111 protein-coding genes and 2 pseudogenes (1 of these 113 cut by a window edge) are annotated in these 112,872 nt (G+C 71.5%); 38 read left to right on the forward strand and 75 right to left on the reverse strand.

The features are described 5' to 3' along the window. The first annotated feature begins 103 nt into the window (after positions 1-103). The 6 genes from ABZ810_RS04445 (at position 104) to ABZ810_RS04470 (ending at position 7,654) form a co-directional block, all read left to right on the forward strand. Positions 104-1,249 (forward strand): hypothetical protein, encoded by a 1,146-nt coding sequence (locus ABZ810_RS04445; protein ID WP_358399127.1) that lies wholly within the window; start codon positions 104-106, stop codon positions 1,247-1,249. A 317-nt stretch (positions 1,250-1,566) separates the two neighbouring features. After that, a complete protein-coding gene (locus tag ABZ810_RS04450) occupies positions 1,567-2,643 on the forward strand; it encodes a hypothetical protein (protein WP_358399129.1) in 1,077 nt (358 codons plus the stop codon). 29 nt (positions 2,644-2,672) lie between these two features. Continuing rightward, positions 2,673-2,864: a putative leader peptide gene (locus ABZ810_RS04455; protein ID WP_358399131.1), complete on the forward strand. Its 192-nt coding sequence runs from the start codon at positions 2,673-2,675 to the stop codon at positions 2,862-2,864. Between the two features lie 375 nt (positions 2,865-3,239). Next, entirely contained in the window at positions 3,240-5,081 is a 1,842-nt protein-coding gene (locus ABZ810_RS04460; protein ID WP_358399133.1) for a 2-oxoacid:acceptor oxidoreductase subunit alpha, read from the forward strand. Next, positions 5,074-6,192: a 2-oxoacid:ferredoxin oxidoreductase subunit beta gene (locus ABZ810_RS04465; RefSeq protein ID WP_358399135.1), complete on the forward strand. Its 1,119-nt coding sequence runs from the start codon at positions 5,074-5,076 to the stop codon at positions 6,190-6,192. The genes ABZ810_RS04460 and ABZ810_RS04465 overlap by 8 nt, the downstream gene beginning before the upstream one ends. A 232-nt stretch (positions 6,193-6,424) precedes the next feature. Further along, positions 6,425-7,654 (forward strand): hypothetical protein, encoded by a 1,230-nt coding sequence (locus tag ABZ810_RS04470; RefSeq protein ID WP_358399137.1) that lies wholly within the window; start codon positions 6,425-6,427, stop codon positions 7,652-7,654. 54 nt (positions 7,655-7,708) lie between these two features. On the opposite strand, the gene ABZ810_RS04475 is transcribed toward ABZ810_RS04470, so the two are convergent. The 3 genes from ABZ810_RS04475 to ABZ810_RS04485 all read right to left on the reverse strand — a co-directional run bounded on the left by ABZ810_RS04475 (position 7,709) and on the right by ABZ810_RS04485 (position 12,006). Further along, positions 7,709-8,248, reverse strand: a complete 540-nt coding sequence (locus ABZ810_RS04475) for a DUF937 domain-containing protein (RefSeq protein ID WP_358399139.1) — start codon at positions 8,246-8,248, stop codon at positions 7,709-7,711. Positions 8,249-8,378: 130 nt separating this feature from the next. Further along, on the reverse strand, positions 8,379-9,224 hold the full coding sequence (locus ABZ810_RS04480) for a YceI family protein (protein WP_358399141.1): 846 nt from the start codon (positions 9,222-9,224) through the stop codon (positions 8,379-8,381). Positions 9,225-9,318: 94 nt separating this feature from the next. Then, the gene (locus ABZ810_RS04485; protein ID WP_358399143.1) at positions 9,319-12,006 is read right to left on the reverse strand and encodes an MFS transporter; all 2,688 of its coding nucleotides are present in this window, start codon (positions 12,004-12,006) and stop codon (positions 9,319-9,321) included. Positions 12,007-12,114: 108 nt separating this feature from the next. Between ABZ810_RS04485 and ABZ810_RS04490 the strand changes: the two genes are divergently transcribed. From ABZ810_RS04490 to ABZ810_RS04500, 3 genes are all read left to right on the forward strand, one after another. Then, complete coding sequence (locus ABZ810_RS04490) at positions 12,115-12,735, forward strand: TetR family transcriptional regulator (RefSeq protein WP_358399145.1); 621 nt, start codon at positions 12,115-12,117, stop codon at positions 12,733-12,735. A gap of 255 nt (positions 12,736-12,990) precedes the next feature. Continuing rightward, positions 12,991-15,564, forward strand: coding sequence for an alpha/beta fold hydrolase (locus ABZ810_RS04495; protein ID WP_358399147.1), 2,574 nt, complete (start codon positions 12,991-12,993; stop codon positions 15,562-15,564). Then, the gene (locus ABZ810_RS04500) at positions 15,561-16,448 is read left to right on the forward strand and encodes an ABC transporter permease subunit (RefSeq protein ID WP_358399150.1); all 888 of its coding nucleotides are present in this window, start codon (positions 15,561-15,563) and stop codon (positions 16,446-16,448) included. The genes ABZ810_RS04495 and ABZ810_RS04500 overlap by 4 nt, the downstream gene beginning before the upstream one ends. Positions 16,449-16,471: 23 nt before the next feature. Here the strand turns inward: ABZ810_RS04500 and ABZ810_RS04505 are convergent, their stop codons facing one another. Next, entirely contained in the window at positions 16,472-17,011 is a 540-nt protein-coding gene (locus ABZ810_RS04505) for an isochorismatase family protein (RefSeq protein WP_358399153.1), read from the reverse strand. Positions 17,012-17,031: 20 nt separating this feature from the next. Here ABZ810_RS04505 and ABZ810_RS04510 point away from each other — a divergent pair, with 20 nt between their 5' ends. Next, positions 17,032-17,373 (forward strand): MmcQ/YjbR family DNA-binding protein, encoded by a 342-nt coding sequence (locus ABZ810_RS04510; RefSeq protein WP_358399157.1) that lies wholly within the window; start codon positions 17,032-17,034, stop codon positions 17,371-17,373. A gap of 522 nt (positions 17,374-17,895) precedes the next feature. Here ABZ810_RS04510 and ABZ810_RS04515 read toward each other — a convergent pair. After that, on the reverse strand, positions 17,896-18,240 hold the full coding sequence (locus tag ABZ810_RS04515; protein ID WP_358399159.1) for a VOC family protein: 345 nt from the start codon (positions 18,238-18,240) through the stop codon (positions 17,896-17,898). A 108-nt stretch (positions 18,241-18,348) separates the two neighbouring features. On the opposite strand from ABZ810_RS04515, the pseudogene ABZ810_RS04520 reads away from it, so the two are divergent. After that, positions 18,349-18,444: pseudogene (locus ABZ810_RS04520) on the forward strand (LysR family transcriptional regulator); the annotation flags it as partial. 69 nt (positions 18,445-18,513) lie between these two features. Here the strand turns inward: ABZ810_RS04520 and ABZ810_RS04525 are convergent. Next, entirely contained in the window at positions 18,514-19,755 is a 1,242-nt protein-coding gene (locus tag ABZ810_RS04525; protein ID WP_358399161.1) for an aromatic acid/H+ symport family MFS transporter, read from the reverse strand. A gap of 149 nt (positions 19,756-19,904) precedes the next feature. Here ABZ810_RS04525 and ABZ810_RS04530 point away from each other — a divergent pair, with 149 nt between their 5' ends. Beyond that, entirely contained in the window at positions 19,905-20,408 is a 504-nt protein-coding gene (locus ABZ810_RS04530; RefSeq protein WP_358399164.1) for a GNAT family N-acetyltransferase, read from the forward strand. Positions 20,409-20,457: 49 nt separating this feature from the next. Here ABZ810_RS04530 and ABZ810_RS04535 read toward each other — a convergent pair whose 3' ends face one another. The 3 genes from ABZ810_RS04535 to ABZ810_RS04545 are packed head-to-tail and all read right to left on the reverse strand — an operon-like array spanning position 20,458 to position 21,621. After that, positions 20,458-20,850, reverse strand: coding sequence for a nuclear transport factor 2 family protein (locus ABZ810_RS04535; RefSeq protein WP_358399165.1), 393 nt, complete (start codon positions 20,848-20,850; stop codon positions 20,458-20,460). After that, positions 20,843-21,229, reverse strand: coding sequence for a hotdog domain-containing protein (locus ABZ810_RS04540; RefSeq protein WP_358399166.1), 387 nt, complete (start codon positions 21,227-21,229; stop codon positions 20,843-20,845). The genes ABZ810_RS04535 and ABZ810_RS04540 overlap by 8 nt, the downstream gene beginning before the upstream one ends. Continuing rightward, positions 21,229-21,621 carry an NUDIX domain-containing protein gene (locus tag ABZ810_RS04545; RefSeq protein ID WP_358399169.1) on the reverse strand — a complete coding sequence of 131 codons (393 nt, stop codon included), beginning with the start codon at positions 21,619-21,621 and terminating at the stop codon, positions 21,229-21,231. Before ABZ810_RS04545 ends, ABZ810_RS04540 begins: the two co-directional genes overlap by 1 nt. A 160-nt stretch (positions 21,622-21,781) precedes the next feature. Here ABZ810_RS04545 and ABZ810_RS04550 point away from each other — a divergent pair, with 160 nt between their 5' ends. Then, positions 21,782-23,053: a lipase family protein gene (locus tag ABZ810_RS04550; protein WP_358399172.1), complete on the forward strand. Its 1,272-nt coding sequence runs from the start codon at positions 21,782-21,784 to the stop codon at positions 23,051-23,053. 112 nt (positions 23,054-23,165) lie between these two features. On the opposite strand, the gene ABZ810_RS04555 is transcribed toward ABZ810_RS04550, so the two are convergent. Then, the gene (locus ABZ810_RS04555) at positions 23,166-24,743 is read right to left on the reverse strand and encodes an MFS transporter (protein ID WP_358399174.1); all 1,578 of its coding nucleotides are present in this window, start codon (positions 24,741-24,743) and stop codon (positions 23,166-23,168) included. 1 nt (position 24,744) lies between these two features. Next, a complete protein-coding gene (locus ABZ810_RS04560; protein ID WP_358399176.1) occupies positions 24,745-25,281 on the reverse strand; it encodes an NAD(P)H-dependent oxidoreductase in 537 nt (178 codons plus the stop codon). Between the two features lie 162 nt (positions 25,282-25,443). On the opposite strand from ABZ810_RS04560, the gene ABZ810_RS04565 reads away from it, so the two are divergent. Beyond that, positions 25,444-28,407 (forward strand): BTAD domain-containing putative transcriptional regulator, encoded by a 2,964-nt coding sequence (locus tag ABZ810_RS04565; RefSeq protein WP_358399178.1) that lies wholly within the window; start codon positions 25,444-25,446, stop codon positions 28,405-28,407. A gap of 61 nt (positions 28,408-28,468) precedes the next feature. On the opposite strand, the gene ABZ810_RS04570 is transcribed toward ABZ810_RS04565, so the two are convergent. Then, positions 28,469-29,734: a lipase family protein gene (locus ABZ810_RS04570; protein ID WP_358399181.1), complete on the reverse strand. Its 1,266-nt coding sequence runs from the start codon at positions 29,732-29,734 to the stop codon at positions 28,469-28,471. Between the two features lie 297 nt (positions 29,735-30,031). Between ABZ810_RS04570 and ABZ810_RS04575 the strand changes: the two genes are divergently transcribed. Next, the gene (locus tag ABZ810_RS04575) at positions 30,032-31,213 is read left to right on the forward strand and encodes a helix-turn-helix domain-containing protein (protein ID WP_358399183.1); all 1,182 of its coding nucleotides are present in this window, start codon (positions 30,032-30,034) and stop codon (positions 31,211-31,213) included. A 1-nt stretch (position 31,214) separates the two neighbouring features. On the opposite strand, the gene ABZ810_RS04580 is transcribed toward ABZ810_RS04575, so the two are convergent. From ABZ810_RS04580 to ABZ810_RS04635, 12 genes and pseudogenes are all read right to left on the reverse strand, one after another. Continuing rightward, positions 31,215-31,577 (reverse strand): hypothetical protein, encoded by a 363-nt coding sequence (locus ABZ810_RS04580; RefSeq protein ID WP_358399185.1) that lies wholly within the window; start codon positions 31,575-31,577, stop codon positions 31,215-31,217. A 36-nt stretch (positions 31,578-31,613) separates the two neighbouring features. Then, positions 31,614-32,012 (reverse strand): DUF1801 domain-containing protein, encoded by a 399-nt coding sequence (locus ABZ810_RS04585; protein WP_358399187.1) that lies wholly within the window; start codon positions 32,010-32,012, stop codon positions 31,614-31,616. Positions 32,013-32,135: 123 nt separating this feature from the next. Further along, on the reverse strand, positions 32,136-32,588 hold the full coding sequence (locus ABZ810_RS04590) for a hypothetical protein (RefSeq protein WP_358399189.1): 453 nt from the start codon (positions 32,586-32,588) through the stop codon (positions 32,136-32,138). Between the two features lie 55 nt (positions 32,589-32,643). Next, on the reverse strand, positions 32,644-32,856 hold the full coding sequence (locus ABZ810_RS04595) for a hypothetical protein (protein ID WP_358399192.1): 213 nt from the start codon (positions 32,854-32,856) through the stop codon (positions 32,644-32,646). Positions 32,857-33,017: 161 nt separating this feature from the next. Continuing rightward, entirely contained in the window at positions 33,018-33,521 is a 504-nt protein-coding gene (locus ABZ810_RS04600; RefSeq protein ID WP_358399194.1) for a flavoprotein, read from the reverse strand. A gap of 183 nt (positions 33,522-33,704) precedes the next feature. Then, positions 33,705-34,121, reverse strand: a complete 417-nt coding sequence (locus ABZ810_RS04605; RefSeq protein WP_358399196.1) for a PIN domain-containing protein — start codon at positions 34,119-34,121, stop codon at positions 33,705-33,707. After that, positions 34,097-34,408, reverse strand: coding sequence for a hypothetical protein (locus tag ABZ810_RS04610; RefSeq protein ID WP_358399199.1), 312 nt, complete (start codon positions 34,406-34,408; stop codon positions 34,097-34,099). Before ABZ810_RS04610 ends, ABZ810_RS04605 begins: the two co-directional genes overlap by 25 nt. A gap of 94 nt (positions 34,409-34,502) precedes the next feature. Continuing rightward, a pseudogene (locus ABZ810_RS04615) lies at positions 34,503-34,607 on the reverse strand (peptide-methionine (S)-S-oxide reductase); the annotation flags it as partial. Between the two features lie 79 nt (positions 34,608-34,686). Beyond that, positions 34,687-35,040 (reverse strand): helix-turn-helix transcriptional regulator, encoded by a 354-nt coding sequence (locus ABZ810_RS04620; protein ID WP_358399202.1) that lies wholly within the window; start codon positions 35,038-35,040, stop codon positions 34,687-34,689. After that, positions 35,037-35,411 carry a type II toxin-antitoxin system RelE/ParE family toxin gene (locus ABZ810_RS04625; protein ID WP_358399204.1) on the reverse strand — a complete coding sequence of 125 codons (375 nt, stop codon included), beginning with the start codon at positions 35,409-35,411 and terminating at the stop codon, positions 35,037-35,039. The genes ABZ810_RS04620 and ABZ810_RS04625 overlap by 4 nt, the downstream gene beginning before the upstream one ends. Positions 35,412-35,574: 163 nt before the next feature. Further along, a complete protein-coding gene (gene msrA / locus ABZ810_RS04630) occupies positions 35,575-36,225 on the reverse strand; it encodes a peptide-methionine (S)-S-oxide reductase MsrA (protein ID WP_358399206.1) in 651 nt (216 codons plus the stop codon). 49 nt (positions 36,226-36,274) lie between these two features. Further along, positions 36,275-36,895 (reverse strand): class I SAM-dependent methyltransferase, encoded by a 621-nt coding sequence (locus tag ABZ810_RS04635; protein WP_358399208.1) that lies wholly within the window; start codon positions 36,893-36,895, stop codon positions 36,275-36,277. 86 nt (positions 36,896-36,981) lie between these two features. On the opposite strand from ABZ810_RS04635, the gene rarD reads away from it, so the two are divergent. The 9 genes from rarD to ABZ810_RS04680 all read left to right on the forward strand — a co-directional run bounded on the left by rarD (position 36,982) and on the right by ABZ810_RS04680 (position 47,275). After that, positions 36,982-37,884 (forward strand): EamA family transporter RarD, encoded by a 903-nt coding sequence (rarD, locus tag ABZ810_RS04640; protein WP_358399210.1) that lies wholly within the window; start codon positions 36,982-36,984, stop codon positions 37,882-37,884. 150 nt (positions 37,885-38,034) lie between these two features. Beyond that, positions 38,035-38,445, forward strand: coding sequence for a hypothetical protein (locus tag ABZ810_RS04645; protein ID WP_358399212.1), 411 nt, complete (start codon positions 38,035-38,037; stop codon positions 38,443-38,445). A gap of 432 nt (positions 38,446-38,877) precedes the next feature. Continuing rightward, the gene (locus tag ABZ810_RS04650; protein ID WP_358399215.1) at positions 38,878-40,251 is read left to right on the forward strand and encodes a cytochrome P450; all 1,374 of its coding nucleotides are present in this window, start codon (positions 38,878-38,880) and stop codon (positions 40,249-40,251) included. Further along, on the forward strand, positions 40,248-41,201 hold the full coding sequence (locus ABZ810_RS04655; protein ID WP_358399217.1) for a terpene synthase family protein: 954 nt from the start codon (positions 40,248-40,250) through the stop codon (positions 41,199-41,201). Before ABZ810_RS04650 ends, ABZ810_RS04655 begins: the two co-directional genes overlap by 4 nt. Further along, positions 41,198-43,165: a prenyltransferase/squalene oxidase repeat-containing protein gene (locus tag ABZ810_RS04660; protein WP_358399220.1), complete on the forward strand. Its 1,968-nt coding sequence runs from the start codon at positions 41,198-41,200 to the stop codon at positions 43,163-43,165. Before ABZ810_RS04655 ends, ABZ810_RS04660 begins: the two co-directional genes overlap by 4 nt. A gap of 259 nt (positions 43,166-43,424) precedes the next feature. Beyond that, positions 43,425-45,863, forward strand: a complete 2,439-nt coding sequence (locus ABZ810_RS04665) for a nitrate- and nitrite sensing domain-containing protein (protein ID WP_358399222.1) — start codon at positions 43,425-43,427, stop codon at positions 45,861-45,863. Beyond that, positions 45,860-46,279 (forward strand): roadblock/LC7 domain-containing protein, encoded by a 420-nt coding sequence (locus ABZ810_RS04670; protein ID WP_358399224.1) that lies wholly within the window; start codon positions 45,860-45,862, stop codon positions 46,277-46,279. The genes ABZ810_RS04665 and ABZ810_RS04670 overlap by 4 nt, the downstream gene beginning before the upstream one ends. Beyond that, a complete protein-coding gene (locus ABZ810_RS04675) occupies positions 46,276-46,695 on the forward strand; it encodes a DUF742 domain-containing protein (RefSeq protein WP_358399226.1) in 420 nt (139 codons plus the stop codon). Before ABZ810_RS04670 ends, ABZ810_RS04675 begins: the two co-directional genes overlap by 4 nt. Beyond that, a complete protein-coding gene (locus ABZ810_RS04680) occupies positions 46,676-47,275 on the forward strand; it encodes an ATP/GTP-binding protein (RefSeq protein WP_358399228.1) in 600 nt (199 codons plus the stop codon). Before ABZ810_RS04675 ends, ABZ810_RS04680 begins: the two co-directional genes overlap by 20 nt. 206 nt (positions 47,276-47,481) lie before the next feature. Here ABZ810_RS04680 and ABZ810_RS04685 read toward each other — a convergent pair whose 3' ends face one another. The 21 genes from ABZ810_RS04685 to ABZ810_RS04785 form a co-directional block, all read right to left on the reverse strand. Next, entirely contained in the window at positions 47,482-48,429 is a 948-nt protein-coding gene (locus ABZ810_RS04685; RefSeq protein ID WP_358400293.1) for a polyprenyl synthetase family protein, read from the reverse strand. 77 nt (positions 48,430-48,506) lie between these two features. After that, positions 48,507-50,069 (reverse strand): NADH-quinone oxidoreductase subunit NuoN, encoded by a 1,563-nt coding sequence (nuoN, locus tag ABZ810_RS04690; protein WP_358399230.1) that lies wholly within the window; start codon positions 50,067-50,069, stop codon positions 48,507-48,509. Then, the gene (locus ABZ810_RS04695) at positions 50,069-51,646 is read right to left on the reverse strand and encodes an NADH-quinone oxidoreductase subunit M (RefSeq protein WP_358399232.1); all 1,578 of its coding nucleotides are present in this window, start codon (positions 51,644-51,646) and stop codon (positions 50,069-50,071) included. The genes nuoN and ABZ810_RS04695 overlap by 1 nt, the downstream gene beginning before the upstream one ends. Further along, entirely contained in the window at positions 51,646-53,556 is a 1,911-nt protein-coding gene (gene nuoL / locus ABZ810_RS04700; RefSeq protein ID WP_358399234.1) for an NADH-quinone oxidoreductase subunit L, read from the reverse strand. Before nuoL ends, ABZ810_RS04695 begins: the two co-directional genes overlap by 1 nt. Before the next feature lie 13 nt (positions 53,557-53,569). Further along, complete coding sequence (gene nuoK / locus ABZ810_RS04705) at positions 53,570-53,869, reverse strand: NADH-quinone oxidoreductase subunit NuoK (protein WP_358399236.1); 300 nt, start codon at positions 53,867-53,869, stop codon at positions 53,570-53,572. Next, positions 53,866-54,816, reverse strand: coding sequence for an NADH-quinone oxidoreductase subunit J (locus tag ABZ810_RS04710; RefSeq protein ID WP_358399239.1), 951 nt, complete (start codon positions 54,814-54,816; stop codon positions 53,866-53,868). Before ABZ810_RS04710 ends, nuoK begins: the two co-directional genes overlap by 4 nt. Then, positions 54,813-55,298, reverse strand: a complete 486-nt coding sequence (gene nuoI / locus ABZ810_RS04715) for an NADH-quinone oxidoreductase subunit NuoI (RefSeq protein WP_358400295.1) — start codon at positions 55,296-55,298, stop codon at positions 54,813-54,815. Before nuoI ends, ABZ810_RS04710 begins: the two co-directional genes overlap by 4 nt. 43 nt (positions 55,299-55,341) lie before the next feature. Then, positions 55,342-56,706, reverse strand: coding sequence for an NADH-quinone oxidoreductase subunit NuoH (gene nuoH / locus ABZ810_RS04720; protein ID WP_358399241.1), 1,365 nt, complete (start codon positions 56,704-56,706; stop codon positions 55,342-55,344). Next, entirely contained in the window at positions 56,703-59,120 is a 2,418-nt protein-coding gene (locus ABZ810_RS04725) for an NADH-quinone oxidoreductase subunit G (protein WP_358399242.1), read from the reverse strand. Before ABZ810_RS04725 ends, nuoH begins: the two co-directional genes overlap by 4 nt. Continuing rightward, on the reverse strand, positions 59,120-60,418 hold the full coding sequence (gene nuoF / locus ABZ810_RS04730; protein WP_358399244.1) for an NADH-quinone oxidoreductase subunit NuoF: 1,299 nt from the start codon (positions 60,416-60,418) through the stop codon (positions 59,120-59,122). Before nuoF ends, ABZ810_RS04725 begins: the two co-directional genes overlap by 1 nt. Then, positions 60,415-61,197, reverse strand: coding sequence for an NADH-quinone oxidoreductase subunit NuoE (nuoE, locus tag ABZ810_RS04735; protein WP_358399246.1), 783 nt, complete (start codon positions 61,195-61,197; stop codon positions 60,415-60,417). Before nuoE ends, nuoF begins: the two co-directional genes overlap by 4 nt. Continuing rightward, positions 61,197-62,546 carry an NADH-quinone oxidoreductase subunit D gene (locus ABZ810_RS04740; RefSeq protein WP_358399248.1) on the reverse strand — a complete coding sequence of 450 codons (1,350 nt, stop codon included), beginning with the start codon at positions 62,544-62,546 and terminating at the stop codon, positions 61,197-61,199. Before ABZ810_RS04740 ends, nuoE begins: the two co-directional genes overlap by 1 nt. Then, the gene (locus tag ABZ810_RS04745) at positions 62,543-63,289 is read right to left on the reverse strand and encodes an NADH-quinone oxidoreductase subunit C (RefSeq protein WP_358399250.1); all 747 of its coding nucleotides are present in this window, start codon (positions 63,287-63,289) and stop codon (positions 62,543-62,545) included. Before ABZ810_RS04745 ends, ABZ810_RS04740 begins: the two co-directional genes overlap by 4 nt. Beyond that, entirely contained in the window at positions 63,289-63,837 is a 549-nt protein-coding gene (locus tag ABZ810_RS04750) for an NADH-quinone oxidoreductase subunit B family protein (RefSeq protein ID WP_358399251.1), read from the reverse strand. Before ABZ810_RS04750 ends, ABZ810_RS04745 begins: the two co-directional genes overlap by 1 nt. A gap of 1 nt (position 63,838) precedes the next feature. Then, complete coding sequence (locus ABZ810_RS04755; protein ID WP_358399252.1) at positions 63,839-64,198, reverse strand: NADH-quinone oxidoreductase subunit A; 360 nt, start codon at positions 64,196-64,198, stop codon at positions 63,839-63,841. A 176-nt stretch (positions 64,199-64,374) separates the two neighbouring features. Then, entirely contained in the window at positions 64,375-65,631 is a 1,257-nt protein-coding gene (locus ABZ810_RS04760; RefSeq protein WP_358399254.1) for a geranylgeranyl reductase family protein, read from the reverse strand. Positions 65,632-65,754: 123 nt separating this feature from the next. Beyond that, positions 65,755-66,456, reverse strand: a complete 702-nt coding sequence (locus ABZ810_RS04765; RefSeq protein WP_358399257.1) for a demethylmenaquinone methyltransferase — start codon at positions 66,454-66,456, stop codon at positions 65,755-65,757. 74 nt (positions 66,457-66,530) lie between these two features. After that, the gene (locus tag ABZ810_RS04770) at positions 66,531-67,787 is read right to left on the reverse strand and encodes a glycosyltransferase family 4 protein (protein ID WP_358399258.1); all 1,257 of its coding nucleotides are present in this window, start codon (positions 67,785-67,787) and stop codon (positions 66,531-66,533) included. Between the two features lie 83 nt (positions 67,788-67,870). Beyond that, a complete protein-coding gene (locus ABZ810_RS04775; RefSeq protein ID WP_358399260.1) occupies positions 67,871-67,996 on the reverse strand; it encodes a hypothetical protein in 126 nt (41 codons plus the stop codon). Positions 67,997-68,068: 72 nt separating this feature from the next. Continuing rightward, positions 68,069-68,308: a DUF4229 domain-containing protein gene (locus ABZ810_RS04780; protein ID WP_358399262.1), complete on the reverse strand. Its 240-nt coding sequence runs from the start codon at positions 68,306-68,308 to the stop codon at positions 68,069-68,071. Between the two features lie 83 nt (positions 68,309-68,391). Beyond that, a complete protein-coding gene (locus ABZ810_RS04785; RefSeq protein WP_358399264.1) occupies positions 68,392-69,351 on the reverse strand; it encodes a threonine/serine dehydratase in 960 nt (319 codons plus the stop codon). A 244-nt stretch (positions 69,352-69,595) separates the two neighbouring features. On the opposite strand from ABZ810_RS04785, the gene ABZ810_RS04790 reads away from it, so the two are divergent. Beyond that, a complete protein-coding gene (locus tag ABZ810_RS04790) occupies positions 69,596-69,796 on the forward strand; it encodes a BldC family transcriptional regulator (RefSeq protein WP_151559136.1) in 201 nt (66 codons plus the stop codon). 100 nt (positions 69,797-69,896) lie between these two features. Here the strand turns inward: ABZ810_RS04790 and ABZ810_RS04795 are convergent, their stop codons facing one another. Continuing rightward, positions 69,897-70,154: a hypothetical protein gene (locus ABZ810_RS04795; protein WP_358399267.1), complete on the reverse strand. Its 258-nt coding sequence runs from the start codon at positions 70,152-70,154 to the stop codon at positions 69,897-69,899. A gap of 69 nt (positions 70,155-70,223) precedes the next feature. Beyond that, positions 70,224-71,165, reverse strand: a complete 942-nt coding sequence (locus tag ABZ810_RS04800; protein ID WP_358399269.1) for a hypothetical protein — start codon at positions 71,163-71,165, stop codon at positions 70,224-70,226. Positions 71,166-71,280: 115 nt separating this feature from the next. Between ABZ810_RS04800 and ABZ810_RS04805 the strand changes: the two genes are divergently transcribed. Beyond that, entirely contained in the window at positions 71,281-71,574 is a 294-nt protein-coding gene (locus tag ABZ810_RS04805) for a PLDc N-terminal domain-containing protein (RefSeq protein WP_358399272.1), read from the forward strand. Positions 71,575-71,589: 15 nt separating this feature from the next. Here ABZ810_RS04805 and ccsB read toward each other — a convergent pair whose 3' ends face one another. The 7 genes from ccsB to ABZ810_RS04840 all read right to left on the reverse strand — a co-directional run bounded on the left by ccsB (position 71,590) and on the right by ABZ810_RS04840 (position 78,377). Further along, the gene (ccsB, locus tag ABZ810_RS04810) at positions 71,590-72,630 is read right to left on the reverse strand and encodes a c-type cytochrome biogenesis protein CcsB (RefSeq protein WP_358399274.1); all 1,041 of its coding nucleotides are present in this window, start codon (positions 72,628-72,630) and stop codon (positions 71,590-71,592) included. A 5-nt stretch (positions 72,631-72,635) separates the two neighbouring features. Then, complete coding sequence (locus ABZ810_RS04815; protein WP_358399276.1) at positions 72,636-74,345, reverse strand: cytochrome c biogenesis protein ResB; 1,710 nt, start codon at positions 74,343-74,345, stop codon at positions 72,636-72,638. A gap of 1 nt (position 74,346) precedes the next feature. Next, positions 74,347-75,099 (reverse strand): cytochrome c biogenesis protein CcdA, encoded by a 753-nt coding sequence (locus ABZ810_RS04820; protein ID WP_358399277.1) that lies wholly within the window; start codon positions 75,097-75,099, stop codon positions 74,347-74,349. A gap of 16 nt (positions 75,100-75,115) precedes the next feature. Continuing rightward, a complete protein-coding gene (locus ABZ810_RS04825; protein WP_358399278.1) occupies positions 75,116-75,691 on the reverse strand; it encodes a TlpA disulfide reductase family protein in 576 nt (191 codons plus the stop codon). 48 nt (positions 75,692-75,739) lie between these two features. Beyond that, positions 75,740-76,381: a histidine phosphatase family protein gene (locus ABZ810_RS04830; RefSeq protein ID WP_358399280.1), complete on the reverse strand. Its 642-nt coding sequence runs from the start codon at positions 76,379-76,381 to the stop codon at positions 75,740-75,742. A 68-nt stretch (positions 76,382-76,449) separates the two neighbouring features. Further along, a complete protein-coding gene (locus tag ABZ810_RS04835; RefSeq protein ID WP_358399282.1) occupies positions 76,450-77,724 on the reverse strand; it encodes a HAMP domain-containing sensor histidine kinase in 1,275 nt (424 codons plus the stop codon). Continuing rightward, on the reverse strand, positions 77,721-78,377 hold the full coding sequence (locus ABZ810_RS04840; protein ID WP_358399284.1) for a response regulator transcription factor: 657 nt from the start codon (positions 78,375-78,377) through the stop codon (positions 77,721-77,723). The genes ABZ810_RS04835 and ABZ810_RS04840 overlap by 4 nt, the downstream gene beginning before the upstream one ends. 158 nt (positions 78,378-78,535) lie before the next feature. Between ABZ810_RS04840 and ABZ810_RS04845 the strand changes: the two genes are divergently transcribed. The 4 genes from ABZ810_RS04845 to ABZ810_RS04860 are packed head-to-tail and all read left to right on the forward strand — an operon-like array spanning position 78,536 to position 82,183. Next, a complete protein-coding gene (locus ABZ810_RS04845; RefSeq protein ID WP_358399287.1) occupies positions 78,536-79,087 on the forward strand; it encodes a hypothetical protein in 552 nt (183 codons plus the stop codon). Continuing rightward, positions 79,084-80,262: a peptidoglycan-binding protein gene (locus ABZ810_RS04850; RefSeq protein ID WP_358399288.1), complete on the forward strand. Its 1,179-nt coding sequence runs from the start codon at positions 79,084-79,086 to the stop codon at positions 80,260-80,262. Before ABZ810_RS04845 ends, ABZ810_RS04850 begins: the two co-directional genes overlap by 4 nt. After that, positions 80,259-80,978, forward strand: coding sequence for an ABC transporter ATP-binding protein (locus ABZ810_RS04855; protein ID WP_358399291.1), 720 nt, complete (start codon positions 80,259-80,261; stop codon positions 80,976-80,978). The genes ABZ810_RS04850 and ABZ810_RS04855 overlap by 4 nt, the downstream gene beginning before the upstream one ends. Beyond that, complete coding sequence (locus ABZ810_RS04860; RefSeq protein ID WP_358399292.1) at positions 80,975-82,183, forward strand: ABC transporter permease; 1,209 nt, start codon at positions 80,975-80,977, stop codon at positions 82,181-82,183. Before ABZ810_RS04855 ends, ABZ810_RS04860 begins: the two co-directional genes overlap by 4 nt. A 64-nt stretch (positions 82,184-82,247) precedes the next feature. Here ABZ810_RS04860 and ABZ810_RS04865 read toward each other — a convergent pair whose 3' ends face one another. Genes ABZ810_RS04865 through ABZ810_RS04875 form a run of 3 tightly spaced genes read right to left on the reverse strand, consistent with a single transcriptional unit; the run spans position 82,248 to position 85,647 of the window. Beyond that, entirely contained in the window at positions 82,248-82,859 is a 612-nt protein-coding gene (locus ABZ810_RS04865; RefSeq protein WP_358399294.1) for a hypothetical protein, read from the reverse strand. Between the two features lie 47 nt (positions 82,860-82,906). Then, positions 82,907-84,661: a serine/threonine-protein kinase gene (locus ABZ810_RS04870; protein WP_358399297.1), complete on the reverse strand. Its 1,755-nt coding sequence runs from the start codon at positions 84,659-84,661 to the stop codon at positions 82,907-82,909. A gap of 59 nt (positions 84,662-84,720) precedes the next feature. Continuing rightward, on the reverse strand, positions 84,721-85,647 hold the full coding sequence (locus ABZ810_RS04875; RefSeq protein WP_358399299.1) for a LysR substrate-binding domain-containing protein: 927 nt from the start codon (positions 85,645-85,647) through the stop codon (positions 84,721-84,723). 72 nt (positions 85,648-85,719) lie between these two features. Here ABZ810_RS04875 and ABZ810_RS04880 point away from each other — a divergent pair, with 72 nt between their 5' ends. Continuing rightward, positions 85,720-86,643, forward strand: a complete 924-nt coding sequence (locus tag ABZ810_RS04880) for an EamA family transporter (protein WP_358399301.1) — start codon at positions 85,720-85,722, stop codon at positions 86,641-86,643. Positions 86,644-86,648: 5 nt separating this feature from the next. Next, positions 86,649-87,515 carry a dihydrodipicolinate synthase family protein gene (locus tag ABZ810_RS04885; protein WP_358399303.1) on the forward strand — a complete coding sequence of 289 codons (867 nt, stop codon included), beginning with the start codon at positions 86,649-86,651 and terminating at the stop codon, positions 87,513-87,515. On the opposite strand, the gene hemL is transcribed toward ABZ810_RS04885, so the two are convergent. Next, complete coding sequence (hemL, locus tag ABZ810_RS04890) at positions 87,512-88,807, reverse strand: glutamate-1-semialdehyde 2,1-aminomutase (RefSeq protein WP_358399305.1); 1,296 nt, start codon at positions 88,805-88,807, stop codon at positions 87,512-87,514. The genes ABZ810_RS04885 and hemL overlap by 4 nt on opposite strands. A 78-nt stretch (positions 88,808-88,885) precedes the next feature. Here hemL and ABZ810_RS04895 point away from each other — a divergent pair, with 78 nt between their 5' ends. Together ABZ810_RS04895 and ABZ810_RS04900 are read left to right on the forward strand one after the other, a co-directional pair. Then, entirely contained in the window at positions 88,886-90,163 is a 1,278-nt protein-coding gene (locus tag ABZ810_RS04895; RefSeq protein ID WP_358399306.1) for a transposase, read from the forward strand. 108 nt (positions 90,164-90,271) lie between these two features. Next, positions 90,272-91,957 (forward strand): serine/threonine-protein kinase, encoded by a 1,686-nt coding sequence (locus tag ABZ810_RS04900; protein ID WP_358399308.1) that lies wholly within the window; start codon positions 90,272-90,274, stop codon positions 91,955-91,957. On the opposite strand, the gene ABZ810_RS04905 is transcribed toward ABZ810_RS04900, so the two are convergent. The 8 genes from ABZ810_RS04905 to ABZ810_RS04940 all read right to left on the reverse strand — a co-directional run bounded on the left by ABZ810_RS04905 (position 91,954) and on the right by ABZ810_RS04940 (position 100,750). Then, positions 91,954-92,601 carry a bifunctional DNA primase/polymerase gene (locus ABZ810_RS04905; protein WP_358400297.1) on the reverse strand — a complete coding sequence of 216 codons (648 nt, stop codon included), beginning with the start codon at positions 92,599-92,601 and terminating at the stop codon, positions 91,954-91,956. The two genes, ABZ810_RS04900 and ABZ810_RS04905, sit on opposite strands and share 4 nt — an antisense overlap. Positions 92,602-92,861: 260 nt before the next feature. Beyond that, a complete protein-coding gene (hemB, locus tag ABZ810_RS04910; protein WP_358399310.1) occupies positions 92,862-93,851 on the reverse strand; it encodes a porphobilinogen synthase in 990 nt (329 codons plus the stop codon). A gap of 200 nt (positions 93,852-94,051) precedes the next feature. Then, the gene (locus ABZ810_RS04915) at positions 94,052-95,656 is read right to left on the reverse strand and encodes a uroporphyrinogen-III synthase (RefSeq protein WP_358399312.1); all 1,605 of its coding nucleotides are present in this window, start codon (positions 95,654-95,656) and stop codon (positions 94,052-94,054) included. Continuing rightward, positions 95,643-96,596 (reverse strand): hydroxymethylbilane synthase, encoded by a 954-nt coding sequence (hemC, locus tag ABZ810_RS04920; RefSeq protein ID WP_358399314.1) that lies wholly within the window; start codon positions 96,594-96,596, stop codon positions 95,643-95,645. The genes ABZ810_RS04915 and hemC overlap by 14 nt, the downstream gene beginning before the upstream one ends. Next, a complete protein-coding gene (locus ABZ810_RS04925; protein ID WP_358399316.1) occupies positions 96,593-98,020 on the reverse strand; it encodes a glutamyl-tRNA reductase in 1,428 nt (475 codons plus the stop codon). The genes hemC and ABZ810_RS04925 overlap by 4 nt, the downstream gene beginning before the upstream one ends. After that, positions 98,017-98,766 (reverse strand): redox-sensing transcriptional repressor Rex, encoded by a 750-nt coding sequence (locus ABZ810_RS04930; protein ID WP_358399317.1) that lies wholly within the window; start codon positions 98,764-98,766, stop codon positions 98,017-98,019. Before ABZ810_RS04930 ends, ABZ810_RS04925 begins: the two co-directional genes overlap by 4 nt. A 294-nt stretch (positions 98,767-99,060) precedes the next feature. Next, complete coding sequence (locus tag ABZ810_RS04935) at positions 99,061-99,306, reverse strand: glutaredoxin family protein (RefSeq protein ID WP_358399319.1); 246 nt, start codon at positions 99,304-99,306, stop codon at positions 99,061-99,063. A 7-nt stretch (positions 99,307-99,313) separates the two neighbouring features. Then, a complete protein-coding gene (locus ABZ810_RS04940) occupies positions 99,314-100,750 on the reverse strand; it encodes an antibiotic biosynthesis monooxygenase (protein ID WP_358399321.1) in 1,437 nt (478 codons plus the stop codon). Between the two features lie 195 nt (positions 100,751-100,945). Between ABZ810_RS04940 and ABZ810_RS04945 the strand changes: the two genes are divergently transcribed. Together ABZ810_RS04945 and ABZ810_RS04950 are read left to right on the forward strand one after the other, a co-directional pair. Beyond that, on the forward strand, positions 100,946-101,626 hold the full coding sequence (locus ABZ810_RS04945; RefSeq protein ID WP_358399323.1) for an ECF subfamily RNA polymerase sigma factor, BldN family: 681 nt from the start codon (positions 100,946-100,948) through the stop codon (positions 101,624-101,626). A gap of 365 nt (positions 101,627-101,991) precedes the next feature. Continuing rightward, positions 101,992-102,861: an HAD-IB family hydrolase gene (locus tag ABZ810_RS04950; protein WP_358399326.1), complete on the forward strand. Its 870-nt coding sequence runs from the start codon at positions 101,992-101,994 to the stop codon at positions 102,859-102,861. 25 nt (positions 102,862-102,886) lie between these two features. On the opposite strand, the gene ABZ810_RS04955 is transcribed toward ABZ810_RS04950, so the two are convergent. The 6 genes from ABZ810_RS04955 to ABZ810_RS04980 form a co-directional block, all read right to left on the reverse strand. Further along, a complete protein-coding gene (locus ABZ810_RS04955) occupies positions 102,887-103,834 on the reverse strand; it encodes a lysophospholipid acyltransferase family protein (protein ID WP_358399328.1) in 948 nt (315 codons plus the stop codon). A 24-nt stretch (positions 103,835-103,858) separates the two neighbouring features. Then, positions 103,859-104,875 carry an NAD-dependent epimerase/dehydratase family protein gene (locus ABZ810_RS04960; protein WP_358399331.1) on the reverse strand — a complete coding sequence of 339 codons (1,017 nt, stop codon included), beginning with the start codon at positions 104,873-104,875 and terminating at the stop codon, positions 103,859-103,861. A 47-nt stretch (positions 104,876-104,922) separates the two neighbouring features. Then, positions 104,923-105,021 (reverse strand): AURKAIP1/COX24 domain-containing protein, encoded by a 99-nt coding sequence (locus tag ABZ810_RS04965; protein WP_018654693.1) that lies wholly within the window; start codon positions 105,019-105,021, stop codon positions 104,923-104,925. Between the two features lie 404 nt (positions 105,022-105,425). After that, positions 105,426-105,629 (reverse strand): helix-turn-helix domain-containing protein, encoded by a 204-nt coding sequence (locus ABZ810_RS04970; RefSeq protein WP_026414196.1) that lies wholly within the window; start codon positions 105,627-105,629, stop codon positions 105,426-105,428. 350 nt (positions 105,630-105,979) lie between these two features. Then, positions 105,980-106,819: a phosphatase gene (locus ABZ810_RS04975; protein ID WP_358399336.1), complete on the reverse strand. Its 840-nt coding sequence runs from the start codon at positions 106,817-106,819 to the stop codon at positions 105,980-105,982. After that, positions 106,819-108,039 carry an acetoin utilization protein AcuC gene (locus ABZ810_RS04980; protein WP_358399338.1) on the reverse strand — a complete coding sequence of 407 codons (1,221 nt, stop codon included), beginning with the start codon at positions 108,037-108,039 and terminating at the stop codon, positions 106,819-106,821. Before ABZ810_RS04980 ends, ABZ810_RS04975 begins: the two co-directional genes overlap by 1 nt. A gap of 164 nt (positions 108,040-108,203) precedes the next feature. Between ABZ810_RS04980 and ABZ810_RS04985 the strand changes: the two genes are divergently transcribed. Further along, the gene (locus tag ABZ810_RS04985) at positions 108,204-109,301 is read left to right on the forward strand and encodes an alpha/beta hydrolase (RefSeq protein WP_358399341.1); all 1,098 of its coding nucleotides are present in this window, start codon (positions 108,204-108,206) and stop codon (positions 109,299-109,301) included. Between the two features lie 106 nt (positions 109,302-109,407). Here the strand turns inward: ABZ810_RS04985 and ABZ810_RS04990 are convergent, their stop codons facing one another. The 3 genes from ABZ810_RS04990 to ABZ810_RS05000 are packed head-to-tail and all read right to left on the reverse strand — an operon-like array spanning position 109,408 to position 112,561. Further along, a complete protein-coding gene (locus ABZ810_RS04990; protein WP_358399343.1) occupies positions 109,408-111,528 on the reverse strand; it encodes a HEAT repeat domain-containing protein in 2,121 nt (706 codons plus the stop codon). 41 nt (positions 111,529-111,569) lie between these two features. Beyond that, complete coding sequence (locus ABZ810_RS04995) at positions 111,570-111,878, reverse strand: AzlD domain-containing protein (protein ID WP_358399345.1); 309 nt, start codon at positions 111,876-111,878, stop codon at positions 111,570-111,572. Then, the gene (locus tag ABZ810_RS05000; RefSeq protein ID WP_358399348.1) at positions 111,878-112,561 is read right to left on the reverse strand and encodes an AzlC family ABC transporter permease; all 684 of its coding nucleotides are present in this window, start codon (positions 112,559-112,561) and stop codon (positions 111,878-111,880) included. The genes ABZ810_RS04995 and ABZ810_RS05000 overlap by 1 nt, the downstream gene beginning before the upstream one ends. A gap of 46 nt (positions 112,562-112,607) precedes the next feature. Here ABZ810_RS05000 and ABZ810_RS05005 point away from each other — a divergent pair, with 46 nt between their 5' ends. Beyond that, positions 112,608-112,872, forward strand: partial view of an XRE family transcriptional regulator gene (locus tag ABZ810_RS05005; RefSeq protein ID WP_358399349.1) — the 5' end (the start) only. It continues 317 nt past the right edge of the window; the window shows 265 of its 582 coding nt (coding positions 1-265); it begins with the start codon at positions 112,608-112,610; the stop codon falls past the right edge of the window.

Below are 112,872 nucleotides of genomic sequence, written 5' to 3' on the forward strand. Positions count from 1 at the left end.
GCCGCCACCGCCGCCCCCTGGGCAGGGCGGACCGCCCGGCGGTCCCGGTGGCCCGGGTGTTCCTCCGGGCGGATTCGGTTCACCGCCGCCCGCCGGGCCCGGCATGCCCCCGCCCGGCGGCTACGGCGCGCCCGGGCAGCAGCCGCCGTTCTTCCCGCCGCCCGGCGGGGCGCCTCCGCCGCGCAGTGGCGGCGGCAAGGGCCTGATGATCGTGCTTCTCGGCGGCGGCGCGGTGATCGTCGTACTGATCATCGCGATCGTCCTGGTGACGGTCGTCTTCAGGGAAGACAAGATGACGCCGTCCGAACGGCTCACCGCGGCGGCGGCGCAGGTGTCGACGGCCCGTGCGCTGGCGCTCAAGGGCACCTTCTCCGGCAGCGGCGACACCGTCCAGGGTGAGCTGAAGGTCACCAAGGGCGGCCGCGCGACCGGGCAGGTGACGTGGGACGGCGACAACGTGACGTTGCTCACGGCCGACGACAAGGTGTACGTCAAGGCGCCGAAGTCGTACTGGTCGAGCAAGGTCACCTCGTCGTCGGTGACGATCAAGGACGGCGACCAGTGGGGCAAGATCAGCTCCACCGACCTGAGCCTCAACGTCGACCGCGACCTCACGCCCACCGCGATCGCGAGCGCGATGCGGTCCGCCTCCAACCTGCGGACCACGCTGCGGGAGTCCAAGACCACGGTGCAGGGCCGCGACGCGCTGCGGATCGGCACCTCGACGCGGACCTTCTTCGTGACCGACTCCGAGACGCCCGAACTGCTGCGGTACGAGACCGTGTTCCCGCGGGTGCAGTTCGACGTCACCACGTACGGCAGCTCGGCGGCGTCCAGCACGATCAGTGAGCTGCGTTCCCGCATGGGCGAGCTGAAGGACTCGTTCGACAGCGAGGCCCGGGTGTCGCTGATCGACACCAAGAAGGGGCTGTGCACGACCAACAGCTCCAGCTGCCGGGTGCGCGGCCAGTTCCGCCCGACGCTCTCGGGCACCGGCTCGACCAAGATCGACATCAAGTTCAAGCTGACCGCGGGCTCGACGACGGGCCGCAGCCTGGGCGACTGCGAGACGTCGGCGACGGTGTCGTCGTCCACTCTCACCTGGGCGGAGTGCCGCGTCAGCAGCAGCGCCTGGTCCAGCTGGTCGCGGAGCGGTCAGACGCGCTACTACACGCAGGCCGAGTTCCGCGTGCAGGGTGCCACCGACTCCGACGTCCAGAGTCTCCAGAGCGGTCTCGACCGGGAGTGATCTGAAACACCCCGTGCCGGGCGATGTCCCGTCCTGCTGCGCAGGCGGACATCGTCCGGCACTCTTATGTCCGGTATCGGCTGACAGAGCGGAGTTGAGGTCACGTGAACGCGGATCAGGGTGACTCGTCACCGGTGGTTCCGGGCACGCCCCCGCCGCCGCCTGCGCGGCCGCCTGCGCCGCCGCCTGCGCGGCCGGGGGTTCAGCCGCCTGGTCCGCGGGGACTTCGACCGCCGGGTCAGCCGGGTCAGCCGGGAACGCGGCCGGCGGCGCCGCCCGGGGCGCAGGCCTCAGCGCGCGGCCTCCGGCGGCTTCCGATGCCGGTGGCGGTGGTCGTGGGCGTCGCGGCCCTGCTGGTGCTCCTCATCGTGGCCGGCGCCGCGTTCGTGGGCTTCTCGCGCGGGGTCGACGCGGACGGCTCGGCGCAGGGCAACGCCGGCGCAACCCCCGACTGGGGCGCGCTGGCCGCCCGGCAGCTGCAGACGGCGCCCGGCCTCCGGTACGAGGGAACGATGTCGGCCGACGGGCGGCCCGTTCGCGTCGTGCTCCAGGTGAGCCGGGCCGGCTCGGCGTCCGGGGCGATGACGGTCGGCGGGCTGCGCGCGCTGGTGGTCTCGGTCGGCGACCAGACGTTCGTCAAGGCGGGCCCGGCGTTCTGGCGCACGTACGGCGGCGAGAGCTCGCACCCGGAGAACTACGCGAACCGCTGGAGCAAGGCGCCCGCCACGCTGTTCAAGATGAACGTGGCCGACGTGCTGGGCGTCACCTCCATCGCGACCCTGCTGGGCAAGACCACCGCGCGGCCCGCCAAGGAGACCGTCGGCGGCACCCCCGTCTACCGGCTCCGCACCCAGCGCGCCGATTACTTCCTTGCGGCCGCGGCCCCGCACCAGCTGCTGCGCGTTCATCCGGCGGGGCCGGGCGATCCGCGCTTCCAGGCGACGCCGCTGGCCGACACCGCCGCCCTGTTCACCGAGATGCGGCCGCGGGTGGCCGCGCTGGGCGGCGCCGGCGATCCCGGGCTGCGCTTCCGGCCGGGCACGCTGACGTTCGTCAACTGCGACGACAACGTGCACGGCTGCACGATCCGGCTCCCGGCGACGATGACCTCGCCCGACGGGGCGGTGCCGGCGAACGCCCGCGCCCAGCTCCGTGCGACGATCACCGCCGAGGGGCGCGCGCTGGGCTCGTGCACCGGCTCGGGGCCGGTGCCCGCCAACCGCGAGATGGTGCTGCGCTGCACGGTCGGCGGCCGGGTCTGGAGCGCGTGGATGGGGCGGGCCCGCGACATTCCGGGGGCCCATCCGTACGGGGCGACCGCCCGTGTCGTCGGCGAGGCCGTCGACCGCGCCGGGGTCCGCGACCTGCTCGCCAAGATCGACCGGGAACGCTGAAACGGCCTCCATCCCTTGTCTCACCGGGGATGCGAAAACCCGCGCCCCCCAACAAAAGGGGCCGGTGGATCCGGGCGGATTTCGCGCTGTCTATAGTGCGGGGCGTGAACTCCGTGCCCCCGGGGAGCCTCGGCTCCTCGACCAACCCTCCGCCTCCGCGGCTCGTCCGGCGTCTGCACGTCGACCTGTGCCGCCTGGCCAGCTGTCTGTGTTTGCGATGAACCCACGGGCCGCCTAGGTCGTACCTCTGGTTAGGACCTGCCCGAATCCGGCGAGGACGCGTGAACCTCTGGCCAAAGTGATACGTCTTGTGTTACGGGGTCAGGCCTCCCTGGAAGAGGGATGTCACATGACGGGCGGAACACCGGCCACGGCCGATCGATCACCGAGGCCGGACGGCGATCACGTCGATGCCACCACGGCGCGCGCTGCGGCGTCCCCCGGCGCCGCGGGGCCGCCACGTCGTCCCCTGCAGCCTCCAGCCCCCCGGAACAAGCAGTACATACCGGACATACCATGAAGGTAAGCCTAAGTAGCATCACGGTTCTGGGAGCCTCCCCCGGAGCCGGTGCTGCGCGTCGAGGAGGTCTTCCTCTGTGACCAAACAGGTCCAGCAACTCGACCGCGTCATCATCCGCTTCGCCGGTGACTCCGGTGACGGCATGCAGCTGACCGGTGACCGCTTCACCCAGGAAACGGCGGCGTTCGGCAACGACCTGTCGACGCTTCCGAACTTCCCCGCCGAGATCCGCGCCCCGGCAGGGACCCTCCCCGGCGTGTCCAGCTTCCAGTTGCACTTCGCCGACCACGACATCCTGACCCCGGGGGACGCGCCCAACGTCCTCGTCGCCATGAACCCGGCCGCCCTCAAGGCCAACATCGGCGACCTGCCCCGCGGGGCCGACCTGATCGTCAACACCGACGAGTTCACCAAGCGCGCCCTGGCCAAGGTCGGCTACGCGGGCAACCCCGTCGAGGACGGCTCGCTGGGCGAATACCACGTCCACGCGCTGCCCCTGACGTCGATGACGGTCACCGCGCTCGCCGACTTCGACCTTTCCAAGAAGGACGCGGAACGAGCCAAGAACATGTTCGCCCTCGGGCTGCTGTCCTGGCTCTACCACCGGCCCACCGACGGGACGATCGCGTTCCTGGAGAAGAAGTTCGCCAAGAAGCCCGAGATCATGAAGGCCAACATCGCGGCCTTCCAGGCGGGCTGGAGCTTCGGCGAGACCACCGAGGCGTTCTCGGTCTCCTACGAGATCAAGCCGGCCGAGCAGAAGCCCGGGCTCTACCGCAACATCACCGGCAACGTCGCGCTGTCGTACGGGCTGGTCGCGGCGGGCGTGCAGAGCGGGCTGCCGATCTACCTCGGCTCGTACCCGATCACCCCGGCCTCCGACATCCTGCACGAGCTGTCCAAGCACAAGCGGTTCGGCGTGCGGACGTTCCAGGCCGAGGACGAGATCGCCGCGGTCGGTGCCGCGCTGGGCGCCTCGTTCGGCGGCTCGCTGGGCGTGACCACCACCTCCGGCCCCGGCCTGGCGCTCAAGAGCGAGACCATCGGCCTCGCCGTCGCCACCGAGCTGCCGCTGCTGGTGATCGACGTGCAGCGCGCCGGCCCGTCCACCGGTCTGCCGACCAAGACCGAGCAGGCCGACCTGCTGCAGGCCATGCACGGCCGCAACGGCGAGGCCCCGGTGCCGGTGATCGCGCCGCAGTCCCCCTCGGACTGCTTCGACGCCGCGCTCGAGGCGGCCCGGATCGCGGTCGAGTACCGCACCCCGGTGATCCTGCTGTCCGACGGCTACCTGGCCAACGGCTCCGAGCCGTGGCAGCTGCCGGAGGTCGAGTCGCTGCCGAAGATCGAGCCCGCGTTCGCCGAGGCGGACCAGGAGGACTTCCAGCCGTTCAAGCGCGACCCGGAGACCCTGGCACGGCCGTGGGCCGTCCCGGGCACACCGGGCCTGGAGCACCGGATCGGCGGCCTGGAGAAGGCCGACGGCTCCGGCAACATCTCCTACGACCCCGCCAACCACGACCTGATGGTCCGGCTCCGGCAGGCCAAGGTCGACGGGATCGCGAACGCCATCGCGCCGCTCGCGGTCGACGACCCGTCCGGCGCGGCCAGGGTGCTGGTGCTCGGCTGGGGCGGCACCTACGGCGCGATCTCCGCGGCGGTACGGCGCATCCGCAAGACCGGGCAGAACGTGGCGCAGGCCCACCTGCGGCACCTCAACCCGTTCCCGGCCAACATCGCCGAGGTGCTCCGCTCCTACGACAAGGTCATCGTGCCGGAGATAAATCTGGGCCAGCTGGCGCTCCTGCTGCGCGGCCGCTACCTCGTCGACGTGATCAGCTACAACCAGGTCCGTGGCCTGCCCTTCAAGGCCGAGGAGCTCGCGGGCGTCATCCAGGATGTGATCGACAGTGAGTGACACCGGAGTGAACGGCACCAACGGCAACGGCGCGGTCAACGGCACGGTCAACGGCGCCGCCGACCGCAGCGGGCGCACCGCCCTCTCGCTGGTGCCCAAGACCGACCAGAAGCAGACCCTGAAGGACTTCAAGACCGACCAGGAGGTGCGCTGGTGCCCCGGCTGCGGTGACTACGCGATCCTCGCCGCGGTCCAGTCCTTCCTGCCCGAGCTCGGCCTGCGCCGGGAGAACATCACGTTCGTCTCCGGCATCGGCTGCTCGTCGCGGTTCCCGTACTACATGAACACCTACGGGTTCCACTCGATCCACGGCCGCGCGCCGGCGATCGCGACCGGCCTCGCCACCTCCCGTCCCGACCTGTCGGTCTGGGTGGTCACCGGCGACGGGGACGCGCTGTCGATCGGCGGCAACCACCTGATCCACGCGCTGCGCCGCAACGTCAACCTCAAGATCCTTCTTTTCAATAACCGGATCTACGGGCTGACCAAGGGGCAGTACTCGCCCACCTCCGAGGTCGGCAAGATCACCAAGTCGACCCCGATGGGCTCGCTGGACGCGCCGTTCAACCCGATCTCGCTGGCGATCGGCGCGGAGGGCACGTTCGTCGCCCGCACGATCGACTCCGACCGCAAGCACCTGCAGTCGGTGCTGCGGGCGGCGGCCCAGCACGAGGGCACCGCGCTGGTGGAGATCTACCAGAACTGCAACATCTTCAACGACAACGCGTTCGAACCGCTGAAGGACGCCGACGTCAGGGACGACATCACGATCCGGCTCGAGCACGGCGAGCCGATCGTCTTCGGCGCCGACCGGCAGAAGGCGCTGCGCCGCACGCCGGGCGGCTCGTTCGAGGTCGTGAACGTCGCCGACGTCGACCCGTCGGAGATCGTCGTGCACGACGCGCACAACCCTGACCCGTCCCACGCGTTCGCGTTGTCGCGGCTCGACTCCCCGGCGTTCGAGCACACCCCGATCGGCGTCTTCCGCAACGTCGACCGGCCGTCGTACGACGAGGAGATGCGCACCCAGATGGACGCGGCCGTCGAGAACCAGGGCCAGGGCGACCTCGGCGCGCTCCTCGGCAGCGGCGACACCTGGCGCATCGACTGACCAGCCGCCGCCGCGCCGGCCAGGCGCGGAACATGCTCACAGAGTGACAAACGCGGCCCGCGGACGCTGCGCACAACCGCATGATCACGCTAGAACTGGCGTGATCATGCGGTTGTTCACGTTCAAGGCTGGTGACTCGGCCGGGAGCCGACTAAGTTGCGGTTCGTCGGCACCGTGCAGGCTGGAAGACTGCTCAGGACGAACGTTGTCCAAGGAGACGGGGAGTTGAACGATGCGGGTCGTTCCGCGCCGGGCCAAGGGCCGCCCACGTCCGGAGGCGGCGGAGCCGCCGGCCGAGACCCGCGACGCTCCCGGCGACCACGGATCGTCCGCCAACGGCACCCACGCCGTCCCCGAGCCGAGCGGCGGCGCCACCAACGGCACCTCCCCCGCACCAGCCGAACCCGCCGCCGAACGCCCCTCCGAGACGTCCGCGACTCCGGACGCCACCCCATCGACCGAGCCAGGCGGCTCACCCGGCGCCGACACGCAGTCCGCACCGTCGCCCCCTGCCACCGACCCGTCCAGCCCAGGCACGCGCGGCCCAGCAGCGTCCGGCGCAGGGGCGTCCGGTGCGGGAGCGTCCGGTGCGGGGGTGAGCGGCGCCGGGGTGTCCGGTGATCAGGCATCAGCGGATGCCGGTAACAAGGCGTCCGAGGCGGGTAAGGCATCCGGGGCGGCGGAGGGTGGGGGTGCTCAGGCGGGGAAGCGGCCGAAGCAGTCGCGGTCCGATCGGCGCGCGGCCAGGAAGGCGGCCAAGGCCGCCAAGAAGGGCAAGGGCAAGGACGGAGCGGCGGCACCGGCGGCCGCGGCGACGCCCGAGGCCGCGGCGACGCTGCCCGAGGACCCGGACCAGAAACGCCGGGCCCGTTCCCTCGAACGGCAGCGCCGCGCGGCCCAGGTCAAGCGCGACCGCAACGCGCAGAAGCGCCCGCCGCAGGAGACCGCCGCGCGCGAGCACCGCTCGGCGCTGCTCGTCATGGTCATCACGCTCGGCCTGCTGATCGCCGCGGTCGCCGTCACGGGCGGGCTGATCGCCTCGTCCATGCGGACACGGCCGGTCACCCTGGCCGCGCCGCTGCACATCTATCCCGTCGCGGCCACCGTCCCCGGCCAGTGCCAGGCCGGTACGCAGGGCATCAGCTGGCCCACCGCGACCGGGCCGACCTGTTACGTGCTGACGCAGGGCATCGCCATCCGGCGGGTCGCCGACCTGCGGCTCCAGCGCGGCAAGACCGACGGCGCCTACGACGTCGCGCTCACGCTGCGCACCACCGACCAGCGCGCGTTCGCCGACCTGACCAGGGCGATGGTCGGCAAGGACCTCGCCTTCGTCGTCCGCGACCGCCTGGTCACGGTCCCCCGGGTCGAGATGCCGATCTCCGACGGCAAGGTCGTGATCACGGGCACCAACTCCAGGGCCGAGGCCCAGAAGTTGCTGCGCGAGCTCAAGGGCAGCTGAACGCGCGCGGCCCCGGAGCTCCACCCGCGCTGACGGCCCGGTGGTCCGGGCGGTTCAGCCGGTGGCGGCCTTGTTGCCGCCCAGCAGGCTGCCGAGCAGGTCGCCGATGGCGCCGAGGCCGCCGCCCGACTTCTCGTTCTGGAGTTCCCGCGCGACGCCGCCGGCGTCCTGCCCCTGCTTGTTCATGACGTTCTTGGCGATGAACGCCATCACGATCGGGGCCAGGATGAGCGCGGCCTTCTTGACCTGGTCGGCGGGCAGGCCGGTCTTGCCGCCGATCGCGTTGGCGACCGGGTCCAGCTTGTCGCCGAGCACATGGTTCATGATCGCGCCGCCCATGCCGCTCGCGGCCGGGGTCAGCGCGGAGATGTCGTTCGCCGGGTCGGCGCCGGTGTGGTCGCCCAGGGCGCTGTAGAGGTCGTCCGCGCCCTGCGGGTCCTCGGTGTTCTTGGCCAGTCCGCCGACGATGGCGGGCAGGGCGCTCTCGACGGCCTGCTTCGCCGTCGCCGTGTCGGTGCCGAGCAGCCCCGCGATCTGCTGGACGCCGTCGTCGCCCAGCTCGTTCATGACGCCTTCCTGCAACGTTCCGGTCATGCGTTCCCCCCGGTTCGAGTCCCCCTGGACACGCTCCGCCCGTACGGCGGACGGCCAACCGGATATCTGCCCCTAACCGGCGGAAACCACACCGGATCCGGAGCGGGTAAAGCGGGCTTCACCTGCGAAATCAGGCCTCGGGCAGCGTCTCGGGCAGGGCCTCGCCCTGGACCGCCTGGATCTCCAGTTCGACCCGCAGGGTCTCGCCCACGGCGGCGATCCCGGCCTCCAGGACCTGGTTGAACCTGATCGCGAAATCGGCCCGGCGAAGCTCGGCGACGGCCCGGAACGCGGCGCGGGTGCCGCCCCAGGTGTCCGGGCCGGTGCCCAGGTAGGTCAGGTCGAGGTCCACCGGCCGGGAGATCCCGTTCAGGGTCAGGGTGCCGTGCACGGTCCAGCGGTCCTCGCCCGCCGGCTCGACGCCCGTCCCGGAGTACTCGATCATCGGATGGGCCGCGATGTCGAGGAAGTCCGGCGAGCGCAGGTGGTCGTCGCGCAGCTTGTTGCCGGTGTCGATCGAGGCGGCCTCGATGCGGGCCGTCACCCGCGAGTCCTCCACCCGTTCGGCGATCTCGATCCGTCCCTCGAACGTGCCGAACCGGCCGCGCACGCTCGACAGTCCCAGGTGCCGCGCGACCGCGCCCACGCTGGAGTGCGCCGGGTCGATCGTCCACGGGCCGGCCGGAGGGAGCTCGGCGCCGCCCGAGCGGCCGAGCACGAGCGTGCCGGTGTGGACCGTCCCGGAGCCCGGCACGATGAGCGTCCTGGCGGCGGGCGCGTACCCGGCCGCCGTAACGATCATGGTGTACGTGCCGGGCGGCAGCGGTTCGGCCGCCAGCGTGCCCGCCTCGTCCGCCTCGATCCGCGCGACCTGGTTCCCGGCGAGGTCGGTGATCGTCGCGATCGCGTTCCGCACCGCCCAGCCGTCCCTGGTCCGCACCTGCCCGCGCAGGCCGGGCGTCGTCGTCTCGTTCATCGATTCCGTCCCGTCGTCCGTCTCCCGTCCGTGCGCCGCGTCGCGGCAGGACGGGGCCCGCCTCACGCCGCACCAGGAGGGCGGGCCCCGAGTCTCACTCCTCCGGGTGGCCGAGCCGCAGGTCGTGCGTGTCCGGCGCGCCGTCCGCGAGCGACAGCGCCGTGGCGACCGGCGGATAGCCGGACGCGATCACGGTGTAGCCGTCGCCGGTCAGGTCGGCGAACGCGTACTCGCCGCCGGGGCCGGTGACGACCGTCGCCACCACGTTGCCCGCGCCGTCGACCAGCGTGACCCGCGCGTCCTCGACGGGCGCGCCGCCGGGGCCGCGGACGGTCCCGCGGACGCTGACGCCCGGGAGGAGGTCCACGTCGTGCCGGGTGCGGCCGGTGGCGCCGACCTTGACCGGCGCCGCGACGGGACGGTGCCCGGCGGCGCTGACCGCCAGCGTGTAGGCCCCGGCGGTGACGCCGTTGAACGCGAACTCGCCGTCGGCTCCGGTGCGTCCCGTACCGACGACCTCGCCGCGCTCGTCGGTGACGACCACCATGGCGCCGTCGACCGGGGCGCCGTCGCCGCCGCGGACGGTGCCGGCGAGACCGCCGTCGCCCGCCAGCCGCAGGTCGTGGTCCACCGGCCGGTCGCCCGCGGTGAGCGTGACGGCCTGCGGCGCGTGGTCGCCCGCCGCCGCGATGAGGACGTACGTGCCCGCGCCCGGGGTGGGCATCGAGTAGGAGCCGTCCGCCGCGGTGGCGGCCCTGCCGAGCTGCTTGCCGGTCTCGTCGATCAGGGTCAGCGCGGCCGAGGCGACCGGTGTGCCGTCGCCGTCGCGCACCACGCCGCGGATCTCGCCGCGGCCTCCGTCCGGCTCGCCGCCGGCGTCTCCCGCGAGGTGCGCGGCGCCCGCGACGGCGGTGCCTGCGGGGTCCGGCAGGCCGGAGGCGGGGTCCGGCGCGCCGGAGCGGATGAGGGCGTTGAGGCTGTTGAGCGCCTGCCCGTTCGGCGACAGGCCGTTGCCGGGCGCGGGAGCGGCCGCTGACACCAGAGCGGGCTCCGGCGGCGGCACGGCGTCGAGCTCACGTCCGCGCGCGTGCCGCCCCGGCACGGCCGTGCTCCCGGGCACCGCGGCACCGGCCGCCGGGGCACCGGCCACGGCGGCACCGGCCACCGCGACCGCCTCGGGGACGCCGTCCCCGCCGCCCTGACCGCCCTTGCCGCCCTTGCCGCCGTCCGTGGCCGGACCCGAGAGGCGGCCGCGCAACGGCAGTTCCTTGAGGAAGAGGACCGCGAGGAAGCCGAGCACCGCGATCGGGATGCCGACCAGGAAGACCGCTTCCAGCGCCTTGGTGAAGGATTCCAGGACCAGGCCCTTGAACGGCTCCGGCAGGTTGTGGACCTGTTCGGGCGAGCCGAGGCTCGTCCCGGAGGCGGGCGGCCGGACGTGCGCGGCGGCCAGCGCGTCCTTGAGCTCGGCGGTGAGCCGGTTGCTCAGGATGGCGCCGAACGCGGCCACGCCCATGGCGCCGCCGAGGTTGCGGAAGAACGAGACGCCCGAGGTCGTCGCGGCCAGGTCGGCGGGCTGCGAGGCGTTCTGCGCGGCCAGGAGCAGGATCTGGAGCGTGAGCCCGAGCCCGATGCCCAGCACGGCGACGTCCGCGCCGATGACCAGCTTGCTGGAGTCGGTGTGCAGCTGCGACAGCAGGAACATCGAGCCGGCGACGAACAGCAGCCCGATCACCGGGAAGATCTTCCACCGGCCAGTCCGGGTGACGATCTGGCCCGACCCGGTGGAGGTGATGAACATGCCGATGACCAGGGGCAGCGTCATCAGGCCCGAGGCCGTCGGGCTCATGCCCTTGACGATCTGCAGGTACTGCGGCAGGTAGATCATGCCGCCGAACATCGCGATGCCCATGCACATCGAGCCGATGCTGGTGAGCACGAACGTGCGGTTGCGGAACAACCGCGGCGGCAGGATCGGCTCCCGCGCCAGCCGTTCGGCGAAGATCGCGCCGAACAGCAGGACGACGCTGATCGCGCCGAGCGCGTACGTCCAGACGGAGTTCCACGCGAACTCCTTGCCGCCCAGCGACAGGAGCAACATCAGCGCGGTGGCGCTGCCGGTGATGGTGAACGCGCCGAGGATGTCGATCCGGGTGTCGCGCCTGACCCGGGGCAGCTTGAGCACCTTCTGGATGACCAGGAACGCGATCACCGCGAGCGGGATGCAGACGTAGAAGCACCAGCGCCAGCCCAGGCCGTCGGTGTCCACGATGAAGCCGCCGAGCAGCGGGCCCGCCACGGTCGCCACGCCGAAGACCGCGCCCATGTAGCCGGCGTACCGGCCTCGTTCGCGCGGCGGGACGACGTCGCCGAGGATCACCTGGGCGAGCGCCGACAGTCCGCCGACGCCGAGTCCCTGGAACGCGCGGGCCGCGATCAGCTCGGCCATGTTCTGCGAGAGACCGGCGGCGATGGACGCGAGCACGAAGATCAGCAACGCGCCCTGGAACATCAGCTTCCGGCCGAAGATGTCCGACAGCTTGCCCCACAGCGGGGTAGAGGCGGTCATGGTCAGCAGCGACGCGCTGGCCACCCACGACAGCTGGTCCTGACCACCGAGGTCGCCCACGATCGTCGGCAGCGCGGTGCCGACCACCGAGGTGGAGATCATCGCGGTCAGCATCGCCATCATCAGCCCGGCGAGGATCTCCAGGATCTGACGATGCGTGTAGATCGGCCGCGCCTGGTCGTGGGTCGCCGTCGCCGCTGGACTCTGGCCCACCACGCCTGCTTGCGCCACCCTTCGCCCCCTACGTGCTAGCAATTACCTGTGCTTTGCACATATCTTATGTAGTCACCTGTTTACTTGCAACCGAGGGATACTGGAGTGGTGCTCGATCAAGCCGAGGAAGCGCGGACCGGACACGACCGGGCCGGCGACAAGCCCGACGACAGGGTCAAACGGCCCAAGCGCGACCGCGAGGCGACGCGGGCCCGGCTGCTGGAGGCGGCCCGCGACCTCTTCAGCGAGCACGGCTACGACCACGTCTCGGTGCGGATGATCGCGGCGGACGCCGGCGCCAACGTCGCGCTCGTCAACCGCTACTTCGGCTCCAAGGCCGCCCTGTTCGGCGAGGTCCTGGCGGGCGAGTCCACCCTCGAGCAGGCCTTCACCGGCTCCCCCGCCGACCTCCCGCGCCGCCTCGCCGAACACGTCGTCCGCGTCGTGCACCGCGCCCCGGCCAGCCCCATCCCGCGCATGCTCGACCGCTCGATCGGCAACCCGGAGATCCTCCCCATCCTCCAGCAGCACATGGAGAGGCACCTGGTCACGCCGCTGACCGCGCAGCTCGACGGCCCGGACGCCCGCGCCCGCGCCACCCTCGCGGCCACGATCATCATGGGCGGCGGCCCGGTCCGCCGCCTGCTCGGCCTCGACGACCTCCGCGCCGCCGACCCCGACGACCTCGTCCGCCGCCTGACGACGATGTTCGAGGCGGCGTTGTCCTAGCTGCGCGGCCTCGGCGGCCGAGCCTGGCGGCTCGTCCACCGAACCGCGCAGCGGGCGAGCGAGAGATCGCTTCGCGATCTCGTGCAGCTTCGCCTTCGGCTTGCTTCCCGACCCGGGCGCGCTCGGGTGCGGGATCCGGGTCCGGGCATGCGACTTTTGGCTGATCTTCGGGCGGCGGCGTACCGCGGCGGGCGCAGGTGGGGTCGGCTTGGGGGTGGAGCGCGGCGGGTCCCTGCGGCAAATAGGCTTTCAGGCATGAGGCTGGGGGGAGCCGGGCGGCTCCGGGAGCGGTGGGGCAGAGCCGGGCGCGGCGCCAGGGCGGCCACGGCCGCGGGGGCCGCGGTGGTGCTGGCCGGAGCGGGTGGTGCCGCCTGGGGGCTGGCGGCGGGCGGCGAACCCGCCGTCCGGTCGCAGGACCAGCGCGTCCAGGTGCTCGACGGCCCCAAGGACGACCAGCGTGTGACGTTGGACACCACGTTCTACAAGCCCGTCGGCCGGGAGCGGGGGCCGGCCGTGCTGCTCGGGCACGGGTTCGGCGGCTCCAAGGACGACGTGCGCGCCGAGGCCCGGGAGCTGGCCCGCGAGGGGTACGCGGTGCTGGCGTGGTCGGCGCGCGGGTTCGGCAAGTCCACCGGGGAGATCGCGCTCAACTCGCCCGACTACGAGGTCAAGGACGTCCGGCAGCTCATCGACTGGCTGGCGAAGCGGCCCGAGGTGCGGCTGGACGGGCCCGGCGACCCGCGCGTGGGCATGGCGGGCGAGTCGTACGGCGGGGCCATCGCGCTGCTGACCGCCGGATACGACGAGCGGGTGGACGCGATCGCGCCGCAGATCACCTGGAACGACCTCGCCGACGCGCTGTTCCCCAACGCGACCGGCCAGGGCGCCGACGCGGGGGTCTTCAAGAAGTTGTGGGCGGGGATCTTCTTCTCCAGCGGCATGGGCGAGGGGCCCGACGCGCGGAAGAACCCCTGCGGACGGTTCATGCCCGAGGTCTGCGACATGTACCAGAAGGTCGCCGAGACCGGCGCGCCGGACGAGAAGGCCGTCGAGATGTTGCGCCGGTCGAGCCCGGCGACGGTGGCGGGCCGGATCAAGGCGCCCAGCCTCATCGTCCAGGGGCAGGCCGACTCGCTCTTCCCGCTCGACCACGCGGACGCCAGCGCCAGGGCGATCGCCCGCAACGGCGCTCCGGTGTCGGTGGTCTGGTTCCAGGGCGGCCACGACGGCGGCGACCCCGAGACGGGCCGGGTGCGCGGTCTGGTGCGCGGCTGGTTCGACCGCCACCTCCAGGGCTCGGCGGACGCCACGACGGCGGACGGCTTCACGGTGACGCGGGCGGGCGGCATCGACTCCTCGACGCAGTCGGTGGTGATCGAGGCCGCGGAGACGCGCACGTACCCGGGCCTGAACGCCGATCCGCGGACGATGCCGCTCAGGGGCGGCGAGCAGACGATCCACAATCCGGCCGGCGGGACGCCCGCCTCGATCTCGGCCCTGCCCGGCCTCGGCGCCCTCGGCAGCCTGGGAGACCTGGGCGGCGCGGGCCTCGGCGGGCAGTTCCCGGTCGACATGCCCGGGCAGGCCGCCACGTTCGACACCGCGGCGCTGTCGGACCCGCTCCAGCTCACCGGCGCGGCCTCGGTGCGGCTCAAGGTGACGGGTGCGGGCGACGTCCCGCTGTTCGCCAAGCTGTACGACGTCGCGCCGGGCGGCGAGGCGTCCCCGGCCCGGCGGCTGGCCGCTCCGCTGCGCGTGGAGAAGGCCGACGGCGGCGGCGAGGTCACGGTGGCGCTGCCCGCGATGGACTACCGGTTCGACCGCGGCCACAAGCTGCGGCTGGTGGTGTCCACGACCGACATGGGCTTCGCGACCCCGGCCAAGCCCGCGACCTACCGGGTCGCGGCGGTGTCCGGGCTGACCGTGCCGACCGTTCCGTCGTTGCGGACCGCGCCGACGCCGCTGCCCGCCTGGGTCTGGATCCTGCCGGGCGCCGCGCTGGCCGTGGCCGCCGGGATCCTGGTGACCGGGCGGGGCCGCGGCGGCCGGGCGGAGGAGGAGTTCGACCCGGAGCTCGCCGAGGTGCCACTGAAGATCACCGGGCTGACGAAGGCGTACCGGAACGGCCACCTCGCCGTCGACGACCTCGGCTTCACCGTCGAGAAGGGCCAGGTGCTGGGGCTGCTCGGCCCCAACGGCGCGGGCAAGACGACGTCCCTGCGGATGCTGATGGGGCTCATCCATCCCGACGCCGGCGAGATGCGCATCTTCGGCCACCGGGTGACGCCGGGCGCGGCGGTGTTGTCGCGGCTCGGCTCGTTCGTCGAGGGGCCCGGGTTCCTGCCGCACCTGTCCGGCCGCGACAACCTGGACCTCTACTGGCGCGCGACCGGACGCCCGCGGAGCGACGCGCATCTGGAGGAGGCGCTGGAGATCGCCGATCTCGGCAGCGCCCTCGACCGCGCGGTCCGCACGTACTCCCAGGGCATGCGGCAGCGCCTGGCGATCGCCCAGGCCATGCTGGGCCTGCCCGACCTGCTGGTGCTGGACGAGCCCACCAACGGCCTCGACCCGCCGCAGATCCGCGAGATGCGCGACGTGCTGATCCGGTACGCGCGGGAGGGCCGCACCGTCATCGTCTCCAGCCACCTGCTGTCGGAGGTGGAGATGACCTGCACGCACGCGGTGGTCATGTCGCGCGGGCGGCGGGTGGCCGCCGGACCGGTCTCCGAGATCGTCGGCTCCGGCCGGCGGCTGGAGGACGCGTTCCTGGAGATCATCGCAACGCCCGCCGGTGACGCGGCGTCGGGCAACGGGGAGGCGACATGAGCACGACGGCACCGCTCAACGGCCGCCGGACCGGGGCGTCGCCGGACTCCGGCGGGCACGGCTACGACGTGCGGCACACGCTGCCGCTGCGGGTGGAGGTCGTCCGGCAGTTCCGGCGCCGCCGCACGCTGGTCGCGTTCGGCATCCTGCTCGTGCTGCCCTGGGTCCTGGTCCTCGCGTTCACGATCGGCGGCGACCCCGGGCCGGACGGCATCCCGAGCCTGGTGGACGTGGCGACCTCCAGCGCGCTCAACTTCGCGCTGTTCGCGCTGTTCGTCTCGGTGGGCTTCCTGCTGGTGGTCGCGGTCGCGCTGTTCTGCGGCGACACGGTGGCGAGCGAGGCGGGCTGGTCGTCGTTGCGCTACCTGCTGGCCGCGCCGGTCCCCCGCGCCCGGCTGCTGCGCCAGAAACTGGTCGTGGCGCTGGGGTACGCGGCGGTCGCCGTCGTCAGCCTGCCACTGATGTCGCTGGTGGCGGGCACGGTCGCGTTCGGCTGGGGCGAGGTGGAGCTGCCGACCGGCGGCTCGGTGCCGGTGTCCACCGCGCTCGGCCGGATGGGGATCATCGTCGGCTACGCGCTGGTCAGCCAGCTCGTGGTGGCGTCGCTGGCGTTCCTGCTGTCGGTCACCACCGACTCGCCGCTGGGCGCGGTCGGCGGCGCCGTCGGGCTGGTGATCGTGAGCAACATCCTGGACGCGGTCACCGCGCTCGGCGACTGGCGCGACTTCCTGCCCACCCACTGGATGTACTCCTGGATGGACGCGCTGCAGCCGCAGATCCAGTGGACCGGCATGGCCAAGGGCACCGCGCTCTCGATCGCCTACTCGGCGGTGCTGTTCGCGCTGGCGTTCCGCCGCTTCCGCACCCGCGACGTGGTGTCGTAACCGGCCGGGCCCGCCGGGCCGGGTCAGCCGGACTTGGGGCGGAGGGCGGCCAGGAGGTCGCCGGTGGTGGTGACGGTGCCGAGCAGCGGGAAGATCCGTTCGACGGCGAACGTGTGCATGCCGGCGTCGAACGAGGCCATCGCGTCCTGCGGGAACACCACCTCGTAGCCGTGGTCGCTCGCCGACCGGGCGGTCGACTCGACGCCGGCGTTGGTCATGAGCCCCGCCACCGCCACCGTGGCGATGCCCTGCTTCTGGAGCTTGTCGTGCAGCCCGGTGCCGTGGAAGGCGTCCCAGGCCCGCTTGGTGATCAGCAGGTCCCCCGGCCTGGGCTCCATCTCGTCGACCAGTTCGCTGCCCGGCGGCTGCTCGGGCACGTCCGGGCGTTCCGCCTGGACGATCACCACCAGCCCGCCGTTGCCGCGGAACGCCTCGGCGAGCCGCATCGCCTCCCGGACGACGTGGGCGCCGGTGACCGGGCCCGTCTCCCTGCCGACGATGCGAACCTGCAGGTCTATGACGAGAAGCGCCGTACGGGGCGCGTCGATGGTCAATGCGGTCATGGAGCGGCATTCTAGAGAGCGTGGCGGAAGCACAGACCGTACGCGAGATCGCGCTCTCCCTACCCGGAGCCACCGAAAAACCGGCCTGGGGGCTGGTGACCTTCCGCGTGACGAAGGGCATCTTCGCGAGCCTCTCGGATGACGAGAGGTCGCTCGGTTTCCGTTTTCCCCGCGAGGAGCGGACCGAAATGATCGCCGCCGAGCCCGCCAAGTTCTTCGTCCTCCCCGGGCACGACGACAGGTACAACTGGCTGCGCGTGCACCTGGAGGCCGTGGACGACGGCGAGCTGCGCGAAATCATCGTCGACGCCTGGCGGCAACTGGCTCCGAAGCGCGTCGTGGCCGAGTTCGACGGCGCCTGAAACGGCACTGGGGACCGCCCGAAACGGCCCCCCGAGATCGCCTGAATCGGCATTGGCCGGGACCGGCCGCATCAACTCCACCCCTATCGGTGTGACACCGAACGTATGCTCGTCGCCACGCAATGCAATATCAGCTTCCGCAAAATCGGTCGAAGAGGTCGAGGTTGTCGCATAAGCTCAGCGAACCTCACGGATGGCGACACCGTCGTACTGAGTGAGCGCGACATCGGCTCGATCGGCGGATTAACACCGACCGCAACGGGGGAGATGATCACCATGGCACGGCAGCAGCTCATCAAGCGCCCACGACCCCCACGTCAACCGAGCCCGCTCGACCTCCGGACTCCATCCGGGCGTCTCCTGCCCTACTGAGCGCCTCCTGACGTTCCGAACGCCATAACACCAAGACTTCCTCCGTCTCCCGCGGAGTCACACAGGACACAGGGCCCCCTCGACGTCGAAGGGGCCCTGTGGCGTTCCACGGCCGGGCACCCGGCCGCGTCCCGGTGCGGCCCGCCGCCGTCAGTTGTGGCCGAGCACGTTGATCACGTGCCCGTCCGGATCGCGCGTGAAGAACCGCCGGACGCCCCACGGCTCGTCCCGGATCTCGTAGACGATCTCCGCGCCGGTCGCCTTCAGCGTCGCGTACACCGCGTCCACGTCGTCCACCTCGACGCTCACCGACGGTTGCGGCTCGGGCTCGTCGTCGCGGACCAGGATGATCTGCGCCGTCGGGTTGTCCGGCGAGGCCAGCGTGGTCACCCACCCCAGGTTCATGACCTCGGCGAACCCCAGCCGCTCGTAGAACGTCCTGGCCGCCTCGAGGTCGGCTGAACGAAGGTCGGGCACCACCCTGCGGATCTTCATCCTCTCCTCGTCCCCCCGGCCGGGCCGTTCACACGCGAACCCGCGCCACAGGCCCCGCACCGCCGTTCCCCGCGACGCCGTCCGGGCACGGCTCCGTACCATGATCGGGTGGAACTCCGGCAACTGCGGTACTTCGTGACCGTCGCCGAGGAGCTGCATTTCGGGCGTGCGGCCGAGCGGCCGCACGTCTCGACGCCGACGCTCGGCCACCGCCTGGTCTGACACCCCGGGACGGACGGGGACGTCCGCCCCGCCCGACGCCGGGGCGGGGCGTCAGACGCCGGCCTGGACGCCGGGGGCGGGGACGGGCCTGGCCGCACGGACGCCGACCAGGGAGATCGCCACGGCGCCGAAGGCCCCGACGACGGCGAACGCGTAGAAGCCCCACGGGTAGGCGATCCCCGCGGAGACCAGCGAACCGCCGAGCAGTGGCCCGCAGATCGCGCCGACCCGGCCGACGCCGGCGACCGTGCCCATGCCCGTCGCGCGGCTGGCGGCAGGGTAGGTGCGCCCGACGTACGCGTACACCAGGACCTGCGCGCTGAAGACGAAGAAGCCGGCCATGAAGACCGCCGCGTACAGGCCCGGCCCGGGGAGCTTGATGCTGAGCAGGGCCAGGAACACCGCGGCGGCGCCGAACCAGCCGGTCGCGGCGCGGCGCAGCCCGATCCGGTCGCCGACGTACCCGGCGATCAGCAGGCCGACGATCGCGCCGACGTTCAGGGTGAGGAGCAGGCTCAGCGCGGCGCCGAGCGGGTACCCGGCCTCCCGCATGATCACCGGCAGCCAGGTGTTGAGGCCGTACACCAGCAGCAGGCCCATGAACGAGGCCAGGCAGAACGCGAGCGTGGCGCGCAGCAGGTCGCCGGTGAAGAGGGTGCGCACGGCGGCCCGGCCGTCGGTGGTGCGGCCGGCCCGCTCGTTCTCGGCGAACGACGTCGACTCCGGCAGGTACTTGATCATCAGCGGGACGAGCACCAGTGCCGGGGCCGCGCCGATGACGAACATCGCGCGCCAGCCGAGCGCCGGGATCACCGAGATGCCGAGCAGCGCCGTGATCACCGCGCCGACGTGGTAGCCGGTCATCAGGGTCGTGGTGACGGCGCCGCCGCGTTCCCGCCTGGCGTGCTCGCCGACCATCGTGATCGCGGTGGGCAGGCAGCCGCCGAGGCCGAGCCCGGCGAGGAAGCGCAGCGCGCCGAAGGTCGTCGCGGACGTGGCGAACGCGCAGAGCGCGGTGAACACCGAGAAGATCACGACCGAGATGATCAGGGCCTTGCGGCGGCCGATGAGGTCGGTGACCGCACCGGTCACCAGCGAGCCGACGATCATGCCGGTCAGGCCGATGGTGGTGACCGCCGACGCGGTGCCGGGGTCGAAGCCCCAGACGTCGTCGCGCAGCAGGACGGGCAGGACGGTGCCGAGCACCACCAGGTCGAAGCCGTCCAGCAGGACGGCGGCCCAGCAGAGCGGGAGCACCCAGCCGGAACGGCCGGGCGATGGGAGCGGGGACATGGGCTACCTCCGTGGTCCACGTCACAGGGTGGGACAGCTGCCCATGCTCATCGATATCGAGGTCGTGACCTGCGGATACTTCCACTCAGCGGAAGGAATGCGTCACCGGACGCACACTCCCCGCTAACAAGATCCACATACTGGGGCCCATGACCACCCTCGAAACGGAACGGCTGATCCTGCGCCCCCTGACCGGCGCCGACTTCGACGACTACGCCGCGATGATGGCCGATCCGCAGGTCGCGGACGGGCTCGCCGAGCCGGCCGGGACCTCGCCCGCCGACGCCTGGCGGGCCCTCGCCACGTTCATCGGGCACCGGGAGATCCGCGGGTACTCGCACTGGGCCGTGGTCGAGAAGGCGACCGGCCGCTTCGCCGGCCGCGCCGGGCCGTGGCGGCCGCACGGCTTCCCCGGGCTGGGCGTCGGGTGGTGCCTGGCCCGCGAGCACTGGGGCAAGGGGTACGCCACCGAGGCCGCCCGCGCCGCCGTCGCGTACTGCTTCGGCACCCTGAACGCGGACGAGGTGATCTCGGTGATCCTGCCCGGCAACCGGCGTTCGATCTCGGTCGCCGAGCGCATCGGCCACCGCCACCTGCGCGACGCCGACTACCGCGGCGCACCCGTCCACGTCTACGGCCAGCACCACCCCTGACCTGCCGAGCGGGTCAGGCCGGCCGGGAGGGTCAGGAAGGTCGGGAGGGTCAGGAGCGGACGCCGGCCCAGACGGAGCGGAGCGGATGGGTGTCGTAGATGATCGTGAGCCGGGCGATCCGGCCGTCGGGGCCGGCACCGAACTCCATCACGTCCACGCAGTCGAACGTGGTCGGGGTGCCGTCGGCGAGCGTCCAGTCGTACCTGAACCGCACCGCCACCCGGCGCGGGTCGGAGGTGGAGAGGAAGGTCTCGACCGGGGTGATCTCGGAACGTTCGGTGTCCTCGAAGAGGCCCGTGTAGAACGCGCGCGCCGACATCTGCCCGTAGAGCGGCGACTCGACCACCGCGTCGTCCCTGAACAGGGCGAGCACCCCGTCGAGGTCGCCCGCCGCGAGCCGCTCCAGGTAGGCGGCCACGCTGGTTTCCGGACTCTCAGCCATTCGTCACCCTCGCAAGAAACCTCTGCCGGTCGACCACGACCCGCTCGATACGGCCGTCCGCGACCGGCGCGCCGGACTCGCCGGCGGCCCGGACGGCGAAGACCAGCCGCCGTCCGTCGACCTCGGTCAGCTCCGCCTCGATGGTGACACGCGCGCCGACCGGGCTCGCCACCCGGTGGTCGAGTTCGACCCGCGTGCCGACCGTGGTCTGACCTGGTTCGAGCCGGGACGCGACCGCCTCGACCGTCGCCGCCTCGGCGAGCGCGAGCAGCCGCGGGGTGCCGAGGACCGGGACGTCGCCGCTGCCGACGTGCTCGGCGGTGTCGTCCGGTCCGACCACGACGTGCGTCTCCGCCCGCAGGCCGGGCTGGAGGGGCATCAGCGCAACTTCCCGGCGGCCTGGAGGTCGTCGAAGATGATCTGATCGACCGGCGAGACGCGGTGGCGGTCGGCGAACGACAACCACACGACCTCCTCGATCTCGCTGCTGGGGGCGAGCGTGCCGTCGTAGTCGCCGGTGTAGCAGGTCATCCGGACCCGCACCCCCTTGCCCTGCCCGTGCGCCTGCGCCTCGTACACCCCGAGGAGTTCGGCGGTCTCGGGCCGGACCGCGACGGTCAGCTCCTCCGCGATCTCGCGCAGGAGGGTCTGCAGGTCGGTCTCGCCCGGCTCGCGCTTGCCGCCGGGCAGGTAGTAGGTGTCCTTGCCGCGGGACCGCGTGCTGAGAATCCTGCCGCCCTCGAGCCGTACCCACGCCACCTTGTCGATCATCGGTCCAGTGTGCATCACGTCCATGGACGTCCTGTGCCGGGGTGCGCACCGGGCCGCCGATCGTTGTCGCCGGATGACTATTAGACGCAGGGTCCATTTATTTAGGGTCGGGTGGCCGTCATCGGGACGGTAGCGGGGGGCCGACGAAAGGTTCCGGACCATGCCCACCAGAGTTCGCCGAGGACTGGGCGTCCTGCTGGCCTGCTGCCTAGGCCTGACCACCCTCCAGGGGACCGCCGGTGCCGCGCCCGTCACGGCGGCGCCGGGAACGGCGGCGGCGCCGCAGGTGCCGCCATCGCAGGACCCCTTCTACACGCCGCCCTCTCCTCTCCCCGCCGGAAAGCCCGGCGACGTCATCCGCTCGCGCCCGTCGGTCTTCACCGTCGACCCGTTCGGCAAGACGCCGTTCGACGGGGTGAAGTCCTGGCAGGTGCTCTTCCTCTCCGAGTCGGCCAAGGGCACGCCCATCGCGGTGGCGGGGACGGTCCTCGTCCCGACCAAGGCGTGGACCGGCACCGGCGAACGCCCCCTCGTCTCGTACGCGGTCGGGACGCGCGGCCTGGGCGACGCGTGCGCGCCCTCGTACACGCTCACCCAGGGCCTCGACTACGAGGAACTGTTCATCGCCGACGCCCTCAGCCGCGGCTGGGCGGTCGCGGTCAACGACATGGAGGGCCTCGGCACGCCCGGCCAGCACACCTACGAGGTCGGCGGGTCGCAGGGACGGGCCGTCCTCGACATGGCGCGGGCGGCGCAGCGCCTGCCGGACGCGGGCCTGGGCGACGGGAGCCCGGTCGGCATCATGGGCTACTCCCAGGGCGGCACGTCGGCCGGCTGGGCCGCCGAACTCGCCTCCTCGTACGCGCCCGAACTCCAGGTGAAGGGCACCGTCGCGGGCGGCGTCCCGGCCGACCTGCGCGCCGTGGCCGAGGGGCTCGACGGCAGCCTGTTCATCGCGCTGATGTTCATGGCGGCGGTGGGCTTCGACGCCGCCTACCCCGAGCTCGACCTCGACCGTTACCTGAACGACCGGGGCCGCGAGCTGCTCGCCAAGGCCAAGGACGTGTGCCTGGTGAGCGTCGACGGGGTGTCCACGTTCATCGACACCGCGTTCAAGAAGATCAGCGACTACACGACCGGCAACCCGCTGGAGACGGCGGAGTGGCGGGCGAAGCTGGACGCCAACAAGCTCGGCTCCACCGCGCCGAGCGCCCCGGTGTTCCAGCCGCACGCCACGTTCGACCAGATCATCCCGCTGAAGCAGGCCGACGACCTGCACCGGGCGTGGTGCGCCAAGGGCGCCAACGTCACCTGGAAGACCTACCTGTTCGCCGAGCACGCGCTGGGCCTCGTCCTGAGCGAGCCCGACTCGATGGCCTTCCTGACCGACCGCTTCGCGGGCAAGCCCGTCACGGGCAACTGCACCGCCTGACCCCCGGCCCGACCGCACCGCGAACCTGATCGCCACACGAAGGTGAACGACGCCAAGGGCGGGCCCCGCGTACGACCGCGGGGCCCGCCCTGATCTTCAGCCGTCGTGGACCTCAGGCCCCGACCAGCTCGCCCTCCTCCCTCCCGGTGGCGGCCGGCGCCCCGGAGGCCTCGGCCGCTCCGGCCGCTCCGGCCGCGCCCGCGGCCGGCACCCGGCGGAGCAGGGTGAACGCCAGCACCGCGGCCAGCACGGCGAGGGCGGCCGCTCCCCCGGCGGCGACGTTCAGCCCGTCGGTGAAGGCGTCCCGCGCCTGGTCGACCAGCGTGGCCGCCTGGGCGTCGGGCAGGGTCTCGGCGGCGGCGAGCGCCCCCGGCAACGTGTCGGCGGCCGTGCCGGGGACGTCGTCCGGCATCTGCGCCCGGTAGATCGCGGCGCCCAGGCTGCCCAGGATCGCGATGCCGAGCGAGACCCCGAGGTCGCTCGCCGTCGTGTTGACCGCCGAGGCGGCCCCCGCCTTCTCCGGCGGCGCGGCGCCGATCACCAGGTTGGTGGTGAGCGCCATCGTCGGCGCGATGCCCGGGTAGAGCAGGTAGAACCCGGTGATCAGCAGGGGCAGCCCGGCGTCCACCTGCGTGAGGACGAGGTACCCGGCGACCGAGAAGACCGCGCCGACCGCCACCACGTACGCCGGACGCACCCGCTGCGCGACCTTGGGCGAGATCATCGAGACCGCGATCAGCGCGAGCGCCGCGGGCAGGATCCACAACCCCGACTCCAGCGGCGACTGGCCGGCCACCAGCTGCAGGTACTGCGTGAACAGCAGGTACACGCCGCCGAGCGCGATCGCGGAGAAGAGGAAGACGCCCAGCGCCCCGCTGAACGTGCGGTCGGCGAACAGCCGCACGTCCAGCAGCGGCGTCGCCAGCCTGAGCTGGCGGCGCACGAACACCACCGAGAACACCAGGCCGACGAGCGCCGTCACGATCGCGGTCGCGTTCAGGCCGTGCTTGGCGAACTCCTTGATCCCGTACACGATCGGCAGCAGCGACGCCATCGACAGCAGCACGCTCGGGACGTCGAGCGACCCGGCCGCCGGAGCCTTGTACTCGGGAACGAGTAGCGGCGCGGCGACCAGCACCAGCGCCATGACCGGCACGCCGATCAGGAGTGCGGCGCCCCACCAGAACGACTCCAGCAGCAGCCCGCCCACCAGCGGTCCGATCGCGACGCCGACCGACACCGACGCCGCCCAGAGGCCGATCGCGGTGGCCCGCTGCCGGTCGTTCTGGAACATGTTGCTGATCAGCGAGAGCGTGGACGGCATCACGGCCGCGGCCCCGACGCCCATCACCGCGCGGGTCGCGATCAGCCACCCGGCGTCCGGTGCGAACGCCGCCGCCACCGAGGCCGCGCCGAACGCGACGGCGCCGAACATCAGGACCCTGCGCCTGCCGACGCGGTCGCCCACCGTGCCCATGGCCACCAGCAGGCCCGCCATCACCAGCCCGTAGACGTCATTGATCCACAGGAGCTGCCCGCTGCTCGGCCCCAGGTCGGCGGCGATCTGCGGGGTGGCGAGGAACAGCACGGTCATCGCCAGGAACAACAGGACGGTCGGGAGCAGGAGCACGGCGAGGCCGAGCCACTCCCTCGTCCCGGCACGGGTGCCGGGAACGGTCGTCGCGGACATGTCAGGTCCTCCAGGGGGTTTCGTCGCGGTTGAGGTCGTCGCGCACGGGGTCGTGTCGCGTGAGGTCGTGTCGCATGAGGTCGTGTCGCATGAGGTCGTGGAGCATCAGGTCGGCCTGGCCGGACCGGCCGGGGTCGGCGAAGCACACCGCCGGGCCGATCACCCGGGCGCCGACCGCGGCGAGCAGCGTGTGCACCCCGGCCTCGTCCGGCGGCGCGTTCCCGTACCAGACGAGCCCGGCGGGCTTTCCGCGCCAGCACCCCGCGCACCAGGTGACGGCCTGCCGCACCGGGTTCGGGGGTCCTCCCTGGAGCACCAGCACGAACCCGTCCGCCTCGTCCAGCCACGGCGCCAGGTCGTCCACCGCCGGCGGCGTCGGCAGCCCGCAGGGCGGAGCGGCAGGCAGGCAGGCCGCGCCGACGTCGAGCAGGTCCACCTCGGCGCCGCCGCGCAGCCTTACCCGTCCGGCCAGCCATTCGGCCACCGCCCGGTCCGCGTGGTCGGCGTCTCCGGCGATGACGATCGCGATCCGTGCCATCGGCCCCTCCTTTCGAGCCCCACGGTGCGCCGCGGCACTCCAGGCGGACTCAGGACGGACTCCAGAACGACCTTGAGGACGGCTTCTCCGGCGAACGCGAGGCGAACGCGGGCGCGGGCACGGCACGGCGTTCGGGCAGGTCCTTTGGGTAGATTCGGGTTCATGCGCTTCGGGGTGCTCGGTCCGCTGACCGTGTGGAATTCCGGCGGCGGGCAGGTGCGCATTCCCGAGCTCAAGGTGCGGGCGCTGCTGACCCAGCTGATCGTCGACGCGGGCCGGGTCGTGCCCGCGGACCGGCTGATCGACGTCCTGTGGGGCGACGCCCTGCCCGCCAACCCGGCCGCCTCGCTCCAGACGCGGGCGTCCCAGCTGCGCAAGGTCCTGGAGGCCGCCGAGCCGGGCGGGCGGCGGCTGCTGGTCTCACGTCCGCCCGGGTACGTGCTGGACGTGGAGCCCGGCGCGGTCGACAGCGGGCGGTTCCAGCTCCTGGTCGCCCAGGCCGGCGGCACCGGCGACCCGCGTGACCGCGCCGCGCTGCTCGGTGAGGCCCTCGCCCTGTGGCGCGGGCCGGCGCTCCTCGACTTCGCCGACGAGGAGTGGACCCGGTCCGCGCGCACCCGGCTGGACGAGCAGCGCCTGACCGCCCACGAGGCCCTCGCCGAGGCGCGGCTCGACCTGGGCGAGCACACCATGCTCGCGGACGAGCTCGGCGACCTCGTGTCCCGGCATCCGCTCCGCGAACGGCTCCGTTCCGCGCACCTGCGCGCGCTCTATCTGTCCGGCCGCCAGAACGACGCCCTGGCGAGCTACCAGGACCTGCGCCACCGCCTCGCCACCGAGCTGGGCGTCGATCCCGGCCCGGAGATCGCGGCCCTCCACCTCTCGATCCTCAATCAGGACGTGGCCGCCGCGCCCGTTCCGCCCACCCCACCGCCCGCTCCGCGGCCGCGCACCGGCCTGCCGCTGCCGTTGACCGGCCTGATCGGCCGTGCGGACGCGATCGAGGAGGTCGGCGCACTGCTCGCGGCCGGCCGCCTGGTGACGCTCACCGGACCCGGCGGCGTGGGCAAGACCCGGCTGGCCGTCGAGACCGCGCGCCGTTCCCCGTCCGAGGCCTGCCTGGTGGAGCTGGCGTCCGCGACCCGTTCCGACGAGGTTCCCGAGCTGGTCGCGACCGCGCTCGGCATCCGCGACGACACCACCGGGGGCCTCACCGCCAAGCTGACCGGCGCCCTCCAGGCCAAGAGCACCCTGCTCGTCCTGGACAACTGCGAGCACGTCGCGGGCCCGGTCGCGGACCTGACGTCCGCGCTCCTGCGCGCCGCCCCGGACCTGCGCGTCCTGGCCACCAGCCGGCGGCCCCTGAACGTCTCGGGCGAGGTGCTCTGGAACGTCCAGCCGCTCGCCGGAGCCGACGCCGTCGAGCTCTTCGTCGCCCGCGCGACCGCGGCGGCCCCCGGTTTCGCGCTCACCGCCGGCAACGAGACCGCCGTGGCCGCGATCTGCCGCCGCCTCGACGGCATCCCGCTCGCGCTGGAACTGGCCGCCACCCGCGTCCGCTCGCTCGGCGTCCACGAGCTTTCCGAACGCCTCGACGACCGGTTCCGTCTCCTCAAGACCGGTCACGGCGACGCCCCCGCCCGGCAGCGCACGCTGCGCGCCGCCATCGACTGGAGCTGGGAGCCGCTGGCCGACGACGAGAAGAGGACGCTGCGCCGGCTCGCCGTCCACAGCGGCGGCTTCACCCTGGCCGCGGCCGAGGCCGTCACCGGCGAGGACGTCCTGGACGTCCTGCCCCGCCTGGTCGACAGTTCACTCGTCACGTTCGGCGAGGGCCGCTATCACCTGCTGGAGTCGGTGGCCGCGTACTGCCGGGAGAAGCTCGAGGAGGCGGACGAGCTGGCCCGCGTCCAGGACGCGCACCGCCGCCACTACACCGCCCTGGCCGTGGAGGGCGACGCCCACCTGCGCGGCCCCGCCCAGCGCGAGTGGCTGCGCCGCCTGGACGCCGAGACCGCCAACCTGCGCACGGCCCTCGACCACGGCGGCGGCGTCCGCCTGGCCACCTCCCTCGCCTGGTACTGGGTGCTGCGAGGCCGTCTCGGCGAAGGACTGCGCTCCCTGACGTCCGCGCTCGCCGCCGAGGACGACCCGACCGCGCGCATCTGGCGTGCCGCGTTCACCCTGCGCACCGGCGGCATCCCCGACCCGGCGGACCTCGCGGCCGTCTCCCCCGCCCCGCACGCCGAGGCGTTCCTCGCGCACGCCCGGGTCGGCGTCGGCGATCTGACCATCGACGAGACGCGGGCCGCGCGGGCCCTGGCCACGGCCCGCGCGACGGGCGACCGCTGGGGCACCGCCGCCGCGCTCAACGTCCTGGCCCGCCAGGCCGTCGTGCACGGCGACCTGGCGGGCCTGCGCGACCTCGGCGCGCAGAGCATGGCGATCTTCACCGGGCTCGGCGACCAGTGGGGACGGCTGAACGCCACGTTCGCCCTGGGCGTCCACGCCGAGATCACCGGTGACTACGCCGAGGCCGCCCGCCTCCACCGCGAGGGCCTCCGCATCGCCGAGGACCTCGACCTGCCGGCGGACGTCAGCGACAAGCTCTCCCTGCTGGGCCGCATCGCGCTGCTCGAAGGCGACCACGCGCGGGCCGACGACCTCCACCTGCGGGCCAGGGCGAACGCGGTCCGCCAGGGGTACGCGATGGGCGAGGAGTTCGCCGATCTCGGCCTGGCCCTCAGCTACCGCCGCCAGGGCCGCTTCGACGAGGCCGAGCCCCTGCTGCACCGCTGGCTCGAATGGAACCGCGGCATCGACTCCGAGGTCGCCCAGGCCCTCATCCTCGCCGAGCTGGGCTTCATCGCCGAACTGCGCGGCGACGCCGGCGAGGCCCGCGGCCACCACGAACAGAGCCTGAAGTGCGCCGTCAACGCCGGCGACCCGCGTTCCATGGCCCTCGCGCACGAAGGCCTCGCCGGTGCGCACTCGCTGGCCGGCGACCTCACCGCGGCCTCCCGCCACCTGGCCGAGGCCACCGCCCTCCGCGAGAGCGTCGGCGCACCGCTGCCCGTGGCCGAACGCGGCGACGTGGACCGCGTCATCGGCCGCCTCGGCCGGTGAACGCGTCCGGCCCGGACGCTGGAGAGGTCGTCGCGTCCGGGCCGGAGAGGATGGGGTCAGGTCAGCAGTCGCCCTTGACCGTCTTGCCCTCGAACAGGTCGTTGAGGAACGTGGTCACGTCCTGCGCCGCGGCCCAGTCCGTGGACAGGTGCTCCGACATGTAGGTGTTCTTCCAGGTGGTGTTGATGCCGGCCTTGCAGAACGCGTCGCGCGTCGCGTCCTCGGTCTCGTGCGGGATGATCTCTTCCAGCCAGCCGCGGTACTGGAACACCGGGAACCCGATCTCGTACCGGGCGCCCGAGCCCGCCGGCCCGATGCCGACGCCGACCTTCTGCCGGTCGACGATCTCGCCCCAGCTCACGCCGCCGGGGCCCTTGACCGCGTAGAGCTGGTCCAGGGTCAGCTTGGCGGTGGTGAAGTTCTCCACCCTGGCGCCGAGGAAGACGGCGAGCGTGCCGAGCAGGCAGTTGCTGTTGACGTCCTTGACGGCCTGGCGGCCCGCGTCGTTCATCAGCTCGGTGAACGGCATCTCGGGGTACTGGGCGTTGAGCCCGATGAGCGCGTCGGCGAGGAAGCCCGCGAACAGGCTCCCGTTGAGCGCCTTCGCCGTGATCCGCAGGTCGCCCGGCACACCGCCGGCCGCCGCCCCGACGACGTTCACCTCGGGCGCGTAGGACTTGGCGAGCTGCGCGCCCCACAGGGAGGCGTGGCCGCCCTCCGAGTATCCGGAGATGCCGACCTTGCCGTCGGCCTTCAGGCTGCCGCCGGGGATCTGGCGGGAGGCGCGCACGCCGTCCAGCAGCGCGTGCCCGGCGTTCAGCCCGTTCACGTACGTGTGGGTCTTGCCCTTGATGTAGCCGACGCCGTCGGTCGCGGCGATGGCGTGCCCGGCCTTGAGGAACGTGGCGATGTTGTCGCCCTCGTACATGTCCTGGTACTGGCCGGAGACCTGCTTGCTGAACGCGCACTGCGGGCCGGAGCCGAGCGTCCCCGGGTTGAAGGCGACGGTCGGCCGCGACCCGCCCTTGGTCCAGGCGGCGGTGGGCACGGCGACGGTGCCGGTCACCGCGATCTTGGCGCCCTTCGCGTCCGTCGAGACGTAGCGCACCTTCCAGGCCTTGTGGCCGGGCGGGTTGGAGACGCCGTCGAGCTTCACCTCGCGGCAGGCCAGCAGGTCGCCGGGGTTGCCCTGGACGCCGGCGGCCTCCGCGTAGATCTGGTCGTCCGAGGCCCAGCAGAGGAACGGCGCCGCCGAAGCGGGAGCGGGGACCGCGAGCACGGTGGCGGCGAGCGCCCCGGCGGCGGTGAGCAGGGATCGATATCGCATCAGCGGCTCCTGAGGGGTGGGGGTCTGGCACCGGGAAGCCCGAGCACCTTGCCCCTCCGCGGGACCGCCATAGAACAAGTTCCAAGACGAACCTCGGCTTCAGGATTAGCAGCGGATAACAACCGGAGCACCAACCCGCGTCGCAGTGCGTCACTCCAGCCGCGATTTGTCATTCAACTGAGCACGGCCGCTCCGCTGTAGTCGAGCCGTGAGTACAAAACCGGACAACGCCTCTGTACCTTGTGATGACGACTCACAGTTGTGACCTGCATCACGCGAGGACCCATGCACAACCGCTTGATCCGTAGCCACACGGACGCCGAGGCCGCAGAGATCATCGCGTTGATACGCGGGGAGATCCCGGCCACGGTCACCGAGGCGGTCGACGAGATCGAGAGCCAGTTCCCCCAGTACCGGCAGATCACCAGTCCCGAGCACGCGGACTTCCTGCCGATCACGGTCGAACGTTCCATCACGGGCTTCGTCGAGATCCTCCTCGACAAGGACACCCCGCTCACCGAGACGATGGAGTTCTTCCGTCACACGGGACTGGTCGAGACACGAATAGGCCTGACGCTCGAGGTCTCCCAGGCCGCCTTCCGGCACGGCGCGGCCATTGCGATAAGGCGCCTGACCGCAGCGGCCGAGCAACACCCCAAGGTCGACGCCAACATCATCGCCCAGGTCGCGGCCGCGGTCATGGACTACCTCAACCGGGTCGCCGAGGCGACCTCCGAGGGCCACCGCACCGGCAGGGCCATGGCGGTCAAGGGCCAGCGCGCCGCGCGCGACCAACTCGCCGCCGCCATCATCGACCCGGACTCCCCCGTCGGCAGCATCAAGGAACACGCCGACGAATGCCGGTGGCAGATCCCCGACCGGCTCGCGGTCGTCTCACTACGCCTTCCCGAACAGGGCCGCTGGCCCGCCCTGTCGCTCCCCCCGGAAGTCCTCAACGGCCTCCACCTCGCCACCCCCTGCCTGGTCGTCCCCGACCCCGAGGGCCCCGGACGGCGCCGCGCCCTGGAGAACGGCCTGCGCGGCTGGACCGCCGCCATAGGCCCCGCCGTCCCCGTCGCCGAGGCCGCCGCCTCCCTGACGTACGCCCGCCGCGCCCTCGACCTGGCCGTCGCCGGCGTCTTCCCCGCCGGCACCCTCGTGAGCGTCTCCGACCATCTCCCGATGATGATCCTCACCAGCGACCGCGTCCTCACCGACGAGCTCATCACCCGCCGCCTCGGCCCCCTCGTCAACAACCCCAAGCCCGACAAGCACGCCAGACGCCTGGCCGAGACCTTCCTCGCCGCCCTCGACCACGGCTTCGTCGCGACGAACATCGCCCAGGCCCTCGACGTCCACCCCCAGACGATCCGCTACCGCCTGCGCAAGCTCGAAGCCCTCTTCGGCGACGACCTCGCCGCCCCCGCCAACCGCATCGAGTTCCACATGGCCCTCCACGCCTGGCTCACCACCACCTGACTCACCGCTCGACGTACTCCGCCGCCGCCAGCATGGCCAGCCCCAACGGCAGGGCCACCACCCAGTACAGACCGACCAGCGAAACCCAGATCGCGCGAGCCGCGGCCCAGCCCCGCCCCTCACCCACAAAGCCCAAGAGCACCAACGCGGGCACGACGAGCGCCGCCACGAACACGCACGTACCGACCAGTTGGTTCGTCAACAGCTCGGACGGACAGAGCTCGCCCGCCCCATATCCCGAACACCGCATGCTGCCGGCTCCGAAGCTGACCCGTACCGGCACGAACACGACCACCAGCACACCAACGACCACCGCCCCGACGACGGAGCCGACCACAAAGCGTAAAACCCCGGAACGAGACATCCCGAAAGCCTAAACCGCCACAGGACGGCGGCCGCGCTACATCTTCTCTCCAGGCAGGTCGCTCGCCTGTTCGAACCATGAGACGAGCAGACCCTCATCGATCTCGTCGTCCTCACGGATGTCGAAGTAGCGCACCTCGTCATGCTTGGACGGCTTCGGCGGCATGGGGTCGAGTGACGTCCCGCGATGGAACTGGAGCTGGACGTACTCCGTGAAGCAGCGGAACGAGAGAAACCAGCCGTCCCCCTCATGGCCGTAGAACGGCTGATTCCACTTGACGGCCTTGTGAACGTCCGGCACGGTCCGCACGATCAGGCCGTCGAGCCGCTCGCCCAGCGACCGCTTCCAACCGGGCATGGCCGCGATGTAGGCCTGCACCGGCTCGTCGCCCTCCCCCTTCGGGATCTGCGGATTCCCACCGGAGAGCAGCTTCACGGAGCCCTTCCTGCTGTCCGACATCACAGTCCCCTCGTGAGCCGATGGCGTTCCAGAGCATGAAGACTCATACCCCGTTCCACAACCAGCGCCACCCGCCACGGGCGAGACACGGTCCCCGAATCAGAGCGCGATGGGCCGATACCCCAAAGCGACGTCGACGATCTGCTCGGCCGATGCGTCCTGAAGCTCTGCGGGCGGATGATAGATCAGCCCCTGAACGCCCGGGTGCGGCACATTGGCCTCAAGAAGCCGCAGGTAGTAGTCGACCTCGGGATCCCCTGCGAGGATCCTGTCGACGATCCCGACGAGCTCGTCACGCGTGACATCAACCACCTGCGGCCGCGCCGGACGTGCGGCCTCCAGCGCGAAGTCCTCAAGGTCCCGGGACCCCCAGTACTCGGCGAAGTCGTGAATCCCATAGCAGTGACCGGTCGCCCGGTTGAAGACCATGATCGCCTCATCGACCGGCTCACCCCGCTGGATGAGTCCCGAGATCCGTTCGATCTCCTCACCGAGCAACCGCCGTCGTCCCTCATCCACGACCGGAGGAAGCAACTCCGAACGCAACTCCATGCCCCGCATTATGAGTCCACCGAACTCCACAACGTGCGACCGACCGAGCCAGGCACTAATTGCCGCCGGGCCCGTGCTTGAGCCGATCCCTGATGTAGCTGAGGACATGCCTCTCACAGGCGCCGAAGTTCGTGCCCCTTCGGTCGGTCACAGCGAACTCGGGCTCCTCCGCGCGGGAGTCGCCGCCCCACGTGCACCGCCCTTCGGCACTCTTGGTGCCCACGGTGAAATCACCGCGCTCCCAGAACTTGATCTCCAGCAACGCCACCACGCGCCTCCGATCACGCTCAACACCTCCGGCGGCACACACCGCCAGGCCCTTGCCACCACTCCCTCCACTTCAACACCTCGCCAAAGCGAACACCAGGCGAATCCGGTAGTCGTGCTCTTGCTGTGGTTCTGAAGAAGCCGGGGGGCCCTTGAGGTTTCTCAGGTGTCGAGGAGGGTGCTCAGTTCTGCGAGGACGACCTCCCAGGCGGGCATGTGCACCGCCGGGTCAAAGAGCACGTGGACGCCCATGGCGCGCAGCGTGTCCAGGTTGGGATTGAACGCCGGGTGGCTCGCCAGTTCGGCCTTGACCTGCGGGACCGCGAGGATCGGGACGCCCATGCCGGCCAGCTCGCAGAGCATGCCTACGGCAACGGTGTCCGCGAGGCCCAGCGCCCATTTGTTGATGCTGTTGAACGTGACGGGAGCGGCCACGACCGCGTCCGCCGGCGGGAGGCCGTTGGAGGTCTCGTGGGGCTGGCGGAAGTCGGTACGGACCGGGCCGCCGGTCAGGGCCGCGAGCCGGTCGAGGTCCAGGAACTTGACGCCCATCGGGGTCGCGATCACCCGGACGCGCCAGCCCCCGGACTGCGCCAGCTTGACGAAGGTCTCCACGTCGGACGCCGCCGGGGCGCCGCAAGCGATCACATAGAGGACTTTCGTCATGTCCGACCCGGCGAACCGATGGCGGCTGTTGATGGCACTTCTACCGTCTCCTCCCGCTTAGGACCCAAGACCACTCTGCCCCCTGTTGATACTGAAGGGGTGGGGGCAGGGGGGCGAAGCCCTCATCGGGGTTTGGGGCGAAGCCATTAGGGGCCTGGTGAAGGTTCTGCTGGTGAACGGAGGTCAGACGGCAACGACTCGAACGGCCTTCCCGCAGAGGGTCGCCATGTCGTCCTCGTCAGAGGTGAGAAGGACGACGGGCCTAGGAGAGTGAAGCGCCGTGGACGCGACGACCGCGTCGATCGCGTACTTGTGGCCGTGCAGCCGGTGGGTGCGCAGCAGGTCCACCGCGGCCGTGCTGACCTCTTCGGTGACCGGCTCGATCCGGAGCCTGGACAGGTGCCAGCGCAGCCTCTCCGGCTTGGTCCGGACGTCTTGTGCCTCGATCGGCGTGAGGGCACTGACCACCACACGGAAGTCATTGTCCTGAGCCTCACGGACCAGAGCCGTGACACGTTGATCAGCTTGGCACCACTTGACCAGGCCCTCACAGTCAAGGATCACGGTGCCCGCGCTCAGCCTGCTTCGTGCGCGGCCCACTCGGCGCCTTCCTGCAGTTCGGGCGCCGCCTTGACGGCACGGAAGAGGTCCGCGGCTTCGTCTCGGAGAACCTGCGGGATCGGTCCCGCTGCTTCCTCGTTGGCCTGCAACGCCTCTTCGAGCAGATCGCGTTCGATCTGGCGCTCGACGGCGGCGTCGACGTAAGCGGAGAATCCTCGTGCCCCGACCCGTTCACGCACGGCGCGGATGTTCCCTGCCCTCAGCGAGACACTCGCCTTCACCGCCGGGCCCTCACCCAGCCCGAACTCCTTCTCCGGCTCGCTCATACCCCGCAGTTTACTACCTCAGGTAGCAATCTCCAGGTGATCGAGCCGTGCCTGAGATCCTTGGCACCCCGGCCCGCCAGATGTCCCGGAAGGATCAGCCATCCGCCGGAGCGACTCCGATGGGGCAGCTCAGGCCCGTGCCGCCCAGGCCGCAGTAGCCGTTGGGGACCTTGTGGAGGTACTGCTGGTGGTAGTACTGCCTTAGAGGCAATAGAACGGAGTCTCCGGTGGCAGCTACCGAGCGTGAGCGCATTCCCGTCGTCTCCCAGGCGCGCATCCTAAGCGTTTGCGAGCGGACGGTGATGCACTGTTAGGGGCTCAACTTCGGTGACGTCCTCGTCGCTGACGAGCTCGATGCGGAAACGAACCCCCATGGCTTCCCCGAGGCGCAGCAGCGTCGCAATATCGGGGATGCCGCCGCCGCCTTCGATCCGCGACAGCGCAGGCTGAGACATCCCGGCCCGTTCTGCCACGACCTTCTGGGACAAGCCGCGACGCCTGCGGATCGCACGCAACTGGTCGCCGAGTTCAAGGTCACGGCCTGCCTGCTCGTAATCTGGGTGAGGCTGCGCATCTGCTTCCATGTCGCGCAGGCGCTTCGCCTTGTAGGTTTCCCAACGGCTGTGACTCATTGTTCACTCCTCTCGAACAAGTGCGTCGTGGCCAGGTCGTGCTCCGCCTCGCACCGCTTCTTTGCGGCCATCGCTCGGTCGATGTCGGCGGCCTGCGTTCCCGTCTGCGTCTTGCGGAAGACCGTCAAGATGACGATTGCCTGGCTCGCCGGTTTCCAGAAGGTGAGCCGCCAGGTAGTGCGATCAAGTGCGACACGCAGCTCATGGACACCGTCGGCGTCCTGCAGCTTCTTCACGTGATCACCATCGGGGACGCCACCGGTGACCAGGTAGTGATCTACGTTCCGCATGACCCGCTGATAGAGGCGGAAGGACAAGCCCTCTAGCCAAGACTCCACCTCCGGCTCCAGACTGATCTCCCACAGGGACATACCCGCGATGGTATATGCACTTGATGGTAACCCTCGCCAAGGATGGAAGCCAGATCTACTCCTGGCTTCCCAGCGGGACCAGCTTCAGCCACCCAAGGATCATGAAGGCTCTGCAGCGGCCGAGAAGAGGAGCCCTTACTCGCGTGCGGCTTGCGGTGGTTTGTTACTCGGCGGGGGCTACGCCTATGGGGCAGCTGAGGCCGGTGCCGCCCAGGCCGCAGTAGCCGTTGGGGACCTTGTGGAGGTACTGCTGGTGGTAGTCCTCGGCGAAGTAGTACTCGGGGGCCTCGGTGATCTGGGTGGTGATGGGGCCGTAGCCGGCCGCGGTGAGGACCTTCTGGTACGAGTCGCGGGAGGCTCCGGCGGCCTTCGCCTGGGCTTCGCCGTGGGTGAAGACGGCGGAGCGGTACTGGGTGCCGACGTCGTTGCCCTGGCGCATGCCCTGGGTGGGGTCGTGGGCCTCCCAGAAGACGCGGAGCAGCTCCTCGTAGGAGATCTTGGTGGGGTCGTAGACGACGCGGACGGCCTCGGTGTGGCCGGTGCGGCCGCTGCAGACCTCTTCGTAGGTGGGGTTGGGCGTGTAGCCGCCCTGGTAGCCGACGCTGGTGGAGATGACGCCGGGGGTCTGCCAGAACTTCCGTTCGGCGCCCCAGAAGCAGCCCAGGCCGAACTCGGCGATCTCGGAGCCCTCAGGGTAGGGCGGTGCGAGCGGGGTGCCCAGGACCTCGTGGCGGGCCGGCACCGGAATGGGCTCGTCGCGTCCCGGGAGGGCCTTCTCCGGGGCGATCATCTCGGTCTTCGCGAATCCGAACACCTCTTCAGGCTAGCTCGCGATCTGGGAATCCGTGCATCCAGAAGGGTGGTCAGGGGCGGTGGGCCATCAGGTAGGCGCGGGTGGTCTCGACCTCGTGGTCGTAGTGCCTGCGCTCGACGTAGGCGTCGATGGCGAAGCCGGCGGACTCGAGGGCCGTCTCGATCTCGGGGCGCAGGTAGAACTGGAAGTCGAGGGACACCGGGTGGTCCCACATCTCGTCCAGGTGCCGGACCTCGTCGCCGAGGTGGAACGAGAGCAGCAGCGGCGCGCCGGGCTTGAGCACGCGGTGGAACTCGGTGAACGCGGCGGGGATCTCGGCCGGCGGCACGTGGATGATCGAGTAGAGCGCGACGATCCCGCCCCAGGCCTGGTCGGGGACGTGGAGGTCGCGCATGTCGCCGGTGTGGAAGCCGATGCCGGGGTGGGCGGCGGCGGCGATCTCGATCATGCGGGAGGAGAGGTCGATGCCGAGGGCGGGGGCGCCGCGGTCGTGCAGGTAGCGGGCCACGTGGCCGGGGCCGCAGCCGATGTCGGCGATGGTGCCGCGGCCGTCGACCTGGGTGATGAGGAGATCGAGCAGGGCGCGGTCGAGCGGCTTGCCGGAGAGCTCGTCCAGGAACCGTTCGGCGTAGGTGCCGGCGATCTCGTCGTAGCTGTCGCGCGTGCTCATGCCTCCCCCTTCCAGAGCGTCATGACCGTGCCAGTTTTGACTACTTACGCCCTGATACTGTGCAGCCTGTGGTGAACCGTCGCGGAATGTTATTCGGCATTGCGGCCTACATGCTCTGGGGCCTCTTCCCCCTCTACTGGCCCCTCCTGAAGCCGGCCGGCGCGCTCGAGATCCTCGCCCACCGGATCATGTGGTCCCTGGTCGCGGTGCTCGCCGTCCTCGCGATCCGCCGCAACTGGGACTGGATCCGGCGCCTGACGCCGCGTTCGCTCGGCGTGCTCACCCTCGCCGCGGTGGTGATCACGGCCAACTGGGGCGTCTACATCTACGCGGTCAACACCGGGCGCACCATCGAGGCGGCGCTCGGCTACTTCATCAACCCTCTCATCAGCGTGCTCTTCGGCGTGGTGATCTTCCGCGAACGGCTGCGGCCGTGGCAGTGGCTGGCGATCGGGCTGAGCGTGGTGGCCGTCGCCGTGCTGACCGCCGACTACGGCCGGCTCCCCTGGATCGCCCTCGTGCTGGCCTTCTCGTTCGGTACGTACGGGCTGCTCAAGAAGTTCGCCAACATGCCGTCCGCGGAGAGCCTCACCGTCGAGACGACCGTGCTCTTCGTGCCCGCGCTCGCGTACGCGATCGTGCTCCAGGCGCAGGGCGACGCGACGTTCGGGCACGAGGGCCTCGGGCAGGCGGCGCTGCTCGCCTGCGCGGGGCTGGTGACGGCTATCCCGCTGATGCTCTTCAACGCCGCCGCGGTACGGATCCCGCTGAGCACGATCGGCATGCTCCAGTACCTGGCGCCCGCCCTGCAGTTCCTCATCGGCCTGCTGGTGCAGCACGAGGAGATGCCGCCGAGCCGCTGGGCGGGCTTCCTCCTCGTCTGGGCGGCGCTGGTCATCCTCACCGCCGACGGGGTACGGGCGGGGCACCGCACCCGCCGCGCGGCCAGGACGCCGGCGCCTCTGGAGCCGGTCGTCGAGTCAACCTGACCTCGGCCCGACCTGGCATCTGCCCACCATCGCCGCCCCCTGAGAGGCAACTTCTCCGGGTATCTGAGCATCTCTATTGTCAACCGGCGCGTAGCCACTAGAGTGCCGGACGTCACACCCCCGCCGCCCGCTCATACCGAGGAGAAGCCGTTGCGCCTGCTCAGCATCAGCGCGTTGGGCGCGGCCCTCGTGGCCGCGGGGCTCCTCGCCCCCGCCGCGGGCGAGGCGACGGCCGGGGGATCGAACGGCGTCGACGCCGACCCCAATCTCGCCCGTCCCGGGCAGCGGGTGGAGCTGAGCGTTCCCGGTTGCGCCCCGGGCCGCGGCAGGCATTGGGTGACCTCCAGGGCGTTTGTCAAGGACATCGCGCTGGCCGCGGAGGCCGACAACGGCCACGGCTTCGCGACGGTCCGGCGGGGCGTCGCGGACGGGACGTACGACATCGTCGCTCACTGTGACGGACGCAAGGTCTACGGGCATCTCCAGGTCTCCGCGAAGCGCTCCTGGCCGACCGTCCTGCCACCGAGCCTGAGCCGCCCCAGCGTCTCGTTCGGTCAGTAAGAGCCACTCCCCGACCTATTCGAATGGATATTCGAATGGGTCGCCTCGTGCTGCGGCGAAGCTCTTTACAAAGGACTTCACAGCCCCACGGTTAATGGCGGCAGAAAAAATCCGATCAAGGAAACGCCGTCTCAGTCGATGAGACGATCGATCGTGATTACGAGGAGTGATTGCTACCGTCTCGCCATTGCCTCCCCGGAGGCGGCGGACCGGTCGGCAAGTGACGCATGCCACTCGCAAGCGTTTTGCACTCAAGCCGTCGCGAGGGTTGAAAATTCATCTTTGATCATGTGATACTTCCAACGAATCGCCCAAACGGCACAAGCGTAATAAACAAGCAAGGAACGCCCACTGACCAGCCGGTCCTATCGTCGCCCACCCCCCAACCGGTGTACTTCGCCACGCTAATTTCACACTGAGGGGCAGCCGAGAATGTCCGCCGCCGTCGAGACCGTTCCCAGCACGAAGCCCAAGAGTTTTCCGCTCTATAGGACTGCCGCGGGGTTCATCCGCGACCCGCTGCTCCAGCTCCAGCGAATCAGCGAGACCGCGAACGGTGAGGTCATCCGGCTCGGGCTCGGCGCGTCCCGCCCCTACCTTGCCACCCATCCCGACCACGTTCAGCAGGTCCTGCGCCGTGAGTCGGAGAACTTCGTGCGCGACGGGCTCTTCTGGCGGCCCCTGCACAGCCTCTTCGGCGGCGACAGCATCATGTCCGAGGGCGCCGAATGGGAGCTCAGCAAGCGGGTGCTCCAGCCCGTCTTCTCGACCAAGAACGTCCGCGCCCTCACCCAGGGCATGGCCGACGCGATCAACGCGGCGGTCGGCACGCTCGACGCGCCCGCCCGCTCGGGAACGCCCGTCCAGGTGCTGCCGGAGATGAACCGCATCGTCAACGAGACGGTGATCCAGGTGCTCTTCGGCAAGAAGATCAGCCAGACCGAGGCCGACCGGCTCATCCCGGCGATGGAGCAGATCGCGACGGCGATCGCCTTCCGATTCCTGCTGCCGTTCGTCCCCAAGTCCCTCCCGCTCCCCGGCGACCGCGCGTTCACCGCGGCCGTGGAGCTGATGGACGAGGTCCTGTACGAGCTGGTGGACAGGTTCCGCGACGACCCCGGCGACGGCTTCGACATCTTCACCGCGCTCTACCAGGCCAGGGCGGCCTCGGAGGGGCGGCTCGACGACACCTGGATCCGCAACAACCTGCTCTCCATGTGGGCCACCAGCACCGAGACGACCACCGTCGCGCTGACCTGGCTCTGGCCGACGCTGATCCAGCACCCCGACGTCGCCGACCGGCTGCGCGCGGAGATCGACGGCGTGGTCGGCACCGACCCCGTCCGCCCGGACCACCTGCACCGGCTGCCGTACGTCAGGCAGGTCGTCCAGGAGCTCCTCCGCCTCTACCCCGTCGGCTGGATCTTCCCGCGCATCGCCACGCAGGCGACCTCGCTCGGTGATGTGCCGATCAAGGCCGGGCAGACCGTCCTGATCAGCCCGTTCCTGACGCACCGGCTGGCGTCGGTCTGGGACCGGCCGCTGGAGTTCGACCCGGACCGCTTCTCGCCCGAGGCCTCGCGCGGCCGGCACCGGTACGCCTACTTCCCGTTCGGCGGCGGGCCGCACATGTGCATCGGCCGGCACGTCTTCAACGCCGAGGCCGAGCTGATCCTCACCAGCATCCTGAGCAGGTTCCGGCCGAACGTGACCGAGCTCGGCCCGGTCCCGCCCAAGATCGGGGCGACCATCAGGCCGCGCGACGACATCGAGATGATCCTCACGCCCGCCGCGAGCCGGCCGTGACCGAGGAACCCCCCGGACCGGTCCACCGGTCCCCAGCCACCGCATTGCCCGCGCCCGCCGCGACCGCCACCGCCTCCGCCACCGCCGACGCGGTCCGCGCCGCCGCCGAGCACGGCCGGCTCTGCGGCGTGGTGTCCCAGGCGCAGCGTGACCTTCAGTCCTGCGTGGAGAAGCACTCCGGCCTCTTCGACGGCAAGCCGTTCGACGCCACACTGCTCGGCGCCGTCTCGTCGGCCAACGTCTTCGGCTCGCCCGACGACCCGGCGGAACGGCTGGAGATCGCCAACCGCACCTCCCTGTGGATCTTCGGTCTGGACTGGCTGGTCGACTACCGGGCCCGCACCAGGGCCGACCTGGACGGGATCGAGGCCGAGTGCCGCGCCGCGGCCGCCGACGAGCCGTACACCGGCGGCTCGCCGCTCGGCGCGTTCCTCCGCGAGATCCGCGACCGTCTGGCCACGGCGCCCGCCTTCGCCGAACGGCACCCGGTATGGAGGGACGAGCTCGAACGCATGCTGGCCGCCATGGCCCGCGAGTGGGAATGGAAGACCGCCTCGGCCCGCCCCACGTTCGACGACTATCTGGCCAACGCCGACAACTTCGGCTCCACCTTCGTCAACGTGTCGCACTGGATCTTCACCGGTGACGCGGCCGCCCTGTCCCGTCTGGACGCGCTGCGGGCCGTCAGCAGGAAGGTGCAGCAGGTCCTCCGGCTCCTCAACGACCTGGCGACCTACCGCCGCGACGTGACGTGGGGCGATCTGAACGCGCTGCTGCTCGGCGTCGACCGGGACGCGGTGACGCGCCGGATCGGCGAGCTCGTCGACGAATGCCACACCGCGCTCGGCCCGCTCCACGAGGCGTGCCCGCGCGAGGCCGTCTATCTGGAACGGCAGATCGGCTACAGCATGGGCTTCTACGGCATCGCGGACTACTGGGGCCGGCTGTGACCGCCGCCCCCCAGGCTTCGGCCGCCCACGCGCAGCACGGGGGAACGACCGCGTCGCGGCACCGCGGCACCGCGCACGCGCCTCACGCCCACCGGCCCCCCGGCCCCCCGGCCACCGGCGCCGCGTCCACCGGCGCCGGTGCCGCAACCGACGTCGCCGCGCTGGTCGCCGAGCTGATCGCCGGTCTGGTGGCGGTCCCGTGGGGGCAGGTCTCCCCCTCGGTCTACGAGACCGGCCGCCTGGTCACGCACACCCCCTGGCTGACCGGCCACGGCCGCCGCGTCGCCTACCTGCTCGCGACGCAACGTCCCGACGGCGGCTGGGGCCTGCCCGACGACGGGTACGCGCTGGTCCCGAGCCTGAGCGCGATCGAGGCCCTCCTCTCGGTGCTCAGCCGCAGATCCGAGCACGCCGATGCCGCCCAGGACACCGCGAACGCCGACGGCGCCGCCCAGGACACCGGACGCCGGGAGCGGCGCGGCCGTCCCGTCCGGATGGTCGGGAGAACGACCGACCCCACCGACGCCGTGCTCGCGTCCGCCGCCGACCGCGGGCTCCGGTTCGTCGCCCGGACCCTCAGCACGTTCGCGCCCGACGGCACCGGCACCACCGGCACCGGCACCGGACCGGGCGGCGGCCCGGCACAAGCCCAGGCACCGGCGCCGCTCCCCGACATGCCCGCCATCGAGCTGATCGTGCCCGCCCTCCTGGAGATGATCGAGCGCCGCCTCGCGGACCTGTCCGGCCTCGACCTGCCCGGCGCCGACGCCTGGCGCGGCACGCGGCTGCCGAGGCCGGCGGGGCATTCGGAGACGAAGCTCGCGCTGGTCCGGGGGCTGGTCGCGTCCGGTGCCGACATGCCGAAGAAGCTGCTGCACGCCCTGGAGATCGCGGCCGACGAGGCACGCGGCCTGCCGCACATCCGCACCGAGCCGACGGGCACGATCGGGGCCTCGCCCGCCGCGACCGCCGCGTGGCTCGGCGACCGCCCGCCCGCCGAGCTCAGCAGTCCGGCCCGGTGGCATCTGGAGACCGTGGCCGCGCAGCACGACGGGCTGGTGCCGGTCGGCTACCCGCTCACCGTGTTCGAACGCGGCTGGGTGCTGAGCTGGCTGATCCGCGCGAACATCCCGGTGAACGCGCCGCCGGAGCTCATCCTCAGCCTCACCGCGCCGCTCGGCCCGGCGGGCACGCCGGCCGCCGCGGGCCTTCCCACGGACGCCGACACCACCGCGGGCGCGCTGTACGCCCTCGCGCTCCTCGGCGCGCCGCACCGCCCCGACCCGCTGTTCGCGTACGAGAAGGACACGCACTTCTGTACCTGGCAGGGCGAGGAGGGGTTCTCCACCACCACCAACGCCCACGTGCTCGAGGCGTTCGGCCAGTACCTCGCCCAGGTCGACGAGGCGCGCATCGGCGCCGCCCAGGCCCACCGCTACGCGGCCGTCGCGCGCAAGGTGAGCGCGTGGCTCCTGACGCAACAACTCCCGGACGGGAGCTGGGTCGACCGGTGGCACGCGTCGCCGTACTACGCGACGGCCTGCTGCGCGCTGGCGTTGGAACGGTTCGGCGGGCCCGAGGCGGCCGAGGCCGTCGCGAGAGCCCGCCGCTGGGTGCTGGACACCCAGCGGCCGGACGGGTCGTGGGGACGCTGGCAGGCGACTCCGGAAGAGACCGCCTATGCCGTGCAGATCCTGCTGAGCGGTCCGCCGCTCGCGGATGAGCGGCCGGCGGCGCACGCCATTCAGGCGGCGTTCCGGGCACGGGAGTTCCTCGAGGCCTCGCTCCTGCCCGCCGAAGCCTCGCCGACGTTCGCCGGAGAACGTCCCTGGTCACGCTCCCACTCTGACGATCCGGCCCTCTGGCATGACAAGGACGTGTATCACCCGAAGGCCATCGTGCGCGCGGCCGTCCTAGCAGCGGTACACCTCATGAGGGCGGAGCCGCACATTTCGGGTAAGTGAATTAGGACACAGCGCAAAGAACAAGCAAAACTGGCAATGCGCAGGCACTTCCGTGATCCGCCTTGAGCGAGTTTGGCGGTATTGATATGGTTCTGCGCTGTGCGGAACGGCGTCCAGGGTCTCCCTCCGCATCGCCCATCAAACGTTCTGCGACACAAATAGACGCCGTAGTGTCCGTGAACTCCACTTACATATTGTTGGGTCGGTTGTCATGCGCTTCCGCAACTCCCGCCTGCGGACAAAGGTCACGGCTCTTCTGGTGTCCCTGACCGCTCTCTGGGTCTTCGCCGCCTGGGTCACCCTGCGTGAAGGCGTGAACCTGTTGTGGGTCACCACCTACGACAGCAAGCTCGCCTCGCCCACCGATCCGCTGATCGTGGAGCTCCAGCAGGAGCGCCGGCTGACGATCATCCGGCTGGCCGATCCCAGCACGCCGCGCAACTCGCTGGACGCCCAGCGGGAGCGGACCGACAAGGCGCGCGCCTCGGTCAAGCGCCTGGCCCGCAGCGGCACCCTCGAAATGGCCGCCGGAACCAACCTCCAGCGCCGCATCGACGAGATGATCGTCAGGCTGGACGCCCTCGACGCCGGCCGGGCGTCGATCGACTCGGGGGCGACCCCGCGCCCCCAGGCGGTCGCGCTGTACTCCGAGGTCGTCGAGTCGATTTTCCGGACGTACGACGAGATCTCCGGTCTCGACGACGAACAAATCGCCAAGGACACCCGCGCGCTCCTGCAGCTCAACCGAATGTGGGAACTGCTTTCCCAAGAGGACGCGCTGGTGACGGGCGCCCTCACCAGCGGACGGATCACCGCCCTCGAACAGACGCAGTTCACTCAGCTCGTGGGCGCCCGCCGGCTCAATACGACGCGGACCCTGACCGAAATGCAGCATTCGGATCCGGCCCTGTTCCGCGCCATGACGCAAAACCCCCGGTTCACGCAGATCCAGCAGCTTGAAGATCAACTTATCCAGAACCGCAGGCTCAGCCAGAAATTCACCCAGCCCGGCCTGGCCGCGACCGAGTGGTCGGCGGCCAGCCAGCCCGCGCTGCAGGAGATGCGGCGCACGATCCAGGCCTCCGGCGACCGGCTCGTGGAGCGCGCCATGCCGACCGCGATCTGGGTCGTGATCCGGCTGCTCCTGGCCGGCGGGCTCGGCCTGGTCGCGGTCATCGCGTCCATCGTCCTGTCGATCACCACCGTGCGAGGCATGTTCCGGCAGCTGCAACGGCTGCGGGACGCGGCGCGGGAGCTGTCCGAGCAGCGGCTGCCGGACGTCGTCGACCGGCTCGGCCACGGCGACCAGGTGGACGTGGCCAAGGAGGCGCCGCCGCTGGAGTTCGGGCAGGACGAGATCGGCCAGGTGGGACGCGCGTTCAACGCCGTGCAGGAGACCGCCATCCGGACCGCGGTCGAGCAGGCCGAGCTGCGGCGCGGCATCCGCGACGTCCTGCTGAGCCTGGCGCGCCGCACGCAGACGCTGGTGCACCGGCAGCTGAGCATGCTCGACCAGATGGAGCGCAAGCGCGACATCGACCCCAAGGACCTCCAGGAGCTGTTCCGGCTCGACCACCTGGCGACCCGCATGCGGCGCAACGCCGAGAACCTCATCGTGCTCTCCGGCGCCATCCCGGCCCGAGGCTGGCGCCGCGCCGTCCCGATGATCGACGTGGTCCGCGCCGCGGTCGGCGAGGTCGAGGACTACACGCGCGTCCAGGTCCTGCCGATCACCCCGGTCGAGCTGACCGGCCGCGCGGTCGGCGACGTCACCCACCTGCTGGCCGAGCTGATCGAGAACGCGGTGACGTTCTCCCCGCCCGACACCGTGGTCCAGATCGGCGGCCACCCGGTGGCCAGCGGCTTCGCGATCGACATCGAGGACCGCGGTCTCGGCATGGACGACGAGAAGCTCGCGGAGATCAACCGGCGCATCGCCGACCCGCCGGAGTTCAACCTCCAGAGCTCGGTGCAGCTGGGCCTGTTCGTCGTCGGCAAGCTGGCCGAACGGTACGGGCTCCAGGTGTCGCTCAAGCGCTCGGCCTACGGGGGCACCACCGCCGTCGTCGTGATCCCGCGCGAGCTGGTCACCAGCCCCGCCGAGGACGGTTCCACCGGCCCCCGCCAGCTGCCCGCCGGGGCGACGACCCAGAACGGGCTGACCGTCCGGCAGCCGGCGCTCACGACCGCGACCGCCGAGATCGCGGCCGCGGAGCCGCCGCCCGCGCCGATCACGGTCCTCTCGACGGGGAACGACGAGCTCTTCGTTCCCGGCCCCGCCGGGCCACCCGATTCCGAGCCCGCCCGGACCGGACCCGTCCGGGAGGTGCCCCCGCCGGTTCGTCTCGATTCCCAGCGGACGGAGGTCGCGGCGGCTCCACGGGACGCCGGAACGGCTCCGCTCGACGCCGGGGCCGGGGCGGCCGGTGAGCCCCCTGCCGCGGAAGGTGAACCCATGCCCGAGTCGTCCAGCACCCCGGGCGGCCTGCCCGTCCGGGTGCCGCAGGCCAGCCTGGCCCCGGCTCTGAAGACCGAGGAGCCGGAGGCGCCGGCCGAGCCCGACGAGGACGACCCCGGGCGATCACCAGAGGAGATCCAGCGGATCATGGGCTCGTACCAGCGCGGCACGGTGCGCGGACGGACCGACGCAGCACAGAACACGGTAGAAGGCACGGTAGAAGGCGAGGACGAGCAGTGACGCAGAAGACGGGTTCGTCGGCGGACCTGAGCTGGTTGCTGGACGACCTGATCAACCGCCTGCCGCACGCCCGCCACGCGGTCGTGCTCTCCGCGGACGGGCTGCTGATGGCCTCCTCGCGGGACATGCCGCAGGACGACGGCGAGCACCTGGCCGCGGTCGCGGCGGGCATCCAGAGCCTCGCCAAGGGCGCCGGGACACGGTTCGGCGGTGGACCGGTACGCCAGACGATCATCGAGATGCAGTCGGCCTTCATGCTCGTCACGGTCGCGGGCAAGGGCGCCTGCCTGGCGGTGCTCAGTGACGACGAGTCCGACGTCGGGCTCATCGCGTACGAGATGGCCATGTTGGTCACCAGCATGGGGCACCATCTGACGAGCCCGTCGCGGATCGAGGGCGGTCAGAACGCGTCATGATGCCTCCCGAGGATCCGCCGCAGGAACACTGGCCGGACCAGCCCGAGGGGCCGGCCGAGCGCTGGCTCGACGACCAGGCCGGCCCCATGGTGCGCCCGTACGTGATGACCAGCGGGCGGATCGAGCCGACGCGCGGCAAGTTCGACCTGATCACGCTGGTGGTGGCGCTGGCCCCGGAGACCGCGGGCGAGGTCGGGCTCGGGCCCGAGCACATGGCGATCACCCGGCTGTGCCAGCAGGTGATGTCGGTGGCCGAGCTCACCAGCCATCTCGACCTGCCGGTGGCCACCGTACGCGTGCTTCTGGGCGACCTCCTCGACAAGGGCCTCATCACCCTTCAGGAACCCGAACCGGAGGCGGACATGCACGACATCAGGCTCTACAAGGCGGTGATCGATGGTCTCCGGGCTCTCTAACGGGCGCAAGCTCCCCACGGCGGTCAAGATCGTGATCGCGGGCGGCTTCGGCGTGGGCAAGACCACGATGGTCGGCACGGTGTCGGAGACCAAGCCGCTGCGGACCGAGGAGATCCTCACCGACCAGGGCGTGGGCGTCGACGACGTGTCCGGCGTCGAGAAGAAGCAGACGACCACGGTCGCGATGGACTTCGGCCGCATCACGATGCGCGACGAGTACGTCCTCTACCTCTTCGGCACGCCCGGCCAGGAACGGTTCTGGTTCATGTGGGACGAGGTGACGCTCGGCGCGCTCGGCGCGGTCGTGCTCGCCGACACCCGGCGCCTGTCGGACTGCTTCCCCTCGGTCGACTACTTCGAGCGCCGCGGCACGCCGTTCATCGTGGCGGTCAACTGCTTCGAGGGGGCCCGCCGGTTCGACCTCGAGGAGATACAGCTCGCGCTCAACCTCGGGCCGAGCGTGCCGGTCATGTTGTGCGACGCGCGCAAGATGGAGTCGTGCAAGAAGGTGCTGATCGACCTCGTCCTGCACGCCATGAAGGTCCGCGGCCTCCCCTCGGCGGAACCCCAGAACGTGTGACGCGGCACGCCTGACGCGGATCGGCTCCTGGGAGGAGGGGAGCCGATCCGCCGTTCGGTCACCGCGCCGCCGACCTGGGCCGTGACCTGCCGGTTGTAGCTGATCGTCCCCGGACCCGACGACCCCGCCCGCATACGCTGCGGACGGGGTCGTGAAGTGACGTGTGAACGCCGGCGGAGCGCACCGGCGAAGGGCGCGCGGGCGGGTCAGCCGGTGCGGGAGACCACGTAGTCGCACAGGCCGGTGAAGGCGGCCCGGACCGGGATGTCGGGCAGCGTCTCCAGCTCGGCGCGGGCGTCCTCGGCCCAGCGGCGCAGGTCGGTGCGGGCACGGTCCATGGCCGGATGGGCGCGGAGCAGGGTCAGCGCCTCGGCGTGCAGGGCGTCGTCGGTGAGGTCCTGGTCGAGCAGCGCGCGCAGCCGGGCGTCGTCGGGGCCGGAGCCGGCACCGGCGAGGACGAGGTGCATCGGCAGGGTGCGGATGCCCTCGCGCAGGTCGGTGCCCGGGGTCTTGCCGGACTGCTCGGTCTCCGAGGCGATGTCGAGGATGTCGTCGGACAGCTGGAACGCGACGCCGATCTTCTCGCAGGCGGAGGTGACGGTGTCGACGACGTGCGAGGGTGCGCCGGAGAGCAGCGCGCCGAACTGGCCGGAGACGGCGATCAGCGACGCGGTCTTGTCGGCGACGACCTGGAGGTAGTGCTTGAGCGGGTCGGCGTCGGGGGTGGGACCGACGGTCTCCTGGATCTGGCCGCGGACCAGGCGGGCGAACGCGCGGGCCTGGATGCGGACGGCCTCGGGGCCCAGGTCGGCGAGCAGGTCGGAGGCGCGGGCGAAGAGGTAGTCGCCGGTCAGGATGGCGACGGTGTTGGTCCAGCGGGCGTTGGCCGAGGGCGAGCCCCGCCGGACGGTGGCCTCGTCCATCACGTCGTCGTGGTAGAGCGTGGCCAGGTGGGTCAGCTCGACGACCACCGCGGCCGGGACGACGCCCGGGGCGGCGGGGTCGCCGAAGTGCGAGGCCAGCAGCACCAGCATGGGCCGGAAGCGCTTGCCTCCGGCCTCGACCAGGTGCTTGGAGGCCTGGGTGAGCAGCGGGTCCTCGCTGTGCACCGACTCGAGCAGCAAGCCCTCGACGGAGGCCAACCGCTCCTGCATCTCGTTGGCGAGCCCCTCATCGACGGGCAGACCGAACGGAACGGCGCTGCTACTCACCCAAACCCCCTACCGGAGCATTACCGGACGAACATCTGTGTCGCGGCGTGGTTGGCCAGATCCAGCATCGGCTGGGGCAGCACGCCAAGTACCACAGTAGCCGTCAGCCCGAGCGCCACCGCAGCCGCGGTCGCCGGTCCCGCGACCACCGTCGGCCCGTCGGCCTCCGGGTCGCTGAAGAACATCACCACGATGACCCGGACGTAGAAGAAGGCGGCGATGGCCGAGGAGAGCACACCGACGATCACCAGCGGGGTCGCGCCGGCCTCGATGGCCGCCTTGAACACCGCGAACTTGCCGGTGAAACCACTGGTCAGCGGGATCCCGGCGAAGGCCAGCAGGAAGAAGGCGAAGACGCCGGCGACGACCGGGGAGCGCTTGCCCAGGCCCGCCCAGCGGGACAGGTGGGCGGCCTCGCCGCCCTGGTCCCGGACCATGGTGATCACCGCGAACGCGCCGATCGTGGTGAAGCCGTAGGCCGCCAGGTAGAACAGCGTCCCGGACAGGCCGTCCCGCGACGTGGCGATCACGCCCGTGAGGAGGAAGCCCGCGTGCGCGATCGACGAGTAGGCCAGGAGGCGCTTCACGTCGGTCTGGGTGATCGCGATGACCGCACCGGCGATCATTGTGAGAATGGCCACACCCCACATGGCGGGCCGCCAGTCCCAGCGCAGGTTCTCGAACGCCACGTAGTAGACGCGGAGCATCGCGCCGAACGCCGACACCAGGGTGCAGGACGCCATCAGCGCGGTGATCGGGGTCGGCGCGCCCTGGTAGACGTCCGGCTTCCACATGTGGAACGGCACCGCGCCGAGCTTGAACAGCAGCCCGACCGACAGCAGCGCCACCCCGGCGAGCAGCATGGTCTCGCTGCCCGCGTCGGTGCTCAGCTTGGTGGCGATCTCCGACAGCCGGACGGAGCCGGCGTAGCCGTACAGCAGCGCCGCCCCGTACAGGAAGAACGCCGAGGAGAACGCGCCCAGCAGGAAGTACTTGACGGCCGCCTCCTGCGAGAGCAGCCGCCGGCGCCGGGCGAGCCCGCACAGGATGTAGAGCGGCAGGGAGAGGATCTCCAGCGCCACGAACATCGTGAGCAGGTCGTTCGAGGCGGGGAACACCAGCATGCCGCCGACCGCGAACATCATCAGCGGGAAGACCTCGGTCTGGGTGATGCCCGCCGCCATGGTCTCCTGCTCGGCCTCGCTGCCCGGCAGCGCCGCCGCCTGCGCGGTGAAGTGCGTCTTGCCGCCGCGTTCGGCGATCAGCAGCAGCGAGATGAGCGCCAGCACCAGGATGGTGCCCTGCAGGAACAACGTCGGCCCGTCCACCGCGAGCGCGCCCTCGGCCGCCACGTTGAACGGCTTCTCGCGCCACCCCAGGACGACCGTCCAGACGAAGCCGCCGGCCAGGCCGAGGAACGCCAGCGGCACCTGCACCGAGTAACGCCAGGTGCGCCCGACGAACGCCTCGACGAGCACGCCGGCGATGGCGACGCCGAAGACCAGCAACGTCGGCGCGAGCTGGCCGTACTCGATGTGCGGCGCCGAGATGTCACCCTGCGCCAGCACTGCGCTGGTCGTCATCATGGACGCGCTCCGTTCTCGGCCACGTTCTTGATCTTCGAGGCCGGATCATGCTGGTCGACCCGGACCAGGGTTTCCTTCACCGATGGGTTGATCACGTTCAGCACCGGCTGCGGGAAGAAGCCCATCACCACGATGACCGCGATGATCGGCCCGACCGCCCAGCGTTCCCGGGCCGAGAGGTCGGTCATGCCCTTGACCTTGTCGACGACCGCGCCGCCCATGGTCCGCTGGTACATCCACAGGATGTAGATGGCGGCCAGGACGATGCCCGCGGTGGCGATCAGCGCGGGCACCTTGTAGCGGGTGAACGTGCCGGTCAGGACCAGGAACTCGGAGACGAACGGCGCCAGGCCGGGCAGCGACAACCCCGAGAGGCCGGCGACCAGGAACAGCCCGGCCAGCACCGGCGCCTGCTTCTGGACGCCGCCGTAGGCGTCGATCCGCGCGGACCGGCGACGGACGATCATGAAGCCGACCAGCAGGAAGAGCGCGCCGGTGGAGAACCCGTGGTTGACCATGTAGAGCGCGGCGCCCGACTGGCCCTGCGAGGTCATCGCGAAGATGCCCAGCACGATGAACCCGAAGTGCGAGATCGAGGTGTAGGCGACCAGCCGCTTGAGGTCGACCTGGCCGATCGCCAGGACCGCGCCGTAGATGATGCTGATCACCGCCAGCGTGATCACCACCGGGGTGGCCCACTTGGCGGCGCCGGGGAAGAGCTCCAGGCAGAACCGCATCATGCCGTACGTGCCGACCTTGTCGAGCACGCCGACGATCAGCACCAGCGCGCCCGCCGGGGACTGCCCGGCCGCGTCCGGCAGCCAGGTGTGCACCGGCACCATCGGCGCCTTGATCGCGAACGCGACGAAGAAGCCGAGGAACAGCCACTTCGCCGTCGTCGGCTCGATGTCGAGCTTGCTCAGCTCGCTGAACAGGAACGTGCCCTGCCCGAGCCCGCCGTCACTGACCGACTTGGCCGACAGCGGGTAGAGCCAGATCACCGCGACGAGCATGATCAGCCCGCCGAACAGCGAGTACAGCAGGAACTTCACCGCGGCGTACGACCGCTGGGCGCCGCCGTAGGACCCGATGATGAAGTACACCGGGATCAGCATCGCCTCGAAGAAGACGTAGAACAGGAAGACGTCGGTCGCCGCGAAGACGCCGATCATCATCGCCTCGAGCGACAGGATCAGCGCGAAGTAGGTCTTCACCGAGCGCTTCGGCGGGGTGTCGACGCCGCCCGAGCGGTCCGCGTCGCTCCACGACGCGAGGATCACCAGCGGGACGAGGATCACCGACAACAACACCAGCGTGAGCGCGATGCCGTCGACGCCGACCGCCCAGTGGACCCCGAACTGCTTGATCCACCAGTACTTCTCCTCGAACTGGAACCGCGCGCCGCCGGTGTCGAACTGCGCCGCCATCACGCCCGCGACGACCGCGACGACGATCGAGACGCCGAGCGCGACGCGCTTGACCAGCTCCTCGCTGCCGCGCGGCATCAGCCCCACGAGCAGCGCGCCGGCCAGCGGCAGCGCGATGAGGACGCTCAGCCAGGGAAAGTCTTCCATCAGACGTTCACCACCAGGAGCGCCGCGACCACGAGGGCAGCGCCGAAGAACATTGACAGAGCGTAGGAACGGACGAAGCCGGTCTGGATGCGCCGGACCCGGCCGGAACTGCCGCCGATGCCGGCCGCCAGGCCGTTCACCGCGCCGTCCACGCCCCGGTTGTCGAACCAGACCGCGAGCCGGGTCAGCCACTGGCCGGGCCGCATGAGCAGCGACTCGTTCAGGGCGTCGCCGTAGAGGTCCTTGCGGGCAGCGACCGTGACGAACGAGCCCTTGGGGGCCTCACGTGGCACCGGCCGTGCCCCGTACTGCCGCCAGGCGATCGCGACGCCGATGACCACCAGGACCAGCGTGGCGATGCCGGCCGGGGTGAAGGCGTTGAAGCCGTGGTGTTCGGCCTCGCCCACCACCGGGGCGAGGAACTCCGAGAAGCTCCCCAGCACCAGGAAGCCACCGGCGAGGACCGAGCCGACCGCCAGGAGCATCAGCGGAACGGTCATCACCTTGGGCGACTCGTGCGGGTGCACGTCCTCGTCCCAGCGCTTCTCGCCGTAGAAGGTCATGAACATCACGCGCGACATGTAGTAGGCGGTGATGCCCGCGCCGACCAGCGCGCAGGCCCCCAGGATCGCTCCCGAGGTGCCGCCCTTCTCGAACGCCGCCTCGATGATGCCGTCCTTGGTGAAGTAGCCGGAGAACGGCGGCACGCCGATGATGGCCAGGTAGCCGAGCCCGAACGTGGCCCAGGTGGCCACCATCATCTTCCGCAGGGCGCCGTAGTGGCGCATGTTGACGTCGTCGTTCATGCCGTGCATGACCGACCCGGCACCGAGGAACAGGCCCGCCTTGAAGAAGCCGTGCGCGATCAGGTGCGCGATGGCCAGCGCGTACCCGGCCTTGCCGAGCCCGGCGGCCAGGTGCATGTAGCCGATCTGCGACATCGTCGAACCGGCCAGCGCCTTCTTGATGTCGTCCTTGCCGCAACCGATGATCGCACCGGCGAGCAGCGTGGCGGCGCCGACGATGGTCACGACCAGCTGGGCCGTGTCGGACATCTCGAAGATCGCCGCGGAGCGCACGATGAGGTAGACGCCGGCGGTCACCATGGTCGCCGCGTGGATGAGCGCCGACACCGGGGTCGGGCCCTCCATCGCGTCCAGGAGCCAGGACTGGAGCGGGAGCTGCGCCGACTTGCCGCACGCGCCCAGCAGGAGAAGCAGCCCGATGGCCGTCGCGGTGCCGGTGCTCAGCTGCGACGCCGCGCCCACGTGCTCGGCGCCCTCGCCCAGCACCTGGTCGAACCCGACCGTGCCGAACGTGGCGAACATCAGCATGATGGCCGCGACCAGGCCGAAGTCACCGACCCGGTTGACCACGAACGCCTTCTTGGCCGCCGTCGCCGCCGTCGGCTTGTACTGCCAGAAGCCGATCAGCAGGTAGGACGCGAGACCCACGCCCTCCCAGCCGATGAACATCGCGACGTAGTTGTCGCCGAGCACCAGCAGGAGCATCGCCGCGACGAACAGGTTCAGGTACGCGAAGAACCTGCGCCGGTCGGGGTCGTGCTCCATGTAGCCGATGGAGTAGATGTGGATCAGTGAGCCGACGCCGGTGATCAGGAGCACGAAGCTGATCGACAGCGGGTCGATCAGCAGCCCCATGTCGACCTTGAACGAGCCGACGTCGAAGAACTCCCACAGGTGCACGGTCCGGCGGCGCTCTTCCGCCCCGTACCCGAGCATCTGCACGAACATCGCGACGCCGACCACGAACGAGCCGAGCGACATCAGCACACCGAGGAAGTGGCCCCACTTGTCGGTGCGGCGTCCGCCCAGGAGCAGGATCGCCGCGCCCGCCAGCGGGAACGCTATGAGAAGCCAGGCCAGTGCCTGGACGCCTTCAGCCTTCACCAGCGCACCAGCCTCAGTACTTCAGCAGGTTCGCGTCGTCGACCGACGAGGACCTGCGGGTTCGGAAGATCGTCATGATGATCGCGAGGCCCACCACGACCTCCGCCGCGGCCACCACCATCACGAAGAACGCGATGATCTGGCCGTCGAGGTTGCCGTGCATGCGGGAGAACGACACGAACGCCAGGTTCGTGGCGTTGAGCATGAGCTCGACGCACATGAACACCACGATCGCGTTGCGCCGTACCAGGACCCCGAGGGCACCGATGGTGAACAGGATCGCCGAGAGGGCGATGTAGTGCCCGGGGCTCATCGATCGGCCTCGCCTTCGCTCGACGGGGCCGCCGGCGTCCCGCCCTTGACTTCGCGCCCGGCCGCGTCGGCGCCCTCGGCGGTCGCGGTGACCGCCCTGACCGCCGCCACGTCCTCGCGCACCGCGTCCTCCTCGGTCCCGCCGTGCAGGTCGGCATGCCGGGCGGCGGTGTCGGTGCGGGCCGAGATGATCGGGTTGACCGACAACTCCGAGGGCGTGCCGTCCGGCAGCAGCGCGGGCATGTCGACCGCGTTGTGCCGGGCGTAGGTGCCGGGGCCGGGCAACGTCCCGGGGTGCGGTGCGTCGGTGCCGGAGACGCCGGCCGCGTACGTCGCGAACCGCTTCTTCGACAGGTCGCGCTGCGTCGGCTTGGGCGTGGTGCGCTCCCGGTGCGCCAGCACCATCGCGCCCAGCGCCGCCGTGATCAGCAGCGCGCTGGTCGCCTCGAACGCGAACACGTACTTGCCGAAGAGCAGCTTGGCCAGCCCGATGACGTTGCCCTCGGAGTTGGCCTGCCGGAGACCGGCCGAGTTGCTCAGCGCGGCCTCCCCCAGCCCGAAGATCAGCAGCAGCAGGAAGCCGACCGCCGCGACGCCGCCCCAGAGGCGCTGTCCGCGGATCGTCTCGACCAGGGAGTCGGTCGAGCTGACGCCGACGAGCATCAGCACGAACAGGAAGAGCATCAGCACCGCGCCGGTGTAGACGATCACCTGGACGAACGCGAGGAACGGCGCGTCCTGGATCGCGTACAGCGCGGCCAGCGACAACATCACGACCGCCAGCAGCAGTGCCGAGTGCACCGCCTTGCGCATGAAGATCATGCCGAGCGCGGCGAGCACCGACGAGAACGCCAGCACCCAGAAGAAGAACGGTTCGGCCGCCCACGCGTCCGCGACCTGCGCGACGGCGGGCGCCGCGGGAGCCGCCGCCACCACCTCCGCGCTCACTTCTTCTCACCCTCTTCGGCCGCGCCGTCGGCCTGGAGACCGAGCCGGTAGTAGTCCTCTTCGGTCTCACCGAGGCGCATCGCGTGCGGCGGCGTCTCCATGCCCTCGCGCAGCGGCGCCAGCAGCATGTCCTTGGTGTAGATGAGGCTCTCGCGGCTGTCGTCGGCGAGCTCGTACTCGTTGGTCATCGTGAGCGCCCGGGTGGGGCACGCCTCGATGCAGAGCCCGCAGAGGATGCAGCGCAGATAGTTGATCTGGTAGATCCGGCCGTACCGCTCACCGGGCGAGTAGCGCTCGTCCTCGGAGTTGTCGGCGCCCTCGACGTAGATGGCGTCGGCGGGACAGGCCCAGGCGCACAGCTCGCAGCCGATGCACTTCTCCAGCCCGTCGGGCCAGCGGTTGAGCTGGTGCCGGCCGTGGAACCGGGGCGCGGTCGGCTTCTTCACCTCGGGGTACTGGACGGTCTCGCTCTTCATGAACATCTGATGGAACGAGACCCCGAAGCCCTTGACCGGGTTCAGGAAGTCAGTGAAGCCCACTGGTGACCTCCTTACGAGAGGTAGTGGTCTTTCCGTGGTAGTGCGGCGCGTCCATCGGGGGCACCGGGAAGCCGGCCGCCGCGGCCTGCTCGGCCGGCGCGACACCGCCCGGCGCTCCGCCGGCCGCCAGGTCCGGGACGATCTCCTTCTCCTCGTCGCCGCCGCGGACCATCTCCCACAGGAGCGTCACGACGATGACCGCACCCAGCGCGATGGCCGCGTAGAGGGTGATCTGGCCCATGTCGTGGCCCTCGTTCTTGAGGGCCCGGATGGTGGCGACCAGCAGGATCCAGCCGAGCGAGAAGGGCATCAGCACCTTCCAGCCGAGCTTCATCAGCTGGTCGTAGCGCACCCGCGGCAGCGAGCCGCGCAGCCAGATGAAGAAGAAGATGAACAAGACGATCTTGAGGACGAACCAGAGGACCGGCCACCAGCCCTCGTTCGCACCCGCCCACACCGTGGAGATCGGCGCGGGAGCGCGCCAGCCGCCCAGGAAGAGCGTGGTGGCCAGTGCCGAGAGCGTCGCCAGGTTGATGTACTCCGCGAGGAAGAACATCGCGAACTTCAGCGACGAGTACTCGGTGTGGAAGCCGCCGACCAGCTCGCCCTCGCCCTCGGGCAGGTCGAACGGGATGCGGTTCGACTCGCCCATCATCGTGATCACGTAGACCAGGAAGGACGGGAAGAGCAGGAGCACGAACCACTTGTCGGCCTGCGCGGCGACGATGCCGGACGTCGACATCGTCCCGGAGAACAGGAACACCGCGACGAACGACAGGCCCATCGCGATCTCGTACGAGATCACCTGGGCCGAGGAGCGCAGCCCGCCGAGCAGCGAGTACGGCGACATCGACGACCAGCCGGCCAGCACGATCCCGTAGACGCCCATCGACGACATCGCCAGCACCAGCAGCACCGCCACCGGCAGGTCGGTGCCCTGCAACGCGGTCTCGTGACCGAAGATCGAGACCGTCGGGCCGAACGGGATGATCGCGAACGAGATGAACGCCGGGACCGCCGACATGAGCGGAGCCAGGACGAACACGACCTTGTCGACCTGGCGCGGGACGATGTCCTCCTTGAGCGCCAGCTTGATGCCGTCCGCCAGGGCCTGCAACAACCCGAACGGGCCGGTGCGGTTGGGCCCGACGCGCAGCTGCATGCGGCCGATGAGCCGCCGTTCCATCCACATGGACATCAGCACGGTGAGCACGAGGAAGGCGAAGATGACCAGCACCTTGCCGCCGATCAGCCACCACGGGTCCTTGCCGAACGTGGTGGCCGGGTCGGCCGGCGCGGTGGTGGCCACCGACGCCGGGAGCGCCGTCACCAGCGAGGCGGACAGGCTCATCGGGTGCCTCCAGCGGAGATCTTGACCACGGCGCCGGCCGCCACGCCCAGGTCCCGGTAGAGCGAGCAGCCCGCCGAGTTCGTCGGCAGCCACACCACCCGGTCGGGCAGGTCGGCGGTCACCTCGAGCGGGAGGGTGACCTCACCACGCCCCGCCGACACCACCACCGAGCCGTTCGCACCGATCTCGGTCGCCGTCGCGGCCGAGAGCCGGGCCACCGCGGGCTTGGCCGTGCCCGCCAGGTAGGGCTCGCCGTCCTGCATGCCGCCCTTGTCGAGCAGCAGCCGCCAGGTCGCCAGCAGCGCCTCGCCCTGGCCGGGCCGGGCCGGCGCGCCCGCCGAGACGCTCGGCGCCGCGGGGCTCTCGCCCCGGTGGGCGCCGAGCCCGGCGAGCTCGCGCCGCGCGGCCTCGGGCCCGGGCAGGCCCAGGTGCACGTCCATCTCGTTCGCGATCGCGTCGAGCACCCGCAGGTCCGACAACGTGCCGGTGCCCTTGAGCACGACCTCGAACGGGCGGCCGCGGCCCTCCCAGTCGACGAACGTGCCGGACTTCTCGGCGACCGCCGCGACCGGCAGCACCACGTCGGCGCGGTCGGTGACCGCGCTGACCCGCTGCTCCAGGCTCACCAGGAACGGCGTGGCGTCCAGCGCCGCGAGGGCCGCCGCGGGATCGGGCAGGTCGTACGGGTCGAACCCGCCGACCAGCAGCGCGTCCCGCTCCCCCGCCGCGGCCGCGGCGAGGATCGCGGCGGTGTCGCGGCCGGGCGCGGACGGCAGCTCGGCGACGCTCCAGGTGCGGGCCACCTCGGCCCGCGCGTCGGCGTCGGCGACCGGACGGCCGATCGGCAGCAACCCGGGCAGCGCCCCGGCCTCGATCGCGCCGCGCTCACCGGCCCGGCGCGGCACCCAGGCCAGCCGGGCGCCGGCGGCCTTCGCCAGCCGCAGCACGCTGGACAGCGCGCCGGGGCTGGTGGCCAGCCGCTCGCCGACCAGGATGATCGACCCGACCGGCAACGTCTCCTCGGCCTTGCCGACCAGGTCGCCGAGGACCTCGGCCTCGGCGCCCGGCGCGGCCGGCAGCAGCGTGCCGCCGACCTTCAGCAGGCCGCGGGTCGCGTACGGGGCGACCGACAGGACCTTCAGGCCGTTCTTGCGGAACGCCTTGCGGAGCCGCAGGAAGACGATCGGCGACTCCTCCTCGGGCTCGAAGCCCGCGAGCAGCACCGCCGGCGCCTTCTCCAGGTCGGCGTAGGACACCTCGATGTCGCGACCCGCGACCGCGGACGCCAGGAACTCGGCCTCCTCGGCCGAGTGCGGCCGGGCGCGGAAGTCGACGTCGTTGGTGCCGAGCGCGATCCGGGCGAACTTGGCGTACGCGTAGGCGTCCTCCAGCGTCACCCGGCCGCCGGTCAGCACGCCCGCCTTGCCGCGGGCCGCCGCCAGGCCGCGGGCCGCGATGGTGAGCGCCTCCGGCCAGGAGGCCGGCTCCAGCACGCCCTGCTCGTTGCGGACGAGCGGGTGGGTGAGGCGGTCGGGCTGGGTGGCGTAGGTGAACGCCCACCGGCCCTTGTCGCAGTTCCACTCCTCGTTCACCTGCGGGTCGTCACCGGCGAGCCGCCGCGTGACCTTGCCGCGCCGGAAGTCGGTGCGCATCGCGCAGCCGGACGCGCAGTGCTCGCAGGTGCTCGGTACCGAGACCAGGTCGAACGGGCGGGACCGGAACCGGTAGGCCGCGCCGGTCAGCGCGCCGACCGGGCAGATCTGCACCGTGTTGCCGGAGAAGTAGGACTGGAACGGCTTGTCCTCCGCCGCGCCGACCTGCTCCTTGGCGCCGCGCTCGAACAGGTCGATGAACGCGTCGCCCGCGATCTGGTCCGAGAACCGGGTGCACCGGGCGCACTGGATGCAGCGCTCCCGGTCGAGCAGCACCTCGCTGGACAGCGGGATCGGCTTGGGGAAGGTGCGCTTGGCCTCGGTGAACCGCGTCTCGCCCCGCCCGTTGGACATCGCCTGGTTCTGCAGGGGGCACTCGCCGCCCTTGTCGCAGACCGGGCAGTCCAGCGGGTGGTTGATGAGCAGCAGCTCCATCACGCCGTGCTGTGCCTTGTCGGCCACCGGCGACGTCAGCTGGGTCTTGATGACCATGCCGGGCATCACGGTGGTCGTACAGGACGCCTGCGGCTTGGGCATCCCGCGCCCGTTGCCCGCGTCCGGGATCTCCACCAGGCACTGGCGGCAGGCCCCGATCGGGTCGAGCAGCGGGTGGTCACAGAACCGCGGGATCTGGATGCCGAGCAGTTCGGCGGCCCGGATGATCAGAGTGCCCTTCGGCACGCTGATCTCGAAGCCGTCGATCGTGACCGACACCAGGTCCTCGTCCCTCGCGACCGCCTTCTTGTCATCGGTGACGGTCATCAGGCGGCACCTCCCCACAGGGTGGACTTGGCCGGGTCGAACGGGCAGCCGCCCTGTTCGAAGTGCTGGATGTACTCGTCCCGGAAGAGCTTGATGGACGAGACGACCGGGCTGGTGGCGCCGTCGCCCAGCGCGCAGAACGAGCGGCCGAGGATGTTGTCGGACAGGTCGAGGAGCGTCTCCAGGTCCTCTTCCTTGCCGTCGCCGGCCTCGAGGCGCTTGAACATCTGCTTGTACCAGTAGGTGCCCTCGCGGCACGGCGTGCACTTGCCGCACGACTCGTGCGCGTAGAACTCCGACCAGCGCAGGACGGCCCGCACCACGCAGGTCGTCTCGTCGAAGATCTGCAGCGCGCGGGTGCCCAGCATGGACCCCGCGGCGCCCACCGACTCGAAGTCGAGCGGAACGTCGAGGTGCTCGTCGGTGAACAGCGGCGTCGAGGACCCGCCCGGCGTCCAGAACTTCAGCCGGTGGCCCTCGCGGACGCCGCCCGCCATGTCGAGCAGCTCCCGCAGCGTGATGCCCAGCGGCGCCTCGTACTGCCCCGGCTTGGTGACGTGCCCCGACAGCGAGAAGATCCCGAAGCCCTGGGACTTCTCGGTGCCCATCGAGGCGAACCAGTCGGCGCCGTTCTCCACGATCGAGGGAACCGACGCGATCGACTCGACGTTATTGATCACAGTGGGGCCGCCGTAGAGGCCCGCGACCGCCGGGAAGGGGGGCTTCAGCCGGGGCTGACCGCGGAACCCTTCCAGGGAGTCGAGCAGCGCCGTCTCCTCGCCGCAGATGTAGGCGCCGGCGCCGGTGTGCACGACCACGTCCAGGTCGTAGCCGGAGCCGAGGATGTTCTTGCCGATGTAGCCCTTCTCGTACGCCTCCGCGACAGCCGCCTGAAGGCGCCGGATGACGTGCAGCACCTCGCCGCGCACGTAGATGAACGCGTGGTTGGAGCGGATCGCGTACGAGCTGATGATGACGCCCTCCACGAGGACGTGCGGGTTGGCCATCATCAGCGGGATGTCCTTGCACGTGCCCGGCTCGGACTCGTCCGCGTTCACCACCAGGTAGCGCGGGTTGGGGCTGGTCGGCGGGAGGAAGCCCCACTTCATGCCGGTGGGGAAGCCCGCGCCGCCGCGGCCGCGCAGGCCGGAGTCCTTGACCGCCTGCACGATCGCGTCCGGGTCCATGCCGAACGCCGTGCGCAGCGCCTTGTAGCCGCCTTCGCGCTCGTACCCCGCGAGGGTGAACGAGTCGGCCTGGTCCCAGTTCTTGGTGAGAACGGGGGTCAGCGTCGTCACTTGTTCTCACCTTCCTGGCTGCCGGGCTTGACCGCGCCGCCGATGGGCTTGCCTGGTTCGTTCGGTGGCGGGTCGGTGACCTCGCTCGGCTTGACCGGCTCGTGCGGCTGCGGGCGGTCGACGTCCGCGTCCGGGGCGGTCCAGCCGCGCTCCTTGGCCAGCGCGAGGCCGACCAGCGACTCGGCGCCGGCCTGGAGCCCCTCGCCCGCCTTGCCGTCGGGGAAGCCCGCCAGCACCCGGGAGGCCTCCTTCCAGGAGCACAGGCTCTCGGGCCCGCGAGAAGGAAGCACTTCCTTACCTGAGCGCAGGTCGTCGACGAGCTGCTTGGCCGAGCCGGGGGTCTGGTTGTCGAAGAACTCCCAGTTGACCGTCATCACCGGGGCGAAGTCGCAGGCCGCGTTGCACTCGATGCGTTCGATCGAGACCCTGCCGTCCTCGGTGGCCTCGTCGTGGCCGAGACCGAGGTGCTCGCTGACCTCGTTCCAGATCTGGTCGCCGCCCATGACCGCGCAGAGCGTGTTGATGCAGACGCCCACGTGGTACTCGCCGACCGGCGCGCGCTTGTACTGGGTGTAGAAGGTGCTGACACCGGTGACCTGCGCGGGGGTGATGCCCAGCTGCTCGGCGCAGAACTCGATGCCGTCCTGCGTGATGTACCCGTCCACCGACTGCACCAGGTGCAACATCGGCAGCAGCGCCGACCGCGGCTTGGGATAGCGCGCGATGATCTCCTTGGCGTCCGCTTCGAGCCGGTCACGCACGTCGGGTTCGTATGCCATTAACGGTCCACTCCCCCCATGACGGGGTCGATCGATGCGACGGCCGCGATGACGTCGGCGATCATGCCGCCCTCGGCCATCGCCGGGGTGGCCTGCAGGTTGGTGAAGGACGGGTCGCGGAAGTGCACGCGGTAGGGGCGGGTGCCGCCGTCGCTCACCACGTGCACGCCGAGCTCGCCGCGCGGCGACTCGATGGTCGCGTACGCCTGCCCGGCCGGGACCCGGAAACCCTCGGTCACCAGCTTGAAGTGGTGGATGAGGGCCTCCATCGAGGTGCCCATGATGTGCGCGATGTGGCGGGGCGAGTTGCCCATGCCGTCCGCGCCGATCGCCAGCTGCGCGGGCCAGCCGATCTTCTTGTCCTCGACCATCACCGGGCCCTTGACCGTCTGCAGCCGCTCCACGCACTGCTCGACGATCTTGAGGGACTCCTCCATCTCCTTCATGCGGACGAGGTAGCGCCCGTAGACGTCGCAGGTGTCCTCGGTGGCCACCTCGAAGTCGTAGGTCTCGTAACCGCAGTAGGGCTGCGACTTGCGCAGGTCCCAGGGGATGCCGGTCGCGCGCAGCACCGGGCCGGTGATGCCCATCGCCATGCAGCCGGTGAGGTCGAGGTAGGCGACGTCCTTGGTGCGTGCCAGGTAGACCGGGTTGGCGTCCATCAGCTTGCGCAGCGCCTGGATGCGCTTGGGCATGCGCTCGAGGTAGTCGCGCAGCTTGCTCATGGCGCCGCTCGGCAGGTCCTGGGCGACGCCGCCGGGACGCACGTACGCCATGTTCATGCGCAGGCCGGTGATCTCCTCGAAGAGGTCGAGGGTGTACTCGCGCTCGATGAACCCGTTGAGCATGACCGTCGTGGCGCCCAGCTCCAGGCCGAACGTGGCGATCGCGACCAGGTGCGAGGAGATCCGGTTGAGCTCCATCATCATCACGCGGATGATCTGGGCGCGTTCCGGGATCTGGTCGGTGATGCCGAGCAGCTTCTCCACGCCGAGGCAGTACGCCGTCTCGTTGAAGATCGGCGCCAGGTAGTCCATCCGGGTGCAGAACGTGGTGCCCTGCGTCCAGGTACGGAACTCCATGTTCTTCTCGATGCCGGTGTGCAGGTAGCCGATGCCCACCCGGCACTCTTCGACCGTCTCGCCCGAGAGCGTCAGGATGAGCCGGAGCACGCCGTGCGTGGACGGGTGCTGCGGGCCCATGTTGACGACCAGGCGCTCGTCGCCGGAGTCGCGGGCCTCGGACACGACGCGGTCCCAGTCCTGGCCGCCGACGTCGAAGACCTTGCCCTCCGCCGCCTCGTCGGCCGCGTAGGCGTCGTACTCGGTGTATTTGGTAGACGGACTCATACGTACGACCTCCGCTCGTCTGGCGGCGGGATCTCGGCGCCGCGGTACTCGACGGGGATGCCGCCGAGCGGGTAGTCCTTGCGCTGCGGGTGCCCCACCCAGTCGTCCGGCATCTCGATGCGGGTGAGCGCCGGGTGGCCGTCGTAGACGATCCCGAAGAAGTCGTAGGTCTCGCGCTCGTGCCAGTCGGCCGTCGGGTAGACGGGGACGAGCGACGGCACGTGCGGGTCGGCATCGGGGCAGGTGGCCTCGAGCCGGACGCGCCGGTTGTGCGTGATCGACAGCAGGTGCGTGACCGAGTGCAGCTCGGCGCCGGTGTCCTGCGGGTAGTGCACGCCGGAGACGCCGGAGCACAGCTCGAACCGCAGCGACGGGTCGTCGCGCATGGTGCGCGCGACCTCGGCGAGGCGCTCGCGCTTGACGAAGAACGTCATCTCGCCACGGTCCACGACGACGCGCTCGATGGCGTCGCCGAAGTCCGGCAGGGCACGCTCCAGAGCGTCCGCGACCTCGTCGAAGACGCCGGCCTCGGCACCGCCCTCCGGGCCCCCGAACGGGCGGGGCGTGGAGACCTTCGGCGACTGCCGGACGACGAGGCCGCCGTAGCCGGAGGTGTCACCGGTGGTCTTGGCGCCGAACATGCCCATGCGGGAGACCGGCTGCTCCCGGCGCTCCTCCTCCGAGTGCGCCGGCAGCTGATCCGCGGCCTGTTCGGCCTTCTGCTCAGGATGCTGAGAGCTCATCAGAGGGTCCCCTGCCCGAGGAGCGGCAGCTGGCGGCGCTTGGCCTCTTCCAGCTCCTGGATCTGCTTGGCGCGCTGCGGGCCGAGCTTGGTGTTCTGGATCTTGTCGTGCAGCTTGAGGATCGCGTCCAGGAGCATCTCCGGCCGCGGCGGGCAGCCGGGCAGGTAGATGTCGACCGGGACGACGTGGTCCACGCCCTGCACGATCGCGTAGTTGTTGAACATGCCGCCGGAGGAGGCGCACACGCCCATCGCGATGACCCACTTGGGCTCGGTCATCTGGTCGTAGATCTGGCGGAGCACCGGCGCCATCTTCTGGCTCACCCGGCCCGCCACGATCATCAGGTCGGCCTGGCGGGGCGTCGCCGACGCCCGCTCCATGCCCCAGCGGGAGAAGTCGTGGCGCGGGTCGCCGGCCGCCATCATCTCGATCGCGCAGCACGCGAGACCGAAGGTGGCGGGCCAGACCGAACTCTTGCGCGCCCACCCCGCGACCTGCTCGACGGTCGTCAGCAGGAAGCCGCTGGGGAGTTTCTCTTCTAGACCCATATCAGTCCCACTCCAGACCACCGCGCCGCCAGATGTAGGCGTACGCCACCAGCACGGTGAGGATGAACAGGACCATCTCCACAAGACCGAAAATCCCCAGGTGGTCGAACGCGACGGCCCAGGGATAAAGGAAGATGATCTCAATGTCGAAGACGATGAAGAGCATCGCCGTCAGGTAGTACTTGATCGGAAAACGTCCGCCGCCCACGGGCTGCGGAGTCGGCTCGATGCCGCATTCGTAGGCGTCGAGCCGGGCCCGGTTCCAGCGCTTCGGGCCCGTGAGAGCGGCCATCGCCACCGAACCCGCCGCGAAAAGGAAGGCGAGAACTCCCAGCACGATGATCGGAACATAGAGATCCATGCCTCTACAGCCCCTCCTCGGTACGTACGACGTTGTACGGGGCGCGCGCCGAGCCGGTCACCGTACTCGGGCGCGCCTCGGTGGCGTGTCCCATTCCACGATCGTGACGTCCATCACGAATACGGGTCGCCACCTTAGCCAAGGTGATCAATAGCACTCCCCTCGGGGGGTCGGTCCTACGCGGCTGGTGCCACCTTCTGCATCGCGTTGATGACCCGGTCCATCGCGTCGCCGCCCTTGGGATCGGTGAGATTCGCCAACAGCTTGAGCGTGAAACGCATCAACGTGGGGTGCGGCAGGCCGTGCGTGGTCAGGAACTTCATGACCCGTGGGTCGCCGATGGCTTGGACGAAGACACGGGCGAGCGTGAAATAGCCGCCGTGCTCGTCCTTGAGAATGCGGGGGTACTCGTACAACGTGCGCTCCCGCTGGCCGGGAGTGCGCCGTGCGAGCGCCTGGACGATGAGGTCGGCGGCGAGGTGGCCGGACTCGAGGGCGTAGTCGATGCCCTCCCCGTTGAACGGGTTGACCATCCCGCCCGCGTCGCCGACGAGCAGCATGCCGCGGGTGTAGTGCGGCTGCCGGTTGAAGCCCATGGGGAGCGCCGCGCCGCGGATCGGGCTGGTCGCGTGCTCCTCGTCGAACCGCCACTCCTCCGGCATGTTGGCGCACCAGCGCTTGAGCATGCCGCGGTAGTCGACGTCCTTGAACGACTTGCTGGTGTTGAGCAGGCCGAGCCCGACGTTGCAGGTGCCGTCGGCGACCGGGAAGACCCAGCCGTAGCCGGGGAGCAGGCGTTCGCCGTCCCAGAGCTCCAGCCACGCCTCCATGTACTCGTCGGTGTGGCGCGGGCTCTCGAAGTAGCGCCGCACCGCCACGCCCATCGGGCGGTCCTCGCGGCGCCGGACGTCCATCGCGGTGGAGAGCCGGGAGGAGACGCCGTCGCAGGCCACCACCAGCCGCGCCCGGAACTCCACCTCCTCGCCCTCGTACTTGGCGGTCACGCCGACGATGCGGTCGGTGCGCTCGTCCAGGATCGGGGCCTGCACGTTGCAGCCCTGGAGGAGCTTGGCGCCGGCCTTGACCGCGTGCTCGGCGAGCAGCTGGTCGAGGTCCATGCGGGTGCGGACGAGCCCGTAGTCGGGGAAGCTCGCGAGTTCCGGCCAGGGCAGCTCGATCTTGACGCCGCCGCCGTAGATGCGCAGGCCCTTGTTGCGGGCCCAGCCGGGGGCGTTGATGTCGACGCCCATGCTGACCAGCGCGCGGACCGCGCGGGGCGTGAGCCCGTCGCCGCAGATCTTGTCGCGCGGGAAAGTCGCCTTCTCCAGAAGCAGCACGTCCAGGCCGGCCTGTGCCAGCCAGTAGGCGGTCCCGGACCCGGCGGGTCCGGCCCCGACGACGATCACGTCTGCCGTGCGGGTGGAGTCGGTCACAACGTTCCTCTTTAGCTCGTTCGCTTGTGAAGTACTTCACAAGGATCCGTTGGGGAGTCTATTCCTTCTGGGGAGTCCGTGGGTACCTCTGGGGACACCCACTTTTGGACCGGTCCCAGACCGTCAGCCCGGGTTGGTGGCGTGATGGAGTGCCACGACCCCGAACGTCAGATTGCGCCAGCGGACCTTCTCCCAGCCCGCCTTCTGGACGATCCCGCCCAGCGCAGCCTGGTCGGGCCACGCCAGCGTCGATTCGGCCAAGTACCTGTAGGAATCCGGGTTGGAGCTCACCTTGGACAGCAGCGGCAGGCCGTAGCGGAGGTGCATCTTGTGCCCCGTCGCCAGCAGGCCGTTCGGCGGGTGGCTGACCTCGCAGACCAGGAGCCGCCCGCCCGGCTTGGCGACCCGCCGCATCTCCCGGAGTGCCAGCTCCGTGTCCGCGACGTTGCGCAATCCGAACGAAATCGTCACCGCGTCGAAGGACCCGTCCTCGAAGGGAAGCTTCAGCGCGTCGCCCGCGACGAACCGCAACCGCGCCACACCCGACTGCCTCCGCACGCCGACCCGCAACATCCCGAGGGAGAAGTCGCACGCCACCGTCTCGGCCCCAGCCACCGCGAACGGCACGGACGAGGTGCCCGTGCCGGCGGCGAGGTCCAGGACCCGTTCACCGGGCCGCGCGTCGACGGCCCGGACCACCTCCCGCCGCCAGCGCCGGTCCTGCCCACCGGTCATCAGACTGTTGAGCAGGTCGTACCGCTCCGCGGTGCTGTCGAACATCGCGGCGACGTCGGCGGGCTGCTTGTCGAGTGAGGCGCGGGTCATGCCCCAACCATAGAAGGCCCCGCAAACCCGCTCGCGACCCCGGTCCGCCCCTGGCGCCCGCCGCCGGCGGAGGCTCAGGTCAGGTCGCGGCCCCGGTCCCGCGTCAGGTCGGTCAGGAGGTCGTGCCAGCGGGTGGCCACCAGGGGTGGGTCGTAGGCCTGGGACGAGCGGCGGGCCTGGTCGCCCAGGCGGTGGCGGAGGGCCTCGTCCGCCATCACCTTGCGGAGGGTGGCGGTGAGCTCCTCCACGTTCCCGGCCGGGACGAGGAGACCGTCCACCCCGTTGGTGATCAGCTCCGCGGGGCCGGTCGGGCAGTCGAACGCGACGACGGGCAGGGCCTTGCTCATCGCCTCGATGACGACGAGCGGCAGGCCCTCGAAGCGCGAGGAGAGCACGTAGACCGAGGCCCGGGTCATCTCCTCCGCGAGGTGGGGGGTGCGCGGGCTCAGGACGACGCGTTCGCCCAGCCCGGCCTCGGCGATCTGCCGCTTGAGCGCGCCGCGGTGGGCCCCCGACCCGAAGACGCGCAGCGTCCAGTCCGGGAACTCGCGCGCCAGCGGCTCGTACGCGCGGATCAGGAGGTCGAAGCCCTTCTGGCGGGTGAGCCGTCCGGCGGCGAGCAGCACCTTGGCGTCGCGGCGGGACGGGCCGCCGGCCAGCTCGGGCAGGGCGTTGGGGATGCACGTGATCCGGACCGGCGAACCGGCCAGGGCATCCGCGTAGTCGGCGCGGGACCGTTCGGTGAGGACCGCCAGCGCGTCCAGGCGGCGGTAGGAGCGGGCGATCTCGGCGCGGACGACCGGATGGTAGGAGCCCAGGTTCATGTGGTCCTGGCCGATCGTGACGGTGCCGCGCGGCGCGAGCTCGGCGACGAGCAGGTTGAGCGACGGGCGGGTGCCGATCAGCACGTCCGGGGACCGCCCGAGCAGGACGCGGAGCAGGCGCAGGTCGCCGCGCAGGTTCATGCGGCGGAACGTGGCCTCGCCGATCGGCGTGAGCAGGCTCGGCAGCCGCGCGAGCCGCCCGCCGGGCGAGTCCACCCCGTCGTCGGCGAAGAGCACCCGGACTCCGGGCGGGATCGGGAAGAACGGCTCCGCGCTCGTCCGGTGCACGCTGACGATCTCGACGTCGTGGTCGCTGGCCAGCTCGCCGCTCAGGTTGAGGACGGTGCGGATGGTGCCGCCCGTCCCGTTCACGTGCTGGAGCAGGATGCGGATCCGCAGGCGCTCGCGCCTCCTGGGCCGGGGGCGGACGCGCAGCAGCAGCCGCGCCGCCCGCAACGCCGTCCGTCGCAGCAGCCGGTGAGCCTGTCGTTTCGAGAGCCGGTTCATGAATCCGCTCCGTCGGAGCTCCCCTTCGGCTTCATGGGACCTGTGAGGACTCGTGCCCGGACGGAGCGGATTCATGTCGGCGATCAGCTCAGTCCGTAGGCGCGGAGCACGGTCTGGTCGACCGTGGTGGCGCCGCCGTCGGAGGCGTGCAGGCGGAGCGAGACGTGTCCCTGGTGGGCCGCCGGGTGGATCACGCGCGCGCCTGCCACCGGTTCGGCTCCTCCTTGTGATCACTCACAAGGAAGTGGCCGGGCGGCGCCGTTCGTTGCAGCCGGGCGGCGTCAGCCGTCCTCTTTGGCCCGCGACTCGTCGAACTTCTTGCGCCGGCCGACCCACCCGGAGGTGACGGCCGACGACATGGCGTCCCGCTGACCGGACAGCAGGACGAAGCTGATGATCCCGCTGATCAGCAGGGCCATCAGGAGCAGGAGGACGCCGCGCGCGCCGAAGAGCGCGAGGACGGCGGCGGTGGCGAGGAAGATCCCCAGCCGCGCGACGGTGTAGAAGAGTACGGAGCGCATGACGGTCCCGAGCCTACCCGCGCCCCGCCGCTGCCCGGCGCCGGCGTCCCTGGTCGGCCGCCGGACGGAGCCCACGCGAGCGGTCAGGCGAGGACGTCCGCGAAGAGCGCCGGGTCGACGTTGCCGCCCGACAACACCGACACGTACGTCTCGGCGGCGGGCAGCTCGTCGCGGCGGAAGAGGTAGGCCGCGGTGGCGACGGCGCCGCCCGGCTCGGAGATGAGCCGGGCCTGGCGGGCCAGCCTGCGCATCGCCTGGCGGATCTCCTCCTCGCCGACCGTGACGATGTCGTCGACGAACTCCATGATGTGCGCGAACGGCAGGTCGCCGAGCCGCTGGGCGCGCAGCGCGTCGGCGATGGTGCGGCCGGTCTCCTCCGCCGACCAGGCCACCGGCGTGCGGGCGCGGAACGAGGCGCGGGCGTCGGCGGCGAGCTCCGGCTCGACGCCGATGACCTTGATCTCCGGGCGCATCTGCTTGACCGCGGCGGCCGTACCGGCGATCAGGCCGCCGCCGCCGACCGGGACCAGCACCACCCCGGCGTCCGGGGCGTCCTGGACGATCTCCATGCCGACGGTGCCCTGACCGGCGATGATCCCCGGGTGGTCGAACGGCGGCACGAGCGTGAAACCGTGCGCCTCCGCCAGCCGTTCGGCGGTGGCGGTGCGCGCCTCCATCGTCGGCTCGACGTACACGATCTCGGCGCCGAGCGCCATGCACGCCTCGACCTTCACTCCGGGGGTCGTGTGCGGAATGACGAGCACCACCGGAATGTCCAATGCCCGCGCGGTATAGGCGACCGCTTGGGCATGGTTTCCACTGGAATGTGTCACCACGCCCTTGCGCCGTTGCTCTTCCGGCATCGCGGCGATCGTGGCGTAGGCGCCGCGCAGTTTGAACGCCCCGATGGGCTGGAGCGACTCGGCCTTCACCAGGAGCCGCGGCGTACTGAGCGGAAAGGGCACCAGCGGAGTACGGACGGCCACGTCCGCGAGCCGGGCGGCGGCCCGTTCGATCTCCTCCAGAGGCACAAGATCGGACATGCCACCGAGCCTACGGGCATGTCCTCTGAGGTGGTTAACGGGCGGTTCCGATCGGGACGTGACGGGTCTATAGAGATCAACGTGACGCCTGTGCCCAATGCCATGTTTACTTCACGTTATTTCTGCTGTTCACGCGATCACTCACCGTGATGTTTTGCGAAAACAAGGGAGAAATCGGTCTTGCTCCGCCACACTAGGAAACAGTCCACCCGCACCGAGAGCGGGACAAAGGGGGAGAGATAACGTGGAAAGCACGTCCGAGCGTCTGCTCACCCCAGGAGAGGTGGCAGCCCTCTTCCGGGTCGATCCCAAGACCGTGACGCGCTGGGCCGCGGCGGGCCGGATCAGCAGCATCCGCACTCCCGGCGGCCACCGCCGCTTCCGCGAGTCCGAGGTACACGCCCTGCTGCGCGGGGAAGAGCCGGTAGCCGAGCACGTGCGCTGAGCGCCAGACGCCCTCCGCCCCACTCGGCCCGCCTCCCCGCGCGGCGGCGGTGCCCGGACGCGAGTCGACTCCTCCTCGCCCCCGCAGGACCCCCACGCCTCTAGTCGTCCCTGCCCGCCTTCCACTCCTCGAACTGGCGAAGCAGGTCCGCGTCCCCCTCGCGCCAGCCGCGCCGCTTCTCCTCCAGCTCCTCCTCGGTCAGCGACTGGCCGAGCAGCCGGTCGTAGTCGGGGTCGTCGGGGCCGATCTCCACGTACGCCTGGGCGATGATCCGTCCCTCGTCGGTGCCCTCGTCGGGGTTGAGCAGGACGCTCTGGGGCACCCGGAGCGTTCCGTCGGGTAGCCGGATCACGTACATCGTCGATCACCTTCGTGCTGGTCGGGCAGCCTTGAGGTTCCGTCTTCAGCTTGTGTCGTCGGGGTTCCGTCAGATTCCGTAGCGGCGGTTGAAGAAGAGCATGACATCGAGTGCGGCTCGGATGTTGCCGGCGAGCATATCGACCAAAGCGGGCCGTTGGCGGGCGGAAATGGCCGCGAACGCGTCGGCGAAGAACTCCCGGCGGCCGAGATCATCGGGCTGCAGGTGGAAGTCGCTGGCGAGGAAGGGCCGGCACTGGTCGTAGAGCGCCCGGAACTCCGGGCTGTCGGACGTCCAGCCGCCGTCGCCGCCGTCGATGTCGTCGAGGGCGTGCCCGACCTCGTGCATCATCACGTCCGGCGTGGGCGACGGGCGGTCCCCCACCACGATCTTGCGGTCGCCGTAGGCGCCGGCGCAGATGTCCCACGTGGCCCGGCCCGACGGCAGCGGCCGGTCGCGCAGATGGCCCATGTCGTCGAGCTGCGGGACGCCGCCCGGCCCGACGTAGATGCCGTCGAGCCCGCCCGCCAGCTTCTCCTTGATGGAGTCGGGCAGCGCGGCCAGGCTCTCGACGGCCCGGACGACCTCCGGTGTCGGCGGCCCCTGCCGGGCGTCCCACTGGCGATAGAGAATGCCCTCCAGCGGGCCACAGTGCCGCAGCCCGTCGGGAGCCCGGCCGGGCCTGCCGGGCGGGTGCGGCTCGGCGCGCTGCGGCTGGTCGTCGAGCTCGAAGTCGCGCCACGAGTAGCCGGCGGACCGCGCGTCCCTGTTGCGGACCCCGCCGGGACGCCGGGGCCCCGCCGCCTGCTCGGAGGCGGCATCGGCGGCGGCCCGCACGGAGAAGTCGTCGTCACGGCCGGCCTTGCGGAACCTGCCGAAACGGTCCCGGGGCTGGTTGCTGCGCGCGCGGATCTGCCGCGTGTCCGGCCGCTGCCCCGACTCCGGGGGCGAGGGCGAGTACGAGGTGTCCCTCAGCTCCCGGGACTTGCGGTGGATGCCTTTGAACCGCATCGGGCTCCTCTGTCAGCGGGCCCCCCGAATCATCAAGCGACAGGGCCCCCGAGGCAGCGTAAGCCGGAACCCGACACGCCGTCATCCCCATGAGTCACGGACTAGTCTCGGGGGCATGGGGTTCGTGCTGCTCGTACTCCTCCTTGTGGGAGTTTGGCTCTTCTGCCTTTTCGACGTCCTCGGCACCGACGAGACCGACGTACGGCACCTGCCCAAGTTCGGCTGGTTCCTGGTCGTGCTGCTCGGATTCCTGCTCGGCGCCGCCGCCTGGCTGACGCTCGGCAGGCCGCGTCGCCCGCCTCAGGAGGAGGTGTGGCCGCTGCCGGGCGCGTCCGGATCCCCGAAGGGCCCGGACGACGACCCGGCGTTCCTGCGCGATCTCGACCGCCGTCTGCGCGACGAGGAATGACCCCCGGGACGGGGATCAGGCGTAGGAGTGCAGCCCGGAGAACATGTAGTTGACGCCGAAGAAGTTGAACATCAGGCAGGCGAAGCCGACCAGCGACAGGATCGCGGCCTTGCGCCCGCGCCACCCGGCCGTGGCGCGGGCGTGCAGGTAGGCGGCGTAGGCGATCCAGGTGATGAACGACCAGATCTCCTTGGGGTCCCAGCCCCAGTAGCGGCCCCACGCCTCGTCGGCCCAGATCGCGCCCATGATGATCGCCGCGGTCCAGATCGGGAACGCGAACATCGTGACGCGCAGCGCCAGCCGGTCGAGGTTGTCGGCGGAGGGCACCCGGGCGAGCAGGCCGCCCGCCTCGGCGCCGGCGGCCAGCGGCGGGCCGTCGGCGGCCGCCGCCCTGACCTGCTGCCGGGCCTCCTGCCTGGCCTTGAACAGGTAGAGGATGGTCGCCGCGCCGGCCACCGTGAACGCGCCGGTCGCGATGATGGCGGCGCTGACGTGGATGGCGATCCAGTAGGAGTTGAGGGCCGGGACCAGCGGGCCGACCTCGTCGTACAGCCAGATGTTGGCGACGCCGAGCGCGATCACCGCGGCGAGCATGACGAACGCGCCGAGGAAGCGCGCCTTGTAGCGGAAGGCCACGAAGAGGTACGCGGTCACCGCGGCGAACGCGATGGCGGTGAGGAACTCGTACATGTTGCCCCACGGCCAGCGTTCGCCGGCGAGGCCGCGGGTGACGATCGTGCCGAGGTGCGCTCCCCAGCCGAGCAGGTTGAGCACGACGGCCAGCTGGCCCCAGTCGCGGGGCTCGGCCTGCTCCGCGTCGTCGCCGGTGGCGGAGGCGCCGGCCGGGCCGGTGGCCGCGGCGTCACCGGCCGCGGCGCCGTCGGGGCCCACGAGGACCTTGGCCGTGGAGACGGCCTCGGCCTCCGCCGTCTCCCGGCGGCGCCGTCCGGGCCCGAAGCCCAGGTCGGCCGCGTAGGCGACCATGGCGACGATGTAGAGCACGACGGTGCTCAGCATGAGCTTGTCGCTCAGATCGGCGAGGTCGGCACTGCTCACCCTCGTCACTCCTCAGATTCGGTCGCCGAAGCGGCGGTCTCGCCGTCGCCGGCCTTGGTCTCGCCGTCGCCGGCCTTGTCGGTGCCAGGCGCGTCCGTGCCGGGCCTCTCCTGCGGGCCGCGCAGCGCGGCCACGATGTCGTCGAACTCGGAGGTCGGGTTGCCGAGCGTCAGCCCGCCGACCTCGACCACGGTACGCCCGCCCTTCCCGGCGGCCGCACGGACCCACACCCTGCGGCGCCGCACCATGAACGAGGCGACCACCCCGACGATGGCCAGGACCGCCGCGACCAGCGCGGGAACGCGGCCCGGGTCACGGTTGACCGACAGGCTCATCCACTCCCTGAGCCCCTCGAACGTGACCGACCCGGCGCCGTCGGGGAGCGTGAACGTCTCCCCCGGCTTCATGATCTTCTGGCCGTCCTTGCCGAGCGGCTGCAGCGTCGTGCCGATGCCCTCGAGCTTGTAGACCGACTGCGGGGTGCCCGAGTCCAGGCCCAGGTCGCCCTTGAACGAGGAGATCGTGATCATCGGGTTGAGCGGGGCCGGGAAGGCCGAGGTGACGTTCTTGTCCTCGGTGACCGCGGCGCTCGGCCACAGGATGGCGTAGAACGCGAGCTGCTCCGGCTCGGCGTCGGGGACCTTGATGACGCCCTCGGAGGTCAGGCCGCGGTTCTCCACCTCCAGGAACGGCACCGCGTCCCGGAAGGCCACGTTGCCCTTGGCGTCGCGCACGGTGAAGACCGGCGAGTAGCCGTGGCCCAGCATGTAGACCTTGGCGCCGCCGACGTCGAGCGGATGGTTGACCTTGAGGTCGTAGGACTTCTCCGGCGAGCCGGGGGTCTCGCGGTAGCGCACCTTGGCCACGAAGTCGGTGGCCTGGCCGCGCTTGGGCCCCTGCGTCTCGTACGTGGCCCGGTAGTCGTCCAGGGTCAGCGTGAACGGCGGCAGGTCGTCGCTGTCGAACTCGCGTCCCGGCATGAACTGGTCGTAGCGCGACAGCGAGTTGGCGAACGTGTTGCCCTCGGTCAGCAGCACGTTCCCGCGGTAGCCGAACGAGGACCCGAGCCCCAGCGCGAACAGCAGCGCCAGCAGCGCGAGGTGGAAGACCAGGTTGCCGGTCTCGCCCAGGTAGCCCTTCTCCGCCGCGACCGACCCCTTGGCCGCGCCGCCCTTCGTGGCGTCCGCGGCCGAGACGTCGACCCGGAAACGCCGGCGGCGCAGCACCTCGCGCGCCTCGGCGAGGACCTCGTCCGGCGTGGCGCCGGTCTCGTACGACTCCGACTGCGGCAGCCGCGACAGGTTGCGCGGCGCCGCGGGCGGGCGGGCGCGCATCGCGCGGTAGTGCTTGAACGCGCGCGGGATCACGCACCCCGCGAGCGAGACGAACAGCAGAATGTAGATCGCCGCGAACCAGGGCGCGGCGAACACGTCGAACAGCGAGAGCCGGTCGAACCACGGCGCGAGGACGGTGTGGTCCTTGAAGTACTGGTCGACCTTCTCGGGGGCCTGCCCGCGCTGCGGCAGGATCGACCCGGGCACCGCGCCCAGCGCGACCAGGAAGAGCAGGATCAGCGCGGTCCGCATGGTGGTGAGCTGGCGCCAGGCCCAGCGCAGCCAGCCCAGGGGCCCGATCCCCCGGGGCCGTGGCACCTCCTCGGCCGCCTGCCGTTCCGGTGGCGCCGCGGTGCCGGGTTCGATGTCGGTGTCGTTCATCTCAAATCACCGGTTCGAAGCCGCTGATCCACGACTTCAGCTGAAGGGTCATGTCGTCCCAGAGGCCGGTCACCAGCAGCAGCCCGATCGCGACGAGCATCCCGCCGCCGATGCGCATGACCAGCTGGTAGTGCCGTTTGACCGCGCCGAACGCGCCCAGCGCGCGCCGGTACGCCAGCGCGGTGATCACGAACGGCAGGCCGAGGCCGACGCAGTACGCCAGCGACAGTAGTGCCCCGCGCCCGGCGCTCGCCTCGGTGACCGACAACGCCTGCACGGCACCGAGCGTCGGCCCGATGCAGGGCGTCCACCCGACGCCGAACAGCACGCCCAGCAGCGGCGCGCCCACCAGGCCGGCCTCCGGCAGCCGCCCGGACTTGAGCGTGCGCTGCAGCCCGGGCACGAACCCCATGAACGCGAGCCCGAAGAGGATCGTCACCGCGCCCAGCACCCGCGTGATGACGTCCTGGTATTCCAGCAGCCAGCGCCCGAGCCCGCCGAACAGCAGCCCGTAGCTCACGAACACCGCGGTGAAGCCCGCGATGAACAGCGCGGCGCCGGCGACCAGCCGCCACCGCCGCTGCTCGGCGAGGTCGGCGCCGCTCATGCCGGTGACGTAGGAGAGGTAGCCCGGCACCAGCGGCAGCACGCACGGCGAGGCGAACGACACCAGCCCCGCCAGGGCGGCGAGCGGCGCCGCCACCAGCAACGACCCGCTGGTGACGGTCTCGTCCACCCCGGCGAGAGCGCTCATCGCCCGCTCACGAAGATCACTGTTCGGCCGCGACCTTGGTCACGAGGGGGGCCAGCTTGGAGTAGGTCGTGGCGCCCACGATGCGGGCGGCGACCCGGCCCTGCCGGTCCAGGATGAGCGTGCTCGGGATGGCGTTCGGCGGCACGTCCCGGAACGCCAGCGTGATCTGCCCGTCCTCGTCGAAGAGGCTCGGGTAAGTGATCTTGAACTTGCGCTCGAACGCCTTGGCGTTGTCGCGGCTGTCCTTGAAGCCGACGCCGACGAACTCCACGCCCTTGGCCTTGTGCTCCTTGTAGACCTGCTCGAGCGAGGGGGCCTCGCCGCGGCACGGCGCGCACCACGAGGCCCAGAAGTTGACGACGGTGACCTTGCCCTTGAGGTCGGCGATGCTCAGCCGCTCGCCCTCCAGCGTCGTGCCCTCCGCCCGCGGCGCGGCCTTGCGGTCCGCGGGCCCGATCTCCTGCGCGTTGCCGCTGCCCGCGATGAAACGGTTGCCGCCGCCCTCGGGCCCGTCCGAGGCGGACGACCCCGCGCAGCCCGCGAGCAGGCCGCACAGGGCGGCCACACCGAGGAGTTTCCCAGGGGAGGTCACACGACCCTCCTACAACTACAGCTTGTAGTATTCAATCTAGCGGCCGGGTCAGGCACCCGCGACACTGGGGCCCTTGGCGATCCCCGCCGCGGGCTCGTGGTAGCTCACCTCGACCAGCCGGCTGCCCTCGAACGCCAGGCTGGTGACGCTGGCCAGATCGCACTGCCGCTTGGCGGGATGGTGCCACAACCGCCGGTGCTCGGCGTGCAGCCGCAGGATCCACACGGGCAGCTGGTGGCTGACGCAGACCGCCTCGTGCCCGGTCGCCGCGTCCCTGGCCCTGATCACCGCGGCCCTCATGCGGGCGGCGATCTCCTTGTAGGGCTCGCCCCACGAAGGCCTGATCGGGTTGACCAGGAAGCGCCAGTGCTCGGGGCGCCGCAACGACCCGCTGCCCACCCCGAAGGTCATCCCCTCGAAGTGGTTGTCGGCCTCGATGAGCCGATCGTCCACCGTCACCGGCAGGTCCAGGGCGTCGGCCAGTGGCGCGGCCGTCTCCAGCGCCCGCTGCATGGGCGAGGAGAACACGGCGGTCACGTCCCGTTCGCCGAACCATCTGGCCGCGGCCTTGGCCATGAGGACACCGTCCTCACTGAGCCGGTAGCCCGGCAGCCGCCCGTACAGCACACCCTCGGGGTTGTGCACCTCACCGTGCCGCAGCAGGTGAACGATCGTCTTCTTTCCAGTCATGGCGTCGCCAGGTTACCCGCGCCGCCTTCGTGGGCCCGCCCCCGGGCGGCCCGGGCACGTCACCTTCCTCACATGCGGATGATCTCCCGGTGCGCGGGGTCGCGGGCGAGGGCCGGACCGGCCGCCGGCAGCGTGACGGTCACCTCCAGCCCGCCGCCGGGGTTGGCGCGGGCGGCGACGGTCCCGTCATGGGCCGCCACGATGGAGCGCACGATGGACAACCCGAGCCCGACGCCCTTGGACGAGACCAGCCGGTCGCTGTCGGCGCGGCGGAAGGGCTCGAAGAGGGCGGGGATCTCGTAGGGCGGGACGACGGGGCCGCTGTTGGTGACGATCAGCCGGACGTGGTCGCCGGACGCGCGGCTGGTGACCGTCACGTGGCCGCCGCGACCGGAGTTGTGACGGATGCCGTTCTCCACGAGGTTCTGGACCAGGCGTTCCAGCAGGAGTGCGTCGCCCGCGGTGGTGGCCTCGCCGGCGTCCTCCCGCACGGTGATGCCCTCCTGGTCGGCCTCGTGCGCGGTCTGGGCGGTGACGTGCCCGACGACGTCGGCGAGATCGACGGGCGCGCGGGTGATGACCTCGTTCTCCGAGCGGGCCAGGAGCAGCAGGCCGGCGATCAGGCGTTCGTGCCGGGCGTTGATGTCCAGCAGGGTCTCGCCGAGCTGGATCACCTCGGGCGGCGCGTTCTTGCGGTGCATCGCCACCTCGACCATGGCGCGGCCGAGGGTGAGGGGCGTGCGCAGCTCGTGCGAGGCGTTGGCGACGAAGCGGCGCTGGCCGTCGAAGGAGCGGTCGAGCCGTTCGACCATGGTGTCGAAGGTGTCGGCCAGCTCCTTGACCTCGTCGTCGCGGCCACTGAGCGCGATGCGTTCGTGCAGGTTGTGGTCGGCGGCCGGGGCGCCGGCGATGCGCCGGGCGGTGTCGGTGACCTGGTGCAGCGGCGCCAGGACGCGGCCCGCGATCAGCCAGCCGAAGCCCGCGGCCAGGCCGCCGACCGCCAGCAGGGCGAGACCTCCCTGGGTGACCAGCGAGGTCGCTGCGGCCTCGCGCACCCTGGCCTGCTCCTCCTTCACCCACTGCTCCATCGGGGCCATGTCGGTCCCAGCGGGCGCCGGCGTGCCCTGGGGCGGCCCGCCCACGCCGGTGACGCGGGTCCTCTTGCCGTCCGGGGTGTTCTCGGTGATCGCCAGGTAGCGCTTGCCGCTGCGCTGGTCGAGCTGCTGGTTGAACAGGACGTAGGTGACGCCGAGGAGCAGGAGCCCGGCGACGAAGAACAGGCCGCCGTAGGTCAGGGTCAGGCGGGTGCGCAGCGTGACGCGGCGCGGCGACGGGCGTTTCACGGGATCCGGTACCCCACTCCCTTGATGGTCTCGACCACGGGCGGGTCGGCGAGCTTGCGGCGCAGCTTGAGGATGGTGAGGCGGACGGCGCCGGTGAACGGGTCGGTGTGCTCGTCCCAGGCCTTCTCCAGGAGCTGCTCGGCGGAGACGACGCCGCCGCCGGCGCGGAGGAGCTCGGTGAGGACGGCGAACTCCTTGCGCGCGAGCGGCACGTACCGGCCGTCCCGGAACACCTCGCGGCGGGCCGGGTCCAGCGTGATCCCGGCGCGGCGCAGGATGGGCGGCGCGGCCGGCCGGGACCGGCGGCCGAGCGCCTGGACGCGGGCCGCGAGCTCGGGGAACGCGAACGGCTTGGTGAGGTAGTCGTCCGCGCCGATCCCGAGACCCTCCACCCGGTCGGTGACCTCCGCGGCGGCGGTGAGCATCAGCACGCGGGCCGCCGACTCGGCGGCGGTCAGCTCGCGGCAGACGTCGTCGCCGTGGACCAGGGGCAGATCGCGGTCGAGGACGACCACGTCGTAGTCGTTGACCGCGGCACGTTCGAGCGCGGCGGCCCCGTCGTACGCGAGGTCGACGGCGTGCGTCTCGTCCCGCAGCCACTCGGCGATCGCGTCGGCGAGCAGCCGTTCGTCCTCCACCACAAGCACGCGCATGTCGTCCCGTTCCTCTCGTCTCCCTCCCCGCCATGGTGACGACCGGCCTGTTTCCTTTCTGTTAGGAGCGCGCGGAAACGGAGGGGAAACGCACGGTCGCGTTGCATTCCTCCCGTCCGGCCGAAGCGGTTCGGCCTGAACAGGGAGACGAATTCACGATGCGACTGCAGAAGATCGGTGCGCTGGCGGCGCTGCCGCTGGCCCTGGCCCTCACCCTCGGCGCGTGCGGCGGGGACGACAAGGAGGGCGGCGTGGCCACCGTGAACGGCGCCAAGACGCAGGCGGCCGGCAACCCCAAGGCGAGCGCGGACCCGCAGGAGATGGGCCAGAAGTACGCCGAGTGCATGCGCAAGAACGGCGTCCCGATGGAGGACCCGAAGGACGGCCGGGTCATGCTCAAGATCGATCCGAAGCTGCCCAAGGCGACCGTGGACAAGGCCATGGAGACCTGCCGCCAGTACAGCCCGCAGCAGAACGCGGCGGGCGGCAACGACCCGCAGGCGCAGGAGCGCGGCCTCAAGTTCGCCGAGTGCATGCGCAAGAACGGGGTCGAGAAGTTCCCCAACCCCAAGCCCGGCCAGAAGGGCATCATGATCAACAAGAACGAGATCGGTGACGACGCCGATCTCGAGACCGCCCAGAAGGCCTGCATGCCGATCATGCAGGGCGGCGGCCCGGACGGTGGCCCGAACGGCGGTGCCGGGCAGTGACCAGCGACGCCGCCGTGGAGCACCAGGGCGGCCCGCCGCCCGGCCTGGACGGCCAGGCCGGGGGGCCGCCCCCCGAACCTGAGGAGAAGCGCCCCCGCCGTCGCCGCCGTTCACGCGCCAAGGTCGTCGCGGCCCTGGCGATCGTGGCGGCGGGGGCCGTCGCCGCGGTCGCCACCGTGGCCCTCACCGGGAACGGCGACGGCGCCGCGACGGCCGCGAGCACGCTGCCGCCGAGCACGGCGCAGGTCACCGAGCAGACCCTCAAGGACACCCAGAACGCCGACGGGCAGCTCGGCTTCGGCACCACCAGCACCGCCACCGGCAGACTGCCCGGCACGCTCACCAGCCTGCCGGAGAGCGGCAGCGAGATCGGCCGGGGGCGGACGCTCTTCAAGGTCGACGACGACCCGATCCTGCTGATGTACGGGTCGCGGCCGGCGTACCGGGACCTGCGGTCGGGCGTGGAGGGCAACGACGTTCTCCAGCTCGAACGCAACCTGAGCGCGCTCGGGTACGACGGCTTCACCGTCGACGACGAGTTCACCGGCGACACCGCCGCGGCCGTCCAGGAATGGCAGGACGACAAGGGCCTGGAGGAGACCGGCGTCGTCGAGCTGGGCCGGGTGGTGTTCGCGCCCGGCGAGATCCGGGTCGAGAGCCTTCAGGCCGGCGAGGGCGACCCGGTCCGTCCGGGCACCAAGGTGCTCTCCTACACCGGCACGGACAAGGCCGTCACCGTCGAGCTGGAGGCCACCGACCAGCGGCTGGCCAAGCAGGGCGCCACGGTCGAGATCACGCTGCCGGACGACACCACCGTGCCCGGCAGGATCACCGAGGTGGCCACGGTGATCCAGCCCGCGAGCGGCTCGAACGAGGAGGCCACGACCAAGGTCCAGGTGGTCATCGACCTCACCACGGCCAAGGCGCAGAAGGCCGCCGCCGACTACGCCATGGCCTCGGTGGACGTCGCCTTCACCGCCGGCACCCGCAGGGACGTGCTCACCGTGCCGGTCGCGGCGCTGGTGGCGCTCCAGGAGGGCGGGTTCGGCGTCGAGGTCGTCAAGGGCGGCACGAGCTCGTACGTGCCGGTCAAGACGGGGCTCTTCGCGAACGGGCAGGTGGAGATCTCCGGCACCGGCATCGCCGAGGGCACGACCGTGGGGATGCCGAAATGATCTCCCTGCGCGAGGTGACCAAGCGGTACGCGGGCGGGGTGACCGCGCTCGGCGGGGTCACCCTGGAGATCGCGCAGGGCGAGCTCGTCGCGATCGTCGGCCCGTCCGGCTCGGGCAAGTCGACCATGCTCAACGTGCTCGGCACGCTCGACCGGCCGACCTCGGGCAGCGTGCACATCGACGGTTTCGAGGTGGGGAGGCTCTCGGACGCCAAGCTGTCGGCGCTGCGGGCGAGCCGGATCGGCTTCGTCTTCCAGCAGTTCCACCTCGCGCCGGGCACCGCGGCGCTGGACAACGTGGCGGACGGGCTGCTGTACACCGGGCGGCGGTCCGCCGTCCGGCGGCGGCTCGCGGCGGCGGCGCTGGAACGCGTCGGCCTCGGCCACCGCCTCGACCACCACCCGCACGAGCTGTCGGGCGGGGAACGCCAGCGCGTCGCCATCGCGCGGGCGGTGGCCGGCGAACCGGCGCTGCTGCTGGCCGACGAGCCGACCGGCGCGCTGGACTCGGCCTCGGGGGCCGGGGTGATGGACCTGCTGCGCGGCCTGAACGCGGCCGGCACCACGGTCGTCATCATCACGCACGACCGGGACATCGCCGCCGGGCTCCCCCGCCAGGTGCGCATGCGCGACGGCCTGGTCGTGTCGGACTCGGACCACGGCGCCCCGGCGGCCTCGCCCTCCGGCACCGCCGCCACCTCGGGGGTGGGCCGATGACCGCGATCGGGGTCCTGCGGCCAGCCCGCATGTGGCCGGGCGACGTGCTGAAGGTCGGCGCCGTCGGCCTGCGTACCCGTCCGATGCGGGCGTTCCTGTCCGCGCTGGGAATCGCCATCGGCATCGCCGCGATGGTCTCCGTCGTCGGCATCTCCTCGTCGTCGCGCGCCGACCTCGACCGGACGTTGTCGGCGCTGGGCACCAACCTGCTGACGGTCGCTCCCGGCAACACGCTGACCGGCGGGGAGGCCCAGCTGCCGACGGAGTCGGAGGCGATGGTGGGCCGGATCGCGCCGGTCCGGACGGTGTCGGCGATCGGGCTCATCGAGAGCGCGAAGGTCTACCGCAACAGCCGGATCGACGAGGCCGAGACCGGCGGGATCGCCACGTACGCCACCCGGACCGGGCTGCGCGCGGCGGTCGGCGCCGAGCTCCGCGACGGTACCTGGCTGAACGAGGCCACCGGCAGGTACCCGGCCACGGTGCTCGGCGCGAACGCGGCGCGGCGGCTCGGCATCGGCCACGCCGGACCCGAGGTGCAGGTGCTCATCGGCGGGCAGCTGTTCACCGTGATCGGCATCCTGGAGCCCGCCGCGCTCGCGGCGGACCTGGACAACGCGGCGCTGGTCGGGTGGCAGGCGGCCAGGAGCGAGCTCGGCTTCGACGGGCACCCGACGACGATCTACACACGTTCGGACGACGCGAGCGTGGAGGCGGTGCGGTCCGTGCTCGGGTCCACCGCCAACCCCGAGGCGCCCAACGAGGTCGAGGTGTCCCGGCCCTCCGAGGCGCTCACCGCCAAGAAGGCGACCGAGGAGGCGCTGACCGGGATGTTGCTCGGGCTCGGCGCGGTGGCGTTGCTGGTCGGCGGTGTCGGCGTGGCCAACACCATGGTCATCTCGGTGCTGGAACGCCGTGCGGAGATCGGCCTGCGCCGGTCGCTCGGCGCGACCCGGGGGCAGATCCGCACCCAGTTCCTGGCCGAGTCGCTCCTGCTGTCCGCGATGGGCGGGGCGGGCGGGGCGCTGATGGGAGGCCTGGTGACCTTCGGCTACGCGGTCTCCCAGGGCTGGCCGACCGTGATCCCGTTGTGGGCGGTGGCCGGCGGCGTGGGGGCCACGCTGGTCATCGGCGCGCTCGCGGGGCTCTATCCGGCGGTCCGCGCCTCACGCCTCTCCCCCACGGAGGCGCTCGCCGCGCAGTGACGCCGGAGGCGGGTGGCCCGGGAAGCGGGTGGCCCAGGGCCCTTCCCGGGCTCTGGGCCCCGGGTCATCCCTCCCAGTCGTGGCGGGCGAGGAAGGCGCGGTCGTCGCGGGCGTACTCGTCGAAGGCCCGCTTGACCTCGTCCAGCCCGGCGACGTGGGTCCGGAAGATCTTCCCTTGCCGGGAGTCCTTGTATTCGAGCTCGTAGCCGCCGCCGGGCTCGGGCGCCGCCTGCACGAAGTGGGCGCCGAAGACGACCAGGGCCGCGAACGGGTTCTGGAACGACAGGCGTTCCAGGGCGTCCTGGACGAGCTGGAGATCCGGGTCGGCCACCTGGAGGCCGTCGCCCGTGTGGAGCTGCATCCCCTCGTACGCGCCGGTCGGCCCGAGGTTGTGGACCAGGTCGCGCTCCGGGTCGTAGCAGGTCAGCCCGTAGGCCCTGGCGAGCCCGTAGACCTGCGCGGAGACCTCGTCCGCCCGTTCCGGCTCCATCGTGATCCGGACGAACCGGTCACCCTCGCCTTCCACCGGAACGCCGGGGAAGCGGCCGGCGAAGTCGTCGGCGAACGCGGCGGCCGACGGGTGCGGCGCGGCCCCCTCGTACGCCGCCACGGCCCGCGCGCGGGAGACCGGCGCACCGCCTTCGGGTTCGTGCCAGACGACCAGCTCGTACGTCACCCGGCCATCGTGCCATCACAGGCCGCCCGGCCCGTCTTCGGACGGGGTCAGCGGCGCGAGGCGGCGACGTGGGCGGCGACGCGCTGGGCGATCCGGTCGAGGTCGGCCTTGGCGATCTTCGAACGGCTCATGCCCTCGGCGTACCAGTAGGTCAGGGCGGCGGTGCAGATCGAGGCCCTGGCCCAGGGCATCACGCAGGAGACCGAGGTGGCCATCCCGTTCCGCGCCATCGTGGCCATGGTGACCTCGACGTACGGCGAGGAGGGCATGCTCCGCGGCTTGGCCGAGGCCTCGCCCGCCAGCATGGCCAGGACCCCGGGGACGCCGCTCGGCACGTCCTGCCTGCGGGCGAGCGCCTCCGAGCCGTCGCAGCCGGCGTCGCGCGACTGCGGCGCGTCCGGGAAGTAGACGCACTTGCTGATGTTCATGCTGCCGATCGAGAACGGGTACGAGTGGCGCACGAAGCCGCCGGCCGCGCCCTGGCCCACCTCCGAGCCGCCCGCGCCGTTCCCGTTGATCTCCTCGCAGGACTGTCCCGCCGCGCCGATGAGGTGCCGCCCCTGGCCGAACCGGTAGACCGCGGCCCCCCGCGGCAGCGAGACCTGCTCGGGCAGCCGGACGGGTGCGGGCGTCCCGCCGGGCGTCTGGCGCTGTCCGAGGGCGTCGGTCACCGGGCACTGCCGTACGGCCACGGTCGCGGCGACCGGCCGGGTGGCGAGCGTCGGGGACGGGCGGGGCGGCGGCGGGTCGCTCTGGGCGGTCTGCTGGACGACGACGAGCGAGCCGGCGATGACCACCGCCGCGCCGCCGGCCGCGGCGACCTTGCCCGTGGCGGTCGCCAGGATGCCCTTGATGCCGCCCGCGACCGCGTTGCCGCCCGTTCCCGCCCCGGCGGTCCCGGCCCCGACGCCGACACCGGCCGCGCCTCCCGGCACCGCGACGAGGGCGGCGAGCGGGAAGAGCGCCGCGAGGGCGGCCGACGCGGCGGCGAGCCTGCGGACGCCGCGCGCCTCCCACCCGGGCCCGTACGCGGCCTGCGCGACCCGTTCGAGCTCCTGGACGAACATCGCCGCACCGGGCGGACGCCCGGCCGGGTCCTTGGCCATGCCCGCGGCGACCAGCGGGCGCAGCGGCTCCGGCACCGCCTCGACCGGGATCTCCCCGGCGAGGTGGGCGTGGCGCAGCGCGGCCAGGTCACCGGCCGGATAGGGCCTCCGCCCGCTCACGCACTCGACGAACACGCAGGTGGCGGCATAGACGTCGGTCGCCGGGGTGGCCTGCTGCCCGGACCACTGCTCGGGCGACATGTAGACCGGCGTGCCCGCGCTGCCCGCGCCTCCGGCGGGGACCGCGACGCCGAAGTCGATCAGCTTGCTGCACCCGTCCGCCGGGACGACCACGTTGCCGGGCTTGTAGTCGCGATGGACGACGCCGAGGGCGTGGGCCGCGGCCAGTCCCAGCAGCGAACCCTTGAGAACCGCCAGCGACTCCTCGGGGCCGAGCGCCCCGTGCCGGGCCAGGATCTCCTTGAGCGAGACCCCGTCGATCGCCTCCATGACGATCGCGGCGCCCTCCGGCGCCTCGACCAGCCGGTAGAGGCGGGCGATGTGCGGGCTGCCGGCCTGTCCCAGCATCCGGGCCTCGTGCCGCAGCCGTTCCCGTTCACGTTCGTCGGTGCCGAACAGGTACTTGATCGCCACCGGCGCGCCGGACTCCCGGTGCCGGGCCAGCACCACGCGGCCCTGGGCGCCCTCGCCCAGCTCCCGCATCTCCTGGAAGCCGGGGATCTGCCAGCCGGTCACGCGCTCTCCTCAACCCGCCACGAACAGGGACAAGCAGGAGGAACATACCGTCTAAATGATCATCCGCTCTGGGCGGCGGCGGGGTCCGGGCCGGGCGGGGCGGCGTCGCGCAGCGCGTCCATGGCGGCACGGATGGCGGGACGGCGGGCCGCCTCCTCGCGCCAGACCGCGTAGACGCGGCGCGACAGCGACGTCTTCAGCGGCACCACCCGTACCCCCTCGGGCACGTCGCAGCGGCCCAGCCGGGGCAGGATGATGTTGCCGAGCCCGGCCCCGACCAGCGCGAGCTGGGTGGCGAACTCGTAGGCCATGTGGTCGATGCGCGGCTCGGCGTCGATCGACCGCAGCGTGTGCGTCAGCCAGTCGCAGCAGATGCTGCCCGGCGTCGAGCTGATCCACGGATCGCCGGCCAGCTCCTTCAGCTCGACCTCGTCCCGGCCCGCCAGCGGATGCTCGGCCGGCAGCGCGACGTCGGCGACGTCGTAGCCGATGGTGCCGCGGAGCAGGCCCTCGGGGATCGGCAGCGGCTCGTTGTTCCAGTCCTGGACGACGGCCATGTCGAGATCGCCGCGCACCACGCGCGGGATGCTCTGCATGGGGTCCTCCTCGTTGAGGATCACCCGCAGGTCGGGGTGGTCGGCGCGCAGGGCGCGCAGCGCCGTCGGCATCAGGCCGCGGATGGCCGTCGGGAACGCCGCGACCGCGAGCTCGCCGACGACCGCGCCGCGGTGCGCCTCCAGGTCGGCCTGGGCACGTTCGACCAGCGACAGGATGCGGTCGGCGTGTGTGACCAGGAGTTCGGCGGCGTCGGTGAGCCGCACGCCCCGGCCGTTGCGCTCCAGCAGCTTCTGGCCCGTCTCGCGTTCGAGCTTGGCGAGCTGCTGGGAGACGGCGGAGGTGGTCACGTGCAGCACGTCGGCCGCGGCGCTCACCGAGCCGTACGTGGCGACGGAGTGCAGGGCCCGCAGGCGTTCCAAGTCGAGCATGTAGCAACCCTAAAACGAGCCGTCAACTAATTCTAGATTGTCCTAAATCGAGCGTGTGGCCACGATGATGGCATGTCACCCCGTCACCTGCTGCTCGCCGTGATGATCGCCGCCATCTGGGGCTTCAACTTCGTGCCGATCAAGATCGGCCTGGACACGTTCCCGCCCCTGCTCTTCGCCGGCCTGCGCTTCGTCGTGTCGGCGCTGCCGGCGGTCTTCTTCGTCCGCCGGCCGCCGGTGGCGTGGAAGTGGATCCTCATGATCGGCACGGCGATCGGCGTCGGCCAGTTCGGCCTGATGTTCCTCGGCATGCGGCAGGGCATGCCCGCCGGCCTGGCCTCCGTCCTCCTCCAGTCGGCGGCGCTCTTCACGACCGTGTTCGCCATCGGCCTGCTGCACGAACGTCCCCGCCCGCTGCAGTCGGCCGGGATGCTGATCGCGCTGGGCGGGGTCACGCTGATCGGGGTCGACTTCGGCCAGGGCAGCCCGATCCTGGCGTTCGTGCTCACCGTCGGCGCCGCCGCGTCCTGGGGCCTGGGCAACGTCCTGATGCGCATGATGAACCAGGCCACCCCCGAGCCCGTCGACGGCTTCGCGTTCATGGTGTGGATGTCGCTGGTGCCGCCGCTGCCGATGTTCACGCTCTCGCTGATCTTCGAGGGCCCGTCCGCCGACCTCGACGCGCTCACCCACGTGCCCTGGCAGGCCTGGGCCTCGCTGGCCTACATCGCCTACCTGTCGACGCTCGTCGGGTTCGGCGCGTGGGGCTGGCTGATGCGGCGGTACGAGGCGGGCACGGTCGCGATGTACGCGCTGCTCGTCCCGCCGTTCGGGATCGCCTCCACCATCGTCGTCCTCGGCGAGGGCGTCAGCGGCACGCGCCTCTTCGCCGCCGCCCTCATCGTCGGCGGGGTCGCCCTCGGCAGCATCCGCCGCGGCGCCGCCCGGCCGCCCCTCCCCGTCTCCACGCCCGAACCGGCCCTCTCCAGCAGGTGATCAACATGCATGGTGTCCACGCGTCCCTCGTGACCCCGTACACCCTGGCGGGCGAGGTCGACGTCAAGTCGCTCGAACGCCTCGCCCGGCACTGCCTCGAGAACGGCGCCTCCGGCCTGGTGGCGCTCGGCACCACCGGCGAGGCGGCCCTGCTGTCCGGCGCCGAGCAGCGCGCCGTCCTGGAGACGTGCCGGGCCGTCTCGATCGAGCACGGCACCCCGCTGATCGTCGGCGCCGGCACCGCGGGCACCGAGGACTCGATCCGGCAGGCCCGCGAACGCCACCACCTGGCCGACGCGCTGCTGGTCGTCGTCCCCTACTACCTGCGCCCGACCGACCGCGGCGTGATCGACCACTTCGAGGCCGTCGGCGCCGCCGTGGACGTGCCGCTCATTCCGTACAACATCCCGTACCGCACCGGGAAGCACCTCTCCGCCGACGCCCTGCTCGCGCTGCTGGACCTCGACTGCGTCGCCGGCGTCAAGCACTGCCCCGGCACCCTCGACCAGGACACCCTGCACCTCCTGGCCGCCGCGCCCGGCAAGGCGGTCCTCGCCGGCGACGACGCCTACCTCCACCCGATGCTCCAGCTGGGCGCCGCGGGCGGGATCACCGCGTCCGCGTGCCTCGCGCCCGCCGCGTACGCGGCACTGGCCGAGGCGGTGCGGAACGGCAACCACGCCCGCGCCCTCTCCCTGCACAACGCCCTGCTGCCCATGGTCGAGGCGCTCTTCGCCGAGCCGTCGCCCGCCGTCCTGAAGGCGGCGCTGGCCGACCGGGGCCTCATCGACGACCCCGCCGTCCGCGCCCCGTTCCACGCGCCCGCCCCCGAGCCCGTGGCGGCCGCCCTCGCCGCCGCCAGGGACCTCTAACGAGCCGCCGCCGCTGCCGCCCGCGCCGCGTGCGGCAGCGCGTCGGTGATCCGCTCCAGCGCCTCGTCGTCATGGGCCGCCGACAGGAACCACACCTCGTACGACGACGGCGGAAGGTACACGCCGCGGTCGAGGGCCTCGTGGAAGAACGCCGCGTACGCCGCGCCGTCCTGCCGCTGCGCCACCTCGAAGTCGCCGACCCGCTCGTCGGTGAAGAACACCGAGAACAGGTTGCCCGCGATCTGCACGCGGTGCGGCACGCCCTCCTTGGCCAGCGCCTCGGCCGCGGCCTGGGCGACGTGCGACGCCGCCCGGTCGATCGCCGTGTAGACCTCGTCGGTCGCGTTCCGCAGCGTGGCCAGGCCCGCCGCCGTCGCGAGCGGATTGCCCGAGAGCGTGCCCGCCTGGTAGACCGGCCCGGCCGGCGCCAGATGGTCCATCACGTCCGCGCGCCCGCCGAACGCCGCCGCCGGCAGCCCGCCGCCCATCACCTTGCCGAACGTCATCAGGTCGCCCGCCACGCCCTCCAGGCCGTACCAGCCCGACCGCGACGCGCGGAACCCGGTGAGCACCTCGTCGATGATCAGCAGCGCCCCGGCCCGCGCGCACAACGACTTGAGCAGCTTGTTGAAGTCGGGCAGCGGCGGGACCACGCCCATGTTGCACGGCACCGCCTCGGTGATCACGCAGGCGATCTCGTGCCCGAACTCGGCGAACGCCTCCTCCACCGCGATCACGTCGTTGTACGGCAGCACGATCGTGTCGGCCGTCGTCGCCCCGGTGACGCCCGGCGTGTCCGGCAGCCCCAGCGTCGCCACCCCCGACCCGGCCGCCGCCAGCAGCGAGTCGACGTGCCCGTGGTAACACCCCGCGAACTTGACGATCTTCGACCGCCCGGTGAACCCGCGCGCCAGCCGGATCGCCGACATCGTCGCCTCGGTGCCGGAGTTGACCAGCCGCACCTTGTCGACCGGTGTCCGCGCCACGATCTCCTCGGCCAGCTCCACCTCCCCCGGAGTCGGCGTCCCGTACGAGGTGCCCTTGGCCGCCGCATCCCGCACGGCCTCCACCACCGCGGGGTGCGCGTGCCCGAGGATCATCGGCCCCCAGGAGCAGATGAGATCGACGTACCGGTTTCCATCCACGTCCGTGAGGTAGGGACCCTGCGCCGCCGTCATGAAACGCGGCGTCCCGCCCACCGCACGGAAGGCCCGTACCGGCGAGTTCACCCCGCCGGGGACGACCTCGTTCGCGCGCTCGAAAAGCCGTTGGGAGTCTTCAATGCCAGTCACCCGCCCAGTCTCTCAACTCCCGCCCACCGCCGCCGAGCGGCCCTGCCCGGTGTCCGAGGCCGGCGATATGGTCCGGGTGTGAAGTTGGTGGTGCAGGCGAGGCTGTTCCCCACGCCGGAGCAGGAACGGGCGCTCATGGCGACGCTCGAAGCCTGCAACGACGCCGCCGACCACGTCTCCAAGATCGCTTTTGCACGTTCGGTGACCCGCAACTTCGACCTCCGGCGGCTGGCCTACGGCGAGCTCAAGGCACGCGGTCTCGGCGCCCAGGCCGCCCAGCATGTGATCAAGAAGGTCGCCGACGCCTACGCCTCGCTCGGCGCCCAGATCCGCTCGGGGTCTCTCGGCCCGCCGGGCTGCGGACGGCGCACCAAGGCCGAGTCACATCCGATCCGCTTCCGAAAGGGATCGGCCCAGCCGTTCGATGATCGCAATCTCTCGTGGGCGGTCGAGGCCACGACCATCTCCATCTGGACCGTCGAAGGCCGCGCCAAGGGCATTCCGTTCTCATGCGGGCCGCGGCAGTTGGAGATGCTGGCGCGCTACAGGCAGGGCGAATCCGATCTCTTCCGTCGAGACGGAAAGTGGTTGCTGGCAGCGACATGCGAGATGCCCGAGGCCGAACTGAACGCCGCGCCCGCCGACTGGATCGGTGTCGACCGCGGGATCGTCAACCTGGCCTCCACCAGCGACGGGGTCGAGCACGCAGGTGCCGGCCTGGCCAAGTACCGCCGGCGCATGGCTCGTGTTCGGTCCGAGCTACAGGCCAAGGCGACCAAGTCCGCCAAGCGCAAGCTCAAACGGCGTGCCCGGCGCGAAGCCCGCCACGCTCAGCACGTGAACCACAAGATCGCAAAAGAGATCGTGGCCGATGCCGCACGCACCGGACGCGGAGTCGCCCTGGAAGACCTCGGCGGCATCCGCGACCGGGTACGGTTCCCCCGGTACCAGCGGGCCACGCTGTCCAACTGGCCGTTCCACCAGCTCGGGGCCCACATCGAATACCGCTGCCGTCGCGACGGCGTGGCGTTCCTCGAAGTGGACCCGGCCTACACCTCCCAGATGTGCCCCGTGGCCTGGTGCGGGCACACCTCTCCGAAGAACCGCCCCACCCGGGGCCGGTTCGAATGCGTGATCTGCGGGTTCGCCGGCCCTGCCGATCACATCGCCGCACTCAACGTCCGGCAACGGGCGCGTACGGCGTGGGCCTTTCTCAACATGCCCCATGCGGCCGCGTCACCGCCCCGTCGTCGGGGGCAGTCGCGAGCCGCGAGCCCGAGGACCAATCCCCCGAGCCGCAAGGCTCGAGAAGGTGGTCGTCGGGCAGTTGAGTTCCAGTTTGGCGACAGCCCTTGACCTCGCCCGTAACCGGCCGATATTCCACCAAGTACACCGGCGTCGCGGGTCTTGTCCGACGCCCCATTCATACCGGCGCCGGCGGTATCGGAGGGATGGGCTTTCACGGTGGTTGACGGCTGGACGGTCCCGGGGTTCACCCACGTCCGGGATCTGGGTAACGGCGCCTCCGGACGAGTCGTGCTGGCCGTCGACGACCTCACGCAGACGAAGGTCGCGATCAAATACCTGGATCGGCGGCTCCGGGCCGACGAGGCGTTCCTCGACGCGTTCCGGGCGGCGGCGCGGCGGCTCTCGCAGCTCGAGGACCCCAACGTGGTCGATTTCTACGACTTCGTCGACACCCCTGACGGCGCGGCGGTCGTCATGGAACGCGTCAACGGGGTCAGCCTGCGGTGGATGCTGGCGGCGCAGGGGCCGACCGGGCCGCTGGCGGCGCTGGCGATGCTGGGCGGGATCCTGGCGGGCCTGGCGTCCGGGCACGAGCGCGAGGTGGTGCACGCGGGGCTGCGGCCGGGCAACGTCCTGGTGGACGGCGCGGGCAACGGGCGGCTGACCGACTTCGCGCTGACGCCGGCCGGGTCGGCGGCACAGACCGGGCCGGCGTACGCCGCGCCCGAGTTGTGGGACGGGGCGCCGCCGAGCGTGGCCACCGACCTGTACGCGGCGGCGGCGATCTTCTACGAGTGCCTGACCGGGCGGCCGCCGTTCCACGCCAGGAGCCAGTCGGGCCTGGCCAAGGCCCACCGCGAGGCGCCCGTCCCGGTCGAGGAGGTGCCGGGGCCGCTGCGCGACCTGATCTCGCGCGGGCTGGCCAAGGACCCGGCGCGGCGCTTCGCGTCCGCGGCGGACATGCTCGGCGCCGTCGAGGAGGCCGCGGTCTCCGCGTACGGCGGGTCCTGGGAGGCCCAGGGCCGCAGCCGGCTCACCGAGCTCTCGACGCAGACCGCCCGGCAGCCCGAGCCCAAGCCGTCCCGGATCACCACGCCCAAGGGCACCCCGATCTCGCCGCCCGCGCGGTCGTCGCGGTCCCGGGTCGTGGCGGCCGTCGTGGCCGGAGTGGTGATCGTCGGTGGTGTGCTCGGCGCCGCGGTGATCTACGACAAGGGTGAGGCGAGCCCGCCGGAGCCGACCCCGGCGGGCAGCGGCACCCCCGCGCCGGCCGGTTCGACCACCGACCTGGCCGACACGCTCGCCGACCGCGTCAGCAAGGCGACCGCGGCGGCCCCGGGCGCCGCGTTCTCCTTCCGGCGCACCGGGTGTTGCGGCGGCCCCGCGGCGGCGCAGGGGTCGTTCCGCACCGCGCAGGGCGCGCCCCCCTCGTACTCGATGGTCGTCACGGGCACCAAGACGCTGCGCAAGCGCACGCGCGCGGTGCTGGTGGGCGACACCGTCTACGTGCAGGCGGGCCGGCGGTGGCAGAGCGCCCCGCTCGCGGCCGGGCGCGGCTACGGGGCGCTGGCGGGCCAGGTGCGGGCGGGTTCGTCGGCGGCGAACGTGACGGCGCTGCTCCAGGCGAGCACGAGCCTCACCCGGTCGGGCGGGATCTACCGGGGCACGGCGCCGGTGGCCGAGCTCACCCGCAACGGCGAGGTGGCGGCGTTCTACACGCAGCTGGCGACGGCGACCAGGGCGACGCAGGTGTCGTTCGCGCTGCGGGTCGGCGAGAACGGGCTGCCGGCGCAGGTCCGGATCAAGATCGGCCAGGGCAAGCGGTCGCAGACGCTGCAGACGTCGTATTCGGGCTGGGGCCGGGCGGCCGCGATCACCGCGCCGCGGGCCGCGGGGGGCTAGAGGGCCTCACAGCTGTCGGAGAGGACTTCGAGGAGCCGGAGCGGGTCCGGGAGCGGCCCACCGTCCGGCGGCTTGATCCAGGCGGCCTCACGGCCGTACGGGAGGATCGACGGCGGGGCGACCACGTAGCTGTCGCGGCAGTGCCAGCGCATCCCGGGGGTCTCGGCGACCGTCTCGGGCGAGCAGTCGAGGTGGCACGACCACCACTCGTCCTCGTCGGCGGAGACGCGGGTGGCCACGAAGAACAGGTGCCGGTCGCCGACCGAGGCCACCGGGCCGGCGGGGAGGTCCTCGCGCTCGATCCGGGCCAGGGCCTGGGTGCCGGCAGCGGCGGGGACGTCGAAGACGTCGAACACCCGGCCGGTCGGCAGGATCACGTTGGCCTCGGGACGTTCGGACCACCGGCGTTTCAGCGCCTCGGGGTCGGTGGACGCCTGGATCGCCCAGGCCGCCGATACCGGGTGCGCGCCGGGGTCGGGACACCCGATGCGGTCACAGGAGCACGCGCGGTCCCCGCCCACCGGAGGGTGCGCCCCCAGGCTGCAGGGCCAGCCGAGCGCGGCGTATTCCAGGGCCGCGTCGAGGGCCGCCGTCGTCGTTCTGGAGCCCGCCTTGTGCCGCTTTCCGCCCGAGACCGTCAGCATCATCGCGCCCCCCTGTGCACCATGGTCGAACCTGGCTCCTTCTTAACGATGATGCAGGTAACCGGGAGGATCGGACACGCCAACCCCCTTCAAACGACCCTAAGTGACTAGAGCCACGTGATCACCAGTAAAGATTCACATCACCCCACCGTCACAGATCCGCCACCGAGTGCGACACGGCGAGGAGGTGCGGAGACGCGGAACGCCCGCCACGGCGGGCGGGCGTCCGGACGTGCTCGGGGGCCGGGGCGGCCGCCGCGTCAGCGGCGGCCCAGGCGACGGGCGGCCTCGGTCGCCCAGTAGGTGAGGACGATGTCGGCGCCGGCGCGGCGGATGGCCGTCAGGGACTCGTCGATGACGCGCTCGCGGTCGAGCCAGCCCTTCTCGGCGGCGGCCTCGATCATCGCGTACTCGCCGCTCACCTGGTAGGCGGCGACCGGCACGTCGACGGTGTCGCGGACGCGGCGCACGACGTCGAGGTAGGCGCCGGCGGGCTTGACCATGACCATGTCGGCGCCCTCGTCGAGGTCGAGGAGCACCTCGCGGATCGACTCGTCGGCGTTGGCCGGGTCCTGCTGGTGCGTGGACCGGTCGCCGAACTGCGGGGCGCCCTCGGCGGCCTCGCGGAACGGGCCGTAGAACGCGGAGGCGTACTTGGCCGAATAGGCGAGCACCGAGGTGTCGTGGTGACCCGCGCGGTCGAGGGCGGCGCGGATCACACCGACCTGGCCGTCCATCATGCCGCTGGGCGCCACGACGGCGGCTCCGGCGGCGGCCTGGGCGCCCGCGATGGCCGCGTAGCGCTCCAGGGTGGCGTCGTTGTCGACCTCGCCGGCCGGGGTCACGATGCCGCAGTGGCCGTGGTCGGTGTACTCGCACAGGCACAGGTCGGCCATGATCACGATCGCGTCGCCCACGTCGGCGTGCAGGTCGCGCAGGGCCGCCTGGACGATGCCGTCGGGGTCGTCGGCGGCCGCGCCGGTGCCGTCCTTGACCGCCGGGATGCCGAAGAGCATGATCCCGCCGACCCCGGCCTCGGCGGCCTCGTGGGCGGCCTTGCGCAGGCTGTCGCGGGTGTGCTGGAAGACGCCCGGCATGGAGCTCACCGCGTTGGGCTCGGCGAGGTCCTCCTTGACGAACATCGGCAGCACCAGGTCGGCCGGGGCGAGCCGGGTCTCGGCGACCATCCGGCGCAGCGCCGGCGTGCGCCGGAGCCGCCTGGGACGCGCGACGGGAAACTGTGCGGACATGACCCTTCTTCCTCCGGCGGCGCCCTTGCCGACGGTGGTCTGAGATCGAGTTCGGGGTGGCGGCACACGCTTCAACGCGGCTGCGACGTGACAGGGACGCGGCAGTGCCTACCCCCACAAGGGTACTCGCGCCTCCCCGGCACCCGCGGGCGACCGGCCGCGAGTGTTATGGCCGCAGGTCGCCGCACGGGCGGGGACGGTCACTTGCGGCGGCGGGCGCCCCGGCGCATCTGGCTGGGCTTGCGGAGCGGGTCGCCGGCCTCGACCTGGGCGGCCCGGCGCCTGGCGCCGTAGTCGGCCAGGGCCTCGGCCAGCGCGGAGACCGACGGCTTGTCGGCCATCACGTCGACGCGCAGCCCGTACTCCTCCGCGGTCTTGGCGGTCTGCGGGCCGATCACCGCGATCACCGTCACGTTGTGCGGCTTGCCGGCGATGCCGATGAGGTTCTTCACCGTCGAGGACGAGGTGAACAACACGGCGTCGAAGCCGCCGCCCTTGATCGCCTCGCGGATCGGGGCGGGCGGCGGCGCGGCCCGTACGGTCCGGTAGGCGGTGACGTCCTCGCACTCCCAGCCCAGCTCGGTGAGCCTGGCGATGAGGGTGTCGGTGGCGATGTCGGCGCGCGGCAGCAGCACGCGGTTGATCGGGTCGAGGTCCTCGTCGTAGGGCGGCCACACTTCGGCCAGGCCCTCGCTGGACTGCTGGCCGCTGGGCACCAGGTCGGGCTGGATGCCGAACTCGACCAGCGCGGCGGCGGTCTGCTCGCCCACCGCGGCGACCTTGAGACCGGCGAACGCGCGGGCGTCCAGGCCGTAGTCGACGAACTTCTCGCGGACCGCGCGGACCGCGTTGGTCGAGGTGAAGACGACCCACTCGTAGCGTCCGGTCACCAGGCCCTTGACGGCGCGGTCCATCTGCTGCGGCGTGCGCGGCGGCTCGACCGAGATCGTCGGGACCTCGTCGGGCACCGCTCCGTACGAGCGGAGCTGGTCGGACAGCGAGGCCGCCTGCTCCTTGGTGCGCGGCACCAGCACGCGCCAGCCGAACAGCGGCTTGGTCTCGAACCACGAGAGCTTGTCGCGCCAGCCGACCACGTCGCCGACGATGATCAGCGCGGGCGACTCCATGCCCTTGGTGTCGGCGGCGAGGCGCTGGAGCGTGGAGACCACGGTCTCCTGCTCGGTGGTGGTGCCGATGCTGGTCATGGCGGCAGGCGTGGTCTCCGGCCGGCCGACCGCGATCAGGCCCTTGGCCACCTCGGACACGGTGCCCTCGGCGCCGAGGATGACCAGGGTGACGCCGGGGGCGGCGAACGCCTCCCAGTCGACCCCGCCCTCGGACGCGTCGACGACCCGTACCTCGCGGTGCTTGGCGTCGGTGAGCGGGATGCCGGCGTAGCCGGGCACGCCGGTGGCGGCGGAGACGCCCGGCACGACCTCGAACGGGATGCCGGCCTTGGCCAGGGCGCCGCCCTCGGCGGCCAGCCCGCAGGCCAGCCCGGGGTCGCCCTGGAACAGCCGCACGACGTGCTTGCCGGCCTTGGCGGCCTTCGCCGCCAGCTTGCCGGGGTCGGCGTCGGCGGAGTCGATGATCTCGGCGTCCGAACGGCAGTGGGAGAGGAACTCGGGGTGGACGTCGGCACGGTCCACGACGACGGCGTCGGCACGGCCCAGGACCGCGGCGGCGCGCAGCGTCAGCAGGCCCGGGTCACCCGGGCCCATGCCGACGAGCGACACCAGACCGGCCGTGGCCTGGCCTGCCCTGGCGTCCTTCGGCGCGGCGGGGCTCTTGCTACTGGGGCTCAATGTGGCGTTCCCCCATCAACTGGTCGGCCCCTTGGCCGAGCAGCCGGGCGGCGAGATCGCGCCCCAGCTCCTCTGCCTCGTCACGGTGGCCGCTTGCGGACAGCCGAACCTGGCTGCTGCCGTCGTGCGCGACGACGGCGGCGGTCAGATGCAACTTTTGTTCTTCTTCGGATGCGTATGCTCCCACGGGCGCCGAACATCCCGCTTCGAGCACCGCCAGCACCGTACGTTCCGCGGTGACCGCGGCCCTGGTCGAACGATCATCGACCGTTCCAAGGATCGCGCGGAGGTCCTCCCGGTCGGCGCGGCATTCGAGGGCCAGCGAGCCCTGCCCCGGCGCGGGCAACATCTGGTCGGGCTCGAAGACCTCGGCCACCGCCTCCAGCCGGCCGATCCGGGTCAGCCCGGCGTAGGCCAGCACCACGGCGTCGAGCTCGCCGTCGGTGACCTTGCGCAGCCTGGTGTCGGCGTTGCCGCGGATCGGGACGACCTCGAGGTCGGGGCGCAGCGCGCGCAGCTGCGCGACCCGGCGCGGCGAGCCGGTGCCGACCCGGGCGCCGGCGGGCAGGTCGGCCAGCTTGGCCGGGCCGCCCCGGGGGTGGCGGGGCGTGGCCAAGGAGGCGGAACAGAGCGCGTCGCGCGGGTCGTCGCGGCGCGGGGTCGCGGCGAGCGCGATCCCGTCGGCCGGGCCGGTGGGCAGGTCCTTCAGCGAGTGCACCGCGAAGTCCACCTCACCGGCGAGGAGCTTGTCCCGGAGTCCGTTGACGAAGACGCCGGTGCCCCCGATCTGCGCGAGCAGTGCCTTGGAAACATCACCCTCGGTCGTTACCCCGACCAGCTCCACCGCATGCCCCGTACGCTCGGACAATGCGTCGGCGACCAGCTGGGACTGGGTCATCGCCATGAGGCTCTTGCGGGTTCCGAGCCGGAGTGTCGTCACTGCGAACGTCCTTCGTTGTCGGCCGCCTCGGTCGTCATGTCGGCAGCGCTGGGCTGGGGGGACGACCCCCCAGACCCCCCGGAAAAGAGAGCTGCGCCGCCATCACCCGCTTCGCGGGCGATGTCGGCTCGCGTGACGGCCTCGGGAGCCTTCGGGTCGAGGTCGAAGAGTTCGCGCAGGGCGTCGGCGTAGCTGTCGCCGCCGGGGGCCGCGGCCAGTTCCTTCACCCGGACGGTCGGCGCGTGCAGCAGCTTGTCGACGACCCGGCGCACGGTCTGCGTGATCTCCCTGCGGGCCTTGTCGTCGAGCTCGGGCAGCCGTCCCGTCAGCCGGGACAGCTCGGCCTCGACGACGTCGGCCGCCTTGCTGCGCAGGGCCACCACGGTCGGCGCCACGGCCGCCGCGCGGGCGGCGCCCAGGAACGTCGACACCTCGCCCGCGACGATGGCGCGGACGGCCTCGACGGCCTCCGGCCCGATCGCCTCGGCGGCCTGCTCGGCGGTCCTGAGCTCCTCGAGCCCGGCGAGCGCGGCTCCGGGAAGGTCGCGGACGGACGGGTCGACGTCGTGCGGCAGGGCCAGGTCGAGGAAGAACCGGGGGCGGCCGTCGACGCCGGCGGCCTCCAGCTGCGCCCTGGTGATCACCAGGCCGGTGGCGCCGGTGCAGGAGACGACCAGGTCGGCGGCGGCCAGGTGCCGGTCGAGGTCGGCCAGGTCGGCCGCGCGGGCCGACACCCCGGCCATGGCGGCCTCAGCGGCCAGCCGGACGGCCTTCTCGTGGGTGCGGTTGGCCACCACGATCTCGCGGGCGCCCGCCCGGGCGAGCGTCGCCACGGCCAGCCCGCTCATCGCGCCGGCGCCCACGACCAGGGCGCTGACCCGGTCGAGCGGCCCGAGGTGGGTGCTCGCCACGTCCAGGCCCACGCTGACCAGCGAGGCGCCGGCCCGGTCGATGCCGGTCTCGTGGTGGGCGCGCTTGCCGACCCGCAGCGCCTGCTGCAGGAGGTCGTGCAGGTCGCGGCCGATGGTCTCCTCGTCCTGCGCCAGGCGGAGCGCGGCGCGGATCTGCCCGAGGATCTGGCCCTCGCCGACGACCATGGACTCCATGCCGCAGGCCACCGAGAAGGCGTGCTGGACGGCCCGGTCCTCGTAGTGCACGTAGAGGTGCCGGGACAGGTCGTCGAGCGGGACGCCCGAGTGCAGGGAGAGCAGCTCGGAGATCGCGGAGACGCCGCCGTGGAACTTGTCGACCACGGCGTAGACCTCGACCCGGTTGCAGGTCGAGACGATGGCGGTCTCGGCGACGTGCGGGGCGTCGTTGACCGAGTGCAGGAGCTTGCGCAGATCGTCGCCGGAGACCGCGGCGCGTTCGAGCATCGCCACGGGGGCACTCTGATGGCTGAGGCCCACCACCAAAACGCTCATGCCTCTACTGCCTCCACATACTGCGTGGGCGTCGCGCCGGGCGGGCCCTTGGGCTCGGCCAGTCCGTCGAAGTCACCGCCCGGGCCGCCGGCCTTGCGCTGTTCATGGAACGCCAGGATCTGGAGCTCGATCGACAGGTCGACCTTACGGACGTCGACGCCCTCGGGCACCGACAACACCACCGGAGCGAAGTTGAGCACGCTCGTCACGCCCGACGACACCACCCGGTCGCACACCGGCTGGGCGGCGTTCGCGGGGGTGGCGATGACGGCGATCGAGACGCCGCGCTCGGCGATGATGTCCTCCAGCCGGTCGATGTGCTCCACCGTGAGGCCGGAGATCTCCTCGCCGACGATCTCGTCGTCGGCGTCCAGGAGGCCCGCCACGCGGAAGCCGCGAGAGGCGAACCCGCCATAACCGGCCAGCGCCCGGCCCAGGTTACCGACCCCGATGATTGCCACGACCCAATCCTGGGTCAGGCCCAGTTCACGAGAGATCTGGTAGACGAGGTACTCCACCTCATATCCGACACCGCGGGTGCCGTACGAGCCGAGGTGTGACAGGTCCTTGCGCAGCTTGGCCGAGTTGACCCCGGCCGCGGCCGCGAGCTCTTCCGAGGACACGGTGGCGACCCCGCGGTCCTGCAGGCTGTGCAACGCGCGCAGGTAGACCGGGAGCCGGGCCACGGTGGCTTCGGGAATGCCGCGATCGGCTCGATCGCGAGTGCGGGTCTGTCGAGGTGTCACGGCCTGCTCTTCGGGGGCTCGACGCTTGGGGCGGGGCCCGGGAACCCCTGGCCCCGGACCGGCCGAGGCCGGATGCAGCCCAGGGCCGTCTACCAGATTAAGCCTTTGTGAATACACGCACAAAGTCGCCCCCGGCGCACGAGACCTGCCGCCCCGGCCGCGAAACCGCCGAAAGCCCTGACCAGGCTGGGTCCGGCGGCCCCACCGGAGCCCGTCGGGCCCACCGTACTCGCCCACGAGATGTGACAGACGAGACATTCCTGTTTCAGTGAAATTACCGCCGACCGGCCGGAGTCATGTCAATTCGGCCACGGCCCGGCGCAACCGGGCCTCGTCCACCCGCCAGAAGTCGTGCTGGACGCCGTTGATCAGCGTGACCGGGATCTGCTCCCAGTATTCCCGGTTGAGCTCCTCGGACCGGGTGATGTCGTGCTCCTCGAAGCCGACGCCGAGGTCGGCGGCGACCCGGGTGATCACGTCCCGCGCGTCGTCGCACAGGTGGCAGCCGGGCTTGCCGAGCAGGGTGATGAGAACGTCCATGATCCGCTCACAGGCGAGGGTGGTCGGGCGCCGGCGACGGCAGCGGCGTCAGGTTGGCCGCGCCGAGCTTGAGCTCGATGACGTTGGTCGCCAGCACGTGGGTCCGCGAGTCGGCCAGGAACCGCTGCAGGTGCGGCTGCCGGCGGTGGGACTCGAAGGCCCCCTCGTCGCGGAAGAGCTGGTAGAAGATCCGCTGCGTCGGGGCGTTGACCACCTCGTGGCAGGCGAAGATCAGGGTGTCCGGCTCGGCGATGCGGGCCGCCCGGACGAAGTCGTCGGCGAGCCGGTCGAACGCCTCCTCGCGGCCGTCCAGCAGCGTGTAGACCGTGATCTGGCCGCACGCCCGGGAGAGGTCGCCGAGGCCGCCGCCCTGGCCGTTGCCGAGGGCGGAGGCGAGCCCGGAGGCGCCGAAGCCCGCGGCGGCGAGCCCGGCCCCGACGGCGCCCTGCGCCAGGGAGCCCGGGCCGAAGCCGCCGGCGACCCCCTGCGGGCCGGCCACCTTCATGTCGTCGACCGCGGTGCGGGCCGGCGCCTCGGGGAAACGCAGGTCTTCGCTCGCGGCCGGCTCGGGGAAGCGCAGCTCGCCGCGCCGCGTCGCGGGCCTGCCCGGCGGCGGTGGTGGCGGTGGCGGCGGTGGCGGTGGCGGGGCCTGCGAGACGGCGGTGTGCTGCTCGTCGGCCGGCGCGCGGTGCGGGGCCGCGGCGTAGCCCTGGTCGGCGTAGCCGGTCGCGGCGTCGTCGCGGTAGTCGTCGCGGTAGTCGTCGGCGTAGCCGTCGTCCTCGGCGTAGACCGGCAGCGTGCGCATCGCGCCGTACCAGACCAGCCCGGCCGCCGCGCCGAGGGCGACGACGGCGATCATGGCGGGCAGGTAGCCACGGGTGCCCGCCACCACCAGCACCCCGGCCAGCGCCACCAGCGCGATCGGGATCAGCAGCTCGTAGGCCTCGCGGTCCTGCTTGCTCGCCAGCACCGCGGTGACGATGGCGCACGCGACCAGCGCGATGACCGCGACCAGATGGGCGCCATTGATCAGCAGCGGCGGCAGCGCGTCGTAGATGTCGTCCGGCTTGGGCAGCTTCTTGCTGAACGAGCCGCGCAGCGGGTCGAGCATCAGGATCACCGTGGCCACCACGGTGTAGGACACCGCGAACAGCCAGGCCGCGAAGCGCACCTGGACGACGCGGGCGATCAGCTCGACCATGCCGAGCGCCAGCCAGACCGGCGCGAGGAGCGCGCCGCCGAGCTCCATGACGCGGAACAGCGCGTCGTTGAAGCCGAGCAGGAAGCCCAGCGTCATCGACAGCAGCGAGAGGGAGATCCCGACCAGCGTCACCGACCAGGCGATCAGGTAGAGCAGCCGGTCCTTGGAGGCGCGCGAAATGAGCAACCCGGTGGTGACCAAGGCACCAAGGGTCGCCACGAGCGCGAGAACAGCTTCGACCATCGCGCCCCATGGTGCCCGATTCGGAGCGGAGACGGGTAACCGCTCCCGAGGAAGTGCGGGGAACCACAACGTTCCAACGGCCGGATCCGCCCGCCCCGCCGGGGTTCGCGAGGGGCACACCATTGCCTGCCGTACCCCTCGGTATCTAGAGTGGCTTTTCACGCCGGAGGTCGCGTACGCCCCGAGGAGATCTGCATGAGCAGCTTGACCCTCGATGCCCGAGTGACGTCGCTCCGTCGACCGACCCCTCTTTCCGGTTCGCCCCGGCGGGGCGCACCGTCCGTTCCCGGCCAGGCCGGTTCCGGCGCCGCCCGGCAGGAGGAGCGCGGCGAGGCGGTCAAGGCCCTCGTCCTCCAGGCCCGCGACGGCGACGCCGAGGCGTTCGGCACCCTCTACGACCACTACGTCGACCTGGTCTACCGGTACGTCTACTACCGGGTCGGCGCCCACTCGCTCGCCGAGGACCTGACCAGCGAGACCTTCCTGCGGGCGCTGCGGCGCATGCGCGACTTCAACTGGCAGGGCAAGGACTTCGGCGCCTGGCTGGTGACCATCGCGCGCAACCTCGTCGCCGACCACTTCAAGTCCAGCCGCTACCGGCTGGAGGTCTGCACCGCCGAACTGCTGGAGCCCGACCGGCCGCAGGAGAGTCCCGAGCGGGCCGTCCTGGAGTCGATGACCAACAAGACGCTCCTGGCTGCCGTCCGCCGTCTCGGCTCGGAGCAGCAGGAATGCGTCGTGCTGCGCTTCCTGCACGGCCTGTCGGTCGCCGAGACCGCCCTGGTCATGGGCAAGAAGACCGGTGCCATCAAGGCGCTGCAATATCGCGCCGTGCGGTCGCTGGCCCGCATGCTGCCGGAGGATCTGCGCGCCTGAACGGTGCGGCTCGCTGGACAATTCGTCCATTCCGTCGTGCGCCCGTAACCCCGCCCTGCCCGGCTCGTTCTTGCGGGCAGGACCGCATTTCGCAGTTGGGGGTGCCCGGGCACGGCCCGTCCAGGAAGGGGGACGGCCGGGTCGCGGGCCGAAGGAAGGCGACATGACGACAGGGCGGGCCAAGGGAGAGGGCGACGGCGTGAATCCGCTGTCGGGTCTGCGAGTGCGCAGGGCGGGACCGGATCCGGAATTCCGCGCGGTCCTGCGCGAGCGGCTGGTGACGGCCGTGTTGAACGGAGGTGAGGACCATCCCAATTCAGGGCGAAGCGACAGGCTGACGGAGGCCGTTGACTAGTCTTCGGAGCATGCGGCGATTCTGGCAGCGCGACAGGGAAGAAGATCACGTGAGCGCGGGCGAGGCGGCCGCGGCGGCGGCGCTGAACGGCCCGCTTCCCGACCCCGACCCGAGCGCGGCGGCGTTCTTCGACGTCGACAACACGATGATGCGCGGCGCCTCGATCTACTACTTCGCGCGCGGACTCGCCAGCCGCAAGCTCTTCACCGTGCGCGACCTGGCCATGTTCGCCTGGGGCCAGGCCGCGTTCCGGCTGCGCGGCGCGGAGAACGCCGACCACATCAGCAACGCGCGCGAGACCGCCCTGGCCTTCGTGGCCGGGCAGCGGGTCGCCGACCTGGTGCGGCTCAGCGAGGAGATCTACGACGAGGTGATGGCCGACCGCATCTGGCACGGCACCCGCAGCCTCGCGCTCCAGCACCTGGACGCCGGCCAGCAGGTCTGGCTGGTCACCGCGACCCCGGTCGAGGTGGCCCGCACCATCGCGCACCGTCTCGGCCTCACCGGCGCCCTCGGCACCGTCGCCGAGACCAAGGACGGCGTCTACACCGGCCGCCTGGTGGGCAACCTGCTGCACGGGCCGGCCAAGGCGGAGGCCGTCCGCGCCCTCGCCCAGCGCGAAGGGCTCGACCTGTCGCGCTGCGCCGCCTACAGCGACTCGGTCAACGACTTGCCGATGTTGACGACCGTCGGCCACCCGCACGCCGTCAATCCCGACGGCGACCTGCGCGACCACGCCAAGGACCACGACTGGCCGATCCACGACTTCCGCACCGGCCGCAAGGTGACCATGGTCGCCCTGCCGGTCGCCGCGGGCGCCGGCGCCCTGGCGGGCGGCGTCGCGGCGGGCATCGCCCTCCGCAGGCACAACCGGTCGTAGCGGGGCCTTCGAAGGGCGGCGGGGCCTAGAAGAACGCCGGCCCGCGGCGCAGCAGGGTGTCGTAGAGCATCTGCTGGACGGCCTCGCGCACGTGGTCGGTGAGGTTGAAGACCGTCATCGGGTCGTCGGCCGCCGTGGCGTCGTACTCGTCCATGGGGATCGGCTCGCCGAACTGGATCATCCACTTGGACGGCAGCGGCAGCAGCCCCATCGGGCCCAGCAGCGGGAACGTCGGCGTGATCGGGAAGTAGGGCAGGCCGAGCAGCCGGGCCAGCGGCTTGAGGTCGGCGAGCTTGGGATAAATCTCCTCGGCGCCGACGATCGCCGCCGGGATCACCGGCACGTTCGCGCGCAGCGCCGTCTCGACGAAGCCGCCGCGGCCGAAGCGCTGGAGCTTGTAGCGGTCGCCGAACGGCTTGCCGACGCCCTTGAAGCCCTCCGGGAAGACCCCGACGAGCTCGCCCTTGTCGAGCAGCCGCGCGGCGTCGGCCTGGCAGGCGAGCGTGTGGCCCGCCTTGCGGGACAGGTGGCCCAGCACCGGCACCTGGTAGACCAGGTCGGCGCCGAGCAGCCGCAGGTCGCGCTGGACGTGGTCGTGCACGGCCACCGACAACATGATCCCGTCGATGGGCAGCGTGCCGGAGTGGTTGGCGACGATCAGGGCGCCGTCCTTCTCCGGGATGTTGTCGAGCCCGAACAGCTCCACCCGGAACCAGCGCTCGTAGAGGGCGCGGGCGACCGGCAGCACGACCGACCTGTTGAAGTCGGGGTCGAAGCCGAACTCGTCGACGTCGTACTCCCCCGCCAGCCGGCGCCGCAGGAACGCCAGCCCCGAGGCGAGCGTGCGCTCGACCGGGTTGCGCCGCGGCTCCTCACCGTCGTGCCGGGCGGCGTTGAGCGGGATCACCTGGGCGCCCCCGTCGTCGGTGCCCGCGCCGCCGCCGAACCGCTCGTCCTCGTGGTGCGCGTTCATGGGGACCTCCGTCGAATGATCACGTCAGCCGCGGCCGAGGACCGCGGCGAGGCGGTCCAGCAGGTCCAGCGGTGCGGTGCGCGCCAGGCCCAGCGCCGAGACGAAGTCGGCGAACGCGGCCTCCGAGCCGTACTTGGGACGCCAGGAGAGCTCGCTCTCGAGCCGGCCGGTGTCGATCACCCGTCCGTACATCAGCCAGCGCAGCAGCTCCGGCGAGAAACCGGACAACCCGCCGAAGCGGCGGCCGACGTCGCCGAGCACCGAGACCGAGGGCGCCGGCATGGGCACGTACGGGCGGCCCGCCCGGCGCAGCGCCTGGGAGAGCAGCATGACGCCGTCGCCGGCGACGTTGAAGGTGCCCGGATGGTCCTCGACCGTCATCCGGCGCAGGACCTCGACACCGTCGTCCTCGTGCACGAACTGCAGGCGCGGGTCGAAGCCCAGCACCGTCGGGACGACGGGCATGCGGAGATAGCGGGTCAGCGGGGAGTCGACCCCCGGCCCGAGGAAGTTGGCGAAGCGCAGCACCGAGACCGTGAGGTCCGACCTGCGCCGTGTCAGCCCCCGCACGTAGCCCTCGACCTCGACGGCGTCCTTGGCGTAGCCGGACGTCGGCGCCTCGACGGGCTCGTCGCGTTCGCCGAACACCGCCGGGTCCATCGGCGAGGAGCCGTAGACCGCGGCCGAGGAACGCACGACGAGCTTGCGCATGTCCGGCGAGCGCTGGCACGCGGCCAGCAGCTGCATGGTGCCGATGACGTTGAGCTCTTTCATCTTCGACCGCGGACCGACCTGGGCGGTCACCAGATTCAGGTGGACCACCGTGTCGACCTCGGCCGAGGAGATGACCTTGGCGATGCTCGGCGTGCGAATGTCGACGCGCACGAACTCCGTTCGTCCGAGCGGCGTCGTAGGGGGGACCGTGTCCACGCCGATGACCCGTTCGATGCCCGGATCGGCCTGGAGGGTGTTCGCGACCCGCGCCCCCAGGAAACGGGAAACGCCCGTCACCAGTACGACGCGAGCCGCGGCGGAGGGCATAGAGGACACTGTGCGCCCCACCCCTTACGGCTGAGTAGCCTGCTTGTTTACTTCTTGTTACGACGCTGAATACGCGTCTTCTTCAGCAGCTTGCGGTGCTTCTTCTTCGCCATCCGCTTGCGGCGCTTCTTGATGACAGAGCCCACGAGACCTCGCTCGGCGTATCTGGAGTGGTGGTACAGGAGTAGGGACCGGCCCCTCGGCGAGCTTGTGTCTCGGCGAGCGCGCACGGTCCGCTGCCCAAGGGTACCGCTGCCGCGGTCACGCTCTGGCCGCCGGTCGCCACCTCGCCGGGATCACCGGTCGTGACGCCGGAAATACCGAAGCCCGGGTCACCGCGAGCACCGTAGATGCCCCCGACTCCCCGGGCGCCGGACTCGGCGGCCTCGAACGCGCCGCCGATCGGTTGGTGTCCCTGCCCTTCTACCTCTCCCCGTGGACTGCCAGCAGAGTCCGTGCAAATGCCCCCTGCACGGCCGGATGAGAAGAGTGTCGCGGGGTCGTGGAGCATGACCCCGCCATACCCCTCATCGGCGGTGTATCACCGCGTTCATCCGGCTTCGATGAACGCGTCGCGCAGATAGTCGTGAACGGCCTGCTCGGGAACCCGGAACGAACGTCCCACACGGATCGCGGGCAGCTCGCCTGAGTGGACGAGGCGGTAGACGGTCATCTTGGACACCCGCATCACCGCCGCCACTTCGGCCACAGTCAGGAACCTGACCTCACTCAGAGGTCGCTCGCCTGAGCTCATCGGACGCCCTCTTCCACACGTGCCGCGCACCGGCCCTTTGGGTGACTTTGATCACGCACGTGTTCTTCCCCCAGCGTAAATCGTGTATCGACAGTCGCAAGAGGGGAGTTCCACCCAATTCCGTACCCGAGCCTGCCGGAACGGCCACACTCTGCTTCCGAACGCACTGTGGACATAACGGCACCCGTCGTCACACGGCCCCACGGGTGTCCTCCCAAAACACCCGATGACCTGCGACTCAGGCGTTCCGGTCGACCATGGAACGAATCATCAGCCCCGGTACGGCAGTCACGTCACAACCAGTGACGCTCACACGCCACTCTTGCCACAGCGCAATGGCACTCTGCCGCTCAGGTGAGGCCCGCCCGATCGAGCAGATAGGCGGTCATCGGGGCGTAGTGGTGCGGTGATACGCCGTCGTCCAGCGGCACGACGACGTCGATCTTGCCTTCCTCGGCACCGACGAACAGCGCTGGATCGTTACAGTCCGCGAATCCGACGGTGTCGATGCCCGCCTGCCCGGCGGCGCCCGCCCAGCCATGATCGGCGATGGCCAGATCCGGCCAACTGATGCGTTCCCGTTCCGCGGATCCGTCCGCCGGCGTAGAGCCGGACGTCAGTTCGGCGAGCATCGTCTCCATGGGAGCGGAGTCGTGGGTGTGGTGCGTGCGCCCGTCGTCCCCCTCCAGCATCGCCACCCCCTCGGGTGCGTAGACGATGCGCCGCTCCTCGACCCCGTAGGAGGTGTCGATGTCGTACGTCCAGCCCGCGGCCGGCGTCAGCACGCGGCAGCCCCGCTCGGCCAGCGCCGCCGCGACCGCCTGGTAGACCGGCGACAACGTGGCCGGGTGGCCGGTGGCCAGCACGACCTGCTCGCGGCGCCGCGCGGCGAGCCCGATGCGGTCGCCCATCGCCTCCAGCGCGTCGATGGTCAACTCGGGGTCGATGGTGTCGTCCCCGTACAGGTGCAGCGGGTCGGAGTCGACCCCGCAGCGCTCCACCATCACCCGCAGGATCTCGCGTTCGGTCCAGGTGGGCTTCAGGTCGAGGCCGAAGAGGTAGTAGGGGTTGCGCGCGGCCATCCGCCGGAAGTGCAGCAGGTTGTTCTGCCGCGGCGTGGCCACGTCACCGGCGATCATCGTACGGACGAGGTGGGCGCGCAGTTCGTCGCGCGTGGGCACTCGCCCCATCAGATGTCCATCATCGGGTCGAGGCCGTGCTCCGGGAACACCGCTCGCCGGGTCGCCAGCACCGCCTGGTCGACCGGGTTCGCCGGGTCGTAGCCTTCCCCCCACATGTGCACCTCCACCGTGCTCGTCCCGTCCGTCATGCGCCGGGGCGCGATCTCTTCGGTCCGCTTGCGCACGAAGTCCCGCCAGGGCTCCGGCGTGGCCGTCTCGGGTGCGATGGGCAGGCCCGCGGCCTCCGCCAGCAGGTGCGTCCACGCCCGGGGCACGACCTGCACCAGCTCGTATCCGCCGCCGCCGGTGACCAGCCAGCGCCCGTCGGCCACCTCGTGGGCCAGCCGGTGCAGCGCCGCGTAGGCGGTGCGCTGCCCGTCGACGCTGAGCGACAGGTGGGCGAGCGGGTCGAGCGCGTGGCTGTCGCAGCCGTGCTGGGTGACCAGGACCTGGGGCCGGAACTCGCGCAGCAGCGGCGGCACCACCGCGTCGAACGCGCGCAGCCAGGCGGCGTCGGTGGTGCCGGGCGGCAGGGCCACGTTGACCGCCGTGCCGCGGGCGTCCGGGCCGCCGATCTCGTTGGGGAAGCCGGTGGTGTTGGGAAAGAGCGTGCGCGGCGTCTCGTGCAGGCTGATCGTCATGACCCGGGGGTCGTCGTAGAAGGCGGCCTGGACGCCGTCGCCGTGGTGGACGTCGACGTCGACGTAGGCGACCCGTTCGGCGCCGTTGTCGAGCAGCCAGGCGATGGCGATCGCCACGTCGTTGTAGACGCAGAACCCGCTCGCCGCGCCGCGCAGGGCGTGGTGCAGGCCGCCGGACACGTTCGCGGCGTGCCGGGGCTCCCCCTCCCACACCGTGCGCGCGCCGGCCACCGAAGCGCCCGTGACCAGCGCGGACGCCTCGTGCATGCCGAGGAAGACCGGGTTGTCGGCGGTGCCGATGCCGTATCTGAACTCCGGCAGGCCGGTCGCGCCCGCGTGCCGCACGGCGGCGATGTAGGCGGGCTCGTGCACCAGGCCGAGCAGGTCGTCGCCGGCCGGGGTGAACTCCTCGACCTTCACGTTGGACGCGTCCAGGAGCCCGTACTCGCGCGCCAGCGCCATCGTCAGCTCGACCCGGACCGGGTCCATCGGATGACCGGGCCCGAAGTCGTAGGAGGTGAGCCGGTCGTCCCAGAAGACCGTGAGCCCGCAGTTCCGGGGGGCGGGGGGTGAGTCGGCGCTGCTCATGACCTCACGGTATCGCTATGTCCACATCCGCTTACGCGTGGCGTGGGTCACATGGAGGACATCGCCGGGCGCGATCCTGAGAGCGACACAAAGTTGCCAGGTGAACTATCGGCCAAAAGCGGGCATCTCATTAACACGCCTGAAACAGAGCCAAGGGTGTGCAGATGGATCCGATCACCGCGTCCGATCTGCCGGCAGAGGTCACGCCTCTGCCGGGAGTCACCGCCCCCCGCCACGCGGCGACGCAGCAAGCAGTCTCCCCCCGCACCCAGCCGTTCGACCGCCGTCCCACGGTGCGCAGCCGCGCGATCTCCGAGGCGCTGCGGCTCGGCCTCCGCCCGTTCATCCACTACGCGCCGAGCCACGCGCGCAGCCTGCGCACCGCCCGGTCCACCGTGGACGCGGCGGCGCTGCTGATGCGCCCCTCCCGGCAGGTACGGATCAAGCCGCTGCTCGACCCGCGGGTCGAGACGGGCGGCGAGGAACGTCCCGTCGTCGGCGAGTGGGTCACCTCGCGCCGCGGCGAACGCCGGGCCGACGGCGCGATCCTCTATCTCCACGGCGGCGCCTACGTCGTGTGCTCCCCGCGCACGCACCGGGAGATCACCTCGCGGCTGACCCTGGAGACCGGGCTGCCCGTGCTGGTGCCGCGCTACCGGATGGCGCCCGAGCACCCGTTCCCGGCGCCGCTGGAGGACGCGGTCGCCGCCTACCGCTGGCTGCTCGCGCGCGGCGTCCCGGCGAGCGGCATCATCATCGCGGGCGACTCCGCCGGCGGGCACCTCGCCGCCTCCCTGACGGGGGAGATCTGCCGCACCGGTCTCCCCCGCCCCGCCGGCACCGTGCTCTACTCCCCGTGGGTCGACCTGACCTGCGAGCTGTCCACGGCCGAGCAGGGCCGTGTCCGCGACCCGTACATCAGCGCCCACGCGGCCCGCAGGGTCGCCCGCCTCGTAGTGGGGCCAGCCGGATTCGACGACCCGCGGCTGGCCCTGCTCACCTGCGCCTGGGGCGAGGTCTCGCCGTTCCTCATCCAGGTGGGCGGCTCCGAGGTGCTGCGGCCCGAGGCCGAGGCGTTCGCCGAGGCGCTCGGCAGGGCCGGGGTGAGCTGCGAGCTCCAGGTCTGGAAGGGCCAGATGCACGTCTTCCAGATCCTCAACAGGGTGCTGCCCGAGGCGAGCGCCGCGATGCGCGAGACGGCCCGGTTCGTCCGGGACTCCATCGCCGCCGCGTCGTCCGCGGAATCCGAGGCGGTCGCCTGACACGCGGCCGCCGCCTCGCCCCCCGCACCCATCTGATCGAGCTTGAAGCACCTCCGCCGTCCGCCCGGCGCGCCAGGCCGCGGTCCGCGGAGGTGCTTCTGCCAGTTCAGGGCTCGATCTGGGACAGGGCGGCGGCGCACCGGGCCAGCAGCAGCTCGTCGCCGTGGATCGAGTGGCTGCTGTAGCCGTCGTGGTTGTGGCGGCGCGCCGACTCCAGTTCGCGGCGCAGCAGAGGCAGGGCGGCGCCGGCGGCCGGGCCCATCTCGCCGAACGCGACGGCGATGTCGGACCGGACGTAGGGATTGGGCTCCCAGAGGTCGAGCAGGACGGGCAGCGCGGCCTCGGCGTCGCCGGTGATCCGCCACAACGCGACGGCGGCGTCCAGCCGGACCCAGAGCGGCCCCTCGGCGATCAGCGGCCGCAGGTCGTCGGCCGCCGCGGCGGCCGCCTCCCCCATGGCGCCCAGCGCGGCGGCGGCCTCGCGTTCACGGCCGTCCGTGGCGAGGCAGGCCCTGAGGACGGGCAGCGCGGTGTCCACGTCGCCGTCGATCTCCCACAGGCACCGGGCCGCGGCCGTGCCCACGCGCTCGTCCCGCAGCAGGTCGCGCACCAGCGGGAGCGCGGGCCGGGCGGCGGGCCCGATCCGGCCGAGGGCCTGGATCGCCTCGCCCGACCGCGGGTCCTCGCGCAGGAGACCGATCAGATCCGGAACGGCGGGAGCGGCGAGCGGCCCGAGGTCCCGTAGCGCCGCGACGAGGCCGATGCGGCGCGAGTCGAAGCCGTCCGGCCGGGACATGTCGCCCAGCCGCCTGGCCATGAGCGGGATGAGCCCGGCGGCCTGCTCGCCCATGGCGGTGAGCGCCCAGCCGATGTCGCCCGGCGGCTCCGGCCGTTCCAGCGCCCAGCGCAACATCGGGAGCGCCCGCGCGTCGCCCAGCCGGGCCAGGGCCATGAGCGGGTCACCGAGGGTCGGGAGACCATGGCTGAAGGGGGTGATCCACCCCGGACGCCTCCCGCGCCCCGGGTCCTCCCGTTCCCGGGGCGCGTCGGCCAGGTAGGCGGCGAGGTCGCCGGCCACCGGCGCCGCCAGCCCGAACAGGTCCTTGATCAGGGACGCGGCGGACGCCACCAGGCGCGGCTCGGGGTCGGCGAGCTGCCGGCCGACCAGCGTGATCAGCTCGTCGTACGGCGCGCGGTAGCCCCTGATCAGCCCGTTGCAGACCAGGACGGCGATCTCCCGCCGCCCCCAGTCGGGCGACCGGAGCAGCGCGGACAGGAGCTCGATGCGCTCGTCCACCCGGTCGCCCAGGGCCCGGTCGAGGCCGCGCACGAGGTCGGACAGCTCCGGGGCGCCGCGCCCCTCGTCGGCGGCCTCGCGGGCCTCGCGCAGCGCGCCGACCAGCGTGGGCGTGGACGGGCGTTCCTCGCGCGGCTCGGGCGGCCCGGCGGCGCCCAGGACCTCGTCCATGAGCCCGAGCGCGACGGGCACGATGCCGGGCGGCAACGACGCCGGATCGACCCGTGCGGCCTCGATGAGGGCGGCCAGCCGGGTCGCGGGGTCGTCGTGCCCGGTGGCGAGGGACGCCAGCCAGGCCACCGCCTCCCCCTGCCCGAGGGCGCCCACGGCGTGCACGAGGGCCAGCCGGTTCGCCGGCTCGCTCTCCACGGCGAGGTGATGCCGGAGGTCGGGGACGATCTCGGCCGCCTGGCTCCGGCAGGCCATCAGCGCACGGACCGCGCCGTTGCGGACCTGCGCGTCCGGGTCGGCGAGCGACTTCAGGAAGAGCGGCATCGCCAGCGTCACGGCCTCGCGGGCCATGCGGTAGTTGCGGCTCCAGTCGTCGTCCTCGTCGTCGCCGCTGTCGCCGTCGTCGCCGCCGTCGCCGTCGCCGTCGCCGTACTCGTCCTCGAACTCGTCATCGTCATCGTCATCGTCATCGTCGAAATCGGCGTCGACGCCGCCGATGCTGGCGAGCAGCGAGAGGATCGCGCCGCGTTCGGGCACGCCGGGGTCGGCGACCAGTTCCAGGAGGAACGGGATGGCGGCGAGCGTGGAGTTGTAGACGTCGCCCTGGTGGTGCACGGCGCCGTACATGCCGTCGAGGGCGATCTCCCGCTGTGCCGGGTCGGCCGAGGCCAGCCCGCGCAGCAGGGCGGGCACGTCGGTCGCGGGCCCGTACGCGTGGTTCATGGAGGCCCAGTCGACCTCGTCCAGCTGATCGAACACGTCCGGCATTCTGGCGCAATCAAGGCATGTCGCGGGCGAGATCACTCCACGCCGCAGAGACGGAGTACCGCGGTGGTCGCCGCCGCGGCGATGACGATCACCGGGAAGGGCGCCCGGCGCACCGCGAGCACGCCCGCGACCAGCACGCCCAGGGGACGGGCCCAGCCGGCGAAGCCGTGCCCCTCGGTCAGCGTGGAGGTGACCACGAGCGTGATGAGCAGGATGGTCGCGGCGACCGGCAGCAGCAGTTCCAGGCGTTCGGGGAGGCGGAGACGGTTTCGGAAGACCGGCCCGGCCAGCCTGAACGCGTAGGTCCCGGCCGCCAGGACCAGGATGGCGAGCAGCGGCATCAGCGTGCCACCTCCCGATCTCTCAGCTGGGGGACGTGGAGGAGCAGCCCGGTCAGCGCGAGCAGCAGGGGCACCCCCGCGGGCAGGAAGGGGGTGGCGGCGAGCGCGACGGCGGCGCCGAGCAGGGCCGCGTCGCGGGTGCCCCGGTCGCGGAGGGCTGGCAGGACCAGCGCGAGGATCACGGCCGGGAACGCCGCGTCCAGCCCGAACGTGTCGGTGTCGCCGATGGCCTGCCCGGCGAGGGCGCCCAGCACGACCGAGACGTTCCAGACGGCGAACAGCGCGACGCCGCAGATCCAGAACACCGCCCGGCGCCCGCGCGGGTCGTCCTGCCGGAGGGTGAACGCGACGCCCTCGTCCATGATCAGGTGCGCGCCGACCAGCCTCCCGCGGCCGCCGAGCACGTCGGCGACCGCGAACCCGTACGGGAGCAGGCGCGCGTTGAGCACCAGCCCGGACACGACGGCCGCGACCGGGCTGCCGCCCGCCAGCACCACCCCGACGGCGGCGAACTGCGCGCCGCCCGCGAAGACCAGCAGCGACATGACGATCGGCACCCAGGCGTCGAGCCCGCCGGACACGGCGATGGCGCCGAACGAGGCGCCGACGAGGGCGTCGGCCAGGCAGACCAGGCCGACGTCCCGGAGGGTCCGGCGATCCAGTGTTCGCCACAGTGAACGCATGTCCATTAGGATGAACAGGAGCATCGGAGTTCGTCAAATCGAACCAATGGACGTCTGGAGCGAACACGTGCAGGAGCAGGGCGGCCCGCCGCTCAACCAGATCGCGGCCTCGATCCGCCGCGAACGCGAGCGGGCCAGGATGTCCCAGACCGAGCTGGCCCGGCGGGCGGGCATCGCCAAGTCCACGATGTCCCAGCTGGAGTCCGGGGCCGGCAATCCCAGCGTGGAGACGTTGTGGGCCCTCGGCGTCGCGCTCGGCGTCCCGTTCAGCCGGCTGGTCGACCCGCCGCGCCGCAACGTGCAGGTGATCC

The sequence above is a fragment of the Spirillospora sp. NPDC047279 genome, assembly GCF_040643285.1.
Lineage (GTDB): Bacteria > Actinomycetota > Actinomycetes > Streptosporangiales > Streptosporangiaceae > Spirillospora.

Coding starts and splice junctions, on each gene's coding strand:
- ABZ810_RS04445 (WP_358399127.1), top strand. CDS start 104: ATGCCCCCGCCCGGCGGCTACGGCGCGCCCGGGCAGCAGCCGCCGTTC.
- ABZ810_RS04450 (WP_358399129.1), top strand. CDS start 1,567: ATGCCGGTGGCGGTGGTCGTGGGCGTCGCGGCCCTGCTGGTGCTCCTC.
- ABZ810_RS04455 (WP_358399131.1), top strand. CDS start 2,673: ATGCGAAAACCCGCGCCCCCCAACAAAAGGGGCCGGTGGATCCGGGCG.
- ABZ810_RS04470 (WP_358399137.1), top strand. CDS start 6,425: ATGCGGGTCGTTCCGCGCCGGGCCAAGGGCCGCCCACGTCCGGAGGCG.
- ABZ810_RS04475 (WP_358399139.1), bottom strand. CDS start 8,248: ATGACCGGAACGTTGCAGGAAGGCGTCATGAACGAGCTGGGCGACGAC.
- ABZ810_RS04480 (WP_358399141.1), bottom strand. CDS start 9,224: ATGAACGAGACGACGACGCCCGGCCTGCGCGGGCAGGTGCGGACCAGG.
- ABZ810_RS04495 (WP_358399147.1), top strand. CDS start 12,991: ATGAGGCTGGGGGGAGCCGGGCGGCTCCGGGAGCGGTGGGGCAGAGCC.
- ABZ810_RS04500 (WP_358399150.1), top strand. CDS start 15,561: ATGAGCACGACGGCACCGCTCAACGGCCGCCGGACCGGGGCGTCGCCG.
- ABZ810_RS04505 (WP_358399153.1), bottom strand. CDS start 17,011: ATGACCGCATTGACCATCGACGCGCCCCGTACGGCGCTTCTCGTCATA.
- ABZ810_RS04515 (WP_358399159.1), bottom strand. CDS start 18,240: ATGAAGATCCGCAGGGTGGTGCCCGACCTTCGTTCAGCCGACCTCGAG.
- ABZ810_RS04525 (WP_358399161.1), bottom strand. CDS start 19,755: ATGTCCCCGCTCCCATCGCCCGGCCGTTCCGGCTGGGTGCTCCCGCTC.
- ABZ810_RS04530 (WP_358399164.1), top strand. CDS start 19,905: ATGACCACCCTCGAAACGGAACGGCTGATCCTGCGCCCCCTGACCGGC.
- ABZ810_RS04535 (WP_358399165.1), bottom strand. CDS start 20,850: ATGGCTGAGAGTCCGGAAACCAGCGTGGCCGCCTACCTGGAGCGGCTC.
- ABZ810_RS04540 (WP_358399166.1), bottom strand. CDS start 21,229: ATGCCCCTCCAGCCCGGCCTGCGGGCGGAGACGCACGTCGTGGTCGGA.
- ABZ810_RS04545 (WP_358399169.1), bottom strand. CDS start 21,621: ATGATCGACAAGGTGGCGTGGGTACGGCTCGAGGGCGGCAGGATTCTC.
- ABZ810_RS04550 (WP_358399172.1), top strand. CDS start 21,782: ATGCCCACCAGAGTTCGCCGAGGACTGGGCGTCCTGCTGGCCTGCTGC.
- ABZ810_RS04555 (WP_358399174.1), bottom strand. CDS start 24,743: ATGTCCGCGACGACCGTTCCCGGCACCCGTGCCGGGACGAGGGAGTGG.
- ABZ810_RS04560 (WP_358399176.1), bottom strand. CDS start 25,281: ATGGCACGGATCGCGATCGTCATCGCCGGAGACGCCGACCACGCGGAC.
- ABZ810_RS04565 (WP_358399178.1), top strand. CDS start 25,444: ATGCGCTTCGGGGTGCTCGGTCCGCTGACCGTGTGGAATTCCGGCGGC.
- ABZ810_RS04570 (WP_358399181.1), bottom strand. CDS start 29,734: ATGCGATATCGATCCCTGCTCACCGCCGCCGGGGCGCTCGCCGCCACC.
- ABZ810_RS04580 (WP_358399185.1), bottom strand. CDS start 31,577: ATGTCTCGTTCCGGGGTTTTACGCTTTGTGGTCGGCTCCGTCGTCGGG.
- ABZ810_RS04590 (WP_358399189.1), bottom strand. CDS start 32,588: ATGGAGTTGCGTTCGGAGTTGCTTCCTCCGGTCGTGGATGAGGGACGA.
- ABZ810_RS04600 (WP_358399194.1), bottom strand. CDS start 33,521: ATGACGAAAGTCCTCTATGTGATCGCTTGCGGCGCCCCGGCGGCGTCC.
- ABZ810_RS04610 (WP_358399199.1), bottom strand. CDS start 34,408: ATGAGCGAGCCGGAGAAGGAGTTCGGGCTGGGTGAGGGCCCGGCGGTG.
- ABZ810_RS04620 (WP_358399202.1), bottom strand. CDS start 35,040: ATGAGTCACAGCCGTTGGGAAACCTACAAGGCGAAGCGCCTGCGCGAC.
- ABZ810_RS04625 (WP_358399204.1), bottom strand. CDS start 35,411: ATGTCCCTGTGGGAGATCAGTCTGGAGCCGGAGGTGGAGTCTTGGCTA.
- ABZ810_RS04635 (WP_358399208.1), bottom strand. CDS start 36,895: ATGAGCACGCGCGACAGCTACGACGAGATCGCCGGCACCTACGCCGAA.
- rarD (WP_358399210.1), top strand. CDS start 36,982: ATGTTATTCGGCATTGCGGCCTACATGCTCTGGGGCCTCTTCCCCCTC.
- ABZ810_RS04650 (WP_358399215.1), top strand. CDS start 38,878: ATGTCCGCCGCCGTCGAGACCGTTCCCAGCACGAAGCCCAAGAGTTTT.
- ABZ810_RS04675 (WP_358399226.1), top strand. CDS start 46,276: ATGATGCCTCCCGAGGATCCGCCGCAGGAACACTGGCCGGACCAGCCC.
- ABZ810_RS04680 (WP_358399228.1), top strand. CDS start 46,676: ATGGTCTCCGGGCTCTCTAACGGGCGCAAGCTCCCCACGGCGGTCAAG.
- ABZ810_RS04685 (WP_358400293.1), bottom strand. CDS start 48,429: ATGCAGGAGCGGTTGGCCTCCGTCGAGGGCTTGCTGCTCGAGTCGGTG.
- nuoN (WP_358399230.1), bottom strand. CDS start 50,069: ATGACGACCAGCGCAGTGCTGGCGCAGGGTGACATCTCGGCGCCGCAC.
- ABZ810_RS04695 (WP_358399232.1), bottom strand. CDS start 51,646: ATGGAAGACTTTCCCTGGCTGAGCGTCCTCATCGCGCTGCCGCTGGCC.
- nuoK (WP_358399236.1), bottom strand. CDS start 53,869: ATGAGCCCCGGGCACTACATCGCCCTCTCGGCGATCCTGTTCACCATC.
- nuoI (WP_358400295.1), bottom strand. CDS start 55,298: ATGTTCATGAAGAGCGAGACCGTCCAGTACCCCGAGGTGAAGAAGCCG.
- nuoH (WP_358399241.1), bottom strand. CDS start 56,706: ATGAGCCTGTCCGCCTCGCTGGTGACGGCGCTCCCGGCGTCGGTGGCC.
- ABZ810_RS04725 (WP_358399242.1), bottom strand. CDS start 59,120: ATGACCGTCACCGATGACAAGAAGGCGGTCGCGAGGGACGAGGACCTG.
- nuoE (WP_358399246.1), bottom strand. CDS start 61,197: ATGGCATACGAACCCGACGTGCGTGACCGGCTCGAAGCGGACGCCAAG.
- ABZ810_RS04740 (WP_358399248.1), bottom strand. CDS start 62,546: ATGAGTCCGTCTACCAAATACACCGAGTACGACGCCTACGCGGCCGAC.
- ABZ810_RS04745 (WP_358399250.1), bottom strand. CDS start 63,289: ATGAGCTCTCAGCATCCTGAGCAGAAGGCCGAACAGGCCGCGGATCAG.
- ABZ810_RS04750 (WP_358399251.1), bottom strand. CDS start 63,837: ATGGGTCTAGAAGAGAAACTCCCCAGCGGCTTCCTGCTGACGACCGTC.
- ABZ810_RS04755 (WP_358399252.1), bottom strand. CDS start 64,198: ATGGATCTCTATGTTCCGATCATCGTGCTGGGAGTTCTCGCCTTCCTT.
- ABZ810_RS04765 (WP_358399257.1), bottom strand. CDS start 66,456: ATGACCCGCGCCTCACTCGACAAGCAGCCCGCCGACGTCGCCGCGATG.
- ABZ810_RS04770 (WP_358399258.1), bottom strand. CDS start 67,787: ATGAACCGGCTCTCGAAACGACAGGCTCACCGGCTGCTGCGACGGACG.
- ABZ810_RS04780 (WP_358399262.1), bottom strand. CDS start 68,308: ATGCGCTCCGTACTCTTCTACACCGTCGCGCGGCTGGGGATCTTCCTC.
- ABZ810_RS04785 (WP_358399264.1), bottom strand. CDS start 69,351: ATGTCCGATCTTGTGCCTCTGGAGGAGATCGAACGGGCCGCCGCCCGG.
- ABZ810_RS04795 (WP_358399267.1), bottom strand. CDS start 70,154: ATGTACGTGATCCGGCTACCCGACGGAACGCTCCGGGTGCCCCAGAGC.
- ABZ810_RS04800 (WP_358399269.1), bottom strand. CDS start 71,165: ATGCGGTTCAAAGGCATCCACCGCAAGTCCCGGGAGCTGAGGGACACC.
- ABZ810_RS04805 (WP_358399272.1), top strand. CDS start 71,281: ATGGGGTTCGTGCTGCTCGTACTCCTCCTTGTGGGAGTTTGGCTCTTC.
- ABZ810_RS04815 (WP_358399276.1), bottom strand. CDS start 74,345: ATGAACGACACCGACATCGAACCCGGCACCGCGGCGCCACCGGAACGG.
- ABZ810_RS04820 (WP_358399277.1), bottom strand. CDS start 75,099: ATGAGCGCTCTCGCCGGGGTGGACGAGACCGTCACCAGCGGGTCGTTG.
- ABZ810_RS04830 (WP_358399280.1), bottom strand. CDS start 76,381: ATGACTGGAAAGAAGACGATCGTTCACCTGCTGCGGCACGGTGAGGTG.
- ABZ810_RS04840 (WP_358399284.1), bottom strand. CDS start 78,377: ATGCGCGTGCTTGTGGTGGAGGACGAACGGCTGCTCGCCGACGCGATC.
- ABZ810_RS04845 (WP_358399287.1), top strand. CDS start 78,536: ATGCGACTGCAGAAGATCGGTGCGCTGGCGGCGCTGCCGCTGGCCCTG.
- ABZ810_RS04855 (WP_358399291.1), top strand. CDS start 80,259: ATGATCTCCCTGCGCGAGGTGACCAAGCGGTACGCGGGCGGGGTGACC.
- ABZ810_RS04860 (WP_358399292.1), top strand. CDS start 80,975: ATGACCGCGATCGGGGTCCTGCGGCCAGCCCGCATGTGGCCGGGCGAC.
- ABZ810_RS04875 (WP_358399299.1), bottom strand. CDS start 85,647: ATGCTCGACTTGGAACGCCTGCGGGCCCTGCACTCCGTCGCCACGTAC.
- ABZ810_RS04880 (WP_358399301.1), top strand. CDS start 85,720: ATGTCACCCCGTCACCTGCTGCTCGCCGTGATGATCGCCGCCATCTGG.
- ABZ810_RS04885 (WP_358399303.1), top strand. CDS start 86,649: ATGCATGGTGTCCACGCGTCCCTCGTGACCCCGTACACCCTGGCGGGC.
- ABZ810_RS04905 (WP_358400297.1), bottom strand. CDS start 92,601: ATGCTGACGGTCTCGGGCGGAAAGCGGCACAAGGCGGGCTCCAGAACG.
- hemB (WP_358399310.1), bottom strand. CDS start 93,851: ATGTCCGCACAGTTTCCCGTCGCGCGTCCCAGGCGGCTCCGGCGCACG.
- ABZ810_RS04925 (WP_358399316.1), bottom strand. CDS start 98,020: ATGAGCGTTTTGGTGGTGGGCCTCAGCCATCAGAGTGCCCCCGTGGCG.
- ABZ810_RS04935 (WP_358399319.1), bottom strand. CDS start 99,306: ATGGACGTTCTCATCACCCTGCTCGGCAAGCCCGGCTGCCACCTGTGC.
- ABZ810_RS04940 (WP_358399321.1), bottom strand. CDS start 100,750: ATGGTCGAAGCTGTTCTCGCGCTCGTGGCGACCCTTGGTGCCTTGGTC.
- ABZ810_RS04945 (WP_358399323.1), top strand. CDS start 100,946: ATGAGCAGCTTGACCCTCGATGCCCGAGTGACGTCGCTCCGTCGACCG.
- ABZ810_RS04950 (WP_358399326.1), top strand. CDS start 101,992: ATGCGGCGATTCTGGCAGCGCGACAGGGAAGAAGATCACGTGAGCGCG.
- ABZ810_RS04955 (WP_358399328.1), bottom strand. CDS start 103,834: ATGAACGCGCACCACGAGGACGAGCGGTTCGGCGGCGGCGCGGGCACC.
- ABZ810_RS04960 (WP_358399331.1), bottom strand. CDS start 104,875: ATGCCCTCCGCCGCGGCTCGCGTCGTACTGGTGACGGGCGTTTCCCGT.
- ABZ810_RS04970 (WP_026414196.1), bottom strand. CDS start 105,629: ATGAGCTCAGGCGAGCGACCTCTGAGTGAGGTCAGGTTCCTGACTGTG.
- ABZ810_RS04975 (WP_358399336.1), bottom strand. CDS start 106,819: ATGGGGCGAGTGCCCACGCGCGACGAACTGCGCGCCCACCTCGTCCGT.
- ABZ810_RS04980 (WP_358399338.1), bottom strand. CDS start 108,039: ATGAGCAGCGCCGACTCACCCCCCGCCCCCCGGAACTGCGGGCTCACG.
- ABZ810_RS04985 (WP_358399341.1), top strand. CDS start 108,204: ATGGATCCGATCACCGCGTCCGATCTGCCGGCAGAGGTCACGCCTCTG.
- ABZ810_RS04995 (WP_358399345.1), bottom strand. CDS start 111,878: ATGCCGCTGCTCGCCATCCTGGTCCTGGCGGCCGGGACCTACGCGTTC.
- ABZ810_RS05000 (WP_358399348.1), bottom strand. CDS start 112,561: ATGCGTTCACTGTGGCGAACACTGGATCGCCGGACCCTCCGGGACGTC.